The sequence below is a fragment of the Vibrio sp. T9 genome (genome assembly GCF_003123985.1).
GTDB lineage: Bacteria > Pseudomonadota > Gammaproteobacteria > Enterobacterales > Vibrionaceae > Vibrio > Vibrio diabolicus.
This window is the reverse complement of sequence record NZ_NIGY01000007.1, coordinates 115,344-230,686: the sequence shown is the minus strand read 5'-3', so window position 1 is coordinate 230,686 and position 115,343 is coordinate 115,344. Positions and strand designations below refer to the sequence as shown.

At 44.6% G+C, this 115,343-nt stretch carries 95 protein-coding genes and 2 pseudogenes (2 of these 97 cut by a window edge); 60 read left to right on the top strand and 37 right to left on the bottom strand.

The window, feature by feature from the left end:
- Positions 1–1,062 carry the 3' portion of a maltodextrin glucosidase gene (gene malZ, locus CBX98_RS15960; RefSeq protein WP_109169756.1) on the top strand. It extends 765 nt beyond the left edge of the window, so 1,062 of the gene's 1,827 nt are visible here — the last part of the coding sequence; its start codon lies beyond the left edge, outside the window; it ends in the stop codon at positions 1,060–1,062.
- Between the two features lie 174 nt (positions 1,063–1,236).
- Entirely contained in the window at positions 1,237–2,712 is a 1,476-nt protein-coding gene (locus CBX98_RS15955; RefSeq protein WP_109169755.1) for a GGDEF domain-containing protein, read from the top strand.
- 35 nt (positions 2,713–2,747) lie between these two features.
- On the opposite strand, the gene dusC is transcribed toward CBX98_RS15955, so the two are convergent.
- Positions 2,748–3,707, bottom strand: coding sequence for a tRNA dihydrouridine(16) synthase DusC (dusC, locus tag CBX98_RS15950; RefSeq protein WP_006742820.1), 960 nt, complete (start codon positions 3,705–3,707; stop codon positions 2,748–2,750).
- Between the two features lie 170 nt (positions 3,708–3,877).
- Here dusC and CBX98_RS15945 point away from each other — a divergent pair, with 170 nt between their 5' ends.
- Entirely contained in the window at positions 3,878–4,495 is a 618-nt protein-coding gene (locus CBX98_RS15945; protein ID WP_109169754.1) for an SEC-C metal-binding domain-containing protein, read from the top strand.
- A 91-nt stretch (positions 4,496–4,586) separates the two neighbouring features.
- Here the strand turns inward: CBX98_RS15945 and dsbB are convergent, their stop codons facing one another.
- Both dsbB and nhaB read right to left on the bottom strand, forming a co-directional pair.
- A complete protein-coding gene (dsbB, locus tag CBX98_RS15940; protein ID WP_109169753.1) occupies positions 4,587–5,123 on the bottom strand; it encodes a disulfide bond formation protein DsbB in 537 nt (178 codons plus the stop codon).
- 83 nt (positions 5,124–5,206) lie between these two features.
- Complete coding sequence (gene nhaB, locus CBX98_RS15935; RefSeq protein WP_005396952.1) at positions 5,207–6,793, bottom strand: Na(+)/H(+) antiporter NhaB; 1,587 nt, start codon at positions 6,791–6,793, stop codon at positions 5,207–5,209.
- A 639-nt stretch (positions 6,794–7,432) separates the two neighbouring features.
- Between nhaB and fadR the strand changes: the two genes are divergently transcribed.
- Entirely contained in the window at positions 7,433–8,272 is an 840-nt protein-coding gene (fadR, locus tag CBX98_RS15930) for a fatty acid metabolism transcriptional regulator FadR (RefSeq protein ID WP_005396954.1), read from the top strand.
- 119 nt (positions 8,273–8,391) lie between these two features.
- On the opposite strand, the gene CBX98_RS15925 is transcribed toward fadR, so the two are convergent.
- Complete coding sequence (locus CBX98_RS15925) at positions 8,392–9,201, bottom strand: hypothetical protein (RefSeq protein WP_109169752.1); 810 nt, start codon at positions 9,199–9,201, stop codon at positions 8,392–8,394.
- A 313-nt stretch (positions 9,202–9,514) separates the two neighbouring features.
- Here CBX98_RS15925 and CBX98_RS15920 point away from each other — a divergent pair, with 313 nt between their 5' ends.
- Positions 9,515–10,588, top strand: a complete 1,074-nt coding sequence (locus CBX98_RS15920) for a hypothetical protein (protein ID WP_109169751.1) — start codon at positions 9,515–9,517, stop codon at positions 10,586–10,588.
- A gap of 10 nt (positions 10,589–10,598) precedes the next feature.
- Complete coding sequence (locus tag CBX98_RS15915) at positions 10,599–10,946, top strand: hypothetical protein (RefSeq protein ID WP_242446589.1); 348 nt, start codon at positions 10,599–10,601, stop codon at positions 10,944–10,946.
- Positions 10,947–11,463: 517 nt separating this feature from the next.
- On the opposite strand, the gene metG is transcribed toward CBX98_RS15915, so the two are convergent.
- The gene (metG, locus tag CBX98_RS15910) at positions 11,464–13,539 is read right to left on the bottom strand and encodes a methionine--tRNA ligase (protein WP_046874415.1); all 2,076 of its coding nucleotides are present in this window, start codon (positions 13,537–13,539) and stop codon (positions 11,464–11,466) included.
- 162 nt (positions 13,540–13,701) lie between these two features.
- On the opposite strand from metG, the gene apbC reads away from it, so the two are divergent.
- The 3 genes from apbC (at position 13,702) to CBX98_RS15895 (ending at position 17,876) form a co-directional block, all read left to right on the top strand.
- Positions 13,702–14,778, top strand: coding sequence for an iron-sulfur cluster carrier protein ApbC (gene apbC / locus CBX98_RS15905; RefSeq protein WP_109169749.1), 1,077 nt, complete (start codon positions 13,702–13,704; stop codon positions 14,776–14,778).
- 180 nt (positions 14,779–14,958) lie between these two features.
- On the top strand, positions 14,959–15,600 hold the full coding sequence (gene udk / locus CBX98_RS15900; RefSeq protein WP_005396962.1) for a uridine kinase: 642 nt from the start codon (positions 14,959–14,961) through the stop codon (positions 15,598–15,600).
- Between the two features lie 188 nt (positions 15,601–15,788).
- The gene (locus CBX98_RS15895; protein WP_109169748.1) at positions 15,789–17,876 is read left to right on the top strand and encodes an AsmA family protein; all 2,088 of its coding nucleotides are present in this window, start codon (positions 15,789–15,791) and stop codon (positions 17,874–17,876) included.
- Between the two features lie 62 nt (positions 17,877–17,938).
- Here the strand turns inward: CBX98_RS15895 and cobO are convergent, their stop codons facing one another.
- Complete coding sequence (gene cobO / locus CBX98_RS15890; RefSeq protein WP_005396966.1) at positions 17,939–18,544, bottom strand: cob(I)yrinic acid a,c-diamide adenosyltransferase; 606 nt, start codon at positions 18,542–18,544, stop codon at positions 17,939–17,941.
- A 117-nt stretch (positions 18,545–18,661) separates the two neighbouring features.
- Between cobO and CBX98_RS15885 the strand changes: the two genes are divergently transcribed.
- Positions 18,662–19,111: a low molecular weight protein-tyrosine-phosphatase gene (locus CBX98_RS15885; protein WP_109169747.1), complete on the top strand. Its 450-nt coding sequence runs from the start codon at positions 18,662–18,664 to the stop codon at positions 19,109–19,111.
- A gap of 60 nt (positions 19,112–19,171) precedes the next feature.
- On the opposite strand, the gene CBX98_RS15880 is transcribed toward CBX98_RS15885, so the two are convergent.
- Positions 19,172–20,731, bottom strand: coding sequence for a SulP family inorganic anion transporter (locus CBX98_RS15880; RefSeq protein ID WP_005396973.1), 1,560 nt, complete (start codon positions 20,729–20,731; stop codon positions 19,172–19,174).
- Positions 20,732–21,063: 332 nt separating this feature from the next.
- Positions 21,064–24,138 (bottom strand): ribonuclease E, encoded by a 3,075-nt coding sequence (rne, locus tag CBX98_RS15870; protein ID WP_109169746.1) that lies wholly within the window; start codon positions 24,136–24,138, stop codon positions 21,064–21,066.
- A gap of 639 nt (positions 24,139–24,777) precedes the next feature.
- On the opposite strand from rne, the gene rluC reads away from it, so the two are divergent.
- Positions 24,778–25,722, top strand: a complete 945-nt coding sequence (rluC, locus tag CBX98_RS15865) for a 23S rRNA pseudouridine(955/2504/2580) synthase RluC (protein ID WP_005396975.1) — start codon at positions 24,778–24,780, stop codon at positions 25,720–25,722.
- Positions 25,723–25,781: 59 nt separating this feature from the next.
- Here rluC and CBX98_RS15860 read toward each other — a convergent pair whose 3' ends face one another.
- Entirely contained in the window at positions 25,782–26,363 is a 582-nt protein-coding gene (locus CBX98_RS15860) for a nucleoside triphosphate pyrophosphatase (RefSeq protein WP_109169745.1), read from the bottom strand.
- A gap of 149 nt (positions 26,364–26,512) precedes the next feature.
- On the opposite strand from CBX98_RS15860, the gene yceD reads away from it, so the two are divergent.
- The 15 genes from yceD to CBX98_RS15785 all read left to right on the top strand — a co-directional run bounded on the left by yceD (position 26,513) and on the right by CBX98_RS15785 (position 39,663).
- Positions 26,513–27,037 carry a 23S rRNA accumulation protein YceD gene (gene yceD, locus CBX98_RS15855; RefSeq protein ID WP_005387307.1) on the top strand — a complete coding sequence of 175 codons (525 nt, stop codon included), beginning with the start codon at positions 26,513–26,515 and terminating at the stop codon, positions 27,035–27,037.
- A 59-nt stretch (positions 27,038–27,096) separates the two neighbouring features.
- Positions 27,097–27,267: a 50S ribosomal protein L32 gene (rpmF, locus tag CBX98_RS15850; protein WP_005396978.1), complete on the top strand. Its 171-nt coding sequence runs from the start codon at positions 27,097–27,099 to the stop codon at positions 27,265–27,267.
- 10 nt (positions 27,268–27,277) lie between these two features.
- Complete coding sequence (gene plsX / locus CBX98_RS15845) at positions 27,278–28,303, top strand: phosphate acyltransferase PlsX (RefSeq protein ID WP_012841590.1); 1,026 nt, start codon at positions 27,278–27,280, stop codon at positions 28,301–28,303.
- A 5-nt stretch (positions 28,304–28,308) separates the two neighbouring features.
- Positions 28,309–29,259 (top strand): beta-ketoacyl-ACP synthase III, encoded by a 951-nt coding sequence (locus CBX98_RS15840; protein ID WP_005396980.1) that lies wholly within the window; start codon positions 28,309–28,311, stop codon positions 29,257–29,259.
- A 75-nt stretch (positions 29,260–29,334) separates the two neighbouring features.
- Positions 29,335–30,258 carry an ACP S-malonyltransferase gene (gene fabD, locus CBX98_RS15835; protein WP_012841591.1) on the top strand — a complete coding sequence of 308 codons (924 nt, stop codon included), beginning with the start codon at positions 29,335–29,337 and terminating at the stop codon, positions 30,256–30,258.
- Positions 30,259–30,304: 46 nt separating this feature from the next.
- Positions 30,305–31,039: a 3-oxoacyl-ACP reductase FabG gene (gene fabG / locus CBX98_RS15830; RefSeq protein ID WP_031780596.1), complete on the top strand. Its 735-nt coding sequence runs from the start codon at positions 30,305–30,307 to the stop codon at positions 31,037–31,039.
- Positions 31,040–31,285: 246 nt separating this feature from the next.
- A complete protein-coding gene (gene acpP, locus CBX98_RS15825) occupies positions 31,286–31,519 on the top strand; it encodes an acyl carrier protein (RefSeq protein WP_004406112.1) in 234 nt (77 codons plus the stop codon).
- 93 nt (positions 31,520–31,612) lie between these two features.
- Positions 31,613–32,863, top strand: a complete 1,251-nt coding sequence (gene fabF / locus CBX98_RS15820; protein WP_005396984.1) for a beta-ketoacyl-ACP synthase II — start codon at positions 31,613–31,615, stop codon at positions 32,861–32,863.
- A gap of 107 nt (positions 32,864–32,970) precedes the next feature.
- Entirely contained in the window at positions 32,971–33,786 is an 816-nt protein-coding gene (gene pabC, locus CBX98_RS15815) for an aminodeoxychorismate lyase (protein ID WP_109169744.1), read from the top strand.
- Positions 33,783–34,799, top strand: coding sequence for an endolytic transglycosylase MltG (mltG, locus tag CBX98_RS15810; RefSeq protein ID WP_109169743.1), 1,017 nt, complete (start codon positions 33,783–33,785; stop codon positions 34,797–34,799). The genes pabC and mltG overlap by 4 nt, the downstream gene beginning before the upstream one ends.
- The gene (tmk, locus tag CBX98_RS15805) at positions 34,796–35,428 is read left to right on the top strand and encodes a dTMP kinase (protein ID WP_031780597.1); all 633 of its coding nucleotides are present in this window, start codon (positions 34,796–34,798) and stop codon (positions 35,426–35,428) included. The genes mltG and tmk overlap by 4 nt, the downstream gene beginning before the upstream one ends.
- Positions 35,429–35,455: 27 nt before the next feature.
- Positions 35,456–36,418, top strand: a complete 963-nt coding sequence (locus CBX98_RS15800; protein ID WP_046874426.1) for a DNA polymerase III subunit delta' — start codon at positions 35,456–35,458, stop codon at positions 36,416–36,418.
- Positions 36,409–37,176, top strand: a complete 768-nt coding sequence (locus CBX98_RS15795; protein ID WP_109169742.1) for a YchF/TatD family DNA exonuclease — start codon at positions 36,409–36,411, stop codon at positions 37,174–37,176. Before CBX98_RS15800 ends, CBX98_RS15795 begins: the two co-directional genes overlap by 10 nt.
- 444 nt (positions 37,177–37,620) lie before the next feature.
- Positions 37,621–39,051, top strand: coding sequence for a PTS glucose transporter subunit IIBC (gene ptsG, locus CBX98_RS15790; RefSeq protein WP_006743155.1), 1,431 nt, complete (start codon positions 37,621–37,623; stop codon positions 39,049–39,051).
- Positions 39,052–39,261: 210 nt separating this feature from the next.
- The gene (locus CBX98_RS15785; RefSeq protein ID WP_005396996.1) at positions 39,262–39,663 is read left to right on the top strand and encodes a hypothetical protein; all 402 of its coding nucleotides are present in this window, start codon (positions 39,262–39,264) and stop codon (positions 39,661–39,663) included.
- Between the two features lie 65 nt (positions 39,664–39,728).
- On the opposite strand, the gene CBX98_RS15780 is transcribed toward CBX98_RS15785, so the two are convergent.
- The 3 genes from CBX98_RS15780 to CBX98_RS15770 form a co-directional block, all read right to left on the bottom strand.
- Positions 39,729–39,824, bottom strand: a complete 96-nt coding sequence (locus tag CBX98_RS15780; RefSeq protein ID WP_005372963.1) for a MetS family NSS transporter small subunit — start codon at positions 39,822–39,824, stop codon at positions 39,729–39,731.
- Entirely contained in the window at positions 39,821–41,287 is a 1,467-nt protein-coding gene (locus CBX98_RS15775; protein ID WP_005398219.1) for a sodium-dependent transporter, read from the bottom strand. Before CBX98_RS15775 ends, CBX98_RS15780 begins: the two co-directional genes overlap by 4 nt.
- Before the next feature lie 570 nt (positions 41,288–41,857).
- A complete protein-coding gene (locus tag CBX98_RS15770; protein WP_047010036.1) occupies positions 41,858–42,448 on the bottom strand; it encodes an outer membrane beta-barrel protein in 591 nt (196 codons plus the stop codon).
- A 127-nt stretch (positions 42,449–42,575) separates the two neighbouring features.
- Between CBX98_RS15770 and CBX98_RS15765 the strand changes: the two genes are divergently transcribed.
- Together CBX98_RS15765 and CBX98_RS15760 are read left to right on the top strand one after the other, a co-directional pair.
- A complete protein-coding gene (locus tag CBX98_RS15765) occupies positions 42,576–42,668 on the top strand; it encodes a YnhF family membrane protein (RefSeq protein ID WP_005372970.1) in 93 nt (30 codons plus the stop codon).
- A 44-nt stretch (positions 42,669–42,712) separates the two neighbouring features.
- On the top strand, positions 42,713–43,864 hold the full coding sequence (locus CBX98_RS15760; RefSeq protein ID WP_005398215.1) for a patatin-like phospholipase family protein: 1,152 nt from the start codon (positions 42,713–42,715) through the stop codon (positions 43,862–43,864).
- A 121-nt stretch (positions 43,865–43,985) separates the two neighbouring features.
- On the opposite strand, the gene pyk is transcribed toward CBX98_RS15760, so the two are convergent.
- Positions 43,986–45,428 (bottom strand): pyruvate kinase, encoded by a 1,443-nt coding sequence (gene pyk, locus CBX98_RS15755; RefSeq protein ID WP_109169741.1) that lies wholly within the window; start codon positions 45,426–45,428, stop codon positions 43,986–43,988.
- A gap of 412 nt (positions 45,429–45,840) precedes the next feature.
- Between pyk and CBX98_RS15750 the strand changes: the two genes are divergently transcribed.
- Positions 45,841–47,058: an ROK family protein gene (locus CBX98_RS15750; RefSeq protein WP_005398213.1), complete on the top strand. Its 1,218-nt coding sequence runs from the start codon at positions 45,841–45,843 to the stop codon at positions 47,056–47,058.
- A gap of 370 nt (positions 47,059–47,428) precedes the next feature.
- Positions 47,429–48,382, top strand: a complete 954-nt coding sequence (locus CBX98_RS15745; RefSeq protein ID WP_109169740.1) for a chemotaxis protein CheV — start codon at positions 47,429–47,431, stop codon at positions 48,380–48,382.
- Between the two features lie 74 nt (positions 48,383–48,456).
- Here the strand turns inward: CBX98_RS15745 and CBX98_RS15740 are convergent, their stop codons facing one another.
- The 4 genes from CBX98_RS15740 to CBX98_RS15725 form a co-directional block, all read right to left on the bottom strand.
- Positions 48,457–51,531: an error-prone DNA polymerase gene (locus CBX98_RS15740; RefSeq protein ID WP_109169739.1), complete on the bottom strand. Its 3,075-nt coding sequence runs from the start codon at positions 51,529–51,531 to the stop codon at positions 48,457–48,459.
- A 27-nt stretch (positions 51,532–51,558) separates the two neighbouring features.
- Complete coding sequence (locus CBX98_RS15735; RefSeq protein ID WP_109169738.1) at positions 51,559–52,962, bottom strand: DNA polymerase Y family protein; 1,404 nt, start codon at positions 52,960–52,962, stop codon at positions 51,559–51,561.
- A gap of 4 nt (positions 52,963–52,966) precedes the next feature.
- Complete coding sequence (gene imuA / locus CBX98_RS15730; RefSeq protein WP_109169737.1) at positions 52,967–53,659, bottom strand: translesion DNA synthesis-associated protein ImuA; 693 nt, start codon at positions 53,657–53,659, stop codon at positions 52,967–52,969.
- Positions 53,660–53,788: 129 nt separating this feature from the next.
- Positions 53,789–54,535 carry a YciK family oxidoreductase gene (locus CBX98_RS15725; protein ID WP_046874431.1) on the bottom strand — a complete coding sequence of 249 codons (747 nt, stop codon included), beginning with the start codon at positions 54,533–54,535 and terminating at the stop codon, positions 53,789–53,791.
- A 254-nt stretch (positions 54,536–54,789) separates the two neighbouring features.
- Here CBX98_RS15725 and sohB point away from each other — a divergent pair, with 254 nt between their 5' ends.
- The 8 genes from sohB (at position 54,790) to CBX98_RS15685 (ending at position 63,891) form a co-directional block, all read left to right on the top strand.
- Positions 54,790–55,851, top strand: coding sequence for a protease SohB (gene sohB / locus CBX98_RS15720; protein ID WP_005385819.1), 1,062 nt, complete (start codon positions 54,790–54,792; stop codon positions 55,849–55,851).
- Between the two features lie 208 nt (positions 55,852–56,059).
- Entirely contained in the window at positions 56,060–56,740 is a 681-nt protein-coding gene (cmk, locus tag CBX98_RS15715) for a (d)CMP kinase (RefSeq protein ID WP_005397113.1), read from the top strand.
- A gap of 110 nt (positions 56,741–56,850) precedes the next feature.
- The gene (gene rpsA, locus CBX98_RS15710; protein ID WP_005385817.1) at positions 56,851–58,521 is read left to right on the top strand and encodes a 30S ribosomal protein S1; all 1,671 of its coding nucleotides are present in this window, start codon (positions 56,851–56,853) and stop codon (positions 58,519–58,521) included.
- A gap of 213 nt (positions 58,522–58,734) precedes the next feature.
- The gene (gene ihfB / locus CBX98_RS15705; RefSeq protein ID WP_005385816.1) at positions 58,735–59,016 is read left to right on the top strand and encodes an integration host factor subunit beta; all 282 of its coding nucleotides are present in this window, start codon (positions 58,735–58,737) and stop codon (positions 59,014–59,016) included.
- Positions 59,017–59,279: 263 nt separating this feature from the next.
- On the top strand, positions 59,280–59,576 hold the full coding sequence (locus tag CBX98_RS15700) for a lipopolysaccharide assembly protein LapA domain-containing protein (protein WP_005397112.1): 297 nt from the start codon (positions 59,280–59,282) through the stop codon (positions 59,574–59,576).
- Between the two features lie 18 nt (positions 59,577–59,594).
- Positions 59,595–60,770 (top strand): lipopolysaccharide assembly protein LapB, encoded by a 1,176-nt coding sequence (lapB, locus tag CBX98_RS15695; RefSeq protein ID WP_005376665.1) that lies wholly within the window; start codon positions 59,595–59,597, stop codon positions 60,768–60,770.
- Positions 60,771–60,853: 83 nt separating this feature from the next.
- Entirely contained in the window at positions 60,854–61,555 is a 702-nt protein-coding gene (pyrF, locus tag CBX98_RS15690; RefSeq protein WP_005397105.1) for an orotidine-5'-phosphate decarboxylase, read from the top strand.
- Between the two features lie 497 nt (positions 61,556–62,052).
- The gene (locus tag CBX98_RS15685; protein WP_006742667.1) at positions 62,053–63,891 is read left to right on the top strand and encodes an extracellular solute-binding protein; all 1,839 of its coding nucleotides are present in this window, start codon (positions 62,053–62,055) and stop codon (positions 63,889–63,891) included.
- Between the two features lie 64 nt (positions 63,892–63,955).
- On the opposite strand, the gene CBX98_RS15680 is transcribed toward CBX98_RS15685, so the two are convergent.
- The 9 genes from CBX98_RS15680 to dsrO form a co-directional block, all read right to left on the bottom strand.
- Complete coding sequence (locus CBX98_RS15680) at positions 63,956–64,195, bottom strand: hypothetical protein (protein WP_005397103.1); 240 nt, start codon at positions 64,193–64,195, stop codon at positions 63,956–63,958.
- Positions 64,196–64,402: 207 nt separating this feature from the next.
- Positions 64,403–64,981 (bottom strand): ABC-type transport auxiliary lipoprotein family protein, encoded by a 579-nt coding sequence (locus CBX98_RS15675; RefSeq protein ID WP_109169736.1) that lies wholly within the window; start codon positions 64,979–64,981, stop codon positions 64,403–64,405.
- Positions 64,981–66,627, bottom strand: a complete 1,647-nt coding sequence (gene pqiB / locus CBX98_RS15670) for an intermembrane transport protein PqiB (RefSeq protein WP_109169735.1) — start codon at positions 66,625–66,627, stop codon at positions 64,981–64,983. The genes CBX98_RS15675 and pqiB overlap by 1 nt, the downstream gene beginning before the upstream one ends.
- Positions 66,620–67,951: a paraquat-inducible protein A gene (locus CBX98_RS15665; RefSeq protein ID WP_109169734.1), complete on the bottom strand. Its 1,332-nt coding sequence runs from the start codon at positions 67,949–67,951 to the stop codon at positions 66,620–66,622. Before CBX98_RS15665 ends, pqiB begins: the two co-directional genes overlap by 8 nt.
- 304 nt (positions 67,952–68,255) lie before the next feature.
- Positions 68,256–69,308: a c-type cytochrome gene (locus CBX98_RS15660; RefSeq protein WP_104971943.1), complete on the bottom strand. Its 1,053-nt coding sequence runs from the start codon at positions 69,306–69,308 to the stop codon at positions 68,256–68,258.
- 8 nt (positions 69,309–69,316) lie between these two features.
- On the bottom strand, positions 69,317–69,928 hold the full coding sequence (locus tag CBX98_RS15655) for a c-type cytochrome (RefSeq protein WP_017448376.1): 612 nt from the start codon (positions 69,926–69,928) through the stop codon (positions 69,317–69,319).
- A gap of 160 nt (positions 69,929–70,088) precedes the next feature.
- On the bottom strand, positions 70,089–73,181 hold the full coding sequence (locus CBX98_RS15650; protein ID WP_109169733.1) for a tetrathionate reductase subunit A: 3,093 nt from the start codon (positions 73,179–73,181) through the stop codon (positions 70,089–70,091).
- A gap of 17 nt (positions 73,182–73,198) precedes the next feature.
- Entirely contained in the window at positions 73,199–74,329 is a 1,131-nt protein-coding gene (nrfD, locus tag CBX98_RS15645) for an NrfD/PsrC family molybdoenzyme membrane anchor subunit (RefSeq protein WP_109169732.1), read from the bottom strand.
- Positions 74,326–75,093 carry a sulfate reduction electron transfer complex DsrMKJOP subunit DsrO gene (gene dsrO, locus CBX98_RS15640; protein WP_005486371.1) on the bottom strand — a complete coding sequence of 256 codons (768 nt, stop codon included), beginning with the start codon at positions 75,091–75,093 and terminating at the stop codon, positions 74,326–74,328. The genes nrfD and dsrO overlap by 4 nt, the downstream gene beginning before the upstream one ends.
- A 178-nt stretch (positions 75,094–75,271) precedes the next feature.
- Here dsrO and CBX98_RS15635 point away from each other — a divergent pair, with 178 nt between their 5' ends.
- From CBX98_RS15635 to CBX98_RS15615, 5 genes are all read left to right on the top strand, one after another.
- The gene (locus CBX98_RS15635; protein ID WP_109169731.1) at positions 75,272–77,107 is read left to right on the top strand and encodes a sensor histidine kinase; all 1,836 of its coding nucleotides are present in this window, start codon (positions 75,272–75,274) and stop codon (positions 77,105–77,107) included.
- Between the two features lie 25 nt (positions 77,108–77,132).
- Positions 77,133–77,735, top strand: coding sequence for a response regulator (locus CBX98_RS15630; RefSeq protein WP_005397090.1), 603 nt, complete (start codon positions 77,133–77,135; stop codon positions 77,733–77,735).
- Between the two features lie 101 nt (positions 77,736–77,836).
- On the top strand, positions 77,837–78,235 hold the full coding sequence (locus CBX98_RS15625; protein ID WP_109169730.1) for a hypothetical protein: 399 nt from the start codon (positions 77,837–77,839) through the stop codon (positions 78,233–78,235).
- A gap of 66 nt (positions 78,236–78,301) precedes the next feature.
- Positions 78,302–80,413: a protein-disulfide reductase DsbD domain-containing protein gene (locus CBX98_RS15620; protein ID WP_109169729.1), complete on the top strand. Its 2,112-nt coding sequence runs from the start codon at positions 78,302–78,304 to the stop codon at positions 80,411–80,413.
- Positions 80,410–80,925 (top strand): protein disulfide oxidoreductase, encoded by a 516-nt coding sequence (locus tag CBX98_RS15615; protein ID WP_041852915.1) that lies wholly within the window; start codon positions 80,410–80,412, stop codon positions 80,923–80,925. The genes CBX98_RS15620 and CBX98_RS15615 overlap by 4 nt, the downstream gene beginning before the upstream one ends.
- Before the next feature lie 49 nt (positions 80,926–80,974).
- On the opposite strand, the gene CBX98_RS15610 is transcribed toward CBX98_RS15615, so the two are convergent.
- The gene (locus CBX98_RS15610; protein WP_109169728.1) at positions 80,975–81,508 is read right to left on the bottom strand and encodes a hypothetical protein; all 534 of its coding nucleotides are present in this window, start codon (positions 81,506–81,508) and stop codon (positions 80,975–80,977) included.
- A gap of 398 nt (positions 81,509–81,906) precedes the next feature.
- Here CBX98_RS15610 and CBX98_RS15605 point away from each other — a divergent pair.
- The 9 genes and pseudogenes from CBX98_RS15605 to CBX98_RS15565 all read left to right on the top strand — a co-directional run.
- A pseudogene (locus tag CBX98_RS15605) lies at positions 81,907–82,119 on the top strand (class I SAM-dependent methyltransferase); the annotation flags it as partial.
- Between the two features lie 25 nt (positions 82,120–82,144).
- On the top strand, positions 82,145–82,900 hold the full coding sequence (locus CBX98_RS15600) for a class I SAM-dependent methyltransferase (protein ID WP_109169727.1): 756 nt from the start codon (positions 82,145–82,147) through the stop codon (positions 82,898–82,900).
- Between the two features lie 19 nt (positions 82,901–82,919).
- Positions 82,920–83,345, top strand: a complete 426-nt coding sequence (locus CBX98_RS15595; protein ID WP_172605977.1) for a GNAT family N-acetyltransferase — start codon at positions 82,920–82,922, stop codon at positions 83,343–83,345.
- Positions 83,346–83,348: 3 nt separating this feature from the next.
- Positions 83,349–83,864, top strand: coding sequence for a GNAT family protein (locus CBX98_RS15590; protein WP_109169725.1), 516 nt, complete (start codon positions 83,349–83,351; stop codon positions 83,862–83,864).
- Between the two features lie 272 nt (positions 83,865–84,136).
- Entirely contained in the window at positions 84,137–85,270 is a 1,134-nt protein-coding gene (locus tag CBX98_RS15585; RefSeq protein WP_109169724.1) for an efflux RND transporter periplasmic adaptor subunit, read from the top strand.
- Positions 85,263–86,534, top strand: a complete 1,272-nt coding sequence (locus CBX98_RS15580) for a TolC family protein (protein WP_109169723.1) — start codon at positions 85,263–85,265, stop codon at positions 86,532–86,534. Before CBX98_RS15585 ends, CBX98_RS15580 begins: the two co-directional genes overlap by 8 nt.
- On the top strand, positions 86,531–87,745 hold the full coding sequence (locus CBX98_RS15575; protein WP_109169722.1) for an ABC transporter permease: 1,215 nt from the start codon (positions 86,531–86,533) through the stop codon (positions 87,743–87,745). The genes CBX98_RS15580 and CBX98_RS15575 overlap by 4 nt, the downstream gene beginning before the upstream one ends.
- Positions 87,746–87,747: 2 nt before the next feature.
- Positions 87,748–89,031: an ABC transporter permease gene (locus CBX98_RS15570; RefSeq protein WP_109169721.1), complete on the top strand. Its 1,284-nt coding sequence runs from the start codon at positions 87,748–87,750 to the stop codon at positions 89,029–89,031.
- A gap of 22 nt (positions 89,032–89,053) precedes the next feature.
- A complete protein-coding gene (locus CBX98_RS15565) occupies positions 89,054–89,752 on the top strand; it encodes an ABC transporter ATP-binding protein (protein WP_109169802.1) in 699 nt (232 codons plus the stop codon).
- 78 nt (positions 89,753–89,830) lie between these two features.
- Here the strand turns inward: CBX98_RS15565 and CBX98_RS15560 are convergent, their stop codons facing one another.
- On the bottom strand, positions 89,831–90,514 hold the full coding sequence (locus CBX98_RS15560; protein ID WP_109169720.1) for a topoisomerase I: 684 nt from the start codon (positions 90,512–90,514) through the stop codon (positions 89,831–89,833).
- A gap of 68 nt (positions 90,515–90,582) precedes the next feature.
- Positions 90,583–91,500 (bottom strand): leukocidin family pore-forming toxin, encoded by a 918-nt coding sequence (locus CBX98_RS15555; protein ID WP_053809756.1) that lies wholly within the window; start codon positions 91,498–91,500, stop codon positions 90,583–90,585.
- A gap of 1,096 nt (positions 91,501–92,596) precedes the next feature.
- On the opposite strand from CBX98_RS15555, the gene CBX98_RS15550 reads away from it, so the two are divergent.
- Together CBX98_RS15550 and CBX98_RS15545 are read left to right on the top strand one after the other, a co-directional pair.
- Positions 92,597–93,571, top strand: coding sequence for a DUF1852 domain-containing protein (locus tag CBX98_RS15550; protein ID WP_005457949.1), 975 nt, complete (start codon positions 92,597–92,599; stop codon positions 93,569–93,571).
- A gap of 30 nt (positions 93,572–93,601) precedes the next feature.
- Positions 93,602–94,630 (top strand): methionine synthase, encoded by a 1,029-nt coding sequence (locus CBX98_RS15545; protein WP_109169719.1) that lies wholly within the window; start codon positions 93,602–93,604, stop codon positions 94,628–94,630.
- Between the two features lie 90 nt (positions 94,631–94,720).
- Here the strand turns inward: CBX98_RS15545 and CBX98_RS15540 are convergent, their stop codons facing one another.
- Positions 94,721–95,740, bottom strand: coding sequence for a DUF2955 domain-containing protein (locus CBX98_RS15540; protein WP_025521488.1), 1,020 nt, complete (start codon positions 95,738–95,740; stop codon positions 94,721–94,723).
- A gap of 9 nt (positions 95,741–95,749) precedes the next feature.
- On the bottom strand, positions 95,750–96,814 hold the full coding sequence (locus CBX98_RS15535; protein WP_109169718.1) for an HlyD family secretion protein: 1,065 nt from the start codon (positions 96,812–96,814) through the stop codon (positions 95,750–95,752).
- A gap of 99 nt (positions 96,815–96,913) precedes the next feature.
- On the opposite strand from CBX98_RS15535, the gene CBX98_RS15530 reads away from it, so the two are divergent.
- Both CBX98_RS15530 and CBX98_RS15525 read left to right on the top strand, forming a co-directional pair.
- Entirely contained in the window at positions 96,914–97,774 is an 861-nt protein-coding gene (locus CBX98_RS15530) for a LysR family transcriptional regulator (RefSeq protein WP_065646066.1), read from the top strand.
- 150 nt (positions 97,775–97,924) lie between these two features.
- Positions 97,925–98,467 (top strand): hydrolase, encoded by a 543-nt coding sequence (locus tag CBX98_RS15525; RefSeq protein WP_069539933.1) that lies wholly within the window; start codon positions 97,925–97,927, stop codon positions 98,465–98,467.
- A 39-nt stretch (positions 98,468–98,506) separates the two neighbouring features.
- Here CBX98_RS15525 and CBX98_RS15520 read toward each other — a convergent pair whose 3' ends face one another.
- From CBX98_RS15520 to CBX98_RS15510, 3 genes are all read right to left on the bottom strand, one after another.
- Entirely contained in the window at positions 98,507–99,403 is an 897-nt protein-coding gene (locus CBX98_RS15520; RefSeq protein ID WP_109169717.1) for a 1-aminocyclopropane-1-carboxylate deaminase/D-cysteine desulfhydrase, read from the bottom strand.
- A 101-nt stretch (positions 99,404–99,504) separates the two neighbouring features.
- Positions 99,505–100,806 carry a HAMP domain-containing sensor histidine kinase gene (locus tag CBX98_RS15515; protein WP_109169716.1) on the bottom strand — a complete coding sequence of 434 codons (1,302 nt, stop codon included), beginning with the start codon at positions 100,804–100,806 and terminating at the stop codon, positions 99,505–99,507.
- Entirely contained in the window at positions 100,803–101,480 is a 678-nt protein-coding gene (locus tag CBX98_RS15510) for a response regulator transcription factor (protein WP_109169715.1), read from the bottom strand. Before CBX98_RS15510 ends, CBX98_RS15515 begins: the two co-directional genes overlap by 4 nt.
- 579 nt (positions 101,481–102,059) lie before the next feature.
- Between CBX98_RS15510 and CBX98_RS15500 the strand changes: the two are divergent.
- Positions 102,060–104,155 (top strand): annotated as a pseudogene (locus tag CBX98_RS15500) (methyl-accepting chemotaxis protein).
- 101 nt (positions 104,156–104,256) lie between these two features.
- Here CBX98_RS15500 and CBX98_RS15495 read toward each other — a convergent pair.
- The 3 genes from CBX98_RS15495 to CBX98_RS15485 all read right to left on the bottom strand — a co-directional run bounded on the left by CBX98_RS15495 (position 104,257) and on the right by CBX98_RS15485 (position 111,331).
- A complete protein-coding gene (locus tag CBX98_RS15495) occupies positions 104,257–105,210 on the bottom strand; it encodes a hypothetical protein (protein ID WP_048625730.1) in 954 nt (317 codons plus the stop codon).
- A 3-nt stretch (positions 105,211–105,213) separates the two neighbouring features.
- On the bottom strand, positions 105,214–108,735 hold the full coding sequence (locus CBX98_RS15490) for a T6SS effector BTH_I2691 family protein (protein WP_109169714.1): 3,522 nt from the start codon (positions 108,733–108,735) through the stop codon (positions 105,214–105,216).
- Between the two features lie 262 nt (positions 108,736–108,997).
- A complete protein-coding gene (locus CBX98_RS15485; RefSeq protein WP_109169713.1) occupies positions 108,998–111,331 on the bottom strand; it encodes a YgiQ family radical SAM protein in 2,334 nt (777 codons plus the stop codon).
- A 422-nt stretch (positions 111,332–111,753) separates the two neighbouring features.
- Between CBX98_RS15485 and CBX98_RS15480 the strand changes: the two genes are divergently transcribed.
- The 3 genes from CBX98_RS15480 to CBX98_RS15470 form a co-directional block, all read left to right on the top strand.
- The gene (locus tag CBX98_RS15480) at positions 111,754–114,210 is read left to right on the top strand and encodes an EAL domain-containing protein (RefSeq protein WP_109169712.1); all 2,457 of its coding nucleotides are present in this window, start codon (positions 111,754–111,756) and stop codon (positions 114,208–114,210) included.
- An 86-nt stretch (positions 114,211–114,296) separates the two neighbouring features.
- Positions 114,297–115,007: a hypothetical protein gene (locus tag CBX98_RS15475; protein ID WP_065646058.1), complete on the top strand. Its 711-nt coding sequence runs from the start codon at positions 114,297–114,299 to the stop codon at positions 115,005–115,007.
- 153 nt (positions 115,008–115,160) lie between these two features.
- A protein-coding gene (locus tag CBX98_RS15470; protein ID WP_109169711.1) for a DUF4250 domain-containing protein crosses the window boundary here: on the top strand, positions 115,161–115,343 show its 5' portion. Its footprint extends 18 nt past the window's final position; 183 of the gene's 201 nt are visible here — the first part of the coding sequence; the start codon lies at positions 115,161–115,163; its stop codon lies beyond the right edge, outside the window.

Genomic DNA, 115,343 nt, shown 5'->3' with positions numbered 1-115,343 from the left:
TGGTTTGATATCCAACAAAAAGGAGAAGGGGCGTATGGCAATCCGCAGTCAAAGTTCCGCGATTACTACTTTTTCGAAGGCGAAACCGATCACTATATTGGTTGGAAGGGCATTGGTAACTTACCGGTTCTGAACTTCGAAAATGAACAAGTGCGTGACTATATCTATCAAAGCGAAGCATCTGTCATTAAGCACTGGCTTAAGCCTCCATACTCAGTCGATGGTTGGCGATTTGATGTTATTCATATGCTTGGCGAAGGAGAGGGAGCGAAAAACAATGCTCATTATGTTGAAGCGTTTCGCCATGCGACGAAGTCAGTCAATCCGAATGCCTATGTGCTAGGTGAGCACTTTTTTGAAGCAACACAGTGGCTGCAAGGTGATCAAGAGGATGGGGCGATGAACTACTACGGTTTTGCTCATCCAGTTCGAGCTTTTATCGCGCAGCAAGATATTATGTATGAACCAATCAACATTGATGGTTTGGAGTTTAAAGCATGGTTGGACGAAGCCAGAGCAAAAATTCCATTTTCGAATCAGCTATCGCAGCTAAATCAACTCGATAGTCATGATACTGCTCGTTTTATCACACTGGTTGATGGTGATAAGCGTAAAATGAACATCGCACTTGCTCTGCTCATGACATACGTCGGTACACCTTGTATTTACTATGGGAGTGAAGTCGGACTAGAGGGAGGGCTGGACCCGGATAATCGTCGCTGTTTCCCTTGGAATGAAATTGAAAACTCAGCATGGCTGTCGATTTACAAGCAATGGATTTCGATACGTAAACAGTACAAGTCTTTACAGTCTGGTAGTATTCAATGGCTGCATTGCGATACCAACGAGCTGGCTTATGCGCGCGTACTTGGAAGTGAAGCGATCGTTGTTGTGATGAATCTAAGTGGCGATGAGTGTTCAATTGACTTGCCTCTGTGGCAACTTGGTTTGGAGGCTGCCCACCTTTCGTCATTGCTGGATGGACGCGAACTTATTGATTATAAGAGTCATATCTCTGTCAATATGTCGGCACAGAGCTGCAAATTATGGCGACTAAAGTGACACCACACTCTATATTGATTAAACTCCTTTAATATATAAACGGTCTCAAACAGCGCGCACTCATTTGTTTGGTCTCTTGTTATCTGGTGCTGTATTGCATGCGTCACCAGATAACGAGTATCAATTTAACAGCTGTCGTAAGAGACTATTGACCTTTCATATGCATGGTACTCAATGGTAAACCAAAGGCGATTTAGCCTCTCATTTGTCATCTTTTTTCCTCTGGCACTATTTGTAGTGATTTTACTCGTTACAACGAAAAATTACTATGATGCGGTTAACCGCTATATTGATTCAGAGTATGCACGTATTGATCGTGCCATGTCCCGTGGTATTAAAGTTCTCACCGCCTTAGATTACAGCTTTACTAATTATACGAATTACGCTAACCCATTGTCTGAAGAGCACAATTCTTTAGTCAAAAAGGGGATTTGTTATATTTGGCCGATAGATGTTTTGTTGCTAGAGAGTGTCTATAGTGAGGGGTTACCTGCGGTTGATCTTGATTACATGATAGTGGGCGATGAAAGCTTATGTCAGCAAGGTTCAACGATTAACCAATCAGCTGAACAAAAGGCGGGTTTTGCACCGTCATTGTCTTTTCTGCACGATATTGAATCCCACATCGTTGGTATTCATTACATCGATAAGCGTGGTTACGTTATTTCGTCTCCTGACACGTACGCGAAAAACTTCACTAGAGAGCTTTGGTCAACGCTAAAAGCGCGCCCATTTTGGCAAAAAACCGCACAAGATAAAGTGAACATCACCTTGGCCGGACCTGGGCCGACGTTGGATTCGATGGAAGGTCAAACCATTAGTTTGACAGTGCCTGTTTACGAAAAAGGGAGGCATCAAGGTGTGCTGTCCATTGATTTTGATGTCAATGCGTTGATGGCTTCGTCGCTAGGTCTTGTTGGTAAGTTTCATTTGGTTTCCAATTTACAATCCATTCCTTCAAACAGTACACGAATCAAACCAGTCGAGTTAGAGCGATTGAGTGCGAATCACAGCATGTATTACGAGTACAACCTTTGGGATGAAGCTAAGAACCTAGCGGTGTTCGAAAAATACAGCCTTATTGTTGCGATCTCTATTTACGTTTTGAGCACAGTCGTATTGTTCTATGTGAATATGCATAGTGAGCGACGTTATTTTAAAGATCTCGCCGCCAGAGATCCGATGACGAGCTTGTTGAACCGTCGAGGAATGCAAACCGTGTGGCGCAATAAGATGACGAAAAAACAGGTTGCATTAGCAGTGTTCGATATTGATAACTTCAAGAAGATCAATGATACCTATGGTCATGATGTCGGCGATTCTGCGATTCAGCTAGTTGCAAAATGTATACGTGAAAATATTCGCCACACAGATGTCGCCTCAAGATTTGGTGGCGAAGAGTTTGTGTTGGCGATTTACGACGAAGACTCGGAAGGCATTAAGCTAATTTTAGAGCGGGTAAAAAAAGCCATAGACGAACGCTCGACACGCGTGACTAAAGAAGGCTTTACGATCTCTGGCGGTGTGGTGTTCAGTAAAGAGAACCGAGTGGAAAGCTTTGATGAGTTATTTAAAGCGGCGGATGAAAAGTTATATCAAGCCAAGAGTACAGGCAAAAATAAGATTTGCTACGAAGATCTAAGCGCTTAAAGGGCGAGCAGTTCGCCCTTTGCAATGCTCAGATTTTATGCAACCTGAGAATTTAACTCATCACGATAACGTTGAATATGCTCAACAATCGGCGCGGCTTTGTTAAACGTTCGGATTTCTCTGAATAGATCTTTTGCTTCAGGATAGGCCTGACGTAAGTAAGAGAACCATTGTTTTACGCGGTTTGGATAGTACAAGCCTTTGTCGCCTTTCATCTCAAACTTGGAGTAGTAGATCAGTAGCTCAACCACCTCGGGCCATGACATTGGCTGGTGGTTGTGTTTTACCATGTTGCCCAAGTTAGGGATATTGAAAGCGCCGCGGCACACCATCAAAGAGTCAACGCCAGTCGTTTCAATGCAACGTTGACCATCTTCATAATTCCAAATTTCGCCATTCGCAATAAGCGGAATATCAAAACGTTCGCGAATTTGGTTGATGTAATCCCATTTTATCTCAGACGCTTTGTAACCACCCTGCTTAGTCCGAGCGTGAACGGTGAGTTCATTTGCACCAGCAGATTGAATGGCATCAACAATTTCAAAGCAATCTTCAGGGTTTTCCCAGCCAAGACGAATTTTTGCGGTCACAGGAATAGCCTCTGGAACAGCTTCTCGACAAGCTTTAACCACACGGTGAATTAGCTCAGGATGCTGAAGTAGAGCAGCACCACCCTTACTTTTATTGACCATTTTGGCTGGGCAACCAAAATTTATGTCGATGCCTCTGGCGCCTAGGCTCGCCGCTTTAATTGCGTTCTCAGCCATCCAGTTTGGTTCTTGTCCTAACAATTGCACATGTACTGGCACACCTGATGCGGTTTGAGAACCTTGCAACAGCTCCGGGCATAAACGGTGAAATACATGATCGGGCAATAACTGGTCGATGACTCGAACAAATTCCGTAACACATAGGTCATAGTCGTTTATCTCGGTCAGGATTTGGCGCATCAAATGGTCTAAAACGCCTTCCATTGGGCCTAGTACAACTCGCATAGTTTGCCTAATACAGTTTGGTGATAAAAAGGAGGGCGATTGTAGCGATGTCAGCTAAGTTTGTCATTAAAAGACTCAAAGCACTCAATACAGTCAAACTCGCAACTCCCGGTTACGTGCTTTTATGCTCTGAGGTATAATGCCGCCAAATTTATGGGAAACCAGATGTCATGCAATACACATTGATTGAGAAAGGCGAAATTCACATCGATGAATCTTGCCTATTTATCGAAGGCGCAGTGCTCGCTGCTAATCTGACGACAAAACCACTCGCTCCTGAAAAGTGGTTAGAGCCGCTATTAGGTGAAGGATTCAAAGCGATTCAACCGGCAGTAGAAGAGCAAATTCACAAGCAGCACAACCGAATTCAACGAAACGAATATTCCGTGCTAGAGCTAACAGGCAAAGAACCTGAACAAGTTGCTGATTTTGCCGAAGGCTTTATGTCTGTTTGGCCAATGATTGAAGAACAATGGCAAGACGTTGAGCTCAATGATGGATTGCAGCGTATGCTACAAGCATTACTGACCACTTTGATGCTGGCTATCGATGAGTCGGCAACGCAGCAACAGATGCGCGACGCCGGTATTGAAACGCCTCCAGCTCTTGCAGACTTGATCGACCAGCTTGATTTGATGGTCGGTGAAGTGGCGTTAGGCGCGGATGAGTTGATGGTAGGCAATAAGGCTCAAAGCCTAAACCCATTCAAAGGTATCGGGCGCAATGATCCTTGTCCTTGTGAGAGCGGCAAAAAGTTCAAGCAGTGTTGTGGTCAATCACGTGGTTGAGTTAACGTGGTTAAGTTAAATAGCCGCGATGTTTACTCAGTAAAAAGCCGACCATCTGGTCGGCTTTTTTCGTTATCATTTCTCTGAAGGATTAACGAATCGGATTAGTGCGTCTTGCTGGGAAGAATTGTGCGATCACAATTAATGCTAAAGCAATTAAATTGCCCGCGAAAATAACTACTAACCATTGTGGCATTGATAAATCGAGGAATTGCCAAACAATCTTCGAGCAATCACCGTATGCTTCGAACATCCAAGGAGCCCACTGATTAAGCGGAGCCCAATTAGGGAATGTTACGAATAAATCACAAGTCGCGAATGGTGATGGGTTAAACTGATAATCAACGTGCTGCTGAGCAAGCAGCAGTCCTTTGTAAGAGCTTAATCCCCAGCCAATCAAACCTAGCCAACGGAAAACTGGGTTATTTGGTGCCATAAGACCAACGATTGCAGCGACACCCACTCCCATCATCGCGACTCGTTCGTAGATACACATGACACATGGTGCAAGCATCATGACGTGCTGAAAATAGAGGGCACATGCTTCAAAGAAAACGACGAATAGCAGAAGCAGCAGCCACGATAAGCGTCCCTTCGAAAACTGGTTAAGTGAATTTAAAATAGTCACGTTTTTGTTCCTGTCTGAAATAGAAAAAGCTCTGAATACTCAGAGCTTTTTAACGTGGATAAGTTTCCTAATCAACTCAAATTTTAGTGACCGCCGGAGACTACGGGAGTCAGATCACCACTATGAGGTAAAATCCAGCCTGCATCGTAGAAAGAAGCCGTTGCAGGCTCTAGGAAGAACATAATGCCCATTAGACCGACAATCGCAAGAACGATGGTGTAAGGCAGCGCCATGATAACCATTCGTCCGTAAGACAGACGAATTAATGGAGCGAGAGCCGAGGTGAGTAGGAATAGGAATGCCGCTTGACCGTTTGGCGTAGCAACAGATGGTAGGTTAGTACCAGTGTTGATAGCAACTGCCAGTAAGTCGAACTGCTCGCGAGTAATGAGACCCTCGATGAGTGCTGTTTTTACTTCATTGATGTAAACCGTACCGACGAATACGTTATCCGACACCATTGATAGTAAGCCATTCGCGACATAGAACAGAGCTAACTGAGTGCCTTTATCTTCAACGGCAAGCACCGCATCGATAACTGGTTTAAACAACTCTTGATCGATGATTACCGCAACGATCGAGAAAAATACCGCAAGTAGTGCAGTGAAAGGCAGAGCCTCTTCAAACGCTTTACCCATGGAATGCTCTTCAATGACGCCAGTGAAAGCTGTCGCTAAGATGATCACTGAAAGACCAATTAAGCCTACCGCCGCCAGGTGCAAGGCTAATGCCACGATCAACCAAACAGCAATAAGCCCTTGAACCCATAGTTTTGCAACGTCTTGATTGGTACGCGTCTTGCGCTCTTCATTGTCAAAGTCAACGAGGATTTGACGAACGTTGTTAGGAAGTTTTGCACCGTAGCCAAACACTTTAAGCTTTTCGACTAGAGCACAAGTGATGAGACCGCAGAAAAATACGGGTAGCGTCACTGGAGACATACGGATTAGGAATTCACCAAATAACCAACCCGCTTGGTCTGCAATAATTAAGTTTTGAGGTTCACCTACCATAGTGGTTACGCCACCTAGCGCAGTACCTACACCAGCGTGCATCAACAATGAGCGTAAAAAGGCGCGGTAATTTTCTAAGTCATCACGCGTTAGCTCAGTGATCGTGTCATCTTGTGTGTGGTCATGGTCACCAATCGGGTTACCTGACGCCACTTTGTGGTAGATAGAGTAGAAACCGATCGCCACACTGATAACAACGGCGATAACCGTCAAAGCATCCAAAAACGCAGATAAAAATGCAGCGGCAAAGCAAAACGCAAGTGATAGAAGGGTTTTGGAGCGAATACCAAGTAAAATTTTGGTAAAAATGAACAGCAATAAATGCTTCATGAAGTAGATGCCCGCAACCATAAATACCAGAAGCAGTAATACTTCAATATTTGCAACCAACTCGTGCTTAACTTGCGCAGGGCTAGTCATGCCGATAGCGATGGCTTCAATAGCAAGTAAACCACCAGGTTGTAATGGGTAGCATTTTAATGCCATTGCAAGCGTGAAAATAAATTCAGCAACCAGCAACCACCCAGCAACAAATGGGTTTATTAGGAAGAATACAATCGGGTTAATTATTAAGAAGGCTATAATGGCAACTTTGTACCAATCAGGCGCTTTACCAAGAAAGTTCTTGATAAAAGCGTTTCCGAGCGATATCGGCATGATAATTCTCTTTATAACAAAATTATGAATAGACACTACAATAGTGCTTAAGTATCTGTTTGTTAGACTTATTAACTAGTCTTTTAAAACAATAACTTAGTAAAACAACAATCCTTTGTTTATTGCAGTCTTGCCAAGTTACTTCCCCTGAACTCAAGCACCGCTCACTTTCGACCGCAAACTCTACACTCAGGCATTTATTAGTCAATAACAAAACGTGATGCTACCGACTAAAATGACTTTTTAAATGTAATAACGCGATCAAAACGGCGTTACTATATCATGAAAGGCTCAAAAAAATCCTCTTGGATTTTAAATGACGGTCAGTGACGAGAAAAGGCAAATTAAGAAAGAATATTAACTGTGATATACAAAGTAATTTTTCATATTTTGAATATAAAATTGTGACGCAGTAGTCTTTATTTCTCCGCAATTTGTGAGCTGTTTAATTAAACGAAAATTCAGATTTTACCGCTTTCACTCGCACGTCAGACCGTCCTAGATTGACATAACATATAGAGTATTAACTCTATATTGTAGAATCGTTTCAATTATTGATCGTAAATTTTCTCAAACCGTTAAGTAGTGGTATGATGAGTAGTATCGACCCTCAGAAATCAATATTGGATAAAAAGTAGAATGGTCATAAAGGCGAAAAGCCCTGCGGGATTCGCAGAAAAATATATTATCGAGAGCATTTGGAACGGCCGTTTTCCTCCTGGCTCTATTTTACCTGCTGAACGCGAGCTGTCTGAGCTAATTGGTGTTACTCGAACGACTTTACGAGAGGTTCTTCAACGACTAGCCCGTGATGGTTGGTTAACAATCCAACACGGTAAACCAACGAAGGTAAACCAATTTATGGAGACCTCTGGTCTGCATATTTTGGATACGTTGATGACGTTGGACGTAGATAACGCAACAAACATTGTAGAAGATTTGCTTGCAGCACGTACCAACATCAGCCCTATCTTTATGCGTTATGCATTTAAAGCAAATAAAGAGAACTCTGAGCGCACGATCAAGAATGTAATTGAATCTTGTGAAGCTTTAATGAATGCTGCTTCTTGGGACGATTTCATCGCTTCTTCACCTTATGCTGAGAAAGTCTTACAGAACGTGAAAGAAGACAACGAGAAAGATGAAGCGAAGCGTCAAGAAATCTTGATTGCTAAAACGTTCAACTTTTACGACTACATGTTGTTCCAACGCCTAGCATTCCATTCAGGGAATCAGATTTACGGTTTGATTTTTAATGGCTTGAAGAAGCTCTATGATCGCGTTGGTAGCTATTACTTCTCAAACCCAGCTTCTCGTGAGCTAGCGCTGAAGTTTTACCATCAGTTGCTAGAAACTTGTGAAAGTGGTCAGCGCGAACAACTGCCAGTTGTGATTCGTCACTATGGTATGGAAAGTGCGCTAATCTGGAACGAGATGAAAAAGCAATTACCAACGAACTTCACAGAAGATGACAGCTAAGCGCTGAGAAGTTTGATGAATTAAAAACCGCAGAACCTAGGTCTGCGGTTTTTTGTTTTTACCCATAAATACCAGTTACGTTCCTGTTGTGACAATTGGCACGGCACTGTATAGAGAGCTTATCCTGCCAGAGAGAGTTTGGGCAACGGTAGATACAATGCTTCAACGATGTCTGAAAGGACGTGGTCATAAGTATTGAAGATGGTCAACGATAAGTCTGATGTGACTCCATAAAGTTCTGCTTCTGTTAAATCGACATGACTGCCTGTCACATAGTTATTTAACGTCTGTATTGAGCGTGTGGAAGCTGGAGAAACGATACTAAGCGGAGCGATAACCGCCAATTGATTTAGCTTACGTATCATAACCGATGCGTAATTTTTGAAACGCTCATTTCCGCCTTGCTCTCCTAAATCTTGAATGCTGATTCGTAACTGAGTCAGGGTCTCCAAGCTATCCATAATGTTTTGCCAGTTCATGTGGTACTCATTATGTAGATCATCTCGTTGTTCTACCGCTAACCAAGCAATCGTGACTTCATCCATCAAGAACAAGCAATGACGAATTAACTTACCATGCTCCATCTGGTTCCTTGCAACACTGTGATCGTTCCATTGTTCAAGCAGTTTTCCTACTTTGATCTGCAGCACGCGATACATGGGTTTATTTTCAAAGCGTGAGGTTTCGACCAAAAGATGCAGTTTGTTGGTGAGATCGTTATGAAGGACTTCTAATTCTTGTTCGTTATTTTGTTGAAATTGAAGTGAGTAGTGCGTCGTAGCTCGATGGCGTCTCAGCAGATGAACAACATCTCGCAATAATGTTAATAGCTGATATTTGCGCGCGTGTTGCTGCTCTCGTTTAGAAGATAAGTGATATATTCCGGCTAAAATAGCGATGGACAATAGTGTGGAAATCAAAACAAACATAACCCACTCCTTGTTAGTGTTTGGACCTAACAAGGAAGGTTTGCAGTTTTGATGCCAAACAAAAATTAAATTAAAACAATTGGTTATATTAAATGTTCTTTTGGGACGGTCGTTATTGGTGCATGGATTCACCAAATTTGTGAATATGGTTGATTATTCGGTGTCGATGCTTGGTGTACGCGTTATTCTTTGTGAGTTACATATTGATTACTTTTTGTAGTCTGATTCAAGTCACAATGTTTAGAAATTAAAATACTTGAACACTTCATATGATATAAGTTGTCTATTTTGTTGATTGTTCGAGGTAATTAATTTGTCTAATAAATTCGACCTATGCTTCAGTACTCACTCAAAGATAACGCTCCCTATCGATACAAATGATGAGGATAGGTACCTTCAGTTTCGTAAGGACAACCCACATATATTTGGTAGTTTTATTCCCGCAGGTACTCCTTTCATACTGAACGAAGGCTCTGTGATCAACATAGCTAAGTTGCGTAGCGAGAGACCTGATATAGCTTGTGCTCTTGATACTGTAAAAAGTTGGTCACAAGAAACCAAAAGAAATGTAGCCAATCTAACAAGTGAGTTTGGCGATGAAAACTTACAAGCGGTAGCCCTCCTCTATGAAAAAGAGATTAAGCCTTTTTTAGATGCTACTAATCATACTATGGGGGGGAAAATCGATGAGTATACTGCAGTAGGTGCTGCCGCTACGGCGGTTAATGAAAAGCAAGTCAGATTGAGTAATTTCGGGAAAGCTTTGCTCAAATATCAAAACGCCTTACTAGATGTACGGACAGCCTCACGAAGTGGTGCGCAGAAAAAGGAGCTTGTGAAGCTTGGATATAGAGTTAAAGAAGCTCATAGTTCTTTGAATGCAAAATTTACAAAAGAGCTTGCCCATTATGCAGGGAGAATTAAAAGTAGCCGCGGTAACATTTGGAGCAACCCGAATAGGGCTGTCAATATCGCGCGAAGCGGTAGGGATATAACTAAGTTACATTTAACATCTATAGCTAACATCCGCTCAATTCGAGTTCTTGAACAAAGCTCTAGTATTGTAGGTAAAAAGATCATCATGATTGATGCTGGTGTTCGCTTTAACAATGTTCGAAATGCCAAGAATAACGGAGAAAATTGGCAAAAAAGAGCGGCAATGGAAGTTGCTGGGTTTGGTGCGAGCAACGCTGCTGGCGTTTGGACTACATCCAAAGTGATTGCATCTGGAATGGGAATCGCTTTAGCTGCTGGCCCATTTGGAGTAGTAGTATTAATAGGTGTTGGTTTAGGTGTCGGTTATGCGGCAGCTAAGATGGCTGACAGTGCAGGGCAAAATTTAGCCAAAGGCGCCTATGAAGTTAGTTCTAACATTCATTGGAATTAAAGGGAGCAACGTGTCTTATTTTGATATTGCAAATATGATTATCGGATGTACTTGGTTAGTTAGTACTTTGCTTTTCATTCGTGTATCGGTAAAGCGGATTGAGAAAAAGATGTTGAAGGGTGGTCATGACCCTGTTGGTTGGGATAGAAATGGCTGGGGGTTTAGATTCCCAATGTATACTACAGTTTTAATGCGAGGAAAGCCTGCGAAAGTCTCACTTGTAGATGATCAGTTAATATTAAAATACGCAACGACATTTGATCGAGCTCTCGCTTTTGTGGTCACGATCAGCTTTGCACTTTTCCTTGCATGTGGCGCGATCATTACTTGGGGGCCTGAAGAATATCGGCTGCATTAGTCGGTTTTTACGTAAAAATATGTAACTTTACTTGTCCTTTCGGCTTCTCTTACACACGAAATGAAAAGTTTGTTTTAGAGGTGGCATAGTTTTCTATTTGGAAGTTGCTATGGTGATTATTGGAATAGTGTGCACTTTAAGTACTTTACTATTTATTCGTTTCTCTGCGAGGCGTATAGAGAAAAATGTTAACGGATGGTCCATGTTCCTATCGGCTGACACAGAAATGGATGACGGGTAGGTTTCCTAGCATGCGTCGGTACTAGTTCGCGGTAAACTAGCCAAGATATCACTAGTTGATGACCTACTTATATTAGAATTCGTTAGAATGTTTGATGGGATTATCGCTTACTTACGCGAAATTAGCTTTCTACTTATGCTTTTACTAGGGACCCTAATTACTTAGGGACCAGAAGATTTCTCTCAATACAATCAAGCTTAATTGATAAGTTTAACGGTGAGAGTCCGAAAGCAAAAAGGCTTAACTGATTCAGTTAAGCCTTTTCAATAAAGAGACTTACATTACGCGCATGCCAGGTTGAGCGCCTTCGTGTGGCTCAAGAATCCATAAGTCGCTGCCACCAGGGCCCGCTGCTAGGATCATGCCTTCTGACATACCAAACTTCATCTTACGAGGTTTTAGGTTTGCTACCATTACCGTTAGTTTGCCTTCTAGCTCTTCAGGTTTGTACGCTGACTTGATGCCAGAGAACACTTGACGAGTTTCACCACCGATGTCCAGTTGGAACTTAAGCAGTTTGTTTGCTTTTGGCACTTCTTCACAAGAGATGATACGAGCGATACGCATATCTACTGCTGCAAAAGCGTCGAACTCAATCTCTTCAGCGATTGGCTCTTTGTCTAGCTCAGTTTGGCTAGCCTTGTTCTTTTCCGCTTCTGCTTTCTCTTTCGCCGCCATTTCTGCCGCCGCATCTTCTTTAGATGCTTCGATCATCGCTTCAACATTCTTCGGATCGATACGGTTGAACAGTGCTTTGAACTTAGTGATCTCGTGGCCTGTTAGTGGCGCAGCGATGTTTTCCCAAGTCAGCTCTTGGTTTAGGAATGCTTCAGTACGTGCAGCAAGTGCAGGCATCACTGGTTTCAGGTAAGTCATCAGTACACGGAACAGGTTGATACCGACAGAACAGATGTCTTGTAGCTCCTGATCTTTGCCTTCTTCTTTTGCTACAACCCACGGTGCTTTTTCATCAACGTATTGGTTAGCTTTGTCTGCCAGTGCAGTGATTTCACGGATTGCACGACCAAATTCACGTGTTTCGTAAAGCTCAGCGATACGGTCAGCCGCAGCAACAAATTCGTTGTAAAGCTCAGGCTCTGCAAAGTTGTCAGACAGTTTGCCTTCAAAACGTTTTGCGATGAAGCCTGCGTTACGCGATGCTAGGTTAACGATCTTGTTAACAACGTCAGCGTTTACACGCTGAGTGAAGTCCTCAAGGTTAAGATCTAGATCGTCGATACGGCTGTTTAGCTTCGCCGCGTAGTAGTAACGTAGACACTCAGGGTCTAGGTGCTCTAGGTAAGTGCTTGCTTTTACGAAAGTACCTTTAGACTTCGACATTTTCGCACCGTTTACCGTTACGTAGCCGTGTACGAATACGTTGTTTGGTTTACGGAAGCCAGAACCTTCTAGCATTGCTGGCCAGAATAGGCTGTGGAAGTAAACGATGTCTTTACCGATGAAGTGGTACAGTTCTGCTGAGCTGTCTTTCTTCCAGTACTCGTCGAAATCTAGGTCGTCGCGCTTGTCACATAGGTTTTTGAAAGAGCCCATGTAGCCGATAGGTGCGTCTAGCCATACGTAGAAGAATTTGTTCTTTTCTCCTGGGATTTCGAAGCCAAAGTATGGCGCATCACGTGAGATATCCCATTGCTGCAAACCAGATTCGAACCATTCTTGCATTTTGTTCGCTGTTTCAGCTTGTAGCGAGCCAGAGCGAGTCCACTCTTTTAGCATGCTTTCAAACTGAGGCAGGTCGAAGAAGAAGTGCTCAGAATCTTTCATTACTGGCGTCGCACCAGAAACCGCAGATTTAGGATTGATCAGTTCTGTTGGGCTGTAAGTCTCGCCACAGTTGTCACAGTTGTCACCGTACTGGTCTTCTGACTTACATTTTGGACAGGTACCTTTTACGAAACGGTCCGGTAGGAACATCTCTTTTTCTGGGTCGAACAACTGAGAAATTGTGCGGCTAGAGATAAAGCCGTTTTTCTTCAGCTCAAGATAAATGTGTGACGCTAGCTCACGGTTCTCATCTGAGTGTGTGCTGTGGTAGTTATCAAAGCTGATATCAAAGCCAGCAAAGTCTTTCTGGTGCTCTTCGCTAACTGCGGCAATCATTTCTTCAGGAGTAATACCCATCTGTTGCGCTTTAAGCATGATTGGCGTGCCGTGAGCATCGTCAGCACAGATGAAGTTTACAGTGTTGCCGCGTAGGCGTTGGTAACGAACCCAAATGTCCGCTTGGATATGCTCAAGCATATGACCAAGGTGGATCGAACCGTTAGCGTACGGAAGGGCACAAGTTACCAGCATTTTCCTTGACGGAAAGTTTCTTGGATCGTTTGCCATACTTAATATTCGCTTTTCTTGATAGGTATAAATAAATTTTGATGGATAATACTACCCCATGAACTCACTAACTCCAAGGTGTCAAACTGCGGAATGCCTTAGTTTTTTTGGGGTTCTGGTTGAGGCAGGACGGTGTTAGCATGACATCTAAAAGGAGGACTTATGCATCAGTTCACTTCAAAACAAGATTTTTGTCACTGGTTTAACCAATTCCAGCATCCACAGTTGGTGGAAAATTGGGCAGATATTCATGGCGCAATTTCGATTACGGCACAAGGTTCTGTTGAGATAACGTTGCCATTCGCAAGTAATGAGCTTCAAACCATATTGCATGACTGGATTAAACAGCAACAAACCGCAGGTAAAGTGGCTGAATTCCCATTCAATATTCGCCTTGGAGTTAAAGCATTAGAAACTCAAGTGGCCAATCCGGTTAAAGGTGTAAAGAACATCATTGCCGTTAGTTCTGCGAAAGGTGGGGTCGGTAAATCAACGACTGCGGTTAACTTAGCGTTGGCGATTGCTCAATCTGGGGCGAAAGTGGGATTGTTGGATGCGGATATCTATGGACCTTCCGTCCCTATGATGTTAGGGCAAGAAGATGCAAAACCAGAAGTTCGTGATGGTAAGTGGATGGAGTCCATTTTCGCTCACGGCATCTATACTCACTCTATCGGCTATTTAGTGGACAAATCAGAAGCGGCAATATGGCGCGGTCCAATGGCTTCAAAAGCGTTGTCGCAGTTATTAACGGAAACAGACTGGCCCGATTTAGATTATTTGGTGATTGATATGCCGCCAGGCACGGGTGATATACAGTTAACGTTGTCACAACAGATTCCGGTAACAGGTAGTGTGCTAGTCACTACACCGCAAGACTTGGCGCTTGCCGATGCAAGAAAGGGAGCGGCAATGTTTAACAAAGTCAATGTTCCGGTTATTGGTGTTGTGGAAAACATGAGTTATCACATTTGTAGCCAATGTGGCGCGAAAGAGCATATTTTTGGCATGGGTGGTGCAGAAAAAATGTCGCAAGAGTTTGGCTTAGCACTGCTAGGACAAATTCCGCTTCATATTTCTATGCGAGAAGATATTGACGCTGGCGTGCCAACAGTAGCAAGGCGCCCAGAAAGTGAGCATGCAGGGTATTACAAGCAACTTGCCGATCGCGTATGTAGCACGATGTTTTGGCAAGGCAAAGCAAAACCAGATGTGATTAGCTTTACAATGGTGAACTAAGTTTACTATGCCTGTTGGTTGATAATTGCACATTTTAACGTTTGCTCGGAGGTTAATCCTCTGAGCAGGCAGAAACTTATGACTAAACCCTAATTCCAGCTAGTAACTATGGGGTGAACTCCCTATAATCAGGCAGTTTATCTTTTTATGTGACTAGAAATCATCATCGGGTGCAAACTAATGTCTGATAATAATCAATGCGTCATCGTAGGTATTGCTGGCGCTTCTGCTTCTGGAAAAAGTCTGATCGCGAGCACTATTTATAATGAGCTTCGCGCGAAAGTAGGCGATCATCAAATCGGTGTCATCACGGAAGATTGCTACTACAACGACCAAAGCCACCTAAGCATGGAAGAGCGAGTAAAGACGAACTACGATCACCCGAGTGCGTTGGACCACGACCTACTGTGTGAGCACCTTGAAAAATTGGTACGTGGTGAAGCAGTAGAAGTACCTGAGTACAGCTACACTGAGCACACAAGAACAAGTAACACGACCACAATGACGCCTAAAAAGGTGATCATTCTAGAAGGCATCCTTCTTCTTACTGACCCTCGTCTTCGTGATTTGATGCACGCGACAGTATTTATGGATACACCGTTAGATATTTGCTTACTTCGTCGTGTTAAGCGTGACGTGGAAGAACGAGGCCGAACTATGGAATCTGTTCTTAAGCAGTATCAACAAACAGTACGTCCGATGTTCATGCAGTTTATCGAACCTTCTAAGCAATATGCGGACATTATTGTTCCTCGCGGTGGTAAAAACCGTATCGCAATCGATGTATTAAAAGCTCACATTGCAAGACTTTTGAAAGCTTAAGCCTTTAGACGGCTATATCGCTTTATTTTTAAGAGAAGAAGTGGCACCTTAAGTGCCACTTCTTTTTTTGTTTTTAAATTAGTCAGTTGCAGGTTAAAACCAGACATTTTTCACGCTTTTGTGGAACTGTCAGCGGTAAATGGAGTCTGCGCTTATAATTGTAAAAACACTCGAGCAAGGAAAAACAAATGAAGAAACTGCTCTTAATTCTAGCAATACCGATTGTGGTCATTTTGGTCGCAATTTTAGCGTTAACCATCTTCGTCAATCCTAACCAGTTTAAGCCCCTTATTGTTGAGCAAGCGCAAAAGCAAACCGGTTTAGAACTAGTGATTGAAGGAGATATCAGTTGGCAATTTTTCCCATCGATCGGCTTTGAGTTGGGACATACAGAATTGCGAAACCCACAAGGCTTTAGTAAACCCAATTTATTCAAAGTTGATACCGTTGGTGTAGATATCTCTGTCATGCCACTTTTTAGTCAACAGCTTGAAATTGGAAACGTCACGCTTGATGGGGCTGAGTTCTATATCGAAACCAAGAAAGATGGCAGCAAGAATATTGATGCATTGACGAAAGCCCAAACACAACAAGCAGAGCAAGCGAGCGATACTGCGCCTACGCAAAATGGTGAAACGCAGCCTTCTGGCTCTGATTGGAGCATTAATCTTGCTGGTGTTACGGTTTCTAATGGCTCATTAGAAATGCAGGATAAGCAAGCCGGTAGTTACACCAAACTTTATGATATCTCATTAAACCTTTCCGAATTCGCTTTTGACAACTGGACAACGGCTGATTTTGGCGTGAAGGGCGAAATGAATGACCAAAAGTTCACAGCGAAAGGTCAGGCCGACTTTAAGCTAGAAAAAGGTTTGGCAAACTACGCGCTAAAGAACATCAACTTTGATGCGACATACTCTGATCCTGCCAATAAGATTGAATCGGCAACGATCGGTTTAGATACGTTTGAGTTCGATAAAGTAAATAACCTGACTTATGCCATGAAGGGCGACGCTGGTGGTATGAAGTTAGATATGCAGGGTGCTGGTCAACTTAGTGTAGACAAGGCTATCAGCAAAGTGCAGTTGGATAAGTTAACTCTTAAATCGACTTTTGAGGGTGATGCATTACCTCAGTCACCGATGAAAGTCGACATGGTGTCTGATCTGTCTTTCGACCTAACGAAAAACCACCTGAGTTTTGTCCTAGAGAAGTTAACAGCGAATGCTATTGCCTTAGATGGTAAAGCAGATGTGACACTTGGTGATATTCCTAAAGTACGACTTGCTCTCCATAGCCCAAATATCGATCTTGATGAGTTCTTAGGGTTAGATAAGCAAGCTGCTGAAGGTAATAAGCCTGCTTCTGGTGGCGAGAGTGCTCCTGCCGGACCTGAGGTTGAGCCTGATTTGTCTGCGTTGAAAACGTTAGATGTAAAGGGTGACATTACCATCGACAAATTCAAAGCGGCAAATGCGAAGATGGAAGCGGTAAAAACGAGCTTCACTGTAAATCGTGGCGTGTTTGAGCTTACATCATTTAGTTCGAACTTGTACCAAGGCTCAATCTCAGCGACAGCGAAGTTAGATGCACGCCAATCACCAGCGACTTACAGTGTGAAAAAGTCAATCAAAGGCGTGAAAGTTCAACCGCTACTTATAGACGTTGCTGAAAACGACAAACTTGAAGGGACAGGTAACATTGATGTGAATGTTACCGGTAAGAGTCTCACGCCTACCGGTATCAAGAAGAATCTTTCTGGTACGGTTGTTATCAATTTTGCTGACGGTGCGGTAAATGGCATCAACGTTGCTCAGTTGATTCGTGAAAACTACGCAAAATTTAAAGGGCAAAAAGTCGAAGGCACCAATGAAGTTAAGAAAACAGACTTTAGTGCGATGACGGCGACATTGAAGCTCAATAAAGGCGTCGTATCAACGGATAATATGCAAGCTCAGTCTCCATTGCTACGTGTTCGTGGTAAAGGCACCGCAAACTACATCAATGAAACTGTCGACTTTACTATCAGCACATCAGTCGTAGGTAGCCTAGAAGGCCAAGGCGGCAAAGATATAGATGAGCTGAAAGATATCACGATTCCAATCAATGTGTCTGGTAAGTGGGCGGATCCTAAATTCAAGCTCGTATTTGATGATGTTCTGAAGCAGAAAGCTCAGAAAGAAATCGATCGTGGCGTAGAGAAGCTAACGGACAAGATCAAAGACGAAAAAACCAAAGAAGCAGTCGATGGTTTGATAAAGAATCTATTCAATTAGATTCGAGCCAAAGCAAAAAGGGTTGGCATTAGCCAACCCTTTTTTAATTCTGCTGGTGAGCTTTACCAGTCGACACCTTTCAGCGCTTTGACGCCTGACTCAAATGCATGCTTTACATTCTTCACTTCAGAAACGGTATCAGCCATTTCAATCAGAGTGCGATGAGCGCCACGACCAGTAATGACAACCGACTGCATTTTAGGGCGGTTGTTCAGCGCTTCAACGACCTCGTCTAAATCAATGTAGCCGTAGCTCACCATGTACGTCAGCTCGTCAAAAAGAACCACATCGATAGATTCATCTTTGAGCATGCGCTTACATTCTTGCCATACGCCTTGCGCTGCTTCGGTATCAGCGGCTTTGTTTTGAGTTTCCCATGTAAAGCCGGTCGCCATTACTTGGAATTCAACGCCGAGTTTCTCAAGTAGGTTGCGCTCACCATTATCCCAAGTACCTTTAATAAACTGCGCGACAGCACAATTCAAACCATGACCTACTGCGCGTGCTATCGTACCGAACCCTGATGTCGATTTACCTTTACCATTTCCGGTAATGATCAGTAGCAGACCTTTTTCCTCTTGAGCAGCAGCAATTTTTGCGTCTACCTGTTCTTTGACTTTTTGTTGGCGAGCCTTATGGCGTGCTTCTTTATTTTCTTCGATAGACATAATACTTCCTCAATTCCTTTTTGTGCTTTGCCCAAGCTGATTTGGGTTCATTGATTTATCTCGCTATGATAGACCAACATATCGTGAAGAAAAACCACCGATAATTCAGGGAATAAAATGAAGAAAATACTTGTTGTTTGTATGGGAAACATTTGTCGGTCACCAACCGGAGAAGCAGTGTTAAGAGCGAAAGCTCAAGAGTTGGATATTGCCGTGGAGGTTGATTCGGCAGGTACGATTGGCTACCACGCAGGAAACCCACCGGATTCAAGGGCAATGGCCGCAGGAAAGCAGCGAGGTTACTCTTTTAAAGGAATGCGTGCGCGTCAAGTTACCATTGATGACTTTGAAAAGTTTGACCTGATATTAGCCGCAGATAAAGCAAATTTAGCCGATTTATTGGATATTTGTCCGTTGAAGTATCGACACAAAGTATCGTTATTTTTAAGTCATTCTGGGTCAGATTACGATGAAGTCCCTGATCCATATTATGGTGGAAAAGATGGCTTTGAACTGGTGCTTGATTTAATCGAAGAGGCATCAGAGGAGATTTTGAAGAAGCTATAATCGCCGGGCTTGAAGACAATAGGAAAAGGGATGAGCTGAGCCCATCCCTTTTTATTTGTATTAACCCGCTAAAATGTCGGTTGCCACTTTGTAGCTTGGGTCTTCCTTCACATTTATTTCAACCAAGCTGCCCGCTTTATCTAAAAGCTTGCGGCAATCTGGACTTAGGTGGCGAAGGTGTAGTGTTTTACCTTGAGAGTTGTAACGCTCTGCTAGCGTTTCAATCGCTTCAATTGCGGAGTGATCCGTCACGCGAGAGTCTGCAAAATCGACAATCACATCTTTTGGATCTTCAGGCGCGTTAAACAACTCCAAGAAGTTAGCGGCAGAACCAAAGAAAATAGGACCGTGAATCTTGTACTCTTTTGAACCTTCCTCGTTTAAGCACGTGTCGGCATAGATATGCTTAGCGTGTTGCCATGCAAACATTAATGCAGAAACAATAACACCAACCGCTACGGCAACGGCTAGGTCAGTAAGAACAGTAACAACGGTCACAAGAACAATAACGAAGAAGTCTTGCTTCGGTACGCGACGCGCTAGTTTAAATGTTGCCCATTCGAATGTACCAATGACAACCATGAACATCACACCAACCAGAGCAGCGAGTGGGATCATTTCAATTAACGAAGAAGCGAATAAGATAAACATCAATAGAGCGATAGCAGCAACGATACCAGATAGACGACCGCGACCACCTGAGTTTACGTTGATCATCGACTGACCAATCATTGCACAACCACCCATAGCACCAAACACAGAACAAGTCATGTTTGCCATACCTTGACCGATACATTCGCGGTTAGATTGACCACGAGTGTTCGTCATCTCATCTAAAACTGTCAGCGTTAGCAGAGATTCAATTAGACCAATGGCCGCTAGAATGATCGCGTATGGAAGAATGATTTGTAGAGTTTCTAGCGTAAATGGCACCGCCGGAATAGAGAAGGTCGGCAGTGAACCTGCGAGTGTTGCCGCTTCATCACCAGACATTGTACGCAGGAAGTCAACAACAGTGCGAGTTTCCAGATCCAAACCAACCACTAAAGCAGTCACCGTTACGATTGCAACAAGTGAAGAGGGTACAGCCGTTGTGATTTTTGGTAGAAAGTGAATGATTGCCATAGTTAGCGCAACCAAACCAAGCATTAGCAGCATTTGGTCTTGTGGTAGCCAAGTAAGCATGCCGTTGATATCTGGCGCTTTAAACTGACCCAACTGAGCTAGGAAGATAACAATAGCCAGACCGTTCACAAAACCAATCATCACAGGGTGAGGCACGATACGGATGAACTTACCCAATTTAAACATACCAGCGGCAATTTGAAGTATACCAGCGAGCATGATGGCTGCGAATAGGTACTGGACACCGTGAGTCGCGACAAGCGAAACCATTACGACTGCCATGGCACCTGTTGCACCAGAGATCATGCCGGGACGACCACCGAAAATGGAAGTAATAAGACCAACGATGAATGCAGCGTAAAGACCGACCATCGGATCTACGCCTGCGACGAACGCAAATGCGACAGCTTCAGGAACTAATGCTAGCGCAACGGTTAAGCCTGATAGCACATCATTTTTTACGGAGTGCTTAGAAAATTGGGGAAATTCGAACATGTTTGTTTTTAAGTTCTCTTTGCAATGAGTTAAACCCGACACATATTCGTATTTGCACAAGCCACTGAGTGGTTGATTTCTAATCAAACATTGCAGTGTAAACCGTAGTATTAAAAGAGCAGCATCAGAATGGTGTCGAAAACTTGAGTCGGCGCATGCTACCGAAAAGTGTGATTAAGTTCAAGAATGATACGAATAATGGCGTACAAATGTGATCACGAATTGGTATTTATATGAACAATTTATTGGGCAAATATGAAGATAAAAAAGGCTACCAGATGGTAGCCTTTAATTTATTTATGCCGTTAAGCAATTGAACGTAATGATTTAGCCTAGTTAAAGTTAGGCTTTGTCATCTCTGCCGATGCGCGGTTTTTAGCCACTTGGCTACCCGCACCTTTAGCTTGGTAACGTTCGGTTTTGAACGGTGCTGCTGCAATCGTGATTTCGCGTAGCTCTTGAGGGCCAGGTGCTTTCGTCATCGGTGCGCTAGCGTTTAGCTTAGCCGCAACTTTAATGGCTTCGACTTTAGGCTCTGGTTTAGCTACTGGCGCTTCGGCTGCAATCTCTTTTGCTGCTTCAACCACATGCTCTTCAGCAGGTGCCGTTTCTACAATGGCATCAACCGGTTCAGTCGCAGGAGTTTCAACGATAGGCTCTACCGAAGCTGTTTCTACTACTGCCGATTCAGTTTTTTCTGCGATTACTGCTTCCACAACAGGTGCTTCTACTACTGGAGCTTCCACTTTCGCTTCAACTGTTTCTTGAATCTTTGATTCAACAACTGGCGCTTCTGTTACAACAGGTTGCTCGCGGCGAATAATCACTTTACCCATAGCCATCTCTGGACAAGCAAAACCACCTTGCATTGTAGGTACTGCTGCTACTGTTTCTTCCTTAACTTGCTCTTCTTTCTTAGGTGCTGGTTTCGGAATGTAGCGTGGCATTACTTTACCCATAGCCATCTCAGGAGAAGCTACACCACCTTTACGCAGGCGGAACGGGTTAGGACGGCGATCGCGACCACGGCGACGGCGCTGGCCGCTTGCACGCAGGTGACGTGGCGAACGACGGTTACGACGTTGCTTAGACTCTGCTTGCTTGTTGTCTTGTTGTGCTTCTACCGCTGCTTCTGTTGGCTTCTCAACTTTGGTTTCAACCGTTTCTTGAGTCTTAACCGCCGTTTCTTCTGCTTTCTTCTCAACCGCTTCTTGGTCTTTAACGCGTACAGACTTGTTCAGTTTGCGACGTTGGCGACGCTCCTTCACTTTTTCTGCTTTCGCGTTTTGTTGCTTTGGTTTGCTCTCTTCTGGTTTTGTTTCAGTTCGAGCTTCCGCCGCTAGCTGCAGGCCTTTTTCCGCTACTTTTGCATTTGCTTTTTGCTCTTGGGCTTTGTCTGCTTGTTGAGCTTTAGGCTTACGCTTTTGGTTGCGGTTTTGCTGTTTATTGGTTTGTTGTTGCGCTTCGTTTTGCTCATTCGCTTGCTCATCACGAGGCTTACGACGACGTCGGTTATCACGGTTATCACGATTGTCGCGGTTCTCACGATTATCGCGTTGGTTGTTATTGCGACGACGATCATTGCGATCACGTTTGTTGCGTCGATTATCGCGATTTGGCTTTTTCTCTTCCTGAGGTTTCGGTTCTTCTTTTACCTCTTCAGAACCGCCGAATAGGAAACTACCAAGTGCTTTAAACAAACGGCTGAACAGTCCAGGTTTTTCTTCTTGTTCAACTTTCTGTTCTTTCTTCTTCGCCTCAGGGGCAGGTTTAGCTGCTGGTGCAGGTGCCGTTTGAGAAGGAGCCGCAAAGCCTTTAAGAACAGGTTCTTCGATTCGTTTAGGTTTTACGTCAACTTCCGCTGGCTCTTTACCTTCCGCTTCTTTCATTGCTTCCAGTTTTTTAGGAAGTAGGTAAGAAATCAGATCGAACTCTTCACCTTCACGAACACGGATAACTTCGAAGTGCGGCGTTTCCATGTCAGAGTTTGGAACAACCGTAATCTTCACTTCTTGAATGCGTTCGATATGGTTAACTGAACGACGTTTTTCGTTCAACAAGTAAGAAGCGATTGGCACAGGTACAACTGCGAGAACTTGCGCTGTATTGTCTTTCAGTGCTTCCTCTTCGATTAAACGAAGCACAGAAAGTGCTAGAGATTCGTTGTCGCGAACGACTCCAGTACCGCTACAGCGAGGACAGATGTGGTGGCTTGCTTCTGCTAGAGAAGGGCTTAAACGTTGACGTGACATCTCCAACAAACCAAAGCGAGAAATACGACCGATTTGTACACGAGCGCGGTCAAGACGAACGGCTTCACGTAGACGGTTTTCTACTTCTCGTTGGTGGCGAACAGGTGTCATATCGATAAAGTCGATAACCACTAAGCCACCCAAGTCACGTAGACGCAACTGGCGAGCAATTTCGTCGGCTGCTTCTAGGTTCGTGTTTAGAGCTGTTTCTTCAATATCGCCGCCCTTGGTTGCACGAGCAGAGTTGATATCGATAGACGTTAGTGCTTCGGTTGGGTCAATAACAATAGAACCACCAGATGGCAGACGCACTTCACGTTGGAAAGCTGATTCAATTTGGCTTTCGATTTGGTAGTGGCTGAATAGTGGCACTTCGCCTTCATATTTCTTAACGCGGTTAAGGAAATCAGGGCGCACCAATTGAATGTGCTCTTTTGCACGTTCGTAGATGGTGTTGCTGTCAATTAAGATTTCGCCAATATCACGACGTAAATAGTCACGGATTGCACGAACGATAACGTTACTTTCTTGGTGGATTAAGAATGGAGCAGGGTTCGAGTCCGCTGCACCTTTGATTGCACCCCAGTGGTTAAGTAGTACATTCAAATCCCACTCAAGTTCTTCAGCACTCTTGCCAACGCCAGCAGTACGTACGATTAGGCCCATGCCCTGAGGCAGTTCCAAAGTACTTAATGCGGCTTTTAGTTGAGTACGCTCGTCACCTTCGATTCGACGAGAAATACCGCCAGCACGAGGGTTGTTAGGCATCAGAACAAGGTAACTACCAGCAAGAGAAATGAAAGTAGTAAGAGCTGCGCCCTTGCTTCCACGTTCTTCTTTTTCCACTTGAACGATAACTTCTTGGCCTTCCGTTAGCACTTCTTTAATGCTTGGACGACCTTGGTAGGTGTAACCTTCAGGGAAATATTCGCGGGCAATTTCTTTGAGAGGGAGGAAACCGTGACGCTCGGCGCCGTAATCAACAAATGCGGCTTCTAAGCTTGGTTCGATACGTGTGATACGTCCTTTGTAGATATTCGCTTTTTTAGATTCATGACCTGGACTCTCGATATCAAGATCGAAAAGTCGCTGGCCATCAACCAGAGCGACACGCAACTCTTCTTTTTGAGTTGCGTTAATTAACATTCTTTTCATTGAAAATTCTCGTTGTCTTTTCTTTTATATCTTTCTTGTCGACTTGCCACTGTTTTTTCGCTCTTTCACGGTGCCTGATCCCATGGCTTGTATTTTGCAGCCTCCCGGCTGGAAGGGGATGCTCTCGGGCACTTCAGTCATCACAAGCCTCTTGTGGTTTCTGTTGGAAACGTAGACTTGTGACCCGCTATTTGGGCGGTAGGTACTCAACGTGAATATGCGAGGAGTAGGGTGGCAAGAGTGTTGAATTCGATGTGTCTCACGCCAATGCTGCACTCGACCTTCAACGATCTACTCACATTGCTTGAGGATAAATGATTGGTAATGAATAAAATGTAACCAAACCTTCCTTAGCAGCTGTGAACTATAGCAGTGCGCGTGGCTATCAGCAATCTGCTTTCACGCAAACGATAGAAAATTTGCCGCTAAACTCAAAATTTCTAATTTATAACTGGCTGTTTCATAAGCAATTGAGATGTGTAAACTGATCAAGACAGAAAACAAATTGAGAACTCGATTGAGAGTTTTAATAATTTAAACAAAAGCTTGGCGAAATTTAGACCAGTTTGTACTATCAAGTGTTTCTTTTACGACAAGAATAATGTGAAGTCGCGCGAAATTGAGTTTACAATACCGCCCATGAGCGAAATAAGAACAAAAGTCCAGTTCGTCGACATTGACGAAGATATGGCGGGTCAGCGCATTGATAATTTTTTGCGCAACCAATTAAAAGACATCCCTAAAAGCATGATTTACCGAATCGTGCGTAAGGGCGAAGTACGTGTAAATAAAAAGCGTATAAAAGCAGAGTACAAGTTAAAAGCAGGCGATCTCGTTCGTATTCCACCGGTTACCGTCGAGAAAAAAGATGACGATGTCGCGCCAAGTACGAAACTAAACAAAGTCGCAGAGTTGGAAGATATGATCATCTTCGAAGATGATCATATGTTGATTCTAAACAAACCATCTGGCACCGCTGTGCATGGTGGCAGTGGCTTAAAGTTTGGCGCGATTGAAGCGCTTAGAGCTCTTCGTCCTCAAGCTCGCTTTCTTGAACTTGTGCATCGTATTGACCGTGATACTTCAGGTATCTTATTGGTTGCTAAGAAGCGTTCTGCACTTCGTCACTTGCAAGCCCAGTTTCGTGAAAAGACAGTGAAGAAGTTTTACTTAGCTCTTGTCATGGGACAATGGAAAAGCAGTTGTAAGGTTGTGAACGCGCCACTGCTTAAAAACGAAGTGAACAGTATTGTTCGTGTTAACCCTAACGGTAAGCCGTCTGAAACGCGTTTTAAGATTTTGGAAAAGTTTGAACAAGCAACATTGATTCAAGCGAGTCCGATTACTGGTCGAACTCACCAAATCCGAGTTCATACACAATACACGGGCCACCCAATCGCTTGGGATGATCGCTACGGTGACCGCCGCTTTGATGCTTACACAGGTCAAGTTGGTTTAGATCGTTTGTTCCTACACGCGGCAAACATCAAGTTTCAGCACCCATCAAATGATGAGTGGATGGAAATCAACGCACCGATGGAACCGAAGTTAGAAAAAGTGTTGGCGGGTTTAAGAAACGCGTAACCATGTTTTCCTAGTGGACTATAAAAGGGAGCCTGTGGCTCCCTTTTATAGTCTTTGGATTAAAGGACATCGAGTCCCTGAACATGCAACATATCAATCAAATCAATCAGTGGTAGCCCGACAAGTGTATTCGGATCTTTCCCCACTAATTTGTTAAACAAACAAATTCCCATTCCTTCGCTTTTAAAGCTGCCTGCGCAGTAAAAAGGTTCTTCCTTGTCGACGTAGCGTTCGATTTGTTCAAGCGTCAAATCTCTAAAGTGTACTTCGAAAGAATCAAAGCCGACTTCTGTATGGTTTGTGACGGTGTTATGTACCGCAAGACCAGTATAGAAAGTGATGACTTTTCCACTTTGAGCCAAAAGTTGATTTATTGCGTTGTCTCTATTTAAAGGTTTGCCAACGATTTCACCATTAATGACACAAACCTGGTCACTGCCGATAACTAAACTTGCTTTATCCGTCTGGCAAGATGTTGCTTTCTCTTGGGCCAATCTTTGCACCAGTTCAAGAGGCGTTTCCTGGTCAAACGGTGTTTCATCGCAATCAGGTGATAAACAAATGAACGGTAGTGAAAGCTTTTCAAGCAGTTGTTTACGAAAAGGGGAAGTTGAGGCTAAAACCAGTTGGTAATTTTTCATTTTGAATTACAATTCGTGGGAGCATTTCCAATAGGATAATCGATCAAAAATGATTCTGGCTAATGCTCTGTATGTTAAGCGTAAAAAAGTACAACTTTTTTGCCTTTTTCTTTGACTAATTTTGATTTGGAAGATAATATTCGCGCCCTATGCAAAAGGTAAAAATACCGCGAACGGTTGACCCAGCTAAAGCTGCACAGAAACGATTGGATTACGATGGCATCATCCAAGCTAGTCTTTTCAAGCGCTTAGTGGAAACAACTGAAGGCGTAAAACGCGACGCAGAAGTCTCATTGTCATTTGGGATGGATGAACAGCGACTCGTTGTTATCTCTGGTAAAGCTAACATCGAAGTCGATTTAGAGTGTCAGCGTTGTAATGAGGTATTCGCACATGAGTGCGAAGTTGAATTCCTTTCTACTCCTTACTACGGTGAGAAAACAGAACAGGAAGCACCAGAAATTTATGATTTGGTAGATCTAAATGAATATGGTGAATTAGACCTCATACAACTTGTTGAAGACGAGTTCATCTTAGCATTACCTCAAATTGCGATGCACGATGAAGCGGATTGTAGCGTTGATTCAAATAACATGGTTTTTGGTGAGATTCCTGAAGAAATTGAGGAAGAAAAACCGAATCCATTCGACGTTTTGAAAAGTCTGAAAAAGTAATAGGTGTGGTAGCCGATTCTTCTTCAGGTTTTTAACCCAATAGTATAGGAGTAGGGTCAATGGCCGTACAGAAAAACCGTAAAACTCGTTCTAAGCGCGGTATGCGTCGTTCACACGATGCGCTAACTACAGCTGCTCTATCTGTAGACGCGACTTCTGGTGAAACTCACCTACGCCACAACGTAACTGCTGAAGGTTACTACCGTGGTCAAAAGGTTATCAACAAGTAAGGTTGAACCTTTGCAAAGTATTACCGTTGCACTTGATGCAATGGGCGGGGATTTCGGTCCACGCGTAACAGTGCCTGCCGCCGTGCAGGCACTGTCTCATTTCCCAGAGCTAAAAGTGATTCTTATAGGTGATCAATCTCTGATCACGTCTCAATTATCTCAACTCGGTACCTCGACCAGTTCCCGCTTGACTATTCTTCATAGTGAGAAAGTTATCTCGAACTCAGAAAAACCTTCATTGGCACTACGTAATAGCCAAAATAGTTCCATGCGTATGGCTATCGATTTGGTTTCTGAGCAGAAGGCGGATGCTTGTGTTAGTGGTGGCAACACCGGTGCATTAATGGCACTATCGCGTTTCATTCTTAAGTTACTTCCTGGTATTGAACGTCCTGCTTTAGTTTCAGCTTTACCGACGATTACTGGAAAGCGTACTTGGATGCTAGATCTAGGTGCGAATGTATCGTGCGATGCTGATAGTTTGTTCCAATTTGCTGTAATGGGCAGTGCATTAGCAGAAGAACACTTAGGTTGTCCTCCTCGCGTTGCTGTACTCAATATTGGCGCAGAAGAGATTAAAGGTAACGATTTAGTCAAACGTTGCGCAGAAATGCTTTCTCAGACCGACGCGATTAACTTTGTTGGTTATATTGAAGGTAATCAAATTTTGCATGATGTTGCAGACGTCATTGTATGTGATGGGTTTGTCGGCAACGTATGCTTAAAAGCCAGTGAGGGAACAGCTCAACTTTTTATCGAAAAAATTAAAACCAGTATGATGGCGTCAACGATAAAGGGTTGGATTGCTAGAAAGTTGTTTTCTCGGCTATTTAATGAACTAAAAACACTGAACCCCGACCAGTATAACGGCGCAAGTTTGCTAGGATTGCGCGGCATTGTCATAAAAAGCCATGGAAGTGCGGATGTATCTGCGATTGTCAATGCACTTGGCGAGGCAGTACACGAGGTCAAACGACAAGTACCAAGCCGTATTAGCGATCGTTTGGAAGCGGTTTTACTCGAGAGGCATTATTAGTCTTCATGTATAGCAAAATTTTAGGTACTGGCAGCTACCTGCCATCTCAGGTGCGTACAAACGCAGATCTAGAGAAAATGGTAGATACAAGTGATGAGTGGATCGTTGCTCGCACGGGTATTAAAGAGCGTCGAATTGCTGCAGAAAATGAGACTGTAGCGGACATGGCATTCTACGCAGCTGAAAACGCTATCGATATGGCGGGTATTGATAAAAACGATATCGACCTGATTATCGTAGCCACAACGAGCAGTAGCCATACTTTCCCTTCATCTGCGTGTCAGGTGCAGGCAAAGCTTGGCATTAAAGGTTGTCCAGCTTTTGACTTAGCCGCTGCTTGTTCTGGTTTTGTGTACGCATTATCTGTTGCAGACCAACATATTAAATCGGGTATGTGTAAAAACGTACTTGTTATTGGTTCAGATGCTTTGTCTAAAACGTGTGATCCGACAGACCGTTCAACCATTATCCTATTTGGTGATGGTGCTGGAGCCGTTGTCGTTGGCGCTAGCCAAGAGCCAGGTATTATTTCTACCCACATATACTCGGATGGTCAATTCGGTGAGCTACTAAGCCTACCTGTACCTGAGCGTGGTCAAGATGCTGACAAATGGCTTCATATGGCAGGTAACGAAGTATTCAAAGTCGCTGTCACTCAGTTATCGAAACTAGTAAAAGATACGCTTGAAGCCAACAACATGCATAAGTCTGAACTAGACTGGCTAGTACCGCATCAAGCGAACTATCGAATTATTTCGGCAACAGCGAAAAAGCTTTCAATGTCTTTAGACCAAGTCGTAGTGACATTAGACCGACACGGTAACACTTCTGCGGCGACAGTACCGTCTGCGCTGGATGAAGCTGTGCGCGATGGTCGCATTAAACGCGGGCAGACTTTATTGCTAGAGGCGTTTGGTGGCGGTTTCACTTGGGGCTCTGCTCTGGTGAAGTTCTAAGTTTCACGAGAATTCAAAATTTAAGGTGCACTTGTTGCATCTTATTTCTTTTTACTTTGCTTAAAGGAAAACAACATGAGCAAGTTTGCTATCGTATTTCCAGGTCAAGGTTCTCAAGCTGTAGGTATGCTTGCAGAACTAGGCGAACAATATGACGTAGTAAAACAAACATTTGCAGAAGCATCTGACGCACTAGGTTACGATCTATGGGCGCTTGTTCAAAATGGACCTGCAGAAGATTTAAACGAGACTTTCCGCACTCAACCAGCTTTGCTAGCTTCATCTGTTGCAATCTGGCGTGTATGGCAGGAGCTCGGTTTAGAGCAACCAGCAAACCTAGCCGGTCACAGCCTAGGTGAATACTCAGCACTTGTATGTGCGGGTGTCATTGACTTTAAAGAAGCAATCAAGCTGGTTGAATTACGCGGTAAGCTAATGCAAGAGGCGGTACCAGCAGGTACTGGCGCTATGTACGCGATTATCGGTTTGGCTGATGATGCGATTGCAAAAGCGTGTGAAGACGCAGCGCAAGGTGAAGTGGTCTCTCCAGTAAACTTTAACTCGCCTGGTCAGGTAGTTATCGCGGGTAGCAAAGATGCAGTAGAGCGTGCGGGAGCACTATGTAAAGAAGCTGGTGCGAAACGTGCGCTTCCTCTTCCTGTTTCAGTGCCATCACACTGTGCGCTTATGAAGCCAGCAGCGGAAAAACTTGCAGTAGCTCTTGAGTCTATCGAATTTAACTCACCACAGCTTCCAGTTATCAACAACGTTGATGTGGTCGCTGAGACAGATCCTGCAAAAATCAAAGATGCGCTTGTTCGTCAGCTACATAGCCCAGTTCGCTGGACTGAAACAGTCGAGCTTATGCACGAGCAAGGGGTAGAACAGCTTCTTGAGCTTGGTCCTGGTAAGGTTTTAACAGGTCTAACAAAACGTATCGTGAAAACGCTAACTGCAGCAGCAGTGAATGATGTTGCGTCGCTAGACGCGGCGAAGTAATCCATCAAGCGATAAAACTTGCGATAAGAAAAGGAAACACAACATGATGAATCTAGAAGGTAAGATCGCGCTAGTTACCGGCGCAAGCCGTGGTATTGGCCGCGCGATCGCGGAACTTCTTGTAGAGCGCGGTGCGACGGTTATCGGTACGGCTACTTCTGAAAGTGGCGCTGCTGCTATCAGCGAGTATCTTGGTGATAACGGTAAAGGTCTGGCACTGAACGTGACTGATGTCGAGTCTATCGAAGCGACACTAAAAACGATCAACGAAGAATTTGGTGTGATCGATATTCTGGTGAATAACGCTGGTATTACTCGTGACAACCTATTGATGCGTATGAAAGATGATGAGTGGAATGACATCATCGATACCAACCTAACGCCTATCTACCGCATGTCTAAAGCGGTTTTACGCGGCATGATGAAAAAACGTGCGGGTCGTATCATCAACGTAGGCTCTGTTGTTGGTACCATGGGTAACGCAGGTCAAACTAACTACGCAGCAGCGAAAGCGGGCGTGATTGGTTTTACTAAATCAATGGCTCGTGAAGTTGCGTCTCGTGGTGTAACAGTGAACACTGTTGCCCCTGGTTTCATCGAAACTGACATGACGAAGGCACTAAATGATGAGCAACGTGCGGCAACGTTGTCGAACGTGCCAGCTGGTCGTTTAGGTGACCCACGTGAAATTGCATCAGCAGTAGTTTTCCTTGCTTCTCCTGAAGCAGCGTACATTACTGGTGAAACTTTGCATGTAAATGGTGGCATGTACATGGTTTAATGAGACAGTTTGTGCAAAATAAGCTATTTTACATTGTGAAAAATAGCCTATAGTTGCAGTTAACTGTCATGAACTTGTCATGCTTATGCGCAAGATTTGTGCATGATTTAAGTCAAAAATGTATTGAAATTCGGTTAAATTCGCTAATTTTGTGGTTTGACCAGCAAGGACCCCCTTGCAACTTTCAATAGTTCGAATAAACTACGGAATCATCGCATTAGGCGAAATCTGTAAAGGAAAAGAAAAATGAGCAACATCGAAGAACGCGTAAAGAAAATCATTGTTGAACAGCTAGGTGTAGACGAAGCAGAAGTTAAAAACGAAGCTTCTTTCGTTGACGATCTAGGTGCTGATTCTCTAGACACTGTAGAACTAGTTATGGCTCTAGAAGAGGAATTCGACACTGAGATTCCTGACGAAGAAGCTGAGAAGATCACTACTGTTCAAGCTGCAATCGACTACGTAAACAGCGCTCAGTAATTAGCTCTCCCAGGCGGTCTCCTAGACCGCCTGTGTTCTTTCTAACTTCTTCTATCCTCTCATAGAAATATTCAATTCCCGGAGAATTATATCGTGTCCAAGCGTCGTGTAGTTGTCACTGGCATGGGTATGTTGTCACCGGTAGGCAACACAGTAGAATCATCTTGGAAAGCCCTGCTAGAAGGTCAAAGTGGTATCGTGAATATCGAGCACTTTGATGCTACGAACTTCTCAACTCGTTTTGCAGGTCTTGTTAAAGATTTCGATTGCACAGAGTACATGTCTAAAAAAGATGCTCGTAAGATGGATCTTTTCATCCAGTACGGCATTGCAGCGGGTATTCAAGCTCTTGATAACTCTGGCTTACAAATTACCGAAGAAAATGCGGCTCGAGTTGGTGTTGCTATCGGCTCAGGCATTGGCGGTCTAGATCTGATCGAAACAGGTCACACTGCATTAGTAGAAAAAGGCCCTCGCAAAGTTAGCCCATTTTTTGTTCCTTCGACCATCGTAAATATGGTTGCAGGTAACCTATCTATCATGCGTGGTCTTCGTGGTCCAAATATCGCGATTTCTACAGCATGTACTACTGGCCTACATAACATCGGTCATGCTGCACGAATGATTGCGTACGGCGATGCAGATGCGATGGTTGCTGGTGGCGCAGAAAAAGCGTCTACGCCTCTTGGCATGGCTGGCTTCGGTGCAGCTAAAGCGCTATCTACTCGTAATGACGAACCTCAAAAAGCGTCTCGTCCATGGGATAAAGGCCGTGATGGCTTTGTTCTAGGCGATGGTGCTGGCATGATGGTGCTTGAAGAGTACGAACACGCGAAAGCACGTGGCGCAAAGATTTACGCAGAACTGGTTGGTTTTGGTATGTCTGGCGATGCTTACCACATGACTTCTCCAAGCGAAGATGGCTCGGGTGGTGCACTTGCGATGGAAGCGGCAATGCGTGACGCGAACATCACAGGTACCCAAGTAGGTTATGTGAATGCTCACGGTACATCTACTCCTGCTGGCGACGTTGCAGAAATCAAGGGCGTGAAACGTGCTCTTGGTGAAGAAGGTGCGAAGCAAGTACTTGTATCATCAACTAAGTCTATGACTGGTCACCTATTAGGTGCAGCAGGCTCTGTTGAAGCAATTATCACGGTTATGTCTTTGGTTGACCAAATCGTTCCACCAACGATTAACCTTGATGATCCAGAAGAAGGTCTAGACATCGACCTTGTGCCGCACACTGCGCGCAAAGTTGAAGGTATGGAATACGCTATCTGTAACTCGTTTGGCTTTGGTGGTACAAACGGTTCCTTGATCTTCAAAAAGTTCGCTGAGTAACACTATCTAACCTTATTTAGATAAGCGAAACTTGTATTCTAACGGCTCGATGCTTAGCATTGAGCCGTTTTGTTTTATTTGTTGTCTGCTAATTTGAAGGTACGCGAATGTTTTGGGTAAATGGAGTTCCACAAACGCATGTAGAACTGGGTGATCGCTCATTCCAATACGGTGATGGAGGTTTTACCACCATCCTGACCCAAAACGGAGAGTTGGTTTACTGGCAAGAACACATTGAGCGTATGAAGTCCTGCCTTGACGCATTGAAGATCTCTTCCCCTGACTGGCAAGTTGTGCATGCTTGGGCAAGCAAAGCGGCTTTATCTGATGAACAAGCTGGGGTGAAAATTCACGTTAGCCGTGGTATTGGTGGGCGAGGGTATAGTCCTAATGGGATTGAAGGCCCTATCGTGACTATCTCCAATTTTGCGTTTCCTTCTCATTACTCTTCTTGGCAAGAAAAAGGCGTGGATTTGGGCGTTTGTGAGACTCGTCTCGGGATTCAACCTTTACTTGCTGGACACAAGCACAACAACCGTTTAGAGCAGATTCTCGCCAAGGCTGAAATCGACGATACCGAGTTTGCAGATGCAATAACGTTAAATGTGCAAAACCATGTCATTGAAACTACAATGGCCAACCTTTTTTGGGTTAAAGGTAATAAAGTATTTACACCGGAGCTGACCTTATCTGGCGTTGCGGGCGTAATGCGTCGTAAGGTGCTTGAGTTACTAAAAGTAAGTCATATTGAAGTCATCGAAGGGCGTTTTATACTTCCAGATTTGCTGAGCGCAGACGAGGCTTTCATGTGTAACTCAATATTAGGTGTCGCACCAATTCGCAGCATAGTGGCATCTAACTCTAAGACTATATTTCCGATAGGAAAATTGACTCAACGACTGCAAGGGAATTTAACTACGTGATTAAAAAACTGTTGGCTTTTGTTGTGCTGATCGCAGTGATAGGCGCAGCAGCTGTTTTTTATATAATTTCACAGGCTAAACAATACGTTGAAAAGCCTATTCTATTGGAACAACCTCAGCTGTTTACTGTAGAGAGTGGTACAAGCTTTCATCATGTCATGCGCGCCTTAGTTGAAGATGAGGTAATTGAAACATCGGAGTACATCCGTTTAATACCTCACTTATATCCAGAACTGTTGCAAGTGCGAGCGGGTACTTATCAACTAGAGCCTGGTATGTCGCTTTCGCAAGCATTGGAGCACCTGAATACCGGAAAAGAATACCAGTTTGCGATCACTTTTGTTGAAGGCAGCCGCTTTTCTGAGTGGGTAGAGCAATTGAAAAGTGCTCCTTATTTAGAGCATGACTTAACCGAACTATCAGAAAAAGACATGGCAGCAAAGTTGGGTATTGAGCGAGAAAAGCTTGAAGGACTGTTTTTAGCAGAAACCTACCATTACACGGCGGGTGCAAGTGAAAGCCAATTATTAAAACGAGCACATCGAAAACTTAATAAGATTCTGGATGCTAACTGGGAAGCTCGTCAAGAAAAGCTGCCATTGCAAGACAAATATGAAGCCTTGATTCTGGCGTCTATCATCGAGAAAGAGACGGCCATTGACTCTGAGCGTGAGCGCGTCGCTTCTGTGTTTATCAACCGATTGAACAAACGCATGCGTTTACAAACGGATCCGACGGTTATTTATGGTATGGGTGATGCTTACGACGGAAATATTCGTAAGAAAGATTTGCGCACGCCGACACCATATAACACCTATACCATCAATGGCTTACCTCCAACCCCAATCGCGATGGCAGGTGAAGCCTCTATTGAAGCGGCTTTGAATCCAGAAAGCAGTAACTATTTATATTTCGTAGCAAGTGGAAAGGGCGGACACGTATTTTCGAAATCCCTTGCAGAGCACAATCGTGCTGTTCGAGCCTATTTAAGAGAACTAAGAAAGAACAAATGATGAAAGCAAACTTTATTGTCGTTGAAGGCCTAGAAGGCGCGGGTAAAAGCACTGCGATTAAAACCGTTTTAGATACGCTAAAAGCGGCAGGTATTGAAAATATCGTAAATACTCGTGAGCCAGGAGGCACGCCGCTAGCAGAAAAGATGCGCGCTCTGGTGAAAGAAGAGCATGAAGGCGAAGAACTTAAAGACATGACGGAGTTGCTTCTTCTATATGCTGCACGTGTCCAGTTGGTTGAGAACGTGATCAAACCAGCTTTGGCGAACGGTCAGTGGGTGGTGGGTGACCGCCACGATATGTCGTCGCAGGCTTATCAAGGTGGTGGCCGTCAGATTGACGCGTCGCTAATGAAAAACCTTCGAGACACAACGCTTGGTGATTTTAAACCTGCTTTCACTCTCTATATGGATATCGACCCTCGCGTTGGGCTTGAGCGTGCGCGTGGGCGTGGTGAGCTCGATCGTATCGAGAAGATGGATATCAGCTTCTTTGAACGTACACGAGAGCGTTATTTGGAGATTGCTCATGCTGATCCTTCTATCATTATCATTAACGCTGAGCAGGCGATCGAAGACGTGTCGCGTGATATTCGGGACGCTCTTAACGAGTGGTTAGCTCGTCAATAATAAGTGAAACTTAAATTTAGGTGACTCATGTTAAATGATTATCCATGGTTGCAGCCAGTATGGGATAACCTCAAAGTAGGGCTAGAGTCGGACAGAATACCAGGTGCGCTTTTATTGCAAAGCGAGCAAGGCTTAGGCATCGAAAAACTTATCGAGTTTTTTAGCCAAGCACTTCTTTGCCAAAATTACGCCAGTGAAGCGTGCGGTTTTTGTCATAGCTGTCAATTAAATCAATCACACAACCACCCAGATTTACACTGGATCAAACCAGAAAAAGAAGGAAAAGCGATAACGGTGGACCAAGTTCGAGCTTGCAACCGTCTTGCTCAGGAATCATCACAGCTTAATGGTTATCGCCTATTTGTTATAGAGCCAGCGGACTCTATGAATGAATCGGCATCGAATGCATTGTTAAAAACGCTAGAAGAGCCTGGGGCAAAGTGCTTGTTTTTGCTCGTTACCCACAATCAGGAGCGCCTGCTTCCAACGATTCGTAGCCGTTGCCAACACTGGGTTGTTGCGCCGCCGTCAACGGAACAAGCGATGCAATGGATGCGCGAACAAGGGGCGCAGCAAGTTCCTGCTTACGCCTTAAAACTGAATATGGGCTCTCCGATAAAAACATTGGATGCGTTAAATAATGGCGATCTCGATGCTTACTTGGCTTTTGAGCGCACTTTTATTAAGGCGATGTCTTCTCCTGCCTCAGACATTTCTGAGTGTGCTTCTTTAATGGCTAAACACTCGGAGCAATCACTAGACTGGGCGTGGTATTTACTGACAGACGCTCAGAAAGCGCAGTTTGGTGTATCAGAAGCACAAATGCTTCCTGGCGCTATAAAGTTTCAGCCGAACAACTACAACGGTTTGTACTCATCAGCGAAGGCGCTGATGGACCTCAAAGCTCAGGTGCAAGCCTTTCCTGGTCTAAACCTTGAGCTACTATCAATGAACTGGTTAATTGAATCACGAGAGGTATTATGTTCGTAGATTCTCATTGTCATTTAGACAAATTGAATTACGACGATCTCCACATCAATGTGGAAGACGTTATTAACAAAGCTAAACAAGCAAAGGTAACCGAGCTGCTTTCTGTGGGAGTTACGCTGGATTCTTTCCCTAAAATGATGGAAATGATTGAGCCTTATGAGAATGTTTATGCTTCGTGCGGTGTACACCCACTTGATGTTGAAAGCGACTTTTCGATGGACGTGCTACGTCACCACGCATCGAATGAAAAAGTCGTTGCCATTGGTGAAACAGGCTTGGATTATCATTATAAGCCAGAAACGGCAGCGTTACAGAAAGAGCGTTTTGAGCAACACGTTGATCTTGCGGTGGAGCTTAACAAACCTTTAATTATCCATACCAGAAACGCACGTGCGGAGACTCTAGATATTTTGCGTAAGGGTGGGGCGGAGAAATGTGGTGGTGTTATCCACTGTTTTACAGAAGATCTTCCATTTGCTGAAGCTGCACTTGAGCTGGGGTTTTATATTTCTATCTCGGGGATTGTCACTTTCCGTCAAGCTACAGAGTTGAAAGAAGTGGTGAAGACTCTACCTCTAGAGAAGCTTCTCATTGAGACAGATTCTCCTTACTTGGCTCCAGTCCCTCACCGAGGTAAAGAGAATCAACCTGCTTATGTTGTCGAGGTGGCTTCTTATATTGCGCAACTCAAATCGTGCTCTCTTTCTGAAGTGGCACAAAAAACCACCGAAAATTTCCGAAATCTTTTTTTGCGATGAAAAATCAATAAGAGCATAAAAAAGGAGCGTATGCTCCTTTTTTGTTGATAAAAACAACAGATATACTCATGAGTTTAATGTTTACTAAAAATGTTGATTTAATAACATTCAAAAATCACAAATGTAATTTTGTTACTAAAAATAACATTGGGGCGTATTTTATTTACGCCTTAAAATTAATTATATAAATAATAAACTCTTTATAAAACAGTAATATAACTGCAATGCAAACCTTTTCATCAGCTGTTTTTGGGTGTGATCCAAGACTTGTTTTGAAACTAAATTTCGTAACTGTGTGGAAAGTTTGAGGGTCATCAATATATATTTAGAGCCGGAAAATATAATGCAGTTGTGGTTACATTTTCATTGGGTGCTAACCTTTAGGCTACGGGGGTGTGCCGTTAGTGCCCAAATAATACTTATAAATTTATCAGGAGCATAAACATGTTTAAGAACCTTTTTGCTAACCTGCAAAAAGTTGGTAAGGCGCTGATGCTTCCAGTATCAGTTTTACCAGTTGCAGGTATTTTATTAGGTGTGGGTGCTGCCCATCTAAGCTTTATTCCAGAGATCGTTTCTAATCTTATGGAACAAGCTGGTGGTTCAGTATTCGGCCAAATGGCACTTCTATTTGCAGTAGGTGTAGCTCTAGGCTTCACTAATAACGACGGTGTTGCTGGTCTTGCAGCAATCGTTGGTTACGGCATCATGACGGCAACGCTAGGTGTAATGGCGGGTGTTATGGGTGTTGAGAAAATCGATACAGGTGTACTAGGTGGTATCCTTGTCGGTGGTGTGGCTGCTTGGGCATTCAACCGTTTCTTCAAAATTCAACTTCCAGAGTATCTTGGCTTCTTCGCTGGTAAGCGTGCAGTGCCTATCATCACTGGTTTTGCAGCGATCATCCTTGGTGTTATCCTTTCTGTAATTTGGCCACCAATTGGCGGTGCAATCTCTGCATTCTCTGATTGGGCTGCGCACCAAAACCCACAACTAGCATTCGGTATCTACGGTGTTGTAGAGCGTTCTCTAATCCCATTCGGCCTACACCACGTATGGAACGTACCGTTCTTCTTCGAAGCTGGTTCTTGTGTTAACGCTGCTGGTGAAGCTCAAAACGGCGTACTAACTTGTTACCTAGTTGCTGATGAAGCATCTCGTGCTGCTGGTAATGGCTTCGGTCAGCTAGCGGGTGGTTACATGTTCAAGATGTTTGGTCTACCAGCTGCAGCAATCGCAATTGCTCACTGTGCTAAACCAGAAAACCGCGCAAAAGTAATGGGTATCATGGCGTCAGCTGCACTGACTTCATTCCTAACTGGTATTACTGAGCCTATCGAATTCTCGTTCCTATTCGTTGCTCCACTACTATACGGTATCCACGCTCTACTAGCTGGTTCTGCATACATTGTTTCTAACACTCTAGGCTTTGTACACGGTACTTCTTTCTCTCACGGTCTGATCGACTTCCTAGTTCTATCTGGTAACGCTCAGAAGATGGGTCTAATGATTGCTGTTGGTCTAGTATACGCAGTGATTTACTACGTAGTGTTCCGTGGCGTAATCACAGCACTTGACCTAAAAACTCCTGGTCGTGAAGATGAAACAGAAAGTGCGGCAGCAACTTCTGGCTCTGACATGGGTGGTGAACTGGTTGCAGCGTTTGGTGGTAAAGCTAACATTACTGGTCTAGACGCATGTATCACTCGCCTACGTGTCGCGGTTGCAGATACAGCAGCTGTAGACCAAGACAAACTGAAACAACTTGGCGCTGCTGGTGTTGTAGTTGTTGCAGGTGGTGTACAGGCTATCTTCGGTACTAAGTCTGACAACCTAAAAACTGAAATGGATGAGTGGATCCGTAACCACGGCTAATCACCGTCATTCATAACAATGAATAAAAGGAGGCTTCGGCCTCCTTTTTTAGTTCCTCTCTCATTGCTAAAAGTGCTTTCTGAGTGTGATCCTAAACTCATCTTTACTTTTGCCAGTCTTTTCATACATCGCGCTTACTCATCGTTGACATATTGAAACACCACTATGTTTGAATAGCGCATGATGTTTTTTTAATAATTGATAACGTGTATGAAGAGCAAATTAATTTTATTAGCAGGACTAGTTTCTAGTACCGCAATGGCGGCAAATGAGCCAACGAACTTGTCTGTTGGTATGGCTGTCGATCAACAGTTGAGTGTTGTTGTTGAGTTAGATAATAAGTATCGCGGCATTATCGGTAACGATGGTATGGCGTTTGATTACATCGCTAAACGTGGAACATTCGATCAAAACATGCCTGTGACCTGGTATGTTGGCGTTGGTGGTTGGTATGAGTGGGATGATGAGTTTGGCGTGCGTGTACCTCTCGGTGTGAACTGGGATTTATCACGCGGCTGGGATCTTTATGGTCAAATACACCCAGAGCTAGATCTTTACAAAGGTGCTGACTTACAACTTGGTGGTGCCGTTGGCATCAAATACAGTTTCTAGAATAAAAGAAACATAAAAAAACGCCGGTAAATACCGGCGTTTTTTATGTTTGGAATGCAATACTGCTATTGTTTATCCATGGCTCGCTTGATACAAACGGCAGCGCCGCCCCAAGTGATACCTAAACCAATAACCATCATAATAATTGCGCTGATTGTCATTTCGCTGTCTCCTTGCGATTCACTGCGTTAATCACTAGACCAAAGATAAATAGTGCGGCGATAAGTGCCCAGCCTACAGTTAGATCATAACCACCGTAGCCTTCAGTAAATAAAGCATAAAGCTTAGTTGCTAAGATAATGGCGAGCATAATCGGTGTTACGAAGCGTAAACAGATCTCAAACCATTGACCAATAGAGAAATCAGAGCGCTCATTTACGTAATTACGCACTTCAGGCACGCGTTTCAATAGCCACGCCATCAATACAATCTCAACCAAGCCGCCTACCATAATGCCAACGTTGTTTGCGAAGTGGTCTACTAGGTCTAGCAGCAATAGACCGCCATTTGTTGCGAATGCCATAGAAACCACAAAACCAGTTCCGATTACAACGTTTGCAGCTTTTTTTCGGCTCCACTTTAGCTTATCGATGATGGCGGATGTTACGGCTTCCATGATAGAAATGTGCGAACTTAGACCAGCAACCACCAGTGCAAAGAAGAACAGAGGACCAAGAATATATGGTGCGGGTAATAAGTTAATTGCCGCAGGTAAAGTAACAAAAGCAAGGCCAACGCCTGCAGATACCACTTCTGTTAGCGGTTTACCTTGTTCTTGAGCCATGTAACCCAAGACAGAGAAGATCATAATACCAGCTAGGATGGAGAAGCCACAGTTGATCAACACGGTCATAAACGCGTTATTCGTGATGTCTGACTTTTCTGGCAGATAACTAGAGTAAGCCAGCATGATCGCGAAGCCGATGCTTAGGGTAAAGAAGATCTGACCGTACGCAGCTGCCCATACTTTCACATCCCAAATTTTGCTGAAATCGGGTTCAAACATGTAGTTAACGCCATCCAAAGCTCCTGGCAAGAAAACCATACGTCCGATTAAAAAAATCACCATCAAAAATAGTATTGGCATCATGATTTTAGATGCGCGCTCAATCCCTGATTTCACGCCTTTGGCAATGGCGGTGTAAGTAATAGCCCAAGCAATCACCATAGATAAGGCAATTTTCCATTGAATACTGCCTAAGTCTGTTGGTGAGTTATCACCTAACTTTAGGTACTCACTAAAGAAAAATGCGTTTGTATCGGTTCCCCAACCTTGAGTGAACGACAACCCAAAGTAAGAAATTGACCAACCGATAACTGCAACATAGTAAACGGCGATAACTGCTGCAACACCAACTTGGAACCAGCCAAGCCATTCAAATTTAGAATGAATTTTCGCTAGCGTTTTTGGTGCTGAGCCTCGGTACTTTTGTCCCATACTGAACTCAAGGATCATAAATGGAATACCGGCCGTGATCATGGCGAAAATGTAAGGAATAAAAAATGCGCCGCCACCGTTTTCATAGGCCATGTATGGAAAACGCCAAATGTTTCCCAAACCGATAGCAGACCCGACTGCTGCTAAGATGAATCCCGCTCGGGATCCCCATTGTTCTCGCTTCATATTTGACTCCTATACGACTCCCTGAGGAATGAAGCTCTCTCCGTAACACAGTAATATTTGCGCAAACCGTTGGAAGAAAGGACCGCTGTTATCCATCAGCTTTTCTATCCTTAATTCTAGCTTATTATAATTTTATAGAGCTATATTCTGGTTACTGTGAGAGAAAGTAGATTATTAATCTTAAAGTTTTGATGTGTGTTTGATAAAACTGAAATATTTATCTGTTTTCACTAATCAGACTAACTTCTAATAATACTTAGCGCAATAGAATCTAAATGTTAACTCAGGTGCGTTGTCTGGTTTTAATCTTGTTAAATTTGAGTTTGATTATGGTTTTGTGTGGGGGATTGGTTGGTTGTATGGAACAAATGACTAGAATCCAATAATCGACTTGGTGTTTAAAACTATTTTGATGAACTAGGGCGTACGGCTATCTTTTGCGCACCCCGCTAGAGAATGCTTCGTTACTTTTCTAAGCGATGATGTTTAGATGATATTTTCTATCTGCTTTGTGTAGGACTCGCCCAGCACTCTTTGTGGCGAGTCCTACGAAGTGAAGTGTACAAAAAATTAGAAACGGAAACTAAAACCAATATTTGATTGGAATTGGTTCATCCAATCGGTATCGAACTTAATGATGCAGTTTGAGCCGTCATTAGGTAGGGTGCAGGCTCCAGAGGTATCGTTATCAACGACCGTTCCCAACCATCTTAATTGGGCTGTCAACGCAAAGTTCTTTGAAAACTCATATTCCAGCCCTGCAAAAGCGCTCGCCGAAAATCCGTATTTTTTGTCTACCCAATCAACATCGGTGTAAGAGGCTCCCAAGCCAACACCAATATAGGTTTGCCAGTTTTCTGCAACAGGGTAGTACATGCTGCTTTGAAATTGCAGGTAATGGATATCTGCCGAATTTGATAACTTTTCAAGTTCTGTTGATTGGTTGGAGTAAAATAATCCAATTCTTCCTTTCTCAAAAGGCGTCTCGATTGAAAGTGCGTAGTTCACTGCGGGATCGAGGTCGTATGTATTGCCACCTTCGTCTTCTACTTGACCGCCACCTGTATAGCCTATGAATGGAGTAACGATAATATTGGCTTGTGCACTTACCGCGGTGCTGAGCAGTATGCTTCCTACCAGCCAGCTGAGTTTTTGGTTCATGTCCTATCTCCTTATTATGACTAAGCTAATTGTGATGGGTTAGTCAAAATTGCGCGACTAAATTAAGCAAATCTTGAACATATTTCACACTGGTGTTATTAATTTGTTACATATTAAGGAGGTGTTTATGGAACACGATCTAAAATCCGCATTAATCATCGTGGTGACTGTTTTTGCAGTACTTTTGTCGTTTGGTATCATTGCGATTACAACGGCTTAAGATAACTACTTTTACCAAGTGTTTTAACAAAATGGCGTGAGCCTATGATACGTAACAGCGGTATAATCACAGAAAGCCATACTGAGCTTGATGTTAAAGTTTATGAGCATTTCAGGCATGGAAAAACTGCTTTAGTCACGCAAGGTGGAGGGCAGAGAGGGATTTTTACCGCTGGCGTATTAGACGCATTTTTACTTTCCAACTTTGATCCTTTCGATGAATTCTACGGTACCTCTGCTGGGGCACTCAATTTATGCTCTTACTTATGTCGTCAACACGGTATGGGCAAAGCTTTTATTACCGAGCTGACAACGTCTCCTGAATTTTTTAATCTGTTTCGTTATATTCGAAAGCAGCAGTACTTGGGTTTAGAGTGGGCGTTAGAGCGGATTCAAGATTTCCCTTACAAGCTTGATCTTGATTTAGGCCGCAGTGCACTAGGAGGACGAGGTGCGTTTGCAGCGGTAACAAATGTAGAGACGCTATCGGATCAATATTTACCAATCTTGGGTGACACGTGGTTTAACACCATGTTAGCAACATGCGCGATTCCTAAGTTGTACCACGGACCTGTCGACGTTAATGGCAATAAGTTTGTTGATGGTGGTGTGTCGGCTTCTATCCCTGTTCAAGAAGCGTGGCGTCAGAATGCTCGCAACATTATTGTCATCCGAACAGAACCGTTCTCGGAGATTGAAGCGAGAGCGCAAAGTGAAGTAGGGGATGTGCCTGTCGAGTGGTATCGAGAGTCTATTAATTCGGTGCAGCAATCATGGCAGCAAAAAGTGAATCGATGGAAGTTGGATTGGGCTTCGTTCTTCCAACAAAAAATTAATGCCGCCCATCAATCGAAGCTTGCCGGAAAAATGCTATTGAATGGAGGCCGTTGGTTGTTCGGTGCTGATAATTTGTATCGTTTAAGCCATTTAATCGGTGAGAATTTTGACTCAGGTTTAGCCGACATGCTGATGATTCACTATCAAACATTTGAGCTCACTCAGGCCTTTATATCTGCTCCACCTGACGATACTTTCATTTTACAAATCGCGCCTAAAGAGGGGCTTCGTTCTTCTTCTTTGTTAAGTGACCAAGAATCACTAGAGCATGATTATCAACTCGGACTTCAGGCGGGGTTTAATCTGGTTCAACTCTATGACCAACTGAATATTGAAATTGATGGCAGAGAGAGTGCATAACCTTTTGTATTAACGACATAAGCTAAATACAAAGTGAAGTGTAAATAAATGAGGCTCCGTTTTCGGAGCCTCATTCGTGTGCGTACCTAATCTCTGTGGTTAATAGGGTTAGGTATAAAGGTTATGCTTGCAGAATTCTCATGCAGTTGGTTGAACCAACGACATCCATTACATCGCCTTGAGTGATCATGACTAAATCACCCTTGTGCAAGAACCCTTGTTCTTTAAGGCTGGCAATCGCAGCTTGAGCTGTCGGTAAACCTGCATCACTTTTTGACTCGAAATATACCGGTGTCACGCCTCGGTATAGTGCAGCTCGATTGAGCGTGGATTCATTGCGTGATAAGGCAAATATTGGTAAGCCAGAGCTTAAGCGAGACATCATCAACGCAGTCCTGCCGGACTCTGTTAACGAGATCATCGCTTTAATTCCTTCCATGTGATTCGCAGAGTACATGGTTGCCATTGCGATGGTTTCTTCAGCGGTTTCGAAGGTGCGATCTAATCGATAAGTGGATAGGCTTGCCTCAGACATTTTTTCTGCGCCCACACATACCTCGGCCATGGATTTGACCGTTTCTACAGGGTGTTTACCTGCTGCGGTCTCTCCAGACAGCATCACGGCGTCAGTGCCGTCTAGAACCGCATTGGCCACGTCCATCACTTCAGCACGCGTCGGCATCGGGCTAGTAATCATGGACTCCATCATTTGTGTCGCAGTAATCACGATGCGGTTTAAGCTGCGTGCGCGGCGAATCAGCTTTTTCTGGACGCCAATAAGTTCAGGATCGCCGATTTCTACCCCCAGATCGCCACGCGCTACCATCACCACATCGGATGCGAGAATAATATCGTCAATAGACTCATTAGTCGCGACGGTTTCTGCTCGTTCGACTTTAGCCACCAACATGGCTTCGAGGCCTGCATCTCTGGCTAGGCGTCGAGCGTAATGCATGTCTTCGCCGTTACGCGGGAACGAAATAGCAAGGTAGTCCACTTGAATTTCTGCGGCGGTAAGAATGTCGGCTTTATCTTTCTCTGTGAGCGCATCGGCTGACAATCCGCCGCCTTTTTTGTTGATCCCTTTATTATTAGATAGTGGACCACCAACAATCACACGGGTATGAACTTTATTGCCTTCGACGCTGGTGACTTGCAGTTGAACGCGTCCATCATCGAGTAACAGAATGTCGTTTGGTGACACATCTTGCGGCAGTTCTTTATAATCTAGCCCTACGGACTCTTGGTTGCCTTCACCTTTTGGTAAATCACTGTCTAATGTGAATTTATCGCCCACATTTAACATGACTTGGCCGTCTTTAAAGGTCGATACGCGGATTTTAGGGCCTTGCAAGTCGCCGAGGATAGCAACTTGACGCCCAAGCTTTGCCGCAATAGTACGGACTTTTTTGGCGCGTTGAATGTGGTCTTCACTGGTTCCATGTGAGAAATTCATACGGACAACGTTTGCACCGGCTTTGATGATCTCCTCAAGTACATTGTCCTTATCCGTTGAAGGACCAAGCGTGGTGACAATTTTTGTTCGTCTTAGTTTGGAAGTCATAGATTCTCCGATGAATGTATGTGTAAAGGTAACTTGAACTCTATCCCTACTTTCCTCAATCGCTCTCAAGGTCTGCCTCGTTGCTGAGCCCACACCTTAAAGCTGCTTGAGTATAAGTATATGCACAGAATGTTTACATTAAGAGTAATCCCGGTAAAACAGACAGATATTCCATAGGCTTCAGCCTCTATTGGAGAGAATGCGCTGTTGTAACAGGAGTTGCTTCATAATTTAGTGAATAAAAATAAGTTATTTTTCAAACAATTTAACAGGAGTAGATTCTTCGTTATTTGATTGAATACACAAACAAACAGGTTTATACGTGATGCTTGTCACGGGGATTTATTAATTCACTTCACAATTAGTTCGCAAAGTAAAAAAATTGTCTCGTTATAGAATTTCGGAGTGCAAGATGTACATGGCTCAACCGGGCCATATTGATCATATCAAACAGGTCAATGCTGGTCGTGTATATAAACTAATTGACCTAAAAGGTCCTATTTCTCGAATTGATTTGTCCAAGCAGAGTGAGCTTGCTCCTGCCAGTATCACCAAAATCACTCGAGAATTAATTGAAGCGCACTTGATTCATGAAACCACAGTACAAGAAGCGACGAGTCGTGGTCGACCTGCCGTCGGTTTGCAGGTCAATAACGAAGGGTGGCAATTTCTGTCAATGCGTTTGGGGCGAGGTTATTTAACTATTGCTCTGCATGAGCTAGGTGGCGATGTGTTGATCGATACTAAAATCGAGATACACGAACGTGACCAAGACGATGTGCTTGAGCGTCTGCTCTACGAAATTGATGAATTCTTCCAAACTTACGCGGATCAACTTGACCGTGTTACCAGTATTGCAATTACGCTGCCTGGCCTTGTAAATTCAGAGCAAGGTGTCGTGCTGCAAATGCCTCATTACAATGTCGAAAATCTTGCTCTTGGACCAGAGATATATAAAGCAACAGGCTTGCCAGTTTTCATTGCCAATGACACGCGAGCTTGGGCATTAGCAGAAAAGCTTTTCGGCCATTCTCAAGACAATGACAACTCTGTTCTTATCTCTATTCACCATGGTTTAGGTGCCGGCATCATTCTGGATGGGCGCGTTTTGCAAGGCCGTCACGGTAATATTGGTGAGCTTGGACATATTCAAATCGACCCAAATGGAAAACGTTGTCATTGTGGCAACATTGGTTGTTTGGAAACCGTTGCCAGTTCTCAAGCGATTCGTGAAGAAGTCGTAAGAAGAATTGCTGATGGCGAAGACTCTATTCTTGCTGAACAAGAAGAAATGAGTATTGAGAGCATTTGTGAAGCGGCAGCGAACGGTGATCCGTTGGCAGTTGATGTGATTGAAAAGCTTGGACGCTACTTAGGTTCCGCAATTGCTATTGTGATCAACTTATTTAACCCTGAGAAGATCTTGATCGGTGGTGTGATTAACCAAGCAAAAGATGTACTTTATCCTGCGGTGCGTCGCTGTATCGAAGAGCAGAGTTTACCGGTTTATCACCAAGATCTTGAGCTGGTGGAATCTCGTTTCTATAAGCAAGCAACAATGCCTGGTGCCGCGTTGATCAAGCAAGCGTTGTACGATGGTCAGTTATTGATGAAGGTTGTGGAAGGCTAATTGCTTCAAACATGATGAAGTGCTTAGGTGTCGAGCCTATACATTTTTAGATGATTTAGGGTGAGGCTTAACAGCTCACCCTTTTTGATCGCCTATTACTAGAAGGTGAATTTGAGTTGTGCTGCATTGCTATATCTGCGCCATTCATGTAATTTCCTAAAAAGCTCAAGTAAATAAACCCAAATGGCTTTCAATGTGTAGAGTGACTTTGTGTCTGATACAAATAGAAGGGAAGTAATACGCTGAAACCGTTGTACTTTCAAGCCATGCTCGAAAAACAAATATCTTAAGGTTATTTGGGCTTAGAACCTTGATGTGTCTGTATTGATTTTGAGTAAAAATAAGAATTATCCATAATTTAGGTAGTAGTATGTCCGGAGTGTTAAATACGGTTGACCAGCGTACGAACTTGGTTGGTGAAAACCGACTAGAGCTTCTGCTGTTCACTTTAAATAGTCGCCAATTGTTTGCGATTAATGTGTTCAAAGTGAAAGAGGTCATCAAGCTGCCACCGTTAACCAAGCTTCCTGGCTCACACTACAACATTCGTGGGGTCGCTTCTTTACGAGGTGAAGCAGTGCCAGTGATTGATTTGCGTGGCGCGATAGGTTTCCCAGCTTTGCGTGGTGAAGTGGAAGAAGAAAACTTGATCGTGACAGAGTACAACCGCACGGTGCAGGGCTTCTTAGTCGGTCCGGTTAAAAACATTATTAATACGGCATGGACTGAAATTCAGCCGCCTCCTTCCACGTCTGGTCGCTCGAATTACCTCACAGCTATCACGCAAATCAAAGAGGGGGATGCCTCTCAAATTGTCGAAATTATTGACGTTGAAAAAGTTTTAGCAGAGATCGTGCATTACGACGTCACGATTTCAGCGGACATTCTGGATCAAGAACTTGCCCAAGCAATGGTCGGGCGTAATGTTCTGATTGTGGATGATTCCTCTACAGCTCGTAATCAAGTTCGCGATACGCTTTCTCAATTGGGTATGAATATCATCGAGTGTCGTGACGGCCTAGAAGCGCTAACGGTTTTAAAACGCTGGTGTGATGAAGGGAAAGACGTGGAAAAAGAGCTGTTAATGATGATTACGGATGCTGAAATGCCTGAAATGGACGGTTATAAACTGACTCATGAAGTGCGCCAAGATCCACGTATGTCTAAGTTGTTTATTACGTTGAACACCTCTCTGAGCGGCAGCTTTAATGAAGCCATGGTACAAAAAGTAGGCTGTGACCGCTTTATATCTAAATTCCAACCGGATCTGCTGGTTGAAGTTGCTCAAGACCGATTACGTCAGATGCTTTCTAAAAGTGCATGATTAGATATAGTGAAATCAGAGGGGGAGCAGCTCTCCCTCTGATTTTTAACCCCTCGCTTATTAATATCTCTGTACTAATGAAAGTCGCGAGATTTACTTTGTAGATTATTCAAATAGTGCGTGCAATCAATTAACTTGCCAGCAATAACGTGCGTGACTTCTCCCTCTCTTTCAAGAATGCCTTTCACCATTAATACTTTAGCGCCTAAATACGCTTGCTTTTGGGCTCGTGCTGTCGCTTGCCAAACGACCACATTAATGTTGCCTGTGTCATCTTCTAACGTAAAAAATGTCACGCCAGCGGCGGTGCCTGGAGATTGTCTTCCCGTTACCACGCCTACCACTGTGACCAATGACCTATGTGGTTTCTCTGCCAATTGCCTCATGCGGGTAAAATGAGGGAGTTTGCCCGTTTCTTCTAATAATTTAATCGGATGGCGGCTAAGAGATAGTCCTGTGCTCGCGTAATCCTCAATTAAATTTTCATATTCAGAGGGCTGAGTTTGGTAGCTAACACCAGGTTCTTCGACCTTGTGAAACAATGGTAGGTCAGATAAGGAATCCATTGCTGCCCAGCGTGCGTTATAACGATTCCCCGATAGGATCTGAAATGCATTGGCTGAAGCCAATAATTCAATGTCACTTCGGCTTCTTAATATCTGCTTTACTTCTTGAATCGAGCGGTAACCATTAAGTGGTTTGCGCTCAATAAGCCTTTGCGAACTTTCTGCGTTAAAGCCTTTCACCAAGCGAAAACCAAGTTGCACGCCGAGCCTGCCATTCGGACGTGAGACGAGATGATGCTGATATTTTGAGTGATTGACGCACACCGGCAATACTTCGACGCCATGTCGGCGGGCATCTTGTACTAATTGCGATGGGCTATAAAACCCCATTGGTTGGCTGTTCAACAGTGCAGTGTAAAATTCTGCTGGGTAATAATATTTTAACCATGCAGAACAATATGCCAGCACTGCGAAAGACGCTGAATGGCTTTCAGGGAAGCCATACTCACCAAAGCCGCAAATCTGATCGAAAATGCGCTCAGCAAACGCTAAGCCATAACCTCTCTCTTGCATACCATTGATCAGTTTTGGCCTGAATTTAGCGAGATCGCCATTCTTTTTCCATGATGCCATTGCTCGACGGAGTTGATCGGCCTCGCCGCAGCTAAACCCAGCTGCTACCATGGCTAACTTGATTACTTGCTCTTGGAAAATAGGGACGCCCATAGTCCGCTCCAGAACGCTTTTTACTTCTTCCGATGGATAACTGACTGGCTCTTTTTGATCTCGTCGTTTTAAAAAAGGATGCACCATATCACCCTGAATAGGGCCTGGACGAACAATTGCAATTTGAATCACTAAGTCGTAATAACAAGCAGGCTTTAGGCGAGGAAGCATGCTCATTTGTGCACGAGATTCAATTTGGAATACGCCTATCGTGTCAGCTTTTTGGATCATGCGGTACACGTGTGGATCATCTTGTCGGCGAGTGATCTCGGAAATCGAGAGGGATCGCTGGTGATGTTTCTCGACCAGTTGAAAGCACTTTTTGATGGCGTTTAACATGCCGAGTGCGAGCACATCGACTTTTAGTAGCTTCAAGCTTTCTAAATCGTCTTTATCCCATTGAATGATAGTGCGATCTTCCATCGAGGCATTTTCAACAGGTACCAACTCATATAAAGGGCCAGATGAAATTACAAAGCCACCTACGTGCTGAGATAAATGGCGTGGGAAGCCAATGATCTCGTTGACCAATTGGATAAACTGCTGCCCTTTGAGAGATTCTGGTTGTAAGCCAAGTTCAATAATTTGAGCTTGCCAGCCTTGGCTGCGATCTCGGCGATTAACGTTCTTAATGAAAAAATCTAATTGGGTCTCTTCAATCCCTAGCGCTTTACCGACTTCACGCACGGCACTTTTAAAGCGATAGCTGATCACTGTTGCAGCAAGTGCTGCACGCTCACGGCCATATTTTTTGTAAATATATTGGATAACCTCTTCACGGCGCTCGTGTTCAAAGTCCACATCAATATCCGGCGGTTCCTTACGTTCTTTACTGATAAATCGTTCGAATAAGACTGCGATTTGTCGAGGGTCGACGGCGGTAATTTCCAGGCAATAGCACACCACAGAGTTTGCGGCGGAACCTCGACCTTGGTAAAGAATGCCTTGTTGTTTCGCGAACATTACGATGTCATGGATGGTAAGGAAGTAGTAGTGGTATTTCAGCTCTTGAATAAGCGCAAGTTCATTCTCGATGGTTTGATTGACTTCTGCTGGCACGCCTTCAGGAAAACGCAGCTTTTTACCACGCTCGACTAACATACGTAAGTAAGAGTCGGGTGTATAACCATCTGGGATCAGCTCGGTAGGATATTCGTATTTTAAATCGGAGAGCTTAAACTCGCATAAATCGGCGATGTAAGTACTTTCTTCCAGCCATTCTGGTTTGTAAATCCGAACCAGTTTTTTAAAAGGACGAAGCGCTCGTTCTGTATTCGAAATACGATCAAAACCGAGTTTATCGACGCTACACCCATGTTTTATAGCGGTAAGTACATGCTGTAATGGCAAGCGTTCAACATCATGCATGAGAACGCCTCCGCAGGCAGTTATAGGTAATTGAAATTCATGTGCTAACTGCTCGCAGTGCGCAATGTACTCAGTATCGTTGTTACTCAAATGGCGCTGAATCGCTACCCACAAACGATTAGCGTGGTGTTGATTGAGCCAGCGTCCCCAATAGTGGTCACTCTCTTGATGTGTGGGCAGCCACAATACCAAGCAATGTCGAATCGACATCAAATCCCATTCGAACAGTTGATAGTTGCCTTTTTCACTTCGTCTTCTTGCGTTTGTGATGATACGACACAACTCGGCATAAGCCTTGCGACAAGGGCAAAGCAGTACGATTTGGCATTCATCATTTAACCAAAACATACTTCCAACGATTTGTTTGATATCGAGTTTATGTTGTTCGATGGTCGCATGGGCTTTGACAACGCCCGCGACCGAACATTCATCCGTTATGGCTAGAGCTTGGTAGCGATAGAAAGCAGCTTGGAGTACCAGCTCTTCTGCATGAGAAGCCCCAGTCAAAAAAGAGAAGTTAGACTGACAAAATAGTTCCGCGTAACTCATAATGACCCAACAAAAATAACTGTCGATTTAACAAAAATAGCCATGAAGAAACCAGTGCTTGTGCTGATCGCGAAATATCCATAACCAGCGGCCTTGCTTGGTGTGTGCAATGTAGTAATCACGCATGATCTCATCACCATCCCACCATCCAGAAACGATTCGCTCAGGTCCGTGGACCAAAGATACTTGCTCTTGCAATGCAATGGGAGTGGGCAATTGCATTGCGGGGCGTAGTATGGAGGGTATGGCGTGCTCCTTTTCATCTGGAGCATCAGCAGGGCGATATTGACTGGCCTTTTCTGGTCTAGGATCGCAAGCGATGTTGGGTTTTAACACAGCACTTTTCCCCAATTTAGCTTGCAGTAAAGAGAGCAGTTCTAAAGCATTCATGTTCCCTTTTTGCCCAGCAAAGAGATCGCGTGATGCACTAAGAGGCTCACCTTGACGGACGACTTTTAACGTTAGCCCTGTGACTGGGCCATTGAGCGAGAGTGACTCTAAGCTTAAACTCGCTAACTGCTGCCAACGCTGACATAGGTAATCACCTTGCGCAGAAGTGAGTTGAAGGTGTTGCTCTTGTTTCTCACGCTGGTGGAGTGTTAAACACAGCTCAAAAGCGACCTTATCTCTTAATTTAAGAAAGGTTTCGAGTTGACGAAGTAACTTGGCCAGCGGCTTTTCAATCCACTGAACGTTTTCGAACTCAAACAGCAGTTCTAAATAAACTTGGAAGGGTTCGGTCGGGTGATAAAAGTCGACAGGATGCTTAAACTGCCCAGTCAGTCGACCAACGTAGTTCACCAAATCGATATCAAAGCGTCGTGCGATGTCTTGCAACGGCAGTTCAAGTAACCCTTTTAAGGAAGTAACGCCTACGCGGTGCAGCTTTTCAACCATAGAGCTCGATAAATCGGTTAGAGGCAGAGGTAATGGGAATAACATTTGTTCGATAAGAGGTTTGTCGTCACTAAGAACATTTGCTCCTGCCAATGCCATTAACTTGGCTGACAGAGGTGAAAAACCACAACCAAATTGAAAGCTTAACTGCAGTTTAGTTAAGTGAGCACTGACTTTATTCCAGTAATTGTCCAACCCTTCATATAGGGTGAGCATCGGTGTGGCACGTAGCAAAATACCTTGGTTTGGCATCAACACAACGTCAGATGTGATCAAATACAACCACTGAGCTACCTCTTGTAATTTATTTAATTCGGTTTGTGGATGATAAGGATGCACTTGTAAATCTCGACACAAGGACGCAGCACTGCCTAAGCCCATACCAGGCTTAATGCCTTGTTGTTCGGCAATCTCGTTGTATTGAATAATCTGGCAACGTTGGCTTTCGACAATCACCACGGGTTGATCTTGGTTATCACCAAAGAGTGCGTCTAGCTGTAGGCGAGGGAAGTGCAAGTAAATCCACAAAGCCATATCACTAACCTTGGTTCGCCAGTGGGAAATTGACCACAGTCGAGTGCAGAGTTTTAGATGATGGTTTCACCAGTTGCGGGTAATGGTGTTGGAAGCCGATACTAACACTACCTCTATTCCAGCCTCCTTTCCTTTTTAGTACTTCAACATTAATCCCTTGCTCGTCACCTTTCAGTTTTAAACTGAGTGACACAGGCAAAGACAAGCGGTTGATAGTCTCTGTTTTAAGCATAAAAAGAGGGCAAGTACCTTGTTCACTCGCTACCTGTAAGCGTTTCACTTGATGTATTTCAAGCTCTTCTTGCCATAACAAAACATTACTGCATACCCCACTTTTCAGACATTGCTCTGCAGCCCAAAGAGCATCTTTGGGGTGAGTTGGATTAACGACCCACACTTGGTTTATATCCAAACAGATGTAGTGTAAGAACAGAGAATTCACTAACGCGGGAGGTTGAATAAATGCAGTCACACCATTGGTCTGAGTGGCTTTTAAATAAGGAGCGAGCAAACGCAATTCACCAATACTACCAATAGATTCCATCTCCACTACGCCATGAGGTGGAAAGCCTCCGCCGAGCAAATCATCTAATTCAGAAAACCCGGAACTAGTCCGCAATTGCTGAGGATCTGTTTTCGTTAAATTTGCTTGCCAAACAAGGTGTTGGCTTTTTAAGTGCTGAATAATATCTTGCATAATAAATACCTGTATGTATGTACAGTATATTTCTGTGGGAGAAAGTCGCAAGATTTTTATGAAGAGAGAAATGAAAAAAGGCAGCGTTTGCTGCCTTTTCAATCAATTATGTGAGGTAACCTGAATGAGTTATTTACGCTTCGGTTGAGCGTCGATGCACTGACCGTTCACATCGGTAACCGCAGGATCCATTAAGTGCAAATATAGCGGCATGATATCCAGTGGCGTTTTGAGAGTATTTGCATCTTCACCCGGATATGCTTTTTCACGCATGCGAGTACGAGTGGCACCAGGGTTAATTGCGTTAACGCGGATCGGTGTATCACTCAGCTCGTCAGCTAAAACTTGCATCATGCCTTCTACGGCAAATTTAGAGATAGCGTATGGCCCCCAGAATGCGCGGCCAGAGTGGCCGACGGTCGAAGAGGTAAAGATAATACGCCCAGCTTCTGATTTACGCATCACAGGCAGTAGTGCTTGAGTCATTAACACTTCTGCTTTCACGTTGATCTGCATGATATCGTCGAAATCTTCCTCTTTGATTTGATCAAATGGACACAGCGAACTTAAGACACCTGCGTTGTGTAATAGGCCATCCAAACGACCAAACTGTCCTTCGATTGTCTCTGCCATATCAATGTAATTTTGCTTAGTTGCGCCCTTGAGATCCAGAGGAATGATAGCGGCTTGTGGATAGCCAGCTGCTTCAATCTCATCATAGATAGATTCAAGGTTTTGCACATTTCTACCCAAAAGAATAACAGTTGCACCGTGCTCGGCATAAGAAAGCGCGGCTTGACGGCCGATGCCATTACCAGCGCCAGTAACAAGAATGACTTTACCTTTTAGAGCATCAGCTGAAACGGAGTAGTTCACGGCGATAAATCCTTATTATTGTAAGAGGGTCCATGATAGTTAATTGACGCTAAAAAACGCCTGTTTCTCAATGGAAAATCTTGGTAATCGTGACAAGATGGTTACAATACACCAATTCATGTGTTATACCAATTCCAGAACTTTCGTTAGGTATGCTATCAATCAGAACAAGTGGTTACAAACCGCGCTGCCTTCTCGCTGATGTTTCTGCGTAACATACTAACGTCATCTGAAATGAGATAAAGGAGCTCTCGTTGGAATTTTTATTAGATTATGGTCTGTTTCTGGCCAAAATTATCACGGTGGTTGCTGCGATAATTGTTCTGCTCATTATTGCAAAATCGGCTGGTGGCAAATCGGGTGCGGCGAAAGGGGAGTTAGAGATTACCAACCTTTCAGAGCAACACAAACAATCTGTTGAACAGTTAGAGCATCATTTGCATGACGATGCTTTCATCAAGGCTCGAGATAAAGCCGTCAAAAAAGAAGAAAAAGAGAAGAACAAATCTCGCGAGAAAGAAATCAAACAAGCGAGCAAAGACGGTTCATTAGATAGCAAGCGTGAACCACACCTATTTGTTCTTGATTTTAACGGTAGCATAGATGCAAAAGAAGTCGCGTCTCTACGTGAAGAGATCACTGCTATTTTGGCTGTCGCACGTGAAGGTGATGAAGTATTACTTCGTTTAGAATCTGGCGGTGGTATGGTTCATGGCTACGGCCTTGCCTCTTCTCAACTGGACCGAATCAAAGCTGCGGGTCTTCCTCTGACTATCTCTGTTGACAAAGTTGCGGCAAGTGGCGGTTACATGATGGCATGTGTAGCAGATAAGATTGTTTCTGCACCATTTGCAATTGTGGGTTCTATTGGCGTTATCGCACAAATTCCTAACTTCAACAAACTGTTGAAGAAACATGACATTGAGTACGAACAACTAACCGCGGGTGAATATAAACGCACGCTAACGATGTTTGGTGAGAATACCGATAAAGCGCGCGATAAGTTTAAGCAAGAGCTTGAAGAAACACATGTCTTGTTTAAAGACTTTATTCGCGAGCGTCGTCCTAGTTTGGACCTAGACAAAGTAGCTACAGGTGAGCACTGGTTCGGTACACAAGCGAAAGAGCTTGGTTTGGTGGATGATATTAGTACATCTGATGATATCGTTGTTGCGGCATGCAAAGATAAAACCGTACTTTCTGTGCATTATGTGCAGAAGAAAAAACTGGCAGACAAGCTAGCAGGTGTCGCGGGCAAAGTTGCTGACAGTGTGATCTTAAAGTTAGCTGAGCGTGGTCAAAAACCGATTGTTTAATCGAACCTAAGATCATGACATTTGAAACGGCGAGGGTGGAAGCTCTCGCCGTTTTTGTTGAACCTTATGTTTATTGATGAATCCAATTGCGCATTAGGTGTAATGCTTTACACGACATTTTTCCTCGCTCCAAAGGGCGATTACCCGTATAATGCGCGCCTCGAAAACCGAGCAAATTGCTGAAAAGAAACTATAGGTGGAGAAGAACATGTCCTCTCAAACTCCGGTTGTAACCGTAGATGGACCTAGTGGTGCAGGTAAAGGCACTTTATGTATGTTGCTGGCGAAAAAGTTGGGTTTCCAACTCTTAGATTCTGGCGCAATTTATCGTGTACTTGCACTCGCTGCGATTCACCACGGTGTCGACACAGAGTCAGAAGACGCACTTGTCCCACTGGCAACACACCTAGACGTTCAATTTATCGCAGAGGGTGACTTAGTTAAGGTCGTTCTAGAAGGCGAAGATGTGTCAGGGGAGCTTCGCAAAGAAGAAACGGGTATGGCAGCATCTAAAGTTGCGGCTCTGCCACGTGTTCGTGAAGCATTATTACGTCGTCAGCGTGCATTTGAGGCCGCTCCGGGCCTAGTGGCTGATGGTCGTGATATGGGCACAATTGTATTCCCAAGTGCACAAGCGAAAATCTTCCTTGATGCGAGCGCAGAAGAGCGTGCAAATCGACGCCTTAAACAGTTGCAAGAGAAAGGGTTAGATGTTAAATTTGCTGACCTTTTAAGCGAGATCCAAGAGCGTGACGACCGAGATCGTAACCGCCCAGTGGCGCCACTACGCCCTGCTGAGGATGCGCTTGTGCTAGATTCTACGTCGATGACTATCGACGAAGTAGTAGAAAAGGCACTACAATATATCGAATCGAAGCTAGCTGAGTAATGATACTCGGCTAGACTAAGAGCGTTGGTCGCAAGGATGATGACTGGCGAATTTAATAACCCCATGCGGTAGGATACCCGTGGACGTTTAATTTATTGAAGATTAACTAAATGACTGAATCTTTTGCTCAACTCTTTGAAGAGTTTCTAAACGAAACAGAATTCCAACAAGGCAGCATCGTTAAAGGTACTGTAGTAGCTATCGAGAACGGTTTCGTTCTTGTTGACGCTGGTCTTAAGTCTGAATCTGCTATCCCTGCTGAACAGTTCAAGAACGCTGCTGGCGAACTTGAAGTTGAAGTTGGCGCTGAAGTAGACGTAGCTCTAGACGCTGTTGAAGATGGTTTCGGTGAAACTCAACTTTCTCGTGAGAAAGCTAAGCGTCACGAAGCTTGGATCGTACTTGAGAAAGCTTACGAAGAAGCTGAAACTGTTGTTGGTATCATCAACGGTAAAGTTAAAGGCGGTTTCACTGTTGAACTAAACGGTATCCGTGCTTTCCTTCCTGGCTCTCTAGTAGACGTACGTCCAATCCGCGACACTGCTCACCTAGAAAACAAAGAGCTAGAGTTCAAAGTTATCAAACTTGACCAAAAACGTAACAACGTAGTTGTTTCACGTCGTGCTGTTATCGAATCTGAAAACAGCGTTGAGCGTGACGAGCTTCTAGAAACTCTACAAGAAGGTTCTGAAGTTAAAGGTATCGTTAAGAACCTTACTGACTACGGTGCGTTCGTTGACCTAGGTGGCGTTGACGGTCTTCTACATATCACTGATATGGCTTGGAAGCGCGTTAAGCACCCATCTGAAATCGTTAACGTTGGTGACGAGATCCAAGTTAAAGTTCTTAAGTTCGACCGTGAGCGTACTCGCGTATCACTAGGTCTTAAGCAACTAGGCGAAGATCCATGGGTAGCAATCGCTAAGCGTTACCCAGAAGGTCACAAACTAACTGGTCGCGTAACTAACCTAACTGACTACGGCTGCTTCGTTGAAATCGAAGAAGGCGTTGAAGGTCTAGTTCACGTTTCAGAAATGGATTGGACTAACAAGAACATCCACCCTTCTAAAGTTGTTAATGTTGGCGACGAAGTTGAGGTTATGGTTCTTGAAATCGACGAAGAACGTCGTCGTATCTCTCTAGGTCTGAAACAGTGTAAAGCTAACCCATGGCAGTCATTCGCTGAAGCACAAGCTAAAGGCGACAAAGTTACTGGTAAGATCAAGTCTATCACTGACTTCGGTATCTTCATCGGTCTAGAAGGCGGCATCGACGGTCTAGTTCACCTATCTGACATTTCTTGGAATGTTGCTGGCGAAGAAGCTGTACGTGAGTACAAGAAAGGCGACGAGATCTCTGCAGTTGTTCTAGCAGTAGACGCTGAGCGTGAGCGCATCTCTCTAGGCATCAAGCAAATGGAAAACGACCCATTCAATGCTTACGTTGCTGACAACAAGAAAGGTGTTCTAGTTAACGCTACTGTAACTGCTGTTGACGCTAAAGGCGCTACTGTTGAAATCGCAGAAGGCGTTGAAGGTTACATCCGTGCTTCTGAAGTATCTCGCGATCGCGTAGAAGATGCTTCTCTAATCCTAAGCGCTGGTGATGTTGTTGAAGCGAAGTTCACAGGTGTAGACCGTAAGAACCGCGTAATCAACCTATCTATCAAAGCTAAAGACGAAGCTGACGAGCAAGAAGCAATGGCATCTATCAACAAGCAAGATGACAATGCATTCGGTAACGCAATGGCTGACGCTTTCAAAGCTGCTAAAGGCGAATAATATACTCGCTTAAGCAAAAAAGGAGCCGCAAGGCTCCTTTTTTATATTTGAGCATATTTAAGTAGTAATACTAATGACGGTAAACTATCTTAATAAAAGGCATTTCTTCATTGCGCATTTTGCATAAAATTTGTCTAGAATTGTCAGCAAGTGTTTGTTGGAATTAGTATTACTTACTATAATAAGTGATAAAGATACTCAAAGAGGGCAACTATGACTAAGTCTGAACTGATTGAAAGACTCTGCGCTGAGCAAACACACTTATCAGCGAAAGAGGTAGAGGATGCTGTAAAAGATATTTTAGAGCACATGGCCTCTACGCTAGAGAGCGGTGACCGTATCGAGATCCGCGGCTTTGGTAGTTTTTCTCTTCATTACCGCGAGCCTCGCGTAGGTCGTAACCCTAAAACGGGCGATAAAGTGGAATTGGAAGGTAAATACGTTCCACATTTCAAACCTGGTAAAGAGCTTCGTGAGCGTGTAAATATTGGCTAACGCACTCTTATTAGTTTGAAAAAAGCGGCATACGTTTGTGTATGCCGCTTTTTTGTAATGTATCCAAGCAGTTTACGAAGCGAGCTGTTGATTCTGGCTGTTTTCTTTGCAGCTTTCTACACCCAAGTAACTTTAACTTCTAGGCGTGTCTACAAACTAAGCATCTTGAGGTTACTTGGGTATAGATTATTGCTAATATACGTAGTCTGAAGAAGCATTTTCCTGCATAATCTTACCGACTTACTCCTAGAAGGGTGATGTAAATGAAAATTATAAAAATCGTTGCTGTTTTAGCTCTCTTTTTAATTGCATTGGCGTTAGGTTCCCAAAACCAAGAGCTCGTGACTTTTAACTATCTTCTAGCCAAAGGAGAGTTCCACTTATCTACACTATTAGGTGTGGTATTTGTGGTTGGCTTTGCTTTAGCGTGGGTTATCTTTGGTAGTATCCAGCTGAAAACTCAGCTACAAGTTCGTCGTTTAAAGAAAAAACTGAAAAAGTACGAACCTACAGATGCAAACAAACCTGCTGATAAGCCAGCCATCGAAAAACAGGCATAAGGATAAGGCTTAACTTTAATGCTTGAACTACTCTTCTTGTTGTTGCCTATAGCTGCTGCGTATGGCTGGTATATGGGGCATCGCAGCGCTCAGCAAGACAAGCAGAAGCAATCTCATCAAATCTCTCGTCAGTATATGACGGGTCTTAATCTGCTGCTCTCTGACCAATCAGATAAGGCTGTCGATCACTTTATTGAATTGCTCCAAGTTGATAACGAGACCATCGATACTCACCTTGCGTTGGGTAACCTATTCCGGTCTCGTGGCGAAGTCGACCGTGCAATCCGAATTCACCAAAATCTCATTTCTCGCTCTGGCTTAACACTGGATCAAAAGAATCTTGCACTTCAACAGTTGGCGAAAGATTACATGGTCTCTGGTTTTCTCGATCGTGCAGAGAAAATCTTCGAACAGTTAGTCGAAGAGCCAGATTACAAAGAAGCGGCCCTTCAGCAATTGGTAACCATTTACCAACAAACACGTGAATGGGAAAAAGCAATTTATTACGCCAATCAATTGGCTAAGTTGGGTAATAAACGCTCCAGAATGCGTGCGAATATTGCTCATTTTTGGTGTGAAATTGCAATGCTCGACCAAGCCGATGGTAATACTAATAAGGCAATACAGCACTTTAAAAAAGCCCTAGCAGAAGACCCAAAGTGTGTTCGAGCGAGTATTGCTTTGGGACGAATTTATCTAGAGTCTGAAGATTATAAACACACGATAAAATACCTGACGGGTGTGCTTGAGCAAGACAAAGACTTTATCAGCGATGTCTTACCAACCATTGCAGAGTGCTACCATCATTTGGGCCAGGAAGATGAACTTGTAGAGTTTCTGCGAGCTTGTATTGATAAGAAAGCAGGCGTATCAGCCGAGTTAATGTTGGCTCAGTTGGTTGCTCACCACGAGAACGTCGGGGCTGCACAAGAGCTGCTGACCAAACAGCTGCTGAAAAATCCAACCATGAAGGGCTTTTATCGATTAATTGACTACCACATTGCTGAAGCAGAAGACGGTCGCGCGAAAGACAGTCTATCGACGCTACAAGCGATGGTGGGTGAACAGTTAAAAGTGAAACCACACTACCGATGCCGGAAGTGTGGGTTTTCTACTCATTCCCTTTATTGGCACTGCCCATCCTGTAAAGGGTGGGGGACGATCAAGCCAATCCGCGGATTGGATGGTGAATAATTTTAATGCAGCTGACAGAGTTTCTGTCCGCTGCATTTTTTTAACTTTTTATTTAATAAGAACCAAAATAGTTAGGAGATGAAATGATCGACCAAAAAGTTATTGTCGCACTGGATTATGATAACCAAGCAGACGCACTTGCGTTTGTAGATAGAATTGATCCTGCGTCATGTCGCCTAAAAGTTGGCAAGGAAATGTTTACGCTATTTGGTCCTGATTTCGTACGTGAACTCCACAAACGTGGTTTTTCAGTCTTCCTGGATTTGAAATTTCACGATATTCCAAATACGTGTTCTAAGGCGGTCCGCGCAGCCGCAGAATTAGGGGTTTGGATGGTGAATGTGCATGCGAGCGGTGGTGAGCGCATGATGACGGCATCACGTGAAATTCTTGAGCCATACGGTAAAGATCGCCCACTTCTGATTGGAGTAACGGTACTAACCAGTATGGAACAAAGTGATTTAGCGGGTATTGGTTTGAACATTGCGCCTCAGGATCAAGTTATTCGTCTGGCGACATTGACCAAAAACGCTGGTTTAGATGGTGTTGTATGTTCAGCTCAAGAGTCTTCATTGCTTAAGAGCGAACTGGGTCAAGACTTTAAGTTAGTTACACCTGGAATCCGACCTGCCGGCTCTGAGCAAGGTGACCAGCGCCGTATCATGACACCAGTAGAGGCTATTCAGTCAGGTTCTGACTATCTTGTTATTGGGCGTCCAATTACTCAAGCTGTGGATCCTGCAGCAGTGTTGAAATCGATCAATGATAGCTTGTCTAGTATGTAAGCACAGTCTTGTATTGTATAAAGAAAGGTGAGGCTGTGATGCCTCACCTTTTTTGTACCTAATAAAAATACCAACCGTAGTAAGCAACTGCTCATTTTAACCAGTTATATCTGCTCGCTTACTTGCTTGCTTTAATTGGTGTAGAGGGGAGCTCATTCGGATAAAGGTTCTACGGTTTATTATGAGAAAAGTAGGGCTTGGTACTGTATCGATCACACTTTTGTAACATAACTCACTGTGATGCATAGAAAATGCGACCATGTATTATTGATGACTTGCGTTACAAAAGCCTAAAGAATACTATGGCGAAGATGCATTCACTGCGTTGTAAGGTCTAGGATGACCTAGTGAAACTCTTTGAAATTAATATAGAAGCTGGCAGGAAGTCACTTCATATTACGCTCCTATTATTTCCTATCTGCGTATTTTCTATTTGCAGCTTTCACACTCCGTCTTCCTTGCTACGACCTTAATCGCAAACACAACAAGGAAGAAACATGACTAAAAAACTGCCATTTTCAGTACTTGCAACACTGACCGCTGCCAGTTTTCAACTGAGTGCGGCGGAGTTACCTGCTGATATAGAATGGATTTCAAATAACAATGAACCTCTGTTCGCCTCTGAAGAAGCGGTACGAGGTGGTACTTATCGTACTTACATTCAGAGCTTTCCTCAGACATTACGAAGTGTTGGTCCAGATGCGAACTCCGGCTTGCGCCAATATTTAATGGATGGTTCACCAAAGCTTGCTCAGCGTCATCCAAATACTGGTAAATGGATCCCCCAACTTGCTAAGTCATGGGCATTTGGAGAGGACAACAAAACCGTATTCTTTAAGCTTGATGAAACGGCCGAGTGGTCAGATGGTGAAAAAATTACGGCAGATGATTACGTCTTTATGATGAAGTACTACACGTCAAAAGACATTATCGACCCGTGGTACAACGACTTCTTCACGAACAGCGTTGTCGGTGTTGAAAAAATTGACGACTACACGATCAAAGTCAATCTTGCTGTAGCTCAAAGTCATGACTCGCTCATGGTTATGATTAACATGCCGAGTAATGGTTTTCAGCCTCGTCCGGAACACTTCTTTGAAGGAGAAAAGGACGCAAATAACGATGGCATGCCTGATAACTTCGTCAGAAAGTTCAACTTTAAATCTGAGCCAACTGCGGCGCCTTACTACATTGATAAAGTGAAGAAAGGTAAGAGCGTGACATTCAAACATGTCGGTGAAGATTGGTGGGGGTATAACAACCGCTACTATAAAAACCGTTACAACGTAGAAAAAGTCCGCATTAAGGTGATTCGCGATCCTGATATTGCCATGAAGCACTTTGAAAAAGGTAACTTAGATTACTTTGAGATGGTGCTACCAAGCTTTTGGCATGATAAAACCGATAGTGATGTGTACAAAAAAGGCTATATCCAAAAGTACTGGGGCTTTAACGAAGCACCACAAGGCGCTGGTGGCCTTTGGATGAACACCGCGATGCCGATGTTGGATAACCTAGAAGTGCGTAAAGGCGTTATGGCAGCCACTGACTATGACGGCATGATTGAAAATATCATGCGTGGAGATTATTCACGTAAACCACATGGACTCGGCTTTGGTCATGGCGAATACGATGATCCTAACAATACACCGCCTAAGTTTGATGCCGATGCGGCGGTTAAACATTTCGAAAAAGCGGGCTTTGACAAAGTTGGCGCAGATGGTATTCGTGTCAACGACAAGGGTCAACGCTTGAGCTTTGCTATCACCTATGGATACAACTCTTGGACACCGCGTATTGCGTACTTGAAAGAGCAAGCGAAACTTGCTGGTCTTGAGTTCACGTTAAACTTGGTTGATGGTTCATCTGCGTTTAAATACATTCTTGAGAAAAAGCATCAGTTAGCGTTCTTGAATATGGGTTCTGGTGAGATTCCTGCGTATTGGGAATACCTGCACTCTGATAATGCTAATCGACCACAAACGAATGCTCACACCAACTACAGCAGCCCTGAGCTGGACAAGTTGATTGAAGCTTATGACTCTGAGTTTGATCAGGAGAAGCGTTACGATTTATCGCATCAAATCCAAAACTATGTCAGCAAAGCGAATATCATCGTTCCTGGATACATGGTGCCTTATTCTCGAGTTGCACATTGGCGCTGGGTTAAAATTCCTAAAGATGGCATGACAAAAGCGACAGAATGGGTGCTTCATCCAATGGATATTGGTAATTTCTGGATCGATACCAAAGTAAAAGAAGAGACTGAGGAAGCGATGGACGAGGGTAAAACCTTCCCAGAGACAACGGTTATTGATGATCGCTACAAGTTGTAACTCCACAACTTAGCGGCGATACAAATGAAAGCCCCGGTAATTAAGTTACAGGGGCTTTTTATTTTTACTTAACTAAGTAAGACGCTTCTAAAAGGTAGGTTTTCACATCACCAAGCAAAGAGAAGGCCTTGTCGATGGTTTTAAATCGCTCATCAAGTGAGTCACTAGATATAAGTTGGCTGAACGTTTTTACCGAGAAAGCTTCGTTTGCTTTAAAGAACTGATGCACATTTTCAAGCTGAACTTTATGAATATGCTCCACCTTATTTAGGGCGGTGGTTAAATCGGAAATGTTAATCGACATTGCTACTCAAGAACCTTATCAACAAGACCTCTACATAAGGTCATAGGATGGGGCTTTATATTTTGCCGTAGAGTAGCACCAAAGAACGGATTGCAGTCTGACTAAGATCAATTTGTCTCGCTTGATTATCTACATCTATTTCGATCGGAAAACTTCTCGCAGCACAAAAAAGGGAAGCAACTTGCTTCCCTGTAATTAACATCGATCTTAGATTTTTTTGGCAATGTCCGAAGTCAGTTCTTCCAACCCGACGGATAGTGCGTCGACAAGTGCTCCATAGCCTTCGTTCTGTAGAGGCTGAGAGATTTGTATTGGTGCACTCTTTTCTACATTACCTTCAGCATTAATGAGTAACCATTCCCCCTCAATTTCGATATTGCCTTTGTAGCTACCATTAAATTTATTTAACGTAAGCTGTAGTTTGGCTTCATCATTTTGATCCAACAGGTTGTTCATTTCAGTCGGCCAGTAATGAGTCTGTTTGTGGCGTAGTTCTGTGACGACTCTCTGAGTGATTTGCTCGGAAATACTATGCGCCCATTGATTGTTTCTTGCCTGGATAACTTGAGTCTCAGAGGTTCGGTAAACGATACCACTGTCGTTTAAATAACTTGCCAGTTTTACTGGACGAACAACTAAAGTAGGGCGCTGTGAGATATCAGAAGAGCTCAGCGTCACTGGTTCCGCCTTAGGTAGAAGGTACAAAGCCCCTTTAGTTTCTGGAGCGCTACTGCAACCCGTTAGACCGACAAATAGCGCGATAGACAAAAAGAATACTCGTTTCATTAGTTTTGGCCTTTAACTGGGATTGGGTCACTGATTTCATCTTCTCCAAACACGAGAGAGTTTGGCTTTTCGTTTAGCTGTTTAAGTACGGGTTTAAACTCTGTCATCACGCTTTCTAGTTCTTTGAGCGTGGCTTCCATTTCATTGTACATGGTTGAGTTTGGTCCATAACCATCGAGTGTTTTTTGCAACTGCTGCAAGCTTTGGCGAATATCTGTTGGGATCTCTTGCGTCTCTTTTTGATTTAAAAGTTTATCAATACTGTCCGCGACACGTTCTGCTGACGCCAACGTCTTTTCCGACGTTTTTAACGTTGCATTGAGAGAGTTAAGCGTTTCTTCCATTGGTAAGCTGTTAATCTTATTTAGGAAGTCATTAACTTGGCGCTGAACTTGGGCAAAACCACCACGCATGGTTGGAAATACATCTAAACCTTCATATTCACTTGGAACGTACTGATCATCATTAGGATAAAAGTCTGCATCAATATAAAGCGCGCCAGTTAACAAGTTACCAGTCTTTAAGGTGCCACGGAGACCGCGAGCAAACTCTTCCTTCAACTTTTCTTTGAACATAGATAAAGATTGGGATTCTAAATCTCCGTACACTCGACCGAGCTCAACGCGCACCAAAACTGGAATTTTTTTCGCAGAGAAGTTTTCTTCTGGTGTTGGTAAACGCATCGGTACTCTCGTCACGGTACCGATACGAAGACCGCGGTACTCAACAGGCGCATTCGCTTTTAAGCCACGTACAGATTCATCAAATAACATGACGAACTCAATGTAGTCATCGTACATACCCTCTCTCAGCTGCTTAATATCATCGTACAAGCGGAAATTAACCATGTCTTCTGTGAGTTGTTCACCGGACTCAAGACCTGGAACGGTATCGAAGGTAACGCCACCCGTTAGCATGCTCTCTAGCGAGCCAAACTTAACTTCAAACCCTTCGGCATTGAGCTGTAAATCAACACCAGAATTCAGCCAAAACTTAGTACGAGTGCGCACTAAGCTGTCATAAGGTTTGAAAATAAAGAGTTGATACAGCGCCTTGCGAGTATCAACATCAAAGCTGGTTTTCTCTACACGACCAACGGTAAAGCCTTTATAAATAACCGGGTCACCAACACCTAGTTTGCCAGCTTCGCGGTGCGTTAATACAAGACGCAGGCCTTCTGCATCAGGAGAAGCGACCGGTGGCACATCTAATACCGTAAAGTGCTCCTTTTCTACTTTAGATTTACCCGGCTGAAGTTGGATATAAGCGCCAGAGAGCAAGGTCTCTAAACCTGAAACACCATCACGGCCAATACGAGGCTTCACCACCCAGAACATGGTGTCATCTCGCAGCATGCGCTTCGCGTCTTTATTCATCTGAGCCTTAGCGATGATGTGATCGTAGTTTTCACTGAGAGTGACTTCGGTAATCAGACCGACTTTAACATTCAGTGCTCGGATCTCGGTTTTACCAACCTCAATCCCATCTGCGGTTGGCAGTTGGAGAGTAATTTGTGGGCCTGTACTGTTGATGTATTGGAACAGCATCCACGCTCCCATGGCTAGCGCAAGGATCGGGACAATCCAGATCGCAGAAATCTGCTTTTGCGGTTTTATTTGAGCGGTTACGTTGTTCTCATCACTCATATTTGGCTTTCTCGTTTAAGTTGTCAGAAATCGGCTCCTGCACTTCGTTTTGTGGCAACTGCCACAACAAACGTGAGTCAAATATCATTGCAGAAAGCATAGTGAAAATGACCACTGCCGCGAAAGAGAGCGCAGCAGGGCCTGGATAAATCGCCATTAAGTTTTGCAACTGAACCAGTGCAACTAAGATGGCAACGACAAAGATATCGATCATGGACCAGCGACCAATAAACTCAGTTAAGCGGTATATCTTTAAGCGTGAAATACTTTCTTTGGGAGGAAGGTATCGCGCTTTTTGCGCATTGTAATACAGCCACGCGAGTGCCAGCATTTTCGCCATTGGAATGAATACGCTAGCAAAGAAAATTACCATCGCAATAGGGTAAGAACCTAAATGCCAAAGCAGTATTACCCCTTCCATGATAGTTGAACCTTCTGAATGTCCAAGGCTTACGGTATACATCATTGGATAAAGGTTTGCGGGTATATAGAAAATGACTGACGCAAACAAAAGCGCCCAAGCTTTTTGTAAATTATCAGCTGGGTTGTATTTGTGAATAGGGCTTTTACAACGAATGCAGTATTGGTGCTTTTTCGCTTCAATTGGGTTGAGTTGGTGACATGTATGGCAACCAATATGGTTGTGGTTATGGTGCGTATCGCCCTCATTTACATCGGGCAGCACGATGGCTGGAATGAAGTGTCCCCAGAGCCAGCTTTTGTCAACCATAGAAATACATTTGACTACCAGTACGGTATAAACGCAGAACGCCCAGAATGAAGTCCCCATTCCAATGTCTGCCAGAGAAGCGATTTTAATTAAGCTGACTAATACGCCAATCAAGAATACATCGACCATCAGCCAGGGTTCGACTCGAAACAGAAGGCGACATAAAACTTTCGCCATTCGTTGCTGTTTTTTGGATGGCGTATGTTTACGCGCTTTTAATGCTTCGAGATGAAGAAAGAGAATGAGACCGACATAGATAGCAGGCAATACGACGACCGTTGCGAGAAGCAACACACCTAAAAGTACATTTTGAAATTCAGCCAGCATTTTGGCTGCATGCAATAAGGTGATTTCTTGCGATAGCCCTTGCACACTGAACGACATAAAAGGAAAAGAGATGCTTAACACCAACATGATCAAACATGCCGATGAAATGGCGAGCACGCTTTGATAGGGCTTAGCATTCACTTTTGTCAGAGAATGTGCGCATCGAGGACATTGAGCTTTTTGCCCTTGAACGATATCGGGAATACGAACAACAAGGCCGCATTCTTCGCATGAAATTAACTGACGGGAATTAGGTTGAATACTCATCGGGTAGGTTTTGGATTCATTTGTCCTAAGAATACTCTTTTTTCATTAGACACGCTTGTTTTGATTCAGGAGTTTACGAGTTTCTTACTTTTGGCGTCATAGTATATGGAAGCTCTAAGATATAAACAAAGTCGCGTTTGGCGCATTATTTTACTGCGAAGATTGGTATGTTGGAAGCCGAAAACTACTTAACGTTGCTGGTTTGGAGGGGGGCAGTGATTGCTTCAGGAGAGTAAAACAACCCTGCCCAGAGAGCCTGAGCAGGGAGGTGGGAGCACTGGTATTTAAGATGAATGGTTGTCTTTTACTCGACGGTACCGCTCTTGAAAGCATTCGAGCCGACTTGCTTACCACTAATTGTTTTTCCGTAATAGCCTTGATGTTGGTGATATCTCTCTGCGTTTGCGGCCACGTTGCCTTTAAATCGTGGATCTTGTGGACGCTCGTGGCTATTGACGTATGCCGCGACATCCCACGCTTCTTGTTTGCTTAACTGGACACTTTTCCCAAGCGGCATGTTTTCGTAAATAAAATAGGCCGCGGTGTTAATACGGTGCATACCTGCACCCCAGTTATACGCATATTCGCCCCAAAGTGGTGGAATGTATGAATGGCCGTCGGTGCCTTTTATGCCTGAACCGTCGGCGCGATGGCAAGTTTCGCAGTTCTTTTCGTAGACTAATGCCCCTCGCTCTGGTGATGGTTCTTGCTCAGGGGCGGCGATTTTTGGGTAGCCACGTCCAGAGAGATTACCTCGTTCTTCAATTGGTAATGCTTGCGCGATGGCTTCTGGCAGCGGGAAGTCTTTTGCTTTTCCACCAACTTGCAACGCTTTTGCGTCTAGCTCCGGAATTGGTTCATCCGTCATACCATGTTTGTCGAGCAAGCCGCCCATCGCCAACCAGTAGGCGTAAGCACTAAGGGCAACAATTTCTGGCGAATCGTAAGCGGGAGCTTTACCGTTCATGGAATATTCGAAACAACCCTGGATACGGTCAGCATAGCTGTTTACGCGATCGTTTTTCTTACGATATGCCGGGTAGGCCATGTATGCCGCCCATAGAGGTGCAGCGTTGGCTTTTCGTCCTGCTTCCATATGGCAATTCACACAGTTTTGTTCGTTGCCAACGTATTTTCCGCGCATTTGTTGCGAGTTAACAAATAGGGAATAACCACGTTTTACTTGCTCACCAAATTCGGTATTTGGAATGGTGCCTAGATCACGCGGTTTTAAGTATTCACCGTGATTCTTTTTTTTCACCGCGGGCAGTTCAGTTTGACGATCCGGCAGTGGCTCGTTGGCCAAAGTAGCAGCAGAGATGAGAGGCAATGCGAACAAAGAATATAAACGTTTCATGTCTGCTCCTAGTAACGTAATGAGGCAAAGTAGTAGGAAAGGTTTTCAATCTCTTCGTCAGTGAGATTTTTCGCGATAGTACCCATCATATTGAGCGGGTCACCACTGCGAGTGCCGTTTTTCCATGCCATCAATTGCGTTTTTAAGTAATCAGCATGTTGGCTTGCGAGGCGAGGGAATTTGTCGACGCCCATTCCGCTGGCTCCATGACAAGTCGCGCAAGCTGGAATGTTTCTATCCCAATCGCCTTGGAAGATCAATTTACGATACGGGTTACGAATGTCGGCTTGGTCGCCGCGTTGCTCTGGGTTAGTGAACTCGTAGCTTGGAAGGTTAGCAAAGTAATCCATGACTTCTTTACGAACGGCAGGATCGCTAAGCTCTTTCGCCATGCCTTGCATGACTACGTTTTGGCGTTCACCACTAAGGAATAGTTCGATTTGGGTGTTGAGATAATTCGCGTTCAGACCAGCAATCATAGGCGCAATGTTTGGTTGACCCATGCCATCTTGGCCGTGACAACCGCTGCACACGCTGGCTTTTTCAGGAATAGACGAGGCGCTTGCGCCCATTGTGGTTGCCAGCAAACAGGCCGTCACCACAGGTAGTATTTTTGACATGCTGACTCACTTTAATTGTTATTAATATGTCCAAGTGCTACTTGGTAGTCACTAGGACGATATTGTCGGCCTTGTCAATAAGGAAAGGTATTGTGGATTTCCACATATTTAGAGGATGTGAAGAGCTGCTAAATGACAGCTCTTCAGGTTAGGTTTTCTACTAAGCTTTGCGGATTTTGGCTGGTAATGATTGGCGAGCCGCGGCTCCTACCACCCAATCCAACAACACGCCTTTGCCTTCTCGGGTTGGGTCAATTAAGCCAATGTCGTTAATGTTGACGCCATCTTGGCTGCGCGTTTTTACGGGTTGCTGTTTATCGCCGATCCAGTGCGAGCGTTGTCCTAGCTCGGTATGACCAAAACCATGTTCAAATCCTAGTGTGCCAGGGCGAATCCCGCTGACTATCATCGCAAGTGCTTTGGTGCTTGCAGATGGAGTCTCGATAACAAACTCATCACCCGTTTTAATGCCTGCGTGTTCGGCATCGACTGGATGGATGTACACTGGGTTTACGCCTTTGATCGAGTTCAACCTTGGCGATAGGTTGGATACCGCACTGTGAATGTTGGATTTAAAGTTAGTCAGGCTGAAAGGCCATTCTGAGCTTGGGAACTGGTCTTCCATTGGTGTGCCGTCGGCCAGTTTTTGTGGATGCCATGTTGGGCAACCCGTGTAGAAATCTCCCGTCATGGTGTTTCTTGCGCTGCCGACACGTTCATTCCATATCGCAACAGGTCGTGTCCATTTGTGCTTCATTTGATCACCTTGATACGCTTCGGTTGCATTTTCAAAGCGTCCGCCGCGAGCAAAAATAAACGCCACTCGTTTCATCTCATCCGCTGTTAGCGTTCTTTGCATCGCTGGCATTAAACGCTCTAAGCCTGACCATGCAATGTCTTCTGCCGAAACTTCAGGCACGCCGCCTTTCACATAAGCCAAGTTTGCCGCAGCTCGCAAATAGAAATCTTCGGCGCGATGGAGAGCGTGCCAGTTGCCTTGTGCATCTTGAATTGCATTGTCACCAAAACCGCCCAGCTGCATTTTCTTAGCAACATCAATCAGAAAGTTCTCTAAGCAAATCGAGCGACCGTCGGCGGTTTTCTCTGTTCGCGCTTCCACTATCGGCCAACGAGCGGTGACGGTTTTCACCGGAACATCGTGCCAAGGCGTTGCCATGCCCCAGCTTTCGTAAGTAACGGTGTCCGGCACAATGTAATCCGACAACGCGGTGGTTTCGTTAATGAACGCATCAACAGACACAATCAAACCGAGCTGCTTTGGATCTTTAAGCTTGTCTTCCAGCAGTGTTTTCAAACCGGGTACACCATACATCGGGTTCGCCATGTGGTTGATCCACGCTTTAACGCGATATGGATAACCATCAATAGCCGCAGATAGGTGTTCTGTCAGTAGTGGCGCTGCAAACGGATACCAAGGTGCGCGAGTTGGATAAGGGGATTTTCCTGCCTCAACGCGACGTTTGTATTCGCTGGTTTTGTGGTATGGGAATTTACTGCGCGATAAAAAGACGCCTTTCGGGCCGACTTTGCCAGCAAACTTGGTGAAGTCGTAACGAGGACCCGCAGCGGAAGTTGGGTAGCCACCCGCTTTCGCCATCGCGCCGCCTTTCATGTTGATGTTACCAATCAACGCATTGAGCATCATGATGGTAAACGAGTTATAGAACCCATTGGTGTGCATGTTGCCGCCGTGGGTATCGACCACCGCTTTGGTTCCGTGACTGGTGAAGCGTTTTGCTAGTGCAACAATTTGCTTGACAGGGATTTCACATTGTTGGCTGTAGAACTCAAGGCTGTATTTGAACGCCTCTTCTTTGAGTCTTTGCAGAGACGACTTTACGCGCACTTCACCTGATGCAAGCGAAACCGTTTTATCGACAAACAGTGCCGCTTCCTCAGCTTGGGTATGAACACCAAATTCGCCACTTTGATCATCCACGATGACGTACGGATCGGAATCAGACAACGCTTCGCCCTCGAATGGCAGATTCAGATCCGACGCGCGTAAAAACGTGCCGTTTCTCGGGTGCTGCTCATCGCTTATCACGAGATGTGTCGCATTACACCAGTGCGCGGTGCCTGCTCGTTTCATCGCGTTCGCGCCCGGCTGCGCCAAGAAGGTTTTGTTGTAGCGTTGATTTTCGATGATCCATTGGATCATGCCAAGCACGAGGGCAGAGTCGGTGCCCGGCTTGATTGGTATCCAGCGGTTGTTGTCACCTGCCGCCAAGCTCGATGAACCCGCAGGTAAACTTGGTGTGATGATGGTGTATTCCAAGCTACCTTCTGTTCGCGCATTGGCGAGTTGGCGTGCTTGACGCTTAAAAGGGTTACCCGCTTGAGCAGGCGACATGCCAATAAAGATGATGTATTCCGCATTATCGAAGTCTGGTTTTAAATGGGCAAATTTATCCAAATCATTCATAAATGCACCGCTGCCAGCACGAAATGCGTAGCCGCAGTAAGAGCCATGATGCCCAAAGTTACGTGTACCATAGCTATTGAACGCGAAGCGTTTGAATATGTCGTCTCGGCCTTCGTTACCGGCATTGGTCATTAACAATTGGTTGGCTTTCGGTCCATATTCTGGGTTTTCAGGATCTACGGGCGTTGTTAAATCGTGAATGTCGCGTAAGCCATCAACATGGCCTTCACCAAATAAATCACCACCTTCTACGACTTCTTCTATCAATTGCTCGTAGCTGATCGGAATCCATTTTCCTTCGCCGCGTTTTCCAACTCGTTTCAGTGGTTGAGTAATGCGGTACGGGCTGTTGCGAATTTCTAGCATCCCATTGCCACGTGCGCATGCTGTTGAACGACCTTCAAGACCCGCTTCTCCTGCCAAACTTAAATAAGCATCTTTGACTGGCGTTTCGAACGGAATGTGTTGCTGATGAGACAGCGGGTGATATGGGTTGCCACTGATACGCAAGATCTCGTCGTTGCGGTTATCAATGCGTACACGCAATCCGCACAGTGACCAACAACCAAAACACATCGATGGCGCAACACGTTGGTTTGGATTTGGGATCAGATTACCTTGGTCATTGACGGCGTATTCTGGTTCGAGGGAATTGCCGTGGTGAATATCGCGAGTCTTTTGCCCAGCAGTGCCTTCCAGCGCACCTTCTACCATGTGCTTGGTTGTGGTGGCGTAACCTGCAGCAAATGCACCAAGCCCACCGACTGCAAGGCCTGATTTCAAAAACTGACGGCGTTTGTTATCCATAATGAAATCCTCTTTGATTAGCGTTCAGTTAAGGTGAGTGATGATGCGTTTGCTTCGATATCTTGTTTTGGCTGAACCAGCTCTGAGCCGAGCAGTGCCAGAGCAAGCCATAATCCGAGCATGCCGATAATGCCTATCCAGCCATTTCCATCCATAGTGAGTTGGTATGGATACAGCCCTGCATCGAACTTGGCGATGGTTTGTACTTCCATGATGGTGAACCAGCGAATCAGCCACGCGCTTGCCAATGCGGCAGCAGACACAAAGCCGAGCCCTATGACGTGACGAAATCTGGCTGATGTGGACTTTTGGGTATCGCGTAAGAAGATGAAGGTGAGCAAAACACAACCTAAAACGACAAAAGTGAGCAAGGCAATGTTGTGCATCCATTGTTCGCTAGAATAGAGCGAAAATGTAGAGTTGTTGGATGCCCAAATGGGTAGGAGAATCAGCGTCAGAACGCTGCTCGTTACCAGTGACTTTTTGAGTAAATTGTTATCACCAGAAGTGAGAATTTTCGATTGGCTAGGCAGCAGTAACCAAATCAGCAGAGAAAATCCGACTGCGCCCATAAATGCAGTGACAAACCAAAGAATTGGTGACGCGGGTTGGTGCCATAAAGAGCGCGATTGAACGACTGCAATTTCAGCTCCAGTATAAAGGGCGATGGTTAAGCCTGATAACACGGTGATTGCAGATATTGTGAGCATCACTTTGCGAGAAATAGCCCATTCACCAAGCGACAACTTAGATAACAGAGGTAGTACTTTTCCCGGTTGATTTCGCAGTGCGATAAGATCCTGACGCAGATACAGCCATGCTGTCGCAACCGCCAGCGCAGAAAAAATAGGCAGGAACAGCGAGCCTAGAGACATCCATGACCACGGCGTGATGTTCGCGTAAAAATGCCAAGCTCGTCCCGGCTGGTGAAGGTCGCCAGTTAACGCCAACGGGCCGACGATAGCGCCGATGGCCATCGTTAGCACCAGCGCGGTGCGTAACCGATGACTGGTGTGTTGCTCAAATAACAGTGCGATTAGGAACAAAATAGCGGCAGCGTAAGCAGAACCGATGTAAAAGAAGTACTGCACCGCCCACGGGAGCCAAGCCATTGCTTGAGGTTGGACTAACACTTCGGTGATGTTCATGCGCGCTCTCCTTGTGGGTCGTAAATAGCTGGCTGCCCGTCGATGTGGCTGGTGAAGCGTTCATCCATGCCGATGTAAAACACATGCGGCTTGGTCTCTTCATTGGGCTTTAGCACTTTGATGTCGTCTTGGTGCTTCGCAATTAAGCGGCGGACTTCACTTGACGGATCATTCAAATCACCAATCACGCGAGCGCCGCCCACGCAGGTTTCCACACAAGCGGGTAACAAACCTTGTTCTAAGCGGTGAGCACAGAAGGTACATTTGTCTGCGGTGAGCGTGTCTTCATTGATAAAACGCGCATCGTAAGGGCAGGCTTGTACACAATACGCACACGCTACGCAGCGACTGTTATCCACCATGACGATGCCATCTTCTCGCTGAAAGGTTGCTTGAACGGGACAAACGGCTACGCACGGCGGGTTATCGCAGTGATTACAAAGCCGAGGCAGCATAAAGGCCTTTGCTTCTTGTGTGGTTGTGGAACCGTCATTGAGCGTGACTTCGTATTGTTTCACTGTGGTTCGAAACTGACCGATTGGCGCTTGGTTTTCAATGCTGCAGCCTACGGTGCACGCTTGGCAGCCGACGCATTTACGTAAATCGATCACCATGGCGTAACGTTTTCCGACTTGTCCTTTTCGGTCGGCGGATTGGTTATTGCGAATAACATTGCCCGCGGTTGCGGTGCCAATACCTGCAATGGGGATCAACGCGGCACCCGCTGTAATGGCGCTAAGAAAGCGACGTTTGGTGGAATCCATAACTCACCTGCTGTTAGTTGAATTTGAACTGACTGATTCCATTGTGAGAAATGCGCTGCGAGGTCGATATAGTGGATTTCCACATACCCAGATCAAAGTTGATCTAAAACAAATGTGGTTTACGGAAGGTAGCTGTTATTCTTGCTCCATTATTTTCGAAGGAACGATTCGACTCATCATGAACAAAACGCCACGGTTGCTTCAGTTTTGGATTCTGTGCTTGGTTTTCTTTGCATCTTTAGCTCAGGGCGCTGTTTCTGAACAAGAATATCTGCAAGGAATGCAGCAGCAAAAGACGGTGCAGCCAGAGGCCAAGCAGAAAGTCGAAGTGGGCGTGTTAGCGATACGTGGTCACCTTTATGCCGAGCAGAGATGGCAACCGACCATCGATTGGCTCAACCAGCAAATCTCGGACGTGCACTTTGAACTGCATCCGCTCAATTTGGACGAAATGGGGGAGGCGGTGAAGTTTCAGACCATGGACTTCATCTTAACCAACCCAGGTCAGGCTGTGCGATTGGGCAGACAATATGCGCTGTCATGGATGGCAACATTGACGGGGCGCGCACCGCAAAACTCGAACTATAGCATTGGTTCTGCGCTAGTGGTTCGGGCAAATTCGCCATACCAAACATTAAAAGATGTTTCTGGATTCCCTGTTGCGGCAGTGTCCGAAAAAGCGTTTGGTGGTTATCTGACACTGCGCTATCAAATCGTGGAAATGGGACTCGATCCGAATGACTTTTTTGCGGATGTTCGCTATCTCGGTTTTCCAATTGATGCCAACCTCTACCAACTACGTGACGGCAATGTTGAAGCCGCTGTCGTGCCTGCTTGTCTACTGGAACAGATGCAAAATGAAGGTCTGTTACAGCACGGTGATTTTCGAGTCTTAAACCAACAGCCAAATGAACATTCTTCGTGCGCTGTTTCTACGCCGTTATATCCAAACTGGTCGTTTGCCAAAACAGAACGCGGCTCGTCTCTTCTGGCGAAAAAAATCGCGCAAGTCTTGCTTGCTATGCCGCCAGAGCACCCCGCCATTATTGCCGCTGGCGCGTCAGGCTGGACATCGCCCGTTAGCTTGTTGAGCATCGATAAACTCTATCAGGCGTTGGATTTACATCCATTGCAGCAACCTTGGTGGAGTGAGGCGCTGCGCTGGTTGCGCAGTCATCAAGAATGGGCATGGGCACTGTTCATGTTTGTGATTGTATTGAACGCGTACCACTTTTGGCTTGAGTATCGTTTTAGCAAAAGCAAACAAGCATTAGAACTGACATCGCTAAGGTTGAAAGAGAAAAGTGAGCAGTTAGAACATTCGCAAAGAGTGGCGATTGTCGGGGAAATTGGCAGCAGTCTGGCTCATGAATTAAATCAACCGCTGGCAGCCATTCGTAATTACAGTGAAGGTGGGTTGCTGCGTCTTGCAAAGAAGCGTCCGCATGAAGATATTGTGCCTGTGCTAGAGAAAATACAGGAGCAAGTTGAACGAGCCGATGCAATTATTCAGCGCTTAAGAACGTTGATCCGCAAGCGTAGTGTCGACAAAGCGCCGTGCGACCTTCAACTACTCATTGATGACACGATTGAGTTGCTCCATTTTCGAATGCAGAAGCAAAATATTTCGATTGTGACCAGTATAGAAGGGAACGTCCGTCCGGTACTTGTCGACGCTGTGGGCGTTCAACAGGTTTTAGTTAATGTGATCAGTAACGCGATTGATGCGTGTACTTTGTTCCAGGAGAAATATCACTCGTCAGGTTATCAAGGTAAAATTACCCTGCATAGTGACTACCAAGTCAATCAACTTTCCATTCGAGTATTGGACAACGGCACAGGGTTGCAGAAAGAGAATCCGACTCAAGCGTTTGTGAGTAGCAAAGAAGAGGGGCTCGGGCTGGGGTTAGCCATTTGTCGTGATGTAATGGAAATGCATGGTGGCGAGTTTCTCATCAGCTCGACAGCGCCACATGGCTGTTTGGTTGAGCTCGTGTTTCCATATCAAAACTAATCTGAACTAGGCATAGGAGCATTCAATGAGCAGCGGTGAAAAGCAGCTACCTGTTTTTGTAGTCGATGATGATGAATCGGTGCGTGACTCGCTCGCTTTTATGTTGGAAGAACATGACTTCAACGTCACCACTTTTGCTGATGGGCAGTCTTTCCTCGATGAGGTGGACGTTCAGCAAGCGGGGTGTATCATTCTTGATAGTCGAATGCCAAATCTTCGTGGTCAGCAAGTCCATCAAATTTTAAATCAAGCCAACAGTCCCTTGGCCGTTATTTACCTGACGGGGCATGGTGATGTCCCGATGGCGGTCGATGCATTACAAGCTGGCGCGGTCAATTTTTTCCAAAAGCCAGTCAAAGGCGATGAGTTGGCACAAGCCATTTTGCAGGGACAAGCGCAGTCGGCTGCAAACCTTGATATGGCGGCGGCAAAATCGGCGTATGAATCGCTCACTCCCAGAGAAAAAGACATTTTACGTTTGATCATTGCAGGCAAGCGCAACATTCGAATTGCTGACGAACTTTGCATTGCAATGCGCACGGTTGAAGTACACCGCGCTAACCTATTGAAAAAGTTCTCAGCGAAAACCGTCGCAGAGTTGGCATATATTTATGGCAAGCTAGATTAGAGCTTAGTGAGTGAAGCTTCTTAATGTTATTTGTGGATACAACTTGAGCTTTATGACGACTCGCGTATTATCTTCTTCGTTCCTACTTTATCTGAATTCTTATGAGTTTATTGACTAAACGACATCACACACCACATAAACGGGTGAAATGGCTACTAGCGATTATTGGCTGGGTGGTTGTCGTGTGTCTGATGCAAAATTCAGGTTTTGCATCGTCATGCTCTATGAAGTACGAGACAGTATCGCCTGCTGTTTCACTTACTGATGAGGGTTCGAGCGTCAAGTCCATTGATGCTAACGAAACCAGCAAATGCGAATTGTCTGAAAAGTTAATTCAATTTTCTCAACATCAACTCGATGCATTTATTGTTGTTCTGTTTGTCGGTCTTTTGGCGTCGGCTATTTGGATGTGCTGCGCTTATATTCGCGCACAACATTGGACGGAGCCGATAGGTCGTAAGTATCGAGTCCATCTGACTTTCTGTGTATTCCAAGAATAAAAACGTGTTTTCTGACCAATAACGTCAGCGATTTAACACATTTTGTTTTTATTATTAGGAATTACTATGAATCAAACTACCAAACTGACTCAGTTCGCGTCTATGTTCTTTATGACGCTGGCGTTGAGTTTGTTCTCTCTGAATATTTCAGCACAAACTACCGATACCGGTTGGATGACCAACCCGCAGCATCCTCCAGTGCAAACGCGCTTTGTACTAACGGGTCAACAAGATCCGCAAGCCAAAACACTTACAGGTTATTTGGATGTTAAGTTGAGCGGAGACTGGAAAACTTATTGGCGATCGCCGGGCGAGGGTGGTGTCGCGCCATCGATAGATTGGCAAAACTCGCAAAACCTGAGCAAGGTTGATTGGCAATGGCCATATCCGCAAAAGTTCGAGTTATTGGGCATTGAGACTCTCGGTTACAAAGGTGACACTTTGTTCCCAATGACGCTGCATATCGACGATATGTCGAAACCCGTCACGATTGATGCAGTGCTCACGCTTTCTTCCTGTACGACGATTTGTGTGCTGACGGACTACCAAATTCAATTGACGTTCTTACCTTCTGAGCTGAAAGTGGACGAAGAGGTGATGTTCAGTTACGCCCAAGCGGTGAGTAATGTTCCTCAACCTTCGCCTTTTGTTGAGGTCACGCAAACAAACTGGGATGCGACTCAATCCAAATTACAAATCAAACTAAAGAACACGCAAGGTTGGCAAAATCCTCAAGTGTTGGTGGATGGTGTTGGTGATGCGATTCGTGACTACAGCTTCAAGTTGGATGGACTTCAGCAAGAAGGTGATATCGTCACAGCAAATTACTCGGTTGATACCTGGCTGGGTGAGGTAGAGCTTAATGAACAATCGTTATATGTTTCTATCAAAGATGATAACTTGCTGGTCGAAGAGGTAACACAAGCACAAGCAGGAGCGGTTACATCGTCACTGCCAACTACCTCTTTAGCGAGTATTTTCTTATTTGCATTGTTAGGCGGTTTGATTTTGAACATCATGCCGTGTGTGCTGCCTGTATTGGGGATGAAGCTCAGTAGTATTGTGGCTGCGCATGGTGTAGAGCGCCGTCAAATTCGTACCCAGTTTATCGCTTCTTCTCTGGGGATTCTCACTTCGTTCTGGCTGATAGCTGGATTCATTTTGGTGTTGAAGCTTACGGGTAACGCGATCGGTTGGGGCGTGCAGTTCCAAAGCCCTTGGTTCCTAGGATTGATGGTACTAGTCACTGCTTTGTTCGGTGCCAATATGTTGGGGTTATTTGAAATCCGTCTGTCATCGGGTACCAATACATGGCTCGCATCGAAAGGTGATAACTCTCTAGTGGGTCACTACGTTCAAGGTATGTTCGCCACTTTGCTTGCGACACCTTGTTCCGCACCGTTTTTAGGCACTGCCGTTGCTTTTGCCTTGGGCGCGGACGTATTAACGTTATTTGCAACCTTTACAGCATTAGCATTGGGTATGGCACTGCCTTGGATCTTAGTCGCTGTGTTTCCAAGTGTCGCGCTAAAACTACCAAAGCCTGGTCCATGGATGAATGTCGTTAAGATCGTGTTTGGCATAATGATGTTGGCAACCAGCGTTTGGCTACTTTCATTAATGGCAAATCATGTTCCGATGTTATGGATTGCAATCATCGCGGTGATTGCTTTTGTCGTCCTGATGGCAAGAGTTAAGCGTGTGTATGGTGAGAAAGCACTTGTTGTATCAGGGACCGCATCGTTAGTGTTAATAGCTGGCGGCTTACTACTTGGCAGTGTCACTGCTGACCAATGGGCAACGCCACTTCCGGATGATCTAGCTTGGCAAAAGCTTTCTAATTCAGCGATTGAAGAGCACGTCAATAATGGGCGAGTGGTGTTTGTGGATGTGACTGCGGATTGGTGTGTCACGTGTAAAGCGAACAAGATCGGCGTGATCTGGCAAGATCCTGTCTACTCATTGCTGCAAAGCCCTAATGTGGCGACGTTAAAAGGGGATTGGACGCATCCGGACGGCTCGGTAACGGACTTTTTACGAGCTCATGGGCGTTACGGTGTGCCGTTTAACATCGTCTATGGCCCGGCGGCGCCACAAGGTATCCCGTTACCTGTGATTCTGACTGATGATGTTGTTTTAAGCGCGGTGAAACAAGCGAGTGGGGGATCCATTCAATGAGTTCGACAAAGCAGCGTAGAACAGTCCGATATTGGCTCGTTCAAATCGTACAGATGGTGCTCATTGTCACCGTTATTTCTATCGCGATGGATTGGTATCGCACCAAAGATATTCCCAAACAGGAGGCACCACCATTGAGCTCCGTATTGAGCGATGGTGAATACTTCGATGCAATCGCACAAAGTCATGAACAACCTGTCGTTGTTTATTTTTGGGCGACTTGGTGTCCCGCTTGTAAATTTGTAAGCCCAAGCGTGAGCTGGCTGAGTGATGACTATGCCGTAGTTGGTGTTTCTGGCTCATCAGGGCCAAATGAGCGTGTGGCGCAGTTTATGCAGGCAAAAGAATATCGTTTTGAAAACATAAACGATCCTTCAAGCGATATTATGCGTGAATGGAAAATTAGCGTGACTCCAACCATTTATATTTTAAGAAATGGTGAAGTGACCTCTATTACGACAGGCATCACAACGCCGATAGGAATATTGGCGAGAATTTGGTTGGCTCGATAACGAAATAAAAATCCGATATTCAAAATACTGAATATCGGATTTTTTCTTTTTATTTTCTCGCTCCAACGGGAATCATAATGTGTGCGTATGGCGTGCCTTTCCACATTACGTATGGGCCACCATAACTTGGGTCGGTTGGTAGAGAGTCGAGCAACGCTTGGTCTGGGGTAATAATCATCAAGTGTGGTCCTTCCACAATCCATTGATTATCGTCCGTCATCCCTTCTGCAAATGGGTCGGTGTTACTGGCACCGCCATCACCCGCTAACATGTAAGAAATGCCTAATGCTTTGGCTTGGAAAGGTTTTTTGTTCATCCAAGCGTCTGCCCATTCCATCCAAGGACCATCCATACACATTGGCGCTGTGCCTTCCAATTGAGGTGGCGTTGGGAAGCAAGTGTATTGGCTAGAACCTTCTTGCAGAACATTATTGTTCCAGTCCATCACTGTTACTTTATCGCGAATAGTCGGTGGTGCAGCACTCAGTGCATCTTTTAAAAGTGCTTTTGAATCATCGGCTGCGAATGCGCCAAAAGCGCAGCTGACCGAAACAACAGCAGTTAAATAAGGAGTTAGTTTCATAAATTAAACCTCAAGTTAATACAACATGAGAATTTGAGCACTTTAATTATAGAGTGATATTAACAATAAGAATCATTATTTAAATGAAAAATAATAAGCGATAGGTTTGTTATGTTAATTTAAATATTGTTTTTATATACAGCGAATAGAATGATGGAAATAAAATTAGCTGAATAATCGAAGCAGATTATCAGGACATATTTTTTCTTTATGCACTTAAAAATTCCATCGGAATCACGGGCTAGTACTTTTCAAAATTTCATCTATTTCTACTGGTTATCGCTGAATAACCAGTCGGTTACGTTTCTTAGAAAATTAGCTATTTAATAAGTGCCTAGGTGCGTATTGCGTGTTACATTCGAGCATCGTTCTGGTTATCAAGGACGAAATGATGGATGTTTCAATACCACGATCCGGATGGACAAGGTTTGCCCCGAAATACTTATAGTAGATCGGTGGAGCATACGGCATATACCGAAAGTGAAGTTGAACAACTCTGTCAGCGGGCTGGGTTGGAAGTGGTTTCCTTAGAAAATGTGATTGGTTACGTATCTGGTGTTGGTTATGTGTGTCGATACTTGATGCTAGAGCTGAAAAAGTCACACCGCTGAAATAAGTAACAAACAAGGACTGTTTTTGAAAACACAAGATTTAACCGAGTTCGGGTCGGGCATTGAATACGATGCCCAATACGAGCAGCATTACCATTACGACATTGCTTTCATCACAAGGTTAATCGAAGAAACCAATGCTCGAAGTGTACTGGATGTCTGTTGTGGTTCCGGCATTGTCACGATTCCAGTCTCTGAGCAACTCAACGAAGCCATTGGCATTGATATTTCTGAAGGGATGCTCAAACACGCAAAGGACAAAGCCAAAAGTAGGAGTAACTTGCGTTTTCTTCATCTCGACGCAACGCAGTTTTCGTTAGGTAAGAAGTTTGACCTAGCCATAATGACAGGGAATGCATTTCAGGCCTTTTTAAGTGACGACATGCTGGCAGGCGCACTGAGCTCAATATCAAAGCACCTAGAAAAAGGTGGGCGATTTGTCTTCGATACGCGGTTACCAACGCCAGAGAATCTAGAATTGGATAATGAGATGGCACTGTGGCAAACCTATGTTTCTCCAACTTATGGTGAAGTGAATTATTTAGGTATGAAGGCCGAGTATGACTTGCAAACATCCATCATGTATTTGAAGAAAGAGCGCCATTTTGAAGGTGGAGCGATTGAGCATTCCAGCATTGATTTAAAATATCGTCCGCTGGAAGACATAGAGGTTTTCCTTGAACAAGCGGGATTCAGAATCATAGAGAAGTACCAGTCTTGGTCAGCGCAAGCATTTGAGGCGAATGCCAACTCACTTGTCTGTGTAGCTGAGAAAATATAAATCAATGTTGAGGGATACAATGCAAGGGTTTCGAATTACCACGTCGTTAGATGACATGGATTTAGACGTTATCTACGAGTTCATTTCAAACAGTTATTGGGGAAAGGGTATTCCAAGAGAACGCTTTGAGAAGTCTTTGCTCCATTCGTTCTGTTTCGCGGTTTTGGATGACGAAAATCAACTCGTCGCTTTTGCTCGGTTAATTACCGATCGTACCACGTTTGCGTACCTTGCCGATGTGTTTGTTGTGGAGGTACACCGTGGTAAAGGCATCAGTAAGTGGTTGATCTCAGAAATTATTGCTCATCCAGAACTACAAGGCTTACGCCGTATGATGCTTGCAACCCGCGATGCTCATGGGTTGTACGAACAGTTTGGGTTCACTCCTATTGCTCCAGTAGAAAACTTCATGCAAATCTGGAAACCGAATGTTTATCAGAGCTAAATCATGATGAGAGTTGAATCTCAACAAGTGGCAATCAGACACCTCAAAACAACAGACGCTGCTCCCCTGTTTGAAAACTATTTAGGCGATGAGCAAGCATGCCGCTTCCTCAATCGCCAAGTCCACCAAAATGTTAATCAAACCCTTGAAGCTATCGAAAGATGGCGTGCTCAATATGATCAAAAGTCTCCCAATCTATTAGTCTTCGCTATTGAAGAACTCACTTCTCAAACTCCTATAGGCTGTCTGGTGCTGATACCTGAGCAAGACAGCAGTGAAATCCATTTTGGTATTTCTGCTCGCTATCAGGGAAAAGGCTATGCAACCCAAGCCTGCAAACTTGGCGTTGTCTACCTCCAAAGCTTGGGTATAACACGCATTCGCACTGCCCCGCATATTGGCAACCACGCGAGTATTCGTGTGTTGGAGAAATGTGGCTTTATCAGCCAAGGCATTTTAAAAGCGCATGCGGTTTTTCCTGCTTTAGGACGTGAGGCGCAAGACTGTATGGATATGTGATTGGAAGATACAGAACTGTGCTATTTTGCGCATTGTTCAGAATGAAATGGATAGCGGTTGAAACGAGCGGTTACAGAGCTTGTTAGTCGCTATCGTAGACAGCGTCTTTGCTGAATGATTCGTCGAGGTTTTTTAGTCTTTGATTGTCAGAGGCGACTGACAAAACCATACCAACTGTGACAACCAAACCGCTATTAAAGCAGGATATTATTCCTTCAACTTTGTGTTTTAGGAGTAGTCATTAGACTACCCAATAATTGTTGGAATAAATAATGACGAAACGTTGGCTTGTCTCCGTTGTGAGCATTGCGCTGCTCGGCGGTGGAACGTATTTCTATCTCCAATCTGCCGCTCAACCAGAATTACTGCCTACATTGATTGTGGAAAAAGGCACGATTGAAAAACAAGCGGTGGCTGTTGGTAAAATTGTCCCTGCACACTCTGTGTCTATCAAGTCACAAATCGACGGTATCGTCGGTGAAATTTACGCGAAAGTTGGTGAAAAGGTGAAGCAAGGCCAGCCGCTGATCAAAGTACGTCCAAACCCAACCCCCCAAGCATTAACGGATGCATCGGCAGAGCTCATGCGTAGCGAAGCCGATCTGGAATCCGCCAAACAAAAACTGTCTAACCTAGAAAGCTTGGTCAAGCAGGACATTATTCCAAGTAACTACGACGAATACGTAAGTGCGCGCTCGGCAGTCAAATCTGCGCAAGCGGACGTATTGCAAAAGCGCCAGAATCTCGAACTCATCCGCAGTGGTGAGGCGTCTATCGGTGATGCACGTTTAACGTCGACGATCTACGCGCCAATTGATGGCACGGTACTCAACCAGAAAGTTGAGGTCGGAGAGCCGATCATCTCGACTCAATCAAGCCAAGCAGCGACTGAAATGATGTCATTGGCCGACATGAACAGTCTGATTTTTAAAGGTAGCGTCAGTGAGCATGATGCTGCGCAGTTGTCTCCGGGAATGCCCGTTATGTTGACGGTGGCGCCTTATCCTGATGTGGCGATTTCTGGTGTGCTAACCAAAGTGGCGATTCAATCTGAGAACCTCAACTCACCAGAGGGCAATGCTTCGGCAAAAAGTTTTGATAACGGTTTTGAGGTTGAAGTGGGAGAACTCAAGATCCCACAAGATGTGTTGCTTCGTTCTGGTTTTTCATCGACGGCTCAAATTATTCTGAAGAAGTCTGAAAATGTGCTCACTCTACCGGAGCGCGCTCTGCAATTTGATGGTGACGCACCGAATGTTCTGATTCCCGACAGCTCAGAACAAGGGTTTCATAAACAACCTGTGAAACTCGGTCTGTCAGATGGCATCAATGTCGAAGTGCTTGACGGCGTGGAGCTTGATGAAGAGGTTATCGACAACAGCATGATGGGAGCGGCGCATGGTTAAGCTGCAACGATCAACAATCGCCTTTGCATTGTTGGCTGCCACGCTCAGTTTGCCGACCTACGCAATTTCTATTGAACAAGCTTGGCAACAAGCAAAGCAGAACGATCCAAATTACGAAAAAGCGAAAATCGGCGTCCAGCTTGGCGAGGTTGGCGTACAGAGTAGCCGCAGTGCGTTATTGCCGGGTTTAAGTGCCAGTGCGTCAGCGGATTGGAATGGGTCTTCAAGCCATTCCAACAGTTACGGCGCTACCTTATCTCAAACTATTTGGGATAGCAGTTTGTGGTCGGAACTGGATCAAGCGAATGCCAATTATCTCAAAGCACAGTTAGAGCTATCTCAATCACATAACGAGCTTGCGCAGAAGTTGCTCACCGCTTACCTAGATGTGGCAAGCGCACAGGGCGACCTCAAATTGGCGCAGTCCAAGCTGGAGGAGGGGAAAGAACTTCTCAACATCATTGAGAAACGCTATCGAGCAGGCAAAGTGAAGTCGGTTGATGTTGAAGAGATGCGAGCGAATCAAGTCTCTGAGCAAGCAAGTATCCTCAATGCAAAAGCCGATCTCGAAGTGAAAAAAGCAGAGCTTGCGGCGTTAATCAATCAAATGCCGGAGAGTGTCGACCAAATTCGAACGGATTCTCTAATTCAGCCGCCGATGCTGGTGGACTCTCAGGAGCAATGGCTAAAGCTGGCGAAAGACAGTAGTCCAGAGCTGTTGGTAGCGGCGCAGATGGTGAAAGCGAGCGAGTTCGCGAAAGATTCAGCTAAAGGTGGATACTACCCAACCGTCAAAGGCAGTGTGGGCTACAGCGATGGTGACAATCGTTCAAACGGCGAGTTTAACGCTGGGATTAGTTTGAGTTTGCCGATTGACCTCAATGGTGCAGTGCGAGCGAAAGTGGACGAAGCATCGTTGAACATTTTAAGCGCCAAGCAAGATATGCGTAGAGTGGAAATTGATATTCAGAAACGAGTTATTCAGCAGTTTACGCAGGTCGATATCAACTGGAATCAAGTTTTAATAGCGAACGAGCTGGTTGAGTCGCGCGCCAGAGTGTTGCAAAGCAAAGAGAAACTTTACGACGCTGGTCTGCTTGAAGTGTCGGAAGTTATCAGTGCACACAACAGCTTGTTTGAGGCGAAAAACAGTCTGCAAACCAACTTGTACAGCTATTGGCGTAAGAGAATCGGCTTACTGCAAACCGCAGGGAAACTCGATGACGATACAATGGCGTTGATCTCTCGGGCTTTTCATTCATGAGCAGCCTGTTGCAGCAAACTTGGCAAACGTTGATGGCGCACCGTATGAAGAGCGTGCTAGCCATTATCGCGATTGCTTGGGGCGTGATCTCTGTGGTGGTGTTAATCGCACTTGGCGAAGGCTTTTATCGCCATCAGACCCAGTCGTTTTCATTTATGATCAACAATGTGCAAGTGGTGTTTCCGTCGAGCACCAGTAAACCGTGGCAAGGGTTACCTTCAAGACGGCAAATTGATATTCCACAAGAAAAAGTCGACATGATCAAACAGTCGGGCTTCGTGCAACAAGCGTCGAGCGTTTACGCCAAATGGGATGCGAATATCACCAATCTCAAAGGACAGAATTTATCGAGTACGGTCAGCGGTATTGATACGTCTTACTTTCCTTTAATGCAACGCAAGCTGCAATCCGGTTCGAGAAACCTGTCACCAAGTGATATGGACAACCACACTCGCGTGGCAGTGTTAGGCGATCAAATTGCGCAAATGGGCGGAATCCAAATCGGGGATAGGCTCAAAGTCAACGGCATTCCGTTTTTGGTGATTGGGATAACCGTTGGTGAGGACACTGGCATTTCATTCGGCGATAGCCGCACTGTTTTCATTCCTCAAACAACGTACCGCGATTTGTGGGATGCGAAACCTTGGATGGTATTGATGAAGCCGAGAGACGGGATGGATGCACCGTCGTTTCGACAAAATATCGTGAACTTTTTCGCCAAGCAGCTTCATTTTGACCCAAGTGATAAAGATGCGGTCGAATTACCCGATTTTAGTGAAGGTGCGGCGGTCATCAGTGGAATTTTGCGTGGCATTCAGATTTTTCTCGGAGCGAGCGGCGCGATGACCATGGCGGTCGGTGCGCTTGGCGTTGCCAACATCATGTTTTTATCCGTCACCGAGCGCACGCGTGAAATCGGTGTGCGTTTGGCGACCGGGGCGACTCAAAAATCCATACTCAGTCACTTTATTCTTGAAGGGCTTATTTTGGTAGCCGTGGGCACGGCATTAGGTCTGATGTTTTCGTATGCAGTGGTATCTGTCCTAAGCAGCATGGCATTACCGGAATGGATTGGTTTGCCTGTGATCACGCCAGATTCCATTGCTTGGTCTTTACTTGTGACGCTTATCTTGGCATTGATGGCGTCGTATTTCCCAGCAAGGCGAGCATCGCGTCTCACGCCAGTCATTGCTTTGAGTGCGAGGGCCTAGTCATGCTGTTACCGATGAGACAAATTTTCCAAGAAATGGCCGCAGAAAAGCTGAGATTGGGTTTGACCATTCTGGCTGTAGCGTGGGCGACCCTCTGTATCGCTGCTATGTTGGCGGTAGGTGAGGGTATTCGTCAGGGCGTATTGAAAACCGCACAAAATGGTAACGGCAACTTGATCTATTTGACCGGAGGGATGGCCACCGTCGACCACGGTGCTTTTCACCAAGGTAAATTTCTGACATTAAAAATGGACGATTCAGAGGTCGTTCGAGCGTTACCCGATGTAAAAAGTGTTGCGCCAACTGCGAAGTGGAAAGAGCGCATCACCGTTGGTGACAGAAGCTCGTGGCAAGAGCCCTTAGCGGTCACGAGCGAGTTTCAATCCATGACCAATTTGGTGCCGATGGCGGGAGGGCGATGGTTAAATCCACTCGATCAAAAAGAGACGCGCAAAGTCGTTGTACTGGGTTATGAACTGGCAGCCGACTTATTCAACCCGAATGAGGACTTTAGTTGGTTTGCGACAGTCACATTGCAAGTCAACCCTGTGGGGAAAAAGGTAAAAATCGGCAATGAGGAGTTCACCGTTGTGGGCGTATTGGAGAAAAACAGCGCTCAAATAGAACTGGGTGATCTTATCAACTATTCCAGCTTTGTGCCGTTAGCGACGTGGAAGCGATTTCATGTCAACGGTGAAATTGGTGGCATCAATGTGCAACCACAAGCATATGTGGACCGAGAAGCCTTAGCAAAGACGATCAGGCAAGTGATTGCCCGTAAACACGGGGCAAGTGTCAGCGATGAGCAGATCGTCCAAGTCGATGATATGTTCCTTAAGCAAAAGAGTATGCAGCAATTTCTGATAGGTTTGCAGAGTTTTCTTGGCATTATCGGCTTCGTTACGTTAGCTGTTGCTGGCGTTGGCATTGCCAATGTGATGTATGCCACCGTAAAGCGATCTACGCGTGATATCGGTGTGCGCATGGCAGTCGGTGCAACCCCAACAGCAATTCGCATGCACTATTTAGTGCAGTCTTTATTGACAATGATGATGGGGGGCGCGCTTGGGTTAGCCGTGACGTACGCGCTGGTGTCTGCCATCAGTTCCATTCCTTTAGAGGGCAGTACCTTTTATGAACAATTGGGTAAACCTGTCCCTGAGTTGTCGTGGGTCGTTGTCGCGATTGTCATCCTCACCTTAGTGCTCATTGGTGTGGCATCTGCATGGTTACCTGCAAACCGAGCCGCAAAAGTCAGTCCGTTGGAGGCGCTACAAAGTGAATAACAACAATAACTCTGGAGAGAACATGTCGAACAAGCCGCTTGTTGAGCTGACCAACATCTGTAAATACTACTCTAGTGGGGAGGCGGAAGTTCGCGCGTTAGACGGCGTTGACTTAACCATTAATCAAGGCGAGTTTCTTTCCATTCTTGGCCCGTCCGGTTCGGGTAAATCAACGTTGATGAACATGCTCGGCTGTTTAGATAAGCCCACCGATGGCGAGTACCAACTTGGCGGCCAAAACGTCGCAAGTTTAAGTGCGAATGACCTGGCTGGCATTCGTAACCAAAAGATCGGATTTGTCTTCCAAAGCTTTAACTTATTGGAATACGCGACGGCGCTTGATAACGTGGCACTGCCGTTGGTTTACTCTGGCATCAAAGCCAAAGAACGTCGCCAGCGCGCCGCTAAATTGCTAAAGCAAGTCGGGCTAGGGGAGCGTTTAGACCATAAACCAAACCAGCTTTCTGGTGGTCAAAAGCAGAGAGTTGCGATTGCAAGAGCCTTGGTCAACGATCCGCAAATCATCTTAGCGGATGAACCAACGGGTGCATTGGATTCAAAGTCCGGCGCGGAGATTGAAGCCTTGTTCAACCAACTCCATGCCGAAGGTAGAACGTTGATCATCGTGACGCACGATAACGCCCTCGCAGAACGCACCAAACGCATCATCACCATCAAAGATGGCAAGGTGATTTCGGATAGGGCTCCGGAGGGAAGATAAATGAATTTTTCTTGATTGAGACTGGAGTTACTTTAAGGAAGATAGCCATGGAATAGGAGAAGCTATCTTCCTTTATTTTTATTCGCGATGTTCGCTTTGTCTCTCTTTTATCAAGTCATGCTTTTGTTCTTTAAGTAGAGTGATTGCGAGCTTAGTGTCCTCAATCAATTTACTGTTATCGTTGAGATCTTTGCTCTTCAAAGGCAAAACCAGATAATGAATGCTGCCATCCTCATTCTGTACTCCGGTAGCAATGATGACATCACCTTCAGACGCCGTACCAAAATACTCTGAAACCACTTTGGTTTCGCTGACACCGTAACTATCCAAATAGGATGATTCCGTGTTGTCAAACAAGATAGGAACCCCTTGCTTAGCTAATGTTCGCAATTGTTCTTGCTTTTGCTCGTCGAATGGATAGTCGGTTGTACTGACATAACTTACCTGTTCAGCTTCAATAAAATCGTACAGTTCATTGCTCAATCCATTTAATGGGGCAGATATCCAAGGTGTAGCTGGAATGACGTCGGAAGTAGCGTCATTGTCATTCTGTGGTGTTGGAACGGTAACCACCTCTTGAGCAGCATCGCTCTCAGGAGGCGTTACACTTTTTGTCTCAGTTTTCTCTGTCTTGATTTGCTCGTCAAAGCTTGCAACAGAATCGCTCTGGGAATTCTTGTTATTTGAATTAATTAGAAATATGGCGAGTACTGCACCAAGTGCTAGCGCCGATCCAGTCAAGAGTTTTTTATTACTTGTCATGTCTTACCGTTTATTTCATTAGTAAATACGGCGGCCACTTATTCACTCCGTGGCCGCAGGCTAATAAGTTAGTGGTAGAGCGCGTCATTCCAAGAGATAGTTACGGCTCGGCTAGTCTCTGTCCATTGACTGCTATCACGATTTTTCTTCCAGGTATTTTCTGGGGTGGTATACCAGCTACACCAGTCACGACCAAAGTAGTAATTGGTTTTTCGCCAACCTGCAACCAGCTTGACTTCTGATGTATCTAGGCCATCTTGAATATCATTTTTTCGATATACAACACCGACTTGCGGTTTAAAGTCAGAGCGCATCACGACAGGTAATTCGCTATAGTCAATTAAGTTGCCCATGTCACAGCTGGTCCAACGGTACAATAACCAGTCTTTAGGTGGAGTATTGTGGCGGATAGTCTGGTTTTCGATAAGCCAATTAATGCTCTCATTGGTCTGATCAAAATCAGCCACCGTCTGAAATTCTGGTTGATCGTAAGTTACGCGGTTGCTCCAGGAGATACCACCGCTAATATTTGGAGAATCAGAAGCACTGAAGCCAAGATTAAAGTCCAAAGACTCACTGACAGATGCTGTTGCAATAGTGTTTTCTGGAGCATGGCTCATATGACGTAAAGGGGCACCATTTAAATAACTCAGTGCCAGTTTAAAGGCTGTTGGGATTGTGTAACGGTAGTCTCCACCGGTGGCAAAACCATAGATCTGCTCTTTATTCGGTACATTAGTCATGTCGAAACCAGAGCCTCCGTTTAGAAGCAACTTGGCTTCCTTAGCTCCATTCGGCAGCAAAGATTGGTTCCAGACATTTTCTAATGAGTAAATTAAGCGGATTTTCTTCGAGCGTGCATCGCTATCATCGAGCTGTAGCAAGGTCGAAGTGTAAGCTTTTAATGTATCTTCAGCATGTGCTGGAGCTAGAGAACCAAGTAATGCGAGCGCGATAATACTCGCGGAAAGATGCTGTTTTTCCATTGTTGTTTCCTATTAGTCAGCCCATAAAGGTTATTATTAGGTTTTAACAATAACTCTATGGGTGTTTTATAATTATGGACTGGTTATTAATTGGTGCTCAATAATTGAGCGGTGAAATATTGCATCTTGTTTTTTAATAAAAAAAGGAAAAGTATAGATTCGTGGGATTAATGTCTCATAGTTTTTAAATTCACTACTCAACTATAATAAATAAGAATGTAGTTATTAAGTCTTGCCTTTTTAAGTTGTTACTTAATTTTTATTTTCTAATATTATGTTTAAATTTCCTTATTGACAGAAGTGAAATTTACAAGTGTTAACCATGTTATTGTTGAGGTTTTTGTTATGCCAAACTAAGTAAAGTGTCGTTATGTGGTCATTACAGCTTCCTGAATTTAATTTAAATTAAAACAGTGGTTTATGTTTATTTTATTATTGGTTGTTTCGAGCTTCATGTAATAGTTGGGTGACAAAGCTCGTCAATGAAGTTGTCATATTCGTGTATGAGATTATATGTTATTTTAAAACGGAAAAATGAAACTTTACGTTTGAGATGGTAAATATAGGAAAGAAATAAATAATAATCTTTCCGAGGATATAAAATGTAAGGTGCTTTTAATTAAACGAATGCTTGAATAAATTATGGAGTGTGAAAAGTGCTATTTAAGCTACGCTGTCCTATATTCCAGGTAGCGTCTCGTTTATACAATGCGTTTTCTAGGCTTAAAACTGGTTTACGTACTGTTAATCCCTTATCAGTTTCTTAATTACACATATTGGCAATATGCTCGCCAAGTTACGTGTATTGGTGTCAATGAAAAACAGTATCTACGATAATTCCCTCTGGGTTGGAACTCCCACTATGAATTTCTTTCATGTTCAATGTGAAGCAATACCAATATTATTCAACTCGTGAAGCAAGTATAAATAACGGACTGCTCTGGTGTTAGGCACTGCGACCACCGTTTTTAGTACGAACTGTTCGTCGTGAACGCCGCGCAACCTAACGATTGGGAAAACCAAAAAACAAAAATATCCCCATGCACAGAGTTAGGAAAAGTCTGCTTTATCTAAGGAAATAGGATACCAACTCACGATGAATAACGATTTCACATTTGCTATCAAAAGCATTCGTTTTGATGAGAATTACCAACCATCAGACAACACGCGAATCACTACCAACTTTGCTAATCTGGCTCGTGGAAACTACCGCCGAGAGAATCTGCGCAACGCACTCCGAATGATCGACAATCGTTTTAATGCGTTGGCACATTGGGATAATGCGCAAGGTGACCGCTACTCAGTAGAGCTTGAAATCATCTCTGTTGATATGGATATCCAAGGCAGTGGCGAAGCCTTCCCATCAATTGAAGTGCTCAAAACCAACATTGTTGACCACAACACTAACGAGCGCATCGAAGGCATTGTGGGCAACAACTTCTCTTCATACGTTCGTGATTACGACTTTAGCGTTTTGCTGTTGGACCACAACAAAAACCAGCCACGTTTCAGCATCCCAGCTAACTTCGGTGATTTGCATGGCAAACTGTTCAAAGCTTTCGTTAATTCTGAGTCTTACAAACAGCATTTCAAAAAGCTGCCTGTGATTTGTTTGAGCGTATCGGACAACAAAGTATACCGACGCACCGAAAATCAACATCCTGTTTTGGGCTTTGAATATCAGCCGAACGAATCTTCGTTGACGGAGCAGTACTTCAAGAAGATGGGCTTACAGGTGCGCTACTTTATGCCGCCAAACAGCGTTGCACCGTTGGCATTCTACTTCTTCGGTGACTTGTTGAACGACTATTCAAACCTAGAGCTTATCAGCACGATAAGCACGATGGAGACATTCCAGAAGATTTACCGACCTGAGATTTACAATGCCAACGCGGTTGCCGGTAATTGCTACCAGCCAAACCTAAAAAACCTAGACCACTCGCTAACTCAAATCGTTTACGACCGAGAAGAGCGCAGCCAACTGGCGATTGAACAAGGGAAATTTGCCGAGGAGCATTTCATCAAACCTTATCAATCTGTGCTTGAACAATGGTCTGCAAACTACGCGTAATCGACAACGAGAATCTAGAAAGGAATGACGATGAAAACACTATTACCGACTTCAACGGCTGGCAGCTTACCGAAACCTTCTTGGCTGGCCGAACCAGAAAAACTTTGGTCACCGTGGAAACTGCAAGGTGAAGAACTGATTGATGGCAAACGCGATGCGCTACGTGTCGCTTTGCAAGAACAAGAACTGGCAGGCGTTGATATCGTCAGTGATGGCGAGCAAACTCGCCAACATTTTGTGACGACCTTTATTGAGCATTTGAGCGGCGTAGATTTTGAAAACCGTAAAACGGTGACCATTCGCAACCGTTATGAAGCAAGTGTTCCGACTGTGGTTGGCCCAGTAAGCCGCACAAAGCCCGTGTTTGTTGAAGATGCAAAGTTCTTGCGTCAGCAAACTAAGCAACCGATCAAGTGGGCGCTGCCAGGCCCTATGACGATGATCGACACGCTTTATGATGATCATTACGGTAGCCGTGAAAAGCTGGCTTGGGAATTTGCGAAGATCCTCAATCAAGAAGCGAAAGAGCTTGAAGCGGCAGGTGTCGACATCATTCAGTTTGATGAGCCTGCGTTCAATGTGTTTTTCGATGATGTGAACGAGTGGGGCATTGCATGTTTAGAGCGTGCGATTGAAGGGCTGAAATGCGAAACGGCGGTGCACATCTGCTATGGTTACGGCATCAAAGCGAATACGGATTGGAAGCAAACGCTAGGCACTGAATGGCGACAGTACGAAGAAGTATTCCCTAAATTGCAGCAATCGAATATCGATATTATCTCGCTCGAATGTCATAACTCACGAGTGCCTATTGAGTTGCTTGAGTTGATTCGCGGTAAGAAAGTGATGGTTGGTGCGATTGACGTTGCAACCAACGAAATTGAAACGCCAGAAGAAGTGGCGAACACACTGCGAGAGGTGTTGAAGTACGTTGATGCCGACAAGCTTTACCCATGTACCAACTGTGGTATGGCACCTTTGTCTCGTGAAGTATCAACCGCTAAGCTCAATGCGCTAAGTGCGGGAGCGGAGATTGTTCGTAGAGAGCTGTCTGCTTAAGTTATTCAAAATATTTTCCCCTTAGATAAACAAAAAAACCAAGAGCTCGGTTCTTGGTTTTTTTCTTAAAACAGACGTTGTAACTTCGCGCTAGTTCATTTCTAGCTGTCGAACTTCAGGATGCTTTAGCAACATCACACGAATCCAGTGATGCACCACCCACATCACCATCGCGGTGAGCAGAACCGCAACGAAAATCGAGCTGAAACGGTACAAGATCGAAAAGAACGCGTCTTTTTGTTCTGGCACCAACGAGGTCGTCAGCGGAACCGATAGGGCAGACATGGCAGAAAACGCGATAGCCGCTTTAATTTGCCCCTTTGTGAGCCACAAACAGAATGGCCCCATAGCAATGGTAAAGGCGAGCCAAAAGAGTAGCCCATGCCCATACCAACTGCCCAATATGAGCTGAACAGCCATCCCTGCGATGCAGCCTAGTGCGGTGCCGATGATGCGAATTTTTGCCATGGCGAGCGAGCCCGCTAAAGTCATTGGGGTTAGGATGATCAAAATGGAAGCTTGTGCGGATAGCGAGTCATATAAGTCCGCTACTTGGAATACGATAAACGCAGCCATCGCCACTACCCAACCCATAGCAACTTGGCTGATGTAGTCAATATCGCTTTTTACTGGGGTCGACATCTCAATGTGCTCGGCGGGGGATTTTGGCTCCGGGAACAACCAATACGCGAATGCGCAAACAAAAATATTGCTGAACGCCATCACCCACATGTTGACGTTGAACTCTTCAATATCCATGAAGTTATAGCTGGCAAAATTCAACACAATTGAACCCACCAACAGCCCCATGTAACCAAACAAATAGGTTTTCTGGTTCATCATTGCAATGCACTTGAACAGCATCATGATTCCGACGGCAACGGTCATTAATGTTGGATGAAACTGCAAGTATTCCAGCAAAAATGTGGCTTGTATGGTTGTCCACACCGCAGAGAAAAACACGATCAATAAAGCCGAAATATTAAAGTTGTCCATTCTGCCCAATATAAACAGCGGCATCATGATGGCAAAAAATCCGTAAGACCAACCGAAGATCATGCTTAGCGCGAGCCCTAAAGAGCAGCCGAACCAAATTCGTAAGGTTTTCATTGTCGCCGCCTAGTAAATGAAGTGGAACCAGCTAGCGAGGTGAATTTGTGCTTGCGCCATCAACTGCCAGAAAATGCTGTTGTCTGGGTATAAAACAATGGTAGCGCGAGAGCCGACAAACAGTGCTGGTGGCAACTCTTCGCTGCTGGTTAGGTTCACTCGTGTACGCTGCGCATCACGTACCCAGCGGTTGTTCACTTCCACTTTGGTTAGTGCGCCATTAGGCGTTTGTTGTGCGGCTGCTACACCGTAATCGCGGCTAGCTAAAGCAAAGTCGTACACCGAACCTGGGTTGGCATCAAATGTGACCAAGGCGTGGAAAGTCTTGTCTACGTTCGCGACGGATTTTTCACGAAAATCAGCGGCTACCCAGAGTGAACCTGTTGGTACAAATGTCAGCAATGGCATGTTGGTGTTTGCCATCGTGCCAACTTCTAGTTGCAGGTTGGTCACGACACCATTACTGGGAGCGAGTACCGCGGTATTTGCCAAATCAAGTTGCGCCTTTTCGATGCCGTTTTTGGCAATTCGAACGGCAGTGCTTTGACCTTTTTGATCGCCTAATTGCGCCTCAATGACTTTTAAGTTTTGTCTTTCAGCTTTAAGCGCTGCACGTGATACCTGATTTTGGGCAAAGGCATTATCGAGTGTCGATTGAGAGATGACTTTCTGCTTCGATAGTGTCAGTAAGCGGGTGTACTCGCGGTGCGCATTATCAAATGTCGCTTGGGCTCGGGCAATATTGGCAAGAGCGGCTTCGCGTTGAGAATACAGCGTTGCTTCTTTTTCATAAGCGGATTGCAGAGACAGCTTCGCCTGTTCAAGCGCAATCTTGTATTTACGATCATCAATCGTAAACAACACGTCGCCTTTTTGAACGGACTGATTATTTTCGATGAGAACGTCGGTCACTTTGCCATATACCTCGGGCGCGACTTGGACAACGTATCCTTGCACTCGTCCTTCGGTCGTTAAGGGGGCGTGGCGGTCAGCAATGATAATGTACAAAAATAGTACGATGAACAGGACAATCAAAGTTCGCATCCAGTGTTTGAATTTTTGGTCAGCCGTCATTACAAGTTCCGTTAAACATATTGGATAGCGGATTATAGAGAAGTCACTCACAATTCAGTAGAATGATAATACGAACATAAATGACCTAAAAATAGGACAATGAACATTAGTTTTGATGATATTTACCTATTCACTCAGACGGTGGTTCACGGCGGTATAAGTGCAGCGGCAGAGGCGAATCAACTACAACGCTCAAAAGTGAGTCGTCGGCTGCAAGAATTAGAGAAATCGCTCGGGGTACAGCTTTTGATTCGCACAACACGCAGCATTGAGTTGACGGAGCACGGGAAACGCTTGTTTGAGTTGGTGGGGCAGCCTATTGACCATATTCAGCAAGGTTTAAATGCCATGCACGAATATCAACAAGAGTTGACGGGCAAGGTGCGTTTAGCCATTCCTTCTGCATTGATGAGTTCTGCCGCGTTTAACGCGATCATTAGCGAGTACACAACGCGGTATCCGGAGATTTCGGTCGAGATTGAAAACCATCAAGAGAGTGTCGATCTCAAGCGTCAATCGTTTGATTTACAGCTTCTTCCGAGCGTGGTCAAAGTCACCGATGACAGCTATGTGCAGTTCAGTCTTTTGCCTTATCGTAGTCACTTTGTTGCGTCAAAAGCCTATCTAGAATCGCATCCGCCAGTAAAAACGGTGGAAGATCTTAAGCAGCATCGCCTTTTAACTAATCGTTACAATGCCGATTTGCTCGATTCAGATCTGCATGTGGCGTTGCGTTCGGATGACCTCAACTTACTGCGCTCGATGGCGATAGCAGGAAACGGCATCGCGTTTATTCCTCAAATTCATTCTAAGCCTGCATTGCGAGATGGTTTGTTGGTCGAGGTGCTGCCTCAATTCGCGCATCCGAAGCAGCATCTTACTCTGATTTATCCCTCGGCCTTATTTCTGCCCAATAAAGTCAAAGCCTTGATTGAACTGATTCGAGAGAAATTTAAATAGTCAGTTCAAACCACACTTAAATAAGGGCAAATGTGTGAGCGAAGGTCATCTTTCTAGGTTTTATTGCTCTAACATGAAAGGGTTCTGATAGATTAACAGTTGATCAACTTGTTGAGTATGGTTTGTGGTCGCACAAGATAGGAGATGGAAATGTTATCGAAAGGAAACACGGGCCTGATTGTGGTGGATGTTCAGGGCAAACTCGCTACATTAATGCATGAAAGCGACTCACTGATTGAAAATATCACGAAACTGGTAAAGGGTGCCAAAGCACTAGATTTGCCTATTCTGTGGCTAGAACAGAATCCAGAAAGGTTGGGCCCAACCGCAGAGCCGATTCGTGAAGTGCTTGAAAGCACGCATTTACCTATTACCAAGTACACGTTTGATGGTTGCAAAGAGGCGACGTTTAAGGTCGCGGTGGAGAACGCGAAAGTTGATACCTGGTTGGTTTGCGGTATTGAATCCCACATTTGCGTCTATCAAACCGCGGTTTCTCTGCGCCAGTCCGGTTATCGCGTTGAATTAGTCACGGATTGTGTATCTTCCCGAACTGCTGCCAATAAAGCGCTCGCTCTTGCGAAGCTAACCGCTAACGGTGTGGTGCTCACTGGGCTAGAAATGTGTTTGTATGAAATGGTCGAAGATTGCCGAGCACCTGAATTCAAAGAAATTCTGGCGCTCATCAAATAGTGTAATCACTGGAATCAACAACAACTTTATCTGAACACGCTATTCAAATTCTCGTTGATATCTTGGCAACATCGACTCGTTGCCAAGTAACCCGCCTTGGTGAATGTAAATCACCGTTTTATCTGTGTTCTCTTCCAACCAAGGGGTGAGGCATTGCCACATATACGGGTCGTATAACAGGTCAAATTCGAGGTCGGTTTGCTCAAAGAGTGCTTTCCATGTGATGTAATCTTCTTCGTACAAGCGGCCAAAATGGTGTTTGTTGCGCACGGTTAAAATGGTTGGGTGGCTGTTTTCACCGAGCTGGTTGAACTGTTCAGTTAAGTAATCTGCATCGCTTACGCAAGGGCAAGTTAGCACTTCTATGCCGTGTGGGCTTAAATGTTTATGAAGATATAAAGCGGTCGTGCCGGTGCCTGATGGCAGGGCGACGGTAAAATGCTCTTTACCTCTCAATCGCGTCCAATCAAGAATTTCTCGTGCTAACTGTTTGATGCCAGCTTCAGCGAGGTGGGAACGTCCGCCCTCTGGAATCAGCAATGTCGACTCATCTAATCTTCGTACCTGGTGGATGTATTCACTAGGGTGGAGTTCGCTACCGATGTCTTGCATGGCGGTGATTTTCATACCCAAATCGAGAGCGCCGCGATAGTTTCCGATGGGGGAGCTTTTTAGCCAAGATGGAATGTGATGAACATAAAACTCAAATGCCCAACCTTTAATCTGGGCGAGAGCCGCTAGCGAGTACATGGCATTAGATTGAGCGGAGCCAAAGCTTATTAACGTGGTGATGTCGGGATTTTGCTCTTCCATTAACGTCATAAACTTACGTGCTTTGTTCCCAGAGAAGTGGGAGTGGAGCATGTCGTCACGTTTAAGGAAAAATTTGCGCCCATTAAAGCTATGTTGGGTGATAGGACTTTCTAAGAGTTTCATTTCGATGCTGACGGAATAAACCGTGTCACCTTTGCCATTTTAAAAGGTGGCACAGTGTACCCGTTATTGAATGAAGATCAAAAGTATCGAGATCTTGTGTTCTACATTTCTTCGTCTTGCGACTCGCCATCAGTTACCTCGGTTGAAAGATCGATAGTAGCCACGCAGCCGTCATTTGGATGTTTATCAATAGTGAATTGCCAGCCATAACGCCGGCATAAGTCGTCCACAATCATGAGTCCCAAACCATGGCCTTCGGCATCTGGCACGGAAGAGAAGCCTTCGCCTTCATCTCTCACCGACAGTGTGGTATCGGTCATGGTGATATGAATCGTTCCCGCTGACGTGGCTGCAATGCCGTTGCGAATTAAGTTACTCAACGTAATGTTAAGCACTGCAGTAGTCGCTTTGGTTTGCGGATGCCCCAATATTTGTACATTAAATTCCAGCGATTTTTCATCGGCTTGCGCTTGGCTAAGAGCAACGATATTGTGGAGCTCTTGCTCTGAGATGGTTCGAACGGGGCTGTCGTCGGTGTTGCGTTCATATCGAACCAAACCCAACAAAGCATCAACCATGGTCGACATCTGCAAAGTGGCATCTTGAATACGGCCAATCTGACGTTCTTGAAATGACGTACTTGGGCTTCTTGCTAGCAAGCTGCTTGAACCTTTCATCACTGTGAGCGGTGTTCTCAGCTCATGACTGGCATATCGCGCAAAAGCTTGCTCACGTTTGATCACCTGATTGATTTGGCTACGATATTCATTGAGCTGAGAGGCTAACGTTTGGAACTCTTTGGCTGAACCTTCAGGGACAACAAATTTTTGTGTAGTGTCACCTTGATGGCGGTCCAGTTGTGTTTTTAGGGCACTGACAGGTTCAATGAGACGCAGAGAAAGTCTCGATAATAGGCTGCCAAAAATCAAAAGTAACCCGATGACAACCGCCAGTACCATAACGAGAACAAACATGAACTCGTTAGATGTAATTTCTATCTCATCAATCAGAGAGATCAGAATAATAGGATGTTCCTCTCCATCTTGCGTGTAGGTGCTCATGTAAATCATGCGAGTGTCTGGTTCGTCAGCAACTTCAGCGAGAAAGTACTTTTTATCTTGAATGAAGGGTTGATAGAGCTCAGGGACGAGATTGATGTCGTTGTATGCCGTTGTCAGTAAATCTAGTTTGATGATTCCGCTATCAGGATGGTTTCGAAAGTGCTCAATCGCCTCTTTTTTATCGATCATAATACGTCGTTCACCGACGCGATCTTCCGACCATAATAGCGCTCCGCTAACCAATGCGAAGCATAGCAAGCCAATCACAACCGACACTAGAAGGAAGAAGAGTTCAAGGCGTCCGGTTAAGCTTTGTGTATTGTTAAATAAGCGGCGAATCATGCCCCGGGCTCCAATCGGAAGCCGACTTTTGGAATAGTTTTCAAAACGTGCTCTTTGAATGGTTTGTCGAGCTGCCCACGCAATTGATAAATATGGCTACGCAACACATCGTTATTTGGCTCATCTTCTTGCCATAATCGGAAAGCAATCTCCTCACGTGTGACCACTTCTGGCGCGTTTTTCACCAGCATTTCTAGAATCGTGTACGTGGTTGGATTCAACGCCAACAGCTTATCTTGACGGTAGGCTTGATGCGTTTTTTGATCGATAGACACTTCGCCATACTGGAGTTTGGTTGATGCAACCGTACCGCGGTAGCGTTTAATCAATGCAGTCATGCGTGCTTCAAGAATATCGAGATCAAACGGTTTGGTGAGGTAGTCGTCGGCGCCGTGTTGGAAGCCTTTGAGCATGTCGTCTCGGCTATCAAGTGCTGTCAGCATCAACACCGGAGTGTTATTACCTGAATCGCGTAGCTTGTTGCACAGTGTTAGGCCATCCATGCGCGGCAGCATGAGGTCGAGCAAAATGATGTCAAACGCATTATCCATCGCCAGTTTTAAGCCTAGCTCACCGTTGTCGGCATAATCCAGCTGCATGCCAGCACACTCAAAATAATCAAACAACATTCCCGCTATTTCACGATTATCTTCTACCAAAAGTACACGCTTCATTTATTCTTATCCAATCTCGATAAATTCGAATGTTGATCTTAACGAACATTATTCACTATAGGTGTGAAAAAGTTGTCGACGATGATTTTCTCACCTTTGTGTCGGTTTTCAATGTCTAGCTTGAATACCGTCTTATTATCCAAGTAAATCTACGATCTTTTGTTCATATCTATCAATTTCTCTTGATGTATAAATGGGGTAGATTATTTGATTCTGTTAACTCTATATAAAACATGAAGATACTAAATTATTTATGTGACCTTGAGCACATTGTTAGTAATTACTGATTTTTTACTGACTCACTCATAGAAAAAGTTCTTACTTCTCTTAAGTCCCTTTTTTAATTATGGCTATTGCTTTTAAATACAAACGCTTAGATTCTCCTTTTTGAGATAATTCAATTAAATCAATGGCTTCATGTATAAGCGAAAATCTGCATTATTTTATTTTTATTAATAAAACTACATTTTCTGTTCTTGCTCTGTTCATAAATGAAAGCCTTCCATTAACTTTACTTGTTTAAAATCCATGATCCTTCCAATGCTTAATGCCAGATAAAAATCAATTTGTGAGGCGATCATGTTTAACAGTATACGCACTCGAATTGCTGTCAGTGCGGGTGGGGCAATGGCCTTCACTCTATTGATTGCAATGGGTATGACAACCAATGCGTTCACTCAAGTGAATGAACAAATCACTACAAAAGTAAAATCTCAACTGACCGAAGCCACCACGACCGACCTGAGTAATACGGCGATTCAGCAAGGGCTGAATATTTCCAACCAGTTAGAACCAGTGTTGGCGAACTCAAAGCAAGCGCGTTCAATTATCGAATTAAGCGCAGAGACGACCGCGACGCCAGACATTATTGTTAAACAGTTTATTGCGTCACTAGAAGCTCAGAACAAAGCTGTGTTTGCTGGTTACATGGTATGGGAAAAGCCATCGTGGGTTGAGCAACGATTCAAGACAAAAGCCTTGGCTTTAATAGCGAAGGCTACTTAGCGCCATTCTTTTCGCCAAATTCGCACAACAGTTTTGATGTCGTGGCGATGGATAGCTTTAGCAATACTGAATTAAACAACAACGGTGAGCGTAAAGACGATTGGCACTTGATGCCTTACGAAACGGGCAAAACGTTCGTGATGGAACCGTACATGTATCCGGTTCGCGGCAAACAAGAACTGATCACGACCATCAGCCAACCAATCAAGTTACGTGGCGAGATCATCGGCTCTCTCGGTTTTGATTTGTCATTGAACGAGTTACAAAGCCAAAGTGAAGATTACGCGAGCGACTTGTTTGATGGACAAGGCCGAATTCTGATTTCTTCGTGGAAAGGCATCACACTGGCGAACAGCAGCCAAGCGGATCAAGTGGGCAAGAAAGTTTCTCATGAGTTGGCGTCTCAATGGGCTCGTATTCAATCCATTGCGAAACAAAAAGGCGCAGGCCTTGTGACGTTTGGCGGGGATGAGTATGCGATTACTGCAATTGAAACCAGCGATGCACCTTGGATCGTTATGGTGTCGGTTCCCAGTAGCTTCCTTAAAAAGAACGTGGATGACTACGAGCGATGGAGTGAAGAACAAAGTGCAGAAGCTCTTGAAAAGGGAGTGTGGGCAGGGATTATTGCGGCTCTGATTGGTATTGTTGCGATGACGATGATCGCGACCTCGTTGGGCAAAGTGTTAACTAACTTAGTGGAGCGTTTTAAAGACGCAGCACAAGGCGAGGGCGACCTAACTTACCGCATTGAGGTGAAAGGTAAGGACGAAACCGCCCAACTGGCGCACTGGTTTAATACCTTCCTCGCTCGCATTCAGGAAATGCTTTTAACCGTAATGGCGACGGCAGACCAAGTTGATAAAAACGCAAGTGAAGGCCATGCTCGCGCGGCGGCTTCGAGAGATCAACTGAACGTTCAAGTGAACGAAGTCAACTCGCTAGCAACGGCGATTAATGAGATGAGCGCAACCGCACAAGAAGTGGCAAATTCTGCGGTACAAGCAGCAGCGGCGGCAAGCCAAGTTCAAAGCAATAGCGCGAATGGCATGTCGCGTATGGACAATGCTGCAAGCGCAGTGGATAACCTCGCTTCGCAAGTGAATGATGCACAGCACCAGACGCAGAATTTGGTGGCTTCAAGCACGGCGATTCAGGGGATTCTGAGTGAGATTGGTGGCATTGCCGATCAAACCAACTTGTTGGCTCTGAACGCTGCGATTGAAGCTGCGCGTGCTGGTGAAGCGGGTCGTGGTTTTGCTGTGGTAGCCGATGAAGTCCGCAACCTTGCAACGCGTACACAAGGCTCGACAGAAGAAATTCGTGCAATGTTGGCTCGTTTGGAGCAAGAAACGCAATCAATCGTCGTGTTAATGGAGCAAAGCCAGAAGCAAGCGGTGGATACCAAAGAAGAAACACAAGCAGCGCAGTTGGCGTTGGCCGAAATAAACCAAGCTATTGAAGTGATTAATGATATGAATAATCAGATCGCTTCAGCGGCAGAAGAGCAAAGTTCGGTGTCGGAAGAGATCAACCGTAATGTGGTTGTGATTAATGATACGGCGATGGAAGTGATGGATACCATGTCATCTTCTGTAGCGATCAGTAACGAACTGACAGTAAAAGCCAGTGATCTTCACGGTGAGTTGAGTAAGTTCAAGTTGTCTTAATCAAGTAAGTGAGAGAGTTTAACCCAACTTAAAACGTTTACTTCTCACAAAAAAAAGGCTCCAGAGTTACCTCTGGAGCCCTTTTTAATGCTTGTTTTGAACTATGAAGCGGGAGTGGCTTGCTGTTCACCAGTTGCTTTTAAGCGTTCGATTTCTGATTCAGTTTGCCACTTACCGTTGTAAAGGTATTCACGCTCAGGAAGCGGGGCATTTGACGCCCTTAAATCAAATACCTCATCGGTTTGATATTCTTTACTACAAACAGGAATACTAAAGAGCCTTGATTCTGGCTTTGCTTCAAACAACTTTTTATGGTCATCGACCTCGGTACAATTCAGTTTGTAGACCTTTGACAGTTGCGCGACCATGGATTCTAAATCCGCTTCAGTTTTAAAGAAAACATAACAATCGAATCGATCTTGTGAGCGAAAGATAGTCTTATGAGCAGTATCTCGATATCTGCATATGTCATGCTTAAAATAGAACTGGATCACTTTCCTTTTCTTGTTGTAGTCCGCAAAAAGCCAATCTTCTCGTTCGCCCACTTTAACTTCTGTTCGTTCATCAGGCTGGCGTTTTAACATACCAAATGAAAGCAAAATGAAGGCACCTGCTCCAGCTAACGCCATCGGACCAACCAGTGCTACCATAATCACACACACCACTGCACCTATCCAGCCAACAGCTTGCGTAGCGGTATTTACCCATTTAGGCATATTGCGACGCTTTTTCATCACAAAGCCTTTATCTGAAAAAATGTAGTCATATCGATAATCGAGGCCAATCGTAAGGTAAAAAGCTCCAGACACCATCACCGACAAAATAAAAGAAAAAATAGTTACGCCAACCGTGTCACTCGTGTGTATAAACAAAGTTAATAGGAATGGGGCGATCACAAATGGAAACGCAAAAAGTTTAAAGTAATAGCGAAATGGTTCCTCTACATCATACTTATGCCAAGTTGTTACATTATCACCTGCGAGTATTTCCTGCTCTTGCGCCTCTTGATAAACTGCTAATTCTTCTGGGGTGACGTAAAATGGTGAATATGCCAAGGGTTACTCCTTAAAACCTAATGTGCCAACAACTGAGGTGAGTGACTTTTTAATGATGTTTTGTTTGGTATTGTCTGAAATTACGCTATGAGTTGCACTCTGTTTTACGCTATTTTGGAACCAATACTCACGCTTTGATGGGGCATCATCTTCCACATCATACGCTACTTGCATGGCAAGGTATTGATCGGTCTCTTTAATCGGCAATGTTACCTTATACACCAGTAACTCTTTGCTAGCTTGGCTCTGTGTTTGTAGCGTGACTAAATCTGCGTTTTGATACCAAGAGCCGGACGTCAAATCATCTTCTGTTGCCTTGGTGTTGGTACTCACTGTAACACCATTCGTTGCAGCACGATGTGGCAGCTGAATATGCACTTCCAAGCCAACTAGCTCATGATGCGTATAGCCTGGATAAGCCTGTATTTTTTCAATAGGCTGATGGTATACCGTTGGCTGTTGAATAATAGATTGTAAGTCAAACAGTGCTTGTTGCACCAATGCTGAATTGTGCTTCTCTCTTTCGGGCAAGCTTGCAGATTGGCTCCACTGAGTACGACTCGGGTGATAACCCCAAGGCAGTTTATCTAACCATTTTTGGAAATCATCTTGTTTCAGTTTGTTGAGTTTATAATTGATGGCTAGGTATGTAACTGTAAGAATAACTAAAGCTGCCGTTATTGGGCCTCCAAAAAGTAAGTTAGTCGAAAAAGTACCAGTAGAGGCTCCTACGAACTGAAACGCACCAATCGCACCAGTTAAACCAAGCGTTACGGTATTTGCTAAATACAATTTGCTTTCGAGACCATAAACGTCATCTACACTCTGCCAAGAACGGTAAGCCTCAATACCTGAAGCCAGCGCTCCTAAAGCACCTGTAATCGCGAGCCATTTATTAAAAACTTTTAAGTCATCTAGAATCAGGTTTTCAAAGCCTTTTGTATTTCTGTCTACTAAATTTTTAAGAGTTTTTAGCGAATGCTCTCTGAGCTCGTCACTGCCCTTAACCTTATCCCATAGTTTCCCAGTACGAATGCCCGTCCAAGCTCCGGCAGTGTAAAAAAGCTTTTGTTGAATATCTAAGAAATCATCTTGAGACATGAGCCCTGTTTCTTGAATACTGTTCATTGCATCAGCAAGTGCGAGGCAGTTAAAAATCAGAGCTAAGAAGCCTAAACCACCCACATCTTCAAACCGTTTCTTAAGGTTGTTTAATCTGTTATCCCATATGTCTTTACGCATTTGAATTGTTGCCTCAAGTACGTCATCTGGAAGTTCTATATACTGTGGGTATTCCAACGTCGCAACGGCTAAACTTTTTTGAAGGTGCCGTTGTTGTTTTAAGGCTTGTTTATATTGTTGTTTTGATACTGTTTTATCGCCTTTATTAAAAGCAGCTATAATGGCCTTGTTTTGGTTTGAGGCAACCACTCTTTTATCATGGTTAGACTTCCAATCACCAAAACCTTGCGCATAGTTTTTATTGATTTTGACAGCAGTATTGGTAGCTAAACGTTCAGCGAACACTGCTCGCCAATAAAAGCTATTTCGAGTTAAAGGCTTTGAGAAAACGGGCATGATTAGAAGTGAAGCTTGAGAAGTAAAGCTAACTCCTAATTTTAGTGCACTCTTCATTATTGCGCTGTTTGCGGCTTTGAAGATTATATCTAGTTCCTTAAATCCTTTCGCGATGTCTTTTAAAAACTCGGTTTCTGCAGTATTTGGGTTAGAAATAAAGTCCATTACTTTTGCATACATACCCACACGATTACTTGCTGCCGAAACGTAGTCCATAAATTGTTTGTCTGAGCTTTCAGTGTCTGGAACAATTTTGGCGACGTCTACTTCACCTACCTGATTTGAAACTTGTTCAGGAATTAACTTCTCCACTTGTTTAAAGAGACTACGACTAAATCCGGAAGTGTAGAGAGCGAGTAAACTGGTTGGTTTCTCCCATTGGCTTTCTGCCCATTGGCGGTCTTCTTCTTGCATCACCAGAGTAAATGACTCAACGGCTTGCTTGTGCAGTTGATACAAGCTGTACTGCGTGTCTTCGCTGTATAGGTCGAAGGTTCTCTCGAGATGATGAGGTGTCAAGGATTCCATTACAGCAATAAAATCCCTTTTTACCCAGACAACTTGGGCTAGCAAGGTTTCTTTTTGTTCTGACAGCTCTTGCATTTCGCTCAGCATTTGCTTCCAGTTGAGCTGCTTGCGCCAGCGTTCAGTCGCTATCCATTGTTCGTATTTACCAAATCGACTCGCAGAAATTCGATATTTGTCCTGTATTGCTTTGGCAATGTCACTTTGGGTATGTTGGTGTGATTCAATCGCTCCAGCGGAAAATTTAGCAGGATAGCCTGATTGAACTGAGCTTTTATTCTGCTCTGCCAAATCGAGTTGACTGGATGAGTCATAATATTCTGCCATGTCGGTATAAAACGACAGCTCTTCACTGTTACGTTTAACGCTAGCTGGCATGTCTATATTGTCGCTTGCCCCGAACATGCACAGCTGCATGGCGGTCTGCATTAAGTTCCACTGGTTTGAAAACTGGTCAATGAAAAGGCGGTAGGGACTTGCAGCGCCAACAAAATGCAGCGACATATCTTGAATGTCTGCGGCGTAATCTTTTATCGCGACGAAGTAGCCCGATTCTTCTTCTGGAATTGAAGAGGTTAAATCACTCTCGGCTGCGACAGGTTTAAAGATAGAACCATCTTCATCAGCTTTGGTAGTGATGCCGGAATCCGCAAAACGCCCATCATCAACGGCGGAAGATTCAATATCAGCCACTTGAGTTAATTTATCTATTGGGGCAATGTTGTGCTGATTCTCGTTTTCAGACAGAACAATGGTTTGCATGCGATCGATATGATTACTCGGATTGTTAAGTACTCGCATGAACGTGTGCCATGTCCACCTGTGCTCAGAGAAACAAATCGATAGTACGCTTCCGTTGACGTAAGTAAGGAAGGGCTTTGCATCTTGTGGTGTCCCACGCTGTTCTGATTTTGGGCTTTCTGACTCTCCCAACTTATAGAGCGTGAATTGCGTTCCTTTGATTTCGTATTCGTCTAAGCTTTTGTTAATTGAATCATAGACATACAGCCAACCGTCGCGTAGTTGACGCAGGGTGTAGCCAACGGTATTGAGTTTGGCTGGGCCTTGGCCTTTCCATTCTTCTGGCAAACCAAAAGGTTGTGTTTCTTCCGTTTCTAGCTGATCGATGGCGTAGCGAACAGGGATGAAGTGTGCCGGTAAAGCCTCTGTTGGTTCTTTCTCGTTTTTTAAATTGAGAGGTTCTGGTTCTGACGGCGGTGGCGGATCGATTTTTTTTGTTTCTCCCTCCCAAAACATACTGCGCTTTGGGGGTGAGCCTGCAAGATCATCGGATTCCGTGGTTGGAACGATATTCAGCGATTTCAACGTGCCATCGCTTTCAAATGCCTGAACGGCTTCTTCGTGGGTATAGCTGTTGTCGTGCCAGAACATCGAAGTTTTTGGAGGAAGTGGATTACTCATCGTTAGCCCATGTTTAAGAGTTTTACTCTATTACGCAAATATCGAACCAAAATAAAGCAATTAAAAATCAATGAGTTAGTTTTCTATTATTTTTCTTCAATCAAATAATTGTTTGTTTTTCCAATAAGTTGGTTGGTGTTTACCATTTTTTGTATTGATTGAATCAAAGTTTGAGTTGTGAGTGATACCTCAATGAACCGACAAAACAAAAGGGCTCCAGAGTTACCTCTGGAGCCCTTTCTAGTATTTAAGTGCTAAAGAATTAACGACGCTTTGGTTTACGTTGACCAGCTGGTTTGCCTTGTCCTTGTGGGCGACCTTGACCTTGCGGCTTGCTGCCTGCCGGGCGGTTTGAACCGTTTCCGCTGGGGCGTTGGCCGTTGCTAGCAGGGCGTTGACCACCTTGTGCTTTGCCAGAACCGTTACGGTTGCCAGATGGTTTACCATCTTTTGAACCGCCTTCAGAGCGTTTGTTCAAATGACCACCGAAGCCCGGTTGGTTTTTGGTATGTTTGGTTGCAAAGCGGTTTGCCCCGTGACGACCAGATTTACGACGTTGTGCAGGTGTTTGTGCTTCAATGTCTTCCGCAGGAACGAGACAGCCTTGTTTGTCACCAATCAAATGTTTTTTACCCATGCTGATTAGGGCTTCACGGATCATTGGCCAGTTTGCTGGATCGTGGTAACGCAACAGCGCTTTATGTAGGCGACGTTGACGTTCACCTTTTGCTACAGGTACATCTTCACGTTTTTTATACTTCACTCGTTTCAGAGGGTTTGTCTCTGAGTAGTACATCGACGTTGCATTACACATCGGCGATGGGTAGAAGTTTTGTACTTGGTCACACTCGAAGTTGTTTTTCTTCAGCCACAGAGCAAGGTTCAGCATGTCTTCGTCTTCTGTGCCTGGGTGCGCAGAGATAAAGTAAGGGATTAAGTACTGCTTCTTACCCGCTTCTGCGCTGTACTTCTCGAACATCTCTTTAAAGCGATCGTACGTGCCCATACCCGGTTTCATCATAAGATCAAGAGGGCCTTTCTCTGTATGTTCCGGTGCAATTTTCAAGTAACCACCTACGTGGTGAGTCACGAGCTCTTTCACGTATTCTGGTGATTCAATCGCAAGGTCATAGCGTACGCCAGATGCGACCATCACTTTCTTCACGCCTTCTACTTTACGCGCCTCGCGGTATAGGTCGATGGTGTGTTTATGGTCTGTATTTAACTTGTTACAGATGCCCGGGAATACACAGGATGGACGACGACAGTTCGCTTCCGCTTTTGGATCTTTACAGCCCAGACGGTACATGTTTGCAGTCGGCCCACCAAGATCGGAAATTGTGCCGGTAAAGCCCGGAACTTTGTCGCGAATTTCTTCAATTTCGTTAATGATTGACTCTTTCGAGCGGTTTTGAATGATTCGGCCTTCGTGCTCGGTAATCGAACAGAAAGAACAGCCACCAAAACAACCACGCATGATGTTCACAGACGTTTTGATCATGTCATACGCTGGAATTTTCGCTTTGCCGTACATAGGATGAGGAACACGCGCGTAAGGCAGGCCAAACACAAAGTCCATCTCTTCGGTCGTCAATGGGATTGGGGCTTGGTTTACCCAAAGTTCACGATCACCATGGCTTTGAAGTAACGCTCGACCAGAGTACGGGTTTGTTTCTAAATGCAATACACGACTTGCGTGGGCATAAAGAATGCGATCGTTTCTTAGTTTTTCAAACGAAGGTAAGCGAACCGCAGTTGTCGCAGCATCGTGGCGTGATGGGCGAATCGTGATTGGTTGTGCAACTGGCTCATCTTTTTTAGTTTCACACTGAGTTTCTACTTCGTATGGGTTCTTTGGTACGAACGCTTCTTTACGAGGTTTTTCAATGCGAGAAGAATCGATAACCGTGTAGCCTTCTGGCGCGGCTGGCAAGTTCACGGCAGTACCACGAATATTAGTCATGGTGCTGATGTCTTCGCCATTTGCGATGCGATGCGCTACTTCTACAAGTGCACGTTCTGCGTTACCGAAAAGTAGGATGTCTGCTTTTGCATCAAATAGTACCGAACGGCGAACTTTATCTGACCAGTAATCGTAGTGTGCAACACGGCGTAGGCTGGCTTCGATACCACCTAAAACAATAGGTACTTCTTTGTAAGCTTCACGACAACGCTGAGAGTAAACCAAAGTCGCGCGGTCTGGGCGTTTGCCACCTTCGTTGTTTGGTGTGTACGCGTCATCGTGACGAAGTTTTTTATCCGCGGTGTAACGGTTGATCATGGAGTCCATGTTACCCGCAGTGATCCCGAAGAACAGATTTGGCTTACCAAGCTGCATGAACGCATCTTTGTTTTGCCATTCTGGTTGAGCAATGATACCGACACGGAAACCCTGCGCTTCTAGCAGACGGCCAATGATAGCCATACCAAAGCTTGGGTGATCTACGTAAGCGTCACCGGTTACGATGATAATGTCACAGCTATCCCATCCTAGGGCGTCCATTTCTTTGCGACTGGTCGGCAAGAAAGGTGCCGTACCAAAACACTCTGCCCAGTATTTTTTGTACTCATGAATAGGAGTGATGTTATTGGTCATATTTTGCTCTCTGTTCCAGGGAGCGCGAATTATAGCGATTTGAGGATCAGGTATCTATACCAAACTCATCTATTCAAGCTTAGTTCATCGAGTTTTATTTGGTTTGCAAAAATATCAAGGCTATATCGGCGATTTTATGTCTAATATCACCTTGAAAGCCTCATGGTTATAGGTCGAGTCGTGAAAAATGTCGCAATGTTAATACAACCAATAAGCAATGATGTGCTTATTAAAAACAACGCCTATAATCAAATTAATGCATAGGAAAATGCAAAAAGCCGAACAAGCTCTGAAAAGGTTCTAAGTCGATTGGCTTACGTTGCCAGAATCTATTTTACAAGAGGATCAGCAGGTCCCAAATGGAATAAGGCACGTTGACTACGAACCTTGAGCATGAGGCTAATTAAAAAGGGGGCTAGGGAATGAGTGACTCAACAACAATAGCACATGAAAAAGTGCAACCGACATCCAATCCGACTCCAGTGATTGAATGGTCTTACAAGATTGATACTCGCGAGTTCGAATGCGACCAGCAAGGAATGGCAAATGCTTTTGGGTTAAATACGCCAGTCACCTGCTTAGATGATTTGTTTGAGCACATGCTGATGGGGCAACAGGAAACACTAAGGCAACGAATTTTAGAAGTGGAGCTCCTAGGTGGGCAAGGTCGTTTTTCTTGTTGCATGATGCTTAATGAAGCTCGCTTAATACATGTCACAATTAGCTTTGAAAAGCTCAATGAGCGTATTGTTCAAGGCTCTATCATCCCTCAATTGACGATCACTGGCTGCGAAGAGTTAGCGAAAATTCTCGAAACGATTTTTGATTTACCGAATGTAGGGGTTTTAGTCGCGGACGAAGACACCCGAATCTTGGGTTGTAACCGTGCCTTTGAATTGCAAATGGGTTATCAAAACCGTGATTTGGTTGGACTTAAAACCTATATCTTTAGCACATCTCACCATAGTCAGGCGTTTTACGACCAGCTCTGGCAACATATTGATGATGAAGGATACTGGAGCGGTAATTTATTGAGTAGAACTGCAAATGGTAGTAATCAGGCGCATCATCTTTGTATCTATCGACTAACATTTCATTCTGGACGGATTCTTTATCTCGGCTTCTCTACTGACATTTCGGCTTCCTTGTTGTGGATGAAAAGTCGCTGTGAACAACAACATGATTGGTCAGCTTTTTTGCCTTCTAGAGAAGAGTTCGAACTGCAATTAGCTAATTTGGCGAACGAAAGTGGGAGTAAAGAACTCAATATCGTCATGACTCTCAGACCAAATTTTTCTGAAAAATGCTTACTTGAACAGCAACTAGGCTTCGCCGATTTTATTATGCGAAGCCGCTACACCAGTATAGCGGGTCAACTTTCTAGGGATGTGTTTGTTGTCTGTTTACAAACTCCTCACTGTCAATGGCTAAGTCCTTTACGTTTGATTCAAATTGCAATGAAAGGGTTCTTCACTGAGCTTAGGAATGAAATGGGAACAAAAATGCATACCACTATCGTTGAGGGACAAACGGGAGTGTCAATCCTCGGCTATGATACAAACAGGCCAAAGCAAGCGTTAGCGCATGCAGCCCAGGCGATGTTGTCCTCACTTTCTGGAGAAGGTGGCTATTTTAATTTTTATAATAGTGAGCTTCATTCTGAGTTAGTAAAACGCCAGCATTTAGAGGCGTTTTTGGAAGCGCAAATCGACAGTGGGCTGGTGGATGTTCATTTTCAACCAATAATTGATAGCCGAACTGGTAAAGTCGTTAAGTTCGAGGCCTTAGCGCGCTTTTATCATGAAAGTGATGCCTATAGCACTCAAGAGATGATTACTGTTATTGAAGATTTAGAGTTGATTGCGGCTCTGGATGATGAGGTTTGTCAAGCCGCGCTCAAACACTTTCCGCGCTTGCAAGACATATATGGCGAGGAAATAGGGTTAACCATCAATCGCTCACTGAATACTAAATTGGATTCGCTCCAGGTTCTTCAGCGTTCGCATGACCTAATTAAAGCCAGTGGTGTCGATCCTAAACGAGTCACGATTGAGCTGACGGAAACAGCGTATTTTGAGCAAGACGAAGAGCATACCCAAGCGCTAGAGCAAGTGCGCAAAGAGGGCATTAAAATTGCGATTGATGACTTCGGTACAGGGTATTCTTCTTTTTCTTACCTAGAGAAAGGGCAGTTTGATTTACTGAAAATCGACCGAAAATTCGTTAAGAACATTCAGCATGGCAATACCAGTTATAATATTGTCAAAATGGTCACTGATCTTGCTCAGCAAATGAATGTAAAAGTGGTTGCCGAGGGCGTGGAGTCAGAACAGGAGCTTCAAACATTGGCTGAAATAGGTGTGGATTACATGCAAGGCTTTTTGTTCTCTCGTGCTCGGCCTGTCGATTTGATGGAGAAAGCGGAAAGTTACGAACATTTGTTTTCGGGTGTTGCTGTCAAACCAAAACAAGATGATGTATTGCAATCACTGAGCCATGAAGAGGTAAGGCACCTTGATCCCGGGGAACCATTATCGTTGGCGGTGGAATATATGAATTTAAGTCCAAGTTCGCCGTTGGTTGTCATTAACGAAAAGCGCTGTGTTGGTTTAGTTACCAAAGAGCAAGTTAACTTACACTTAACGCCTTCCATGGGGACCGAATTAGAGACTGAGCGAGAAAATTGGATTTGGAAACGCCCAGTGAACCAGGTAATGAGCACGGAATTTGTGCTCGTCAATGCGCACTTATCTGTTGCTGCTATTCGAGAACTAATCAAAACAGGCATTCGCTTCCCGTGGGTTTTATGTGATGAAAAAGAAGAATACAGAGGCGTGTTAACTCAAGAAGATGCGTTGAAGTATCTCGCTTCTTGTTGAATAAAAAGTCTCGCTGTTCTAGTACATTTGGGGATAGACTTTCGGTGGTTTGACGATAGGTGATTTGATATTATCGCCACCCCAAAATGACTTTTAAGCGTGCATTTAACATGATTCAACAATTGCTGGTTACTTTTCCTCCGATGCTATTTGGCGCGCAAGCGCTACTGACTTTGCTTCTCATCAAGGGCGATATTTGTCCGGGTCAGAGAGGCCGTCTTCATAAAATGTTGCCAGCAGTGGCGTTATTGTGGCTCGCGGTTGCTTCTCTTCGCATTGAAGCATTTATGATCGTGTTCGCTATTTTCTATTTCTACTCTCAGGTTCAAACCAAGAAAACGCGTGAAAAAGGCCCTCTTTGGGCGATGCATTTAGCGAATGGTTTGGCTTTTGCGTATGTAAGTATTCAAGCATTTGAACAGCCAAGCTGGCCTGCGTCTATTGCGATGGCAATAATGATATTTTTCCTTGGGGCGTCATTTTCTCAATTGCTTCTGACTATCGCTCGTAGCAGATTGCAGGCATTTCACCGCATTTTGCCCGTTACGGGCATTGTGTCTGGAATGCTGCTGGTGATCGCAACTCTATTTGCTTCTTACCAGTTAAATGAAGCGACATTGAGCGCCGCAACACAACCAATTTTATTGTCTTTAGCCATGCTCATTTCTTCAATCATTGTTTGGTGCTGGCATATCTTCACACATAAAAAACCGGAAAAGGTTCAACTGAGTGTCGCCCTGTTGCTCGCGCTCGCGTCAATGACGAGCCTACAAGGTTTATTCTCTCTGGCGGCTTAATCTCGAGTCGAGAAACAGATCAATACTGCTTGTACTCAAGTCCTTTCTAGGTTGCTTGAGTATAAGGCACTAACGTTTTGGATCGCGCTCACTTTAAATTCACGTGATTACGTCTACGCTTGTTTATATACCTTGTCGAAGAGGAGAGTCGCGATGGATTTAAGCAATGTAGGTAATTTGGATAGCATTATTTTGCTAGGTATCGTCAATGAAAAGCTACGTTTAGAGTGCGACAGTTTTGACGAGTTAGTATCGGTGTATGAAATGGATGTAGAGTCCGTAGTAGGCAAGCTTGATATGCTTGGTTATCAGTACGATCCATTGACCAACCAATTT

Excerpts from the sequence above, each read along its gene's own strand:
- CBX98_RS15750 (WP_005398213.1), top strand. The coding sequence starts at position 45,841 with ATGTACATGGCTCAACCGGGCCATATTGATCATATCAAACAGGTCAAT.
- CBX98_RS15885 (WP_109169747.1), top strand. The coding sequence starts at position 18,662 with ATGAAGAAAATACTTGTTGTTTGTATGGGAAACATTTGTCGGTCACCA.
- CBX98_RS15895 (WP_109169748.1), top strand. The coding sequence starts at position 15,789 with ATGAAGAAACTGCTCTTAATTCTAGCAATACCGATTGTGGTCATTTTG.
- pabC (WP_109169744.1), top strand. The coding sequence starts at position 32,971 with ATGTTTTGGGTAAATGGAGTTCCACAAACGCATGTAGAACTGGGTGAT.
- CBX98_RS15860 (WP_109169745.1), bottom strand. The coding sequence starts at position 26,363 with ATGAAAAATTACCAACTGGTTTTAGCCTCAACTTCCCCTTTTCGTAAA.
- nrfD (WP_109169732.1), bottom strand. The coding sequence starts at position 74,329 with ATGAACATCACCGAAGTGTTAGTCCAACCTCAAGCAATGGCTTGGCTC.
- cmk (WP_005397113.1), top strand. The coding sequence starts at position 56,060 with ATGTCCTCTCAAACTCCGGTTGTAACCGTAGATGGACCTAGTGGTGCA.
- imuA (WP_109169737.1), bottom strand. The coding sequence starts at position 53,659 with ATGCAAGATATTATTCAGCACTTAAAAAGCCAACACCTTGTTTGGCAA.
- nhaB (WP_005396952.1), bottom strand. The coding sequence starts at position 6,793 with ATGCCGATATCGCTCGGAAACGCTTTTATCAAGAACTTTCTTGGTAAA.
- CBX98_RS15620 (WP_109169729.1), top strand. The coding sequence starts at position 78,302 with ATGAATCAAACTACCAAACTGACTCAGTTCGCGTCTATGTTCTTTATG.
- ptsG (WP_006743155.1), top strand. The coding sequence starts at position 37,621 with ATGTTTAAGAACCTTTTTGCTAACCTGCAAAAAGTTGGTAAGGCGCTG.
- rpsA (WP_005385817.1), top strand. The coding sequence starts at position 56,851 with ATGACTGAATCTTTTGCTCAACTCTTTGAAGAGTTTCTAAACGAAACA.
- CBX98_RS15685 (WP_006742667.1), top strand. The coding sequence starts at position 62,053 with ATGACTAAAAAACTGCCATTTTCAGTACTTGCAACACTGACCGCTGCC.
- CBX98_RS15585 (WP_109169724.1), top strand. The coding sequence starts at position 84,137 with ATGACGAAACGTTGGCTTGTCTCCGTTGTGAGCATTGCGCTGCTCGGC.
- CBX98_RS15760 (WP_005398215.1), top strand. The coding sequence starts at position 42,713 with ATGATACGTAACAGCGGTATAATCACAGAAAGCCATACTGAGCTTGAT.
- apbC (WP_109169749.1), top strand. The coding sequence starts at position 13,702 with ATGCATCAGTTCACTTCAAAACAAGATTTTTGTCACTGGTTTAACCAA.
- yceD (WP_005387307.1), top strand. The coding sequence starts at position 26,513 with ATGCAAAAGGTAAAAATACCGCGAACGGTTGACCCAGCTAAAGCTGCA.
- CBX98_RS15615 (WP_041852915.1), top strand. The coding sequence starts at position 80,410 with ATGAGTTCGACAAAGCAGCGTAGAACAGTCCGATATTGGCTCGTTCAA.
- CBX98_RS15570 (WP_109169721.1), top strand. The coding sequence starts at position 87,748 with ATGCTGTTACCGATGAGACAAATTTTCCAAGAAATGGCCGCAGAAAAG.
- CBX98_RS15580 (WP_109169723.1), top strand. The coding sequence starts at position 85,263 with ATGGTTAAGCTGCAACGATCAACAATCGCCTTTGCATTGTTGGCTGCC.
- CBX98_RS15545 (WP_109169719.1), top strand. The coding sequence starts at position 93,602 with ATGAAAACACTATTACCGACTTCAACGGCTGGCAGCTTACCGAAACCT.
- CBX98_RS15510 (WP_109169715.1), bottom strand. The coding sequence starts at position 101,480 with ATGAAGCGTGTACTTTTGGTAGAAGATAATCGTGAAATAGCGGGAATG.
- dusC (WP_006742820.1), bottom strand. The coding sequence starts at position 3,707 with ATGCGAGTTGTACTAGGCCCAATGGAAGGCGTTTTAGACCATTTGATG.
- rpmF (WP_005396978.1), top strand. The coding sequence starts at position 27,097 with ATGGCCGTACAGAAAAACCGTAAAACTCGTTCTAAGCGCGGTATGCGT.
- CBX98_RS15475 (WP_065646058.1), top strand. The coding sequence starts at position 114,297 with ATGACTTTTAAGCGTGCATTTAACATGATTCAACAATTGCTGGTTACT.
- CBX98_RS15740 (WP_109169739.1), bottom strand. The coding sequence starts at position 51,531 with ATGAGTTACGCGGAACTATTTTGTCAGTCTAACTTCTCTTTTTTGACT.
- rne (WP_109169746.1), bottom strand. The coding sequence starts at position 24,138 with ATGAAAAGAATGTTAATTAACGCAACTCAAAAAGAAGAGTTGCGTGTC.
- CBX98_RS15590 (WP_109169725.1), top strand. The coding sequence starts at position 83,349 with ATGATGAGAGTTGAATCTCAACAAGTGGCAATCAGACACCTCAAAACA.
- CBX98_RS15945 (WP_109169754.1), top strand. The coding sequence starts at position 3,878 with ATGCAATACACATTGATTGAGAAAGGCGAAATTCACATCGATGAATCT.
- CBX98_RS15955 (WP_109169755.1), top strand. The coding sequence starts at position 1,237 with ATGGTAAACCAAAGGCGATTTAGCCTCTCATTTGTCATCTTTTTTCCT.
- CBX98_RS15765 (WP_005372970.1), top strand. The coding sequence starts at position 42,576 with ATGGAACACGATCTAAAATCCGCATTAATCATCGTGGTGACTGTTTTT.
- CBX98_RS15535 (WP_109169718.1), bottom strand. The coding sequence starts at position 96,814 with ATGACGGCTGACCAAAAATTCAAACACTGGATGCGAACTTTGATTGTC.
- acpP (WP_004406112.1), top strand. The coding sequence starts at position 31,286 with ATGAGCAACATCGAAGAACGCGTAAAGAAAATCATTGTTGAACAGCTA.
- udk (WP_005396962.1), top strand. The coding sequence starts at position 14,959 with ATGTCTGATAATAATCAATGCGTCATCGTAGGTATTGCTGGCGCTTCT.
- CBX98_RS15540 (WP_025521488.1), bottom strand. The coding sequence starts at position 95,740 with ATGAAAACCTTACGAATTTGGTTCGGCTGCTCTTTAGGGCTCGCGCTA.
- CBX98_RS15775 (WP_005398219.1), bottom strand. The coding sequence starts at position 41,287 with ATGAAGCGAGAACAATGGGGATCCCGAGCGGGATTCATCTTAGCAGCA.
- CBX98_RS15525 (WP_069539933.1), top strand. The coding sequence starts at position 97,925 with ATGTTATCGAAAGGAAACACGGGCCTGATTGTGGTGGATGTTCAGGGC.
- CBX98_RS15560 (WP_109169720.1), bottom strand. The coding sequence starts at position 90,514 with ATGACAAGTAATAAAAAACTCTTGACTGGATCGGCGCTAGCACTTGGT.
- CBX98_RS15655 (WP_017448376.1), bottom strand. The coding sequence starts at position 69,928 with ATGTCAAAAATACTACCTGTGGTGACGGCCTGTTTGCTGGCAACCACA.
- CBX98_RS15630 (WP_005397090.1), top strand. The coding sequence starts at position 77,133 with ATGAGCAGCGGTGAAAAGCAGCTACCTGTTTTTGTAGTCGATGATGAT.
- CBX98_RS15700 (WP_005397112.1), top strand. The coding sequence starts at position 59,280 with ATGAAAATTATAAAAATCGTTGCTGTTTTAGCTCTCTTTTTAATTGCA.
- CBX98_RS15680 (WP_005397103.1), bottom strand. The coding sequence starts at position 64,195 with ATGTCGATTAACATTTCCGATTTAACCACCGCCCTAAATAAGGTGGAG.
- fabG (WP_031780596.1), top strand. The coding sequence starts at position 30,305 with ATGAATCTAGAAGGTAAGATCGCGCTAGTTACCGGCGCAAGCCGTGGT.
- CBX98_RS15745 (WP_109169740.1), top strand. The coding sequence starts at position 47,429 with ATGTCCGGAGTGTTAAATACGGTTGACCAGCGTACGAACTTGGTTGGT.
- CBX98_RS15785 (WP_005396996.1), top strand. The coding sequence starts at position 39,262 with ATGAAGAGCAAATTAATTTTATTAGCAGGACTAGTTTCTAGTACCGCA.
- ihfB (WP_005385816.1), top strand. The coding sequence starts at position 58,735 with ATGACTAAGTCTGAACTGATTGAAAGACTCTGCGCTGAGCAAACACAC.
- CBX98_RS15515 (WP_109169716.1), bottom strand. The coding sequence starts at position 100,806 with ATGATTCGCCGCTTATTTAACAATACACAAAGCTTAACCGGACGCCTT.
- CBX98_RS15735 (WP_109169738.1), bottom strand. The coding sequence starts at position 52,962 with ATGGCTTTGTGGATTTACTTGCACTTCCCTCGCCTACAGCTAGACGCA.
- fabD (WP_012841591.1), top strand. The coding sequence starts at position 29,335 with ATGAGCAAGTTTGCTATCGTATTTCCAGGTCAAGGTTCTCAAGCTGTA.
- CBX98_RS15550 (WP_005457949.1), top strand. The coding sequence starts at position 92,597 with ATGAATAACGATTTCACATTTGCTATCAAAAGCATTCGTTTTGATGAG.
- CBX98_RS15490 (WP_109169714.1), bottom strand. The coding sequence starts at position 108,735 with ATGAGTAATCCACTTCCTCCAAAAACTTCGATGTTCTGGCACGACAAC.
- CBX98_RS15840 (WP_005396980.1), top strand. The coding sequence starts at position 28,309 with ATGTATAGCAAAATTTTAGGTACTGGCAGCTACCTGCCATCTCAGGTG.
- tmk (WP_031780597.1), top strand. The coding sequence starts at position 34,796 with ATGATGAAAGCAAACTTTATTGTCGTTGAAGGCCTAGAAGGCGCGGGT.
- CBX98_RS15520 (WP_109169717.1), bottom strand. The coding sequence starts at position 99,403 with ATGAAACTCTTAGAAAGTCCTATCACCCAACATAGCTTTAATGGGCGC.
- CBX98_RS15575 (WP_109169722.1), top strand. The coding sequence starts at position 86,531 with ATGAGCAGCCTGTTGCAGCAAACTTGGCAAACGTTGATGGCGCACCGT.
- CBX98_RS15675 (WP_109169736.1), bottom strand. The coding sequence starts at position 64,981 with ATGAAACGAGTATTCTTTTTGTCTATCGCGCTATTTGTCGGTCTAACG.
- CBX98_RS15780 (WP_005372963.1), bottom strand. The coding sequence starts at position 39,824 with ATGACAATCAGCGCAATTATTATGATGGTTATTGGTTTAGGTATCACT.
- CBX98_RS15635 (WP_109169731.1), top strand. The coding sequence starts at position 75,272 with ATGAACAAAACGCCACGGTTGCTTCAGTTTTGGATTCTGTGCTTGGTT.
- CBX98_RS15485 (WP_109169713.1), bottom strand. The coding sequence starts at position 111,331 with ATGACCAATAACATCACTCCTATTCATGAGTACAAAAAATACTGGGCA.
- CBX98_RS15595 (WP_172605977.1), top strand. The coding sequence starts at position 82,920 with ATGCAAGGGTTTCGAATTACCACGTCGTTAGATGACATGGATTTAGAC.
- lapB (WP_005376665.1), top strand. The coding sequence starts at position 59,595 with ATGCTTGAACTACTCTTCTTGTTGTTGCCTATAGCTGCTGCGTATGGC.
- metG (WP_046874415.1), bottom strand. The coding sequence starts at position 13,539 with ATGGCAAACGATCCAAGAAACTTTCCGTCAAGGAAAATGCTGGTAACT.
- CBX98_RS15925 (WP_109169752.1), bottom strand. The coding sequence starts at position 9,201 with ATGTTTGTTTTGATTTCCACACTATTGTCCATCGCTATTTTAGCCGGA.
- CBX98_RS15565 (WP_109169802.1), top strand. The coding sequence starts at position 89,054 with ATGTCGAACAAGCCGCTTGTTGAGCTGACCAACATCTGTAAATACTAC.
- rluC (WP_005396975.1), top strand. The coding sequence starts at position 24,778 with ATGAGCGAAATAAGAACAAAAGTCCAGTTCGTCGACATTGACGAAGAT.
- CBX98_RS15480 (WP_109169712.1), top strand. The coding sequence starts at position 111,754 with ATGAGTGACTCAACAACAATAGCACATGAAAAAGTGCAACCGACATCC.
- CBX98_RS15800 (WP_046874426.1), top strand. The coding sequence starts at position 35,456 with ATGTTAAATGATTATCCATGGTTGCAGCCAGTATGGGATAACCTCAAA.
- CBX98_RS15610 (WP_109169728.1), bottom strand. The coding sequence starts at position 81,508 with ATGAAACTAACTCCTTATTTAACTGCTGTTGTTTCGGTCAGCTGCGCT.
- CBX98_RS15660 (WP_104971943.1), bottom strand. The coding sequence starts at position 69,308 with ATGAAACGTTTATATTCTTTGTTCGCATTGCCTCTCATCTCTGCTGCT.
- CBX98_RS15880 (WP_005396973.1), bottom strand. The coding sequence starts at position 20,731 with ATGTTCGAATTTCCCCAATTTTCTAAGCACTCCGTAAAAAATGATGTG.
- fadR (WP_005396954.1), top strand. The coding sequence starts at position 7,433 with ATGGTCATAAAGGCGAAAAGCCCTGCGGGATTCGCAGAAAAATATATT.
- CBX98_RS15770 (WP_047010036.1), bottom strand. The coding sequence starts at position 42,448 with ATGAACCAAAAACTCAGCTGGCTGGTAGGAAGCATACTGCTCAGCACC.
- CBX98_RS15530 (WP_065646066.1), top strand. The coding sequence starts at position 96,914 with ATGAACATTAGTTTTGATGATATTTACCTATTCACTCAGACGGTGGTT.
- CBX98_RS15795 (WP_109169742.1), top strand. The coding sequence starts at position 36,409 with ATGTTCGTAGATTCTCATTGTCATTTAGACAAATTGAATTACGACGAT.
- CBX98_RS15665 (WP_109169734.1), bottom strand. The coding sequence starts at position 67,951 with ATGAGTATTCAACCTAATTCCCGTCAGTTAATTTCATGCGAAGAATGC.
- CBX98_RS15555 (WP_053809756.1), bottom strand. The coding sequence starts at position 91,500 with ATGGAAAAACAGCATCTTTCCGCGAGTATTATCGCGCTCGCATTACTT.
- CBX98_RS15650 (WP_109169733.1), bottom strand. The coding sequence starts at position 73,181 with ATGGATAACAAACGCCGTCAGTTTTTGAAATCAGGCCTTGCAGTCGGT.
- cobO (WP_005396966.1), bottom strand. The coding sequence starts at position 18,544 with ATGTCTATCGAAGAAAATAAAGAAGCACGCCATAAGGCTCGCCAACAA.
- pqiB (WP_109169735.1), bottom strand. The coding sequence starts at position 66,627 with ATGAGTGATGAGAACAACGTAACCGCTCAAATAAAACCGCAAAAGCAG.
- dsrO (WP_005486371.1), bottom strand. The coding sequence starts at position 75,093 with ATGGATTCCACCAAACGTCGCTTTCTTAGCGCCATTACAGCGGGTGCC.
- pyrF (WP_005397105.1), top strand. The coding sequence starts at position 60,854 with ATGATCGACCAAAAAGTTATTGTCGCACTGGATTATGATAACCAAGCA.
- CBX98_RS15625 (WP_109169730.1), top strand. The coding sequence starts at position 77,837 with ATGAGTTTATTGACTAAACGACATCACACACCACATAAACGGGTGAAA.
- pyk (WP_109169741.1), bottom strand. The coding sequence starts at position 45,428 with ATGACTTCCAAACTAAGACGAACAAAAATTGTCACCACGCTTGGTCCT.